Origin of the sequence: Xanthomonas nasturtii (assembly GCF_001660815.1) — a bacterium.
Lineage (GTDB): Bacteria > Pseudomonadota > Gammaproteobacteria > Xanthomonadales > Xanthomonadaceae > Xanthomonas > Xanthomonas nasturtii.
In genome coordinates this window covers 1-81,403 of record NZ_LYMI01000016.1, presented here as the reverse complement: position 1 = coordinate 81,403, position 81,403 = coordinate 1, and the positions used below count along the sequence as shown (strand labels likewise).

Below are 81,403 nucleotides of genomic sequence, written 5' to 3'. Positions count from 1 at the left end.
CTTCAACCCGGCCCTGCGCGAGTTTTACCAGCGGCTACGCACGCAGGGCAAAGCGGGCAAGGTCGCCCTCGTGGCGGCGATGCGCAAATTATTGGTCATCCTCAACGCCAAGATGCGAGATCAACTGGCGGCTAGCGCCGCCAGTTGATCAAGACAGTTGCTCTCCCGCAGGAGAGGGGCTTACTTCTGCAGGCCCAACGTTGGCTGCTGCCGAACGCGATCTTCCAGCCATGCGAGCCATCCGGAAGACCACAAACAGCAGCAAATAACGCTGCTTGTGCCTGCCATAGCTTCCGTGACAGCCTCAACCGTCCGCAGCCCCATTAAGGTGCAAATGCGCCAAACCCGGTATGCTGCGTGGCAGCAAAACCGCACGGATGGGTGGAATGCTTTATCAACTGCATGAGCTGACTCGCAATCTGCTGGCCCCATGGGTGCATCAGGCCCAGGCGAACGCCAAGATGTTCTCCGACCCCGACAGTTTGTGGGCTTCGCTTCCCGGCGCCGAGCGCATGGCCGCCAGCAACGAGCTATTCCATCGGCTGGGCAAGGAATACGAAAAGCCGGCCTGGGCGCTCGACGATGTCGAGGTCGATGGCCATTCGCTGCCGATCATCGAACGTGAAGTGCTGAGCAAGCCGTTCTGCCGGCTGCTGCGCTTCAAGCGTTTCAGCGACCACGTCGAGCTGATCGGCAAGATGAAGGAGCAGCCTGCCGTCCTGGTGGTTGCGCCGTTGTCCGGTCACCACGCCACGCTGCTGCGCGACACCGTGCGCACCCTGCTGCGCAACCACAAGGTCTATGTCACCGACTGGGTGGACGCGCGCATGGTGCCGCTGGAAGCCGGCGCGTTCCGGCTCGAGGACTACATCACCTATATCCAGGAGTTCATCCGCCATATCGGCGCCGAGCGCCTGCATGTGGTGAGCGTGTGTCAGCCCACCGTGCCGGTATTGGCGGCAGTGTCGCTAATGGCGAGCAACGACGAACCCACGCCGCGTTCGCTGGTGATGATGGGCGGGCCGATCGATGCGCGCCGCAGCCCGACCCAGGTCAACAACCTGGCCACCGAGAATGGCATCGAGTGGTTCCAGAACAACCTGATCCACACCGTGCCGTTCCCGTATCCGGGCCATGGCCGTCAGGTGTATCCGGGCTTCCTGCAGCACGCCGGTTTCCTGTCGATGAACCCCAACCGGCACGTGATGTCGCATTGGGATTTCTACACCGATCTGGTCAAGGGCGACCTGCAGGATGCGCAGGCGCACCGGCAGTTCTACGACGAATACAACGCTGTGCTCGACATGCCGGCGGAGTATTACCTGGACACGATCCGCGTGGTGTTTCAGGACTTCCTGCTGCCGCAGGGCAAGTGGAAAGTGGATGGCCAGTTGGTCAAGCCGTCGGCGATCCGCAACACCGCGCTGCTGAGTATCGAAGGCGAACTGGACGATATCGCCGGCCTCGGCCAGACCGAGGCGGTGCACGATCTCTGCACCGGCATCGATGCGGCGCATCGCCGTCATCTGGTGGTGGAAGGCGCCGGTCACTACGGCATCTTCAGTGGCCGCCGTTGGCGTGAAGTGGTGTACCCGCAGGTACGCGAATTCATCGCCCGCTACGATGCCGACCCGGTCGGCAGCCGCGACCCGGCCACCGTGACGCCGATCCGCAAGCGCGGCAAGCGCGCCTGATCCAAGAAATAAAATCCCCGGCACGGCCGGGGATTTTTTTGTATCGCGACTAAGATCGGCCAGCAAACCTGCTACGCAGCCGCCAGGCGTGCGCGGGCCGCGGCCACAATCGGCAGGTTTCGCTCGCACGCTCCGTTACATGGCCGCTGCCCACACCCGTCCGACAACTGCTCGCCACGTGTTGCTAGCTGCTCTCTACGTGCGACAGTCCAGGTGAAGCAATGCCAGCCAGCAACGCCATCATCGATGCTGTGCATGCCGATACATCGCGCGCGCGTCACGCAGCCGTTTCACCACCCTTCACCAACTGCTGCTTGGCGAACATGCCGTGCAGCTTGCCGAAGGCGCGCGCCAGATGCAGCGTGACGAACAACAACAGCACGCCCACCGCGAACAACGGCAACGTCAACCAGGAACCGGTGATGTCCACGCCATCCCAGGTCAGCACGGCAGTGTTGTCGAACAACACTACAAGCGGTGAAGCGGCCAGCCCCAGCGACAGCAGCGTGCAAGACACGGTGAAATAGAGAGTGCCCAGTGGCAGCATCAACACGAAGTACAGCATCGTGCTCCAGGTGCGCACGTCGGTGAACATCGCGCCGATGCGTTGCAGCCAACTGCCTTGCAGGCCCGGATGTTGCGGGCGACGCAGCATGCGCACGCCCAGCAGCGTTTCGACCACGCGGCCTTCCACCAGCGATAACACCCGTACCGAGTCGAAGAACAACACCAGCAGCGGCACGCCGATGATCAGGATCAGCAGCCCGATCGACAGACTCGCGCCAGTGACGACCCAGGTGAAATAGAACACGCCGGTGAGCAGCGACAGCAGCATGTAAAACAGTGCGCCGTAGGTACGCGGGTCGGCCGAAGTTGGCAATCCACGACGCGCGTTTGGGCGGCGCCGGTGGACGCAACGCGCGGGTCACGGTTATTTCGGTTTCGCGGTAGATCTCGGCCACTTCCTCCGGCGCGCCGTAGCTGGCAGCCACGCCTGCAATGACCTCCGCCTCGCTCTTGCCGTTGCTGTTCCGCAAGCTCGGCGCGCAGATATTCTTCTGCGTCGTAGAGCGCATCCTGGATCATCGCCGGTTCGGCGCCCGCCAGCGCCTACCGCAGCTGCGCCAAGTAATCGGAAATGGTGGTCGGCAACGGATGTGACTGCGCAATCGTGTTCATAAGTGGGTCCCCTGCAGGACTGAGTCAACGGAATCACGGGTGGCGCGCCAGGCGGCGGTCCATTCGCGCAGGCAGTCTCGCCCGCTGTCGGTAATGCGGTAATAACGGCGCGGCGGCCCGGATGCAGATGGCTCGATATGACTCTGCAACAGCCCTGCCCCTTCCAGATTGCGCAGTACCGGATACAAGGCGCTCTGCTTGCCGCTGAGCACGCCTTCCAGCCGCTCCAGCCGTTTGGCGATGAGATAGCCGTACAACGGCTCATCGGCCTGGGCCAGGACCGCCAGCAAGGCCAGCGATACCGTGCCGGCACTCAGCTCCTTCTGAAATTTGCGTAGGTAGACATCCGGCTCGCTCATCGGCCATCTCCACTAGGTCGAAGGTGATGCTATGTAAAATCTAGCTATAGCGAATGTGTCGGTAGTCATGGGCGGGGATCGGGGATCGGGATCGGGGATTCGGCATTGGGGATTCGCAACACAAAACAACGCCGTGGTCGCCAGCGTGTTTGAGCAATTGTCAGCATCACAGCGAGCTCCACCGCAGAACGCAGCGTCGCCGTTGCGAATCCCCAATGCCGAATCCCCTTTCTCCGCCCCAGTAGCGCCCGCCTGCGCAAACCCTAGTGCGTTCATGAGCTTAGAACCTTTGGGTTACTGCGTTTCCGGCGCGGCTTTACTACAGTCAATGCCCCTCGCGCCGATAAGTTTCGCTCAGGGGCTTTTCACTTTTCGATGGGGCAATACGATGCAATTGACGCGCTTGGCGCAGCCGACCATGGCTGACACTTCCTTTGGTGCCACGCGGCGCCTGTGCCTTGCGATTGGGTTGGCGTTGCCGGCACTCGGCGTTGCGCAGGTGCAACCTGCCCCGGTCAAAGCCGAGCAGGCCGTGGCCGAGCCGGCAAAGCCGGTCACCGCGGCGCCTGCCACCGCCAAGGGCTATCCGCTCGAAGCGCAGGGCTGGGGCGCCAAGCAGGGCGGCAACATGTGGCAGGTGCGCTGGGTCGAAGACTGGTCGTATCTGAAAGACCCGTCCAAGCGCAAAAGCCCGTTCGACCCGCTCAAGTACATCCCGCTCAATGACGCCGGCGATGTGTATGTGTCGCTCAGCAACGAGCTGCGCGTGCGCAGCAACACCATCACCAACCCGGGGCTGATTCCGGGCAGCCCTTCGCAGCAGCAGTATCTGCTGCGCGCCTTCTTCGGGGCGGACCTGCATGTGGGCGAGCATTTCCGTCTGTATACGGAGCTGGCGCACGGCAGCCTGGATGGGCGCAACGAAGGCGCCAAGACCGGTACGCAGGAGAACAACGCGATCCTGCAGCAGGTGTTTTTCGACGTGAAGGGGCGCGCCGCCGATACCGATCTGGGCCTGCGTGTGGGCCGGCAAGTGTTCGTCGATGGCCCGACCACGCTGATGGCGTTGCGCGACAACACCGACATCTTAGTGACCTTCAACGGCGTGCGCGCTTGGGCGATCGGCGACAAAACGCGTGTTGACGTGTTCGATTTCAACTTCAATCTGGATGGCACCGAAGGCCTGGGCGACGACCGCATCGACCGCTCGCGGCACTTCCGCGGCGTGGTCGGCGGCTACCGCTTGCCGACCGCCAAGCCGATGTATCTGGAGCCGTTCTTCTACCAGTTCCGCAACGACAACCAGCTCTGGGGCCGCCAGACTGCCGAAGAAAATCGCAATTACTACGGCCTGCGCCTGTGGGGCAACGTGGGCAAGCTGCGCACCGACTCGTTCGTGACCGTGCAGCGCGGCAGCTTCGGCGGACGCGACCTGCGCGCCTACATGGCCAGCACCTCCAACGCCTGGTCGTTGAGCGAAACCGGCTGGAAGCCGCGGCTGGGCTTCCATAGCGAAATCGCTTCCGGTGGCGGTGGTGCTTCCGGCACCGGCACGCTGCGCAACAACAACTTCCTCTACGGCAATACGATCTACTTCAGCTGGGCCACGTTCTTCGGCCCGGTGAACCTGGTCACTGCCGCGCCCACGTTCACCTTCTCGCCCACGTCCAAGATCACCGTGAATCTGGAATGGGAAACCCTGTGGCGCCAGACCACCAGCGATGCGATCTACAACAATCAGGCGCGCGCCTACGCACGCACCCAGAGCACCGGCGAGCGTCGCATCGGCACCATGCCGCGCATCAATGCCACATGGAACATCGACCCGAACTGGTCGGTGACCTTCCGCGCCGAACACCTGATGGCGGGTCCGGCGTTGGAGAAAGCCGGCTACGGCGATTCGACCTTTGTGATGGGCTGGTTGAATTTCCGGTTCTAAGCACGCCGTGTGGTCAGCGCGCTCGAGTGCGCTGAGTGGATGGGTACGTTCTGCATCCTCAGCATCTGCTGCCGTGATGACATGCCGCGTCCCGCAAGGACGCGGCATGGTGGTTTGAGCGTGGGCATGCGCGACAGCAGCGCAAACCGCTGCGTGCGCCATGCAACGGGCACAAGCAAACGCGCGCAATCAGCACTCACAGCAACGAGCAGCTCCTGGCGAACGACTACCCAGCAGCTTTAGAGCGGCTACAAACGACCGCGGAGCTGTAAAGCGGAAGCAGCCGGTGGTCGGGATCGGCATACCACTTCGCTGCGGGTCTTCCATGCGATCCAGGCCAACCTGACGACTGCTCGCTACGTTGTGCTTGCCGCACGTGAATGGTCGTCAAGCAGCTGCCGCAACTGCAGGCGTTGCGCGTGCACGCACAGAAGGCGTACGCAGGCAGCCGCCTGGCAGAGCAGAAATCCTCTTGCGTTACTGCAACGATGGGGCAGCGCGCTGGGCCGCAAGCGCGCTGCCTGCCAGCGGCCAACGCTCTTCGCCGGCGTTGCCTATCGGTTTTGCGTACTGACGCAGCATCAGGCTCTTGCCATCGTGACCGGGCTGCAGCGGGCGCGCCTGCCCGCGTAGCGCGGGTGGCAGGTCGGCCAGACGCTGCGCGAGCGGCGTTGCATCGGCAGGGCGATCACGCAGCCACTGCACCGCTGCCAGCGCGCGCACTGCAGCCGCGGTGTCCTGCAGCTTGTGCTGATAATTGGCATAGTCAGGACGCGACACGCTTGCCAGCAAACACCCCGTTGCATTGGCGATACAGGCCACCAACGTGGTCTGGGGCTCCGGAATCAGCGTGTGTGGAACCGGTTGATCCTGCGCCAGCAAGTTGCGCACCGGCGCGCCGCAGGCCCAGGTGTAGGTCGGTGCCAGCAAGGCCTGGGTGCGCTCAGGGTCCAGCAACCGCAATGGAAACCGATCCTGCCAGGATAGTTGGCGGTCTTGCCTCAAGGCATCCTCCTGCAGCATCGAAAATGCCAGACGCGATTCACCGTGCAATGCATTGCACAGTGCGATGTCGTCCACCGCCAGCGGCGCAAAGGCAGTAGTGCATTGCGCGGGCAACGGATGCTGCGTCGGCAATTCGGCCAGCATGTCGGCGAACAGGTGCGCGTTGCCGCGCAGCATCGCCGCGCCAATCATCGGCATCAGCAGGTTATCGCCGCTGCGCAGCAGCACACGTGCAACCTGCGCATCGGCGCAGACACCGGACAACGCCTGCGTGGTACGTCCCTGGACAAAATCCAGCGCATTGGCGGTCATCGACAGGGTTAACCGCGGCGACTCCGGTAGCAGTGCACTGATGTCGGGCCGGAACGGGCTGCGGTAATCACCGTAATCTGCCAGCGCGCGCAGCCTTGCCAACAGCGGCGCCTGGGCGGCGAGCGCATCGGCGTAGGCGAGCGGTTGTTGTCTGACCAGATCCAGGCAGCTCCCAGCGCTGGCACTGCACAATGCAGGCGCGGTCGACGGCCACTGCGGCTGGCGCGGATACCGCGCAGCGGCACTTTGGAACGCTGCACCTGCCGGCAATCGATTGAACCGTTCCAGATCCTGCGCCAGCACGTTCTCACGCTGCGCCTCCGGCATGGCGTACGACAGCGACCAGAGCGCGGCGAACATATTGGTCCCACGCAACGGCGGCTGCGGTTGGCGCAACTGCGCCAATGCCTGACGTTGCGCCTGGGGAATCGGCCAGCGCTTGGAGGTCGCGTACAGCGCCACCAGCACCGCCATCAGGATGCAAATGGCAAGCAACGCTGTCTTGAGGAATCTGGTAAGCATCCGATCAACCTTCCATGCGTAGTGGCGCATCTTAGGCCACTGGCGCGTGCATGCGATGGGCAAGCGAATGCGCGTCGTCGCGTGGGCACCGCGTTGTTTCAGGATGCAAATACATCGGCAGCTGATGCGTGAGAGCTGCGTACGGCTTGGACACAAGCCCCGCCAGGTAGATGACATGCTTGGAGTTCCGCTCTTGCGGTGGGACGAAGAGCGCCGAGGCTGCTCACTCAGGCAGCCGTGGCGGACGTACCCTCATCCGGCGCTGCGCGCCACCTTCTCCCGGTGGGAGAAGGGAGGTGTTCCGCAGCCTGTCTCGGTGCCTTTGTCGCTGCCTTTGTCGGTGCCTTTGGCCGCGCCTTTGCCTGTGCCTTTGCCTGTGTCGGTGCCCGGGCCTGTCTCGGTCTCGGTGCAGGTCTCGGTGCCTGTTGTCTGCGCGCCTGTGCCGCCGTCTGTGCCACTGCAGTTGCCGTTGCCATTGACGCACGATCGCCTGAGTTGCAGCAGCTCCACGCACAGCCAGCCGCTGTTACCAATCCCGAATGCGCAATCCCACATCCCCGCCCCACCTCCACCGGACGCGGCCGAGTGCCTACAATGCGCAGATGTCCGAATCCCCTACTCCGCACGCACGCCCCTCCCTGCAACGGGTCTTTTTGACCGGGTTGCTCACCCTGCTGCCGGTCTGGTTGACCTGGGTGGTGGTGAAGTTCGTTTTCTCGCTGCTTTCCGGGATCAGCAGCCCGTGGGTGGTGCCGCTGTCCGAGCGCATCGCGGCCTCGTTCCCCGATTATCTGGGCTGGATCAAGGCGCTGTGGGTGCAGAACACCATCGCATTGATCGCCACGGTGGCCGCCATCCTGTTTGTCGGCATCCTGAGCCGGCGCGTGATCGGCCAGCGCCTGTTGCGCTGGTTCGAGGCGATCATGCGGCGCATTCCGCTGGCCAGCGTGGTCTACGACAGCGCGCGCAAGCTGCTCGACATCCTGCAGACCCAGCCCGGCAGTACCCAACGCGTGGTGCTGATTGACTTCCCGCATCGCGACATGAAGTCAGTCGGTTTGGTCACCCGCGTGATCAAGGAACAGGGCACCGGACGCGAGCTGGCGGCAGTGTATGTGCCGACCACGCCGAACCCCACCTCCGGCTATCTGGAGATCGTGCCGGTGGAACTGCTCACGCCCACCGACTGGAGCGTGGATCAGGCAATGAGCTTCATCATCTCCGGCGGCGCCGTGGCGCCCGAATCGGTTCCCTTCACCCGGACTGCGGATCGCTGAGACCATGAAACAGGCGCGTACCCTCGACGATCGTGCGGTCCGCCTGTTCATTGCCTTGGCGGCGTTCTTTTGCGTCAACGCAGCGCTGGCCGAGTTCATCGGCGTCAAGATCTTCGCGCTGGAAGACACGCTCGGCATCGCGCCGTTGAACTGGAACCTGTTCGGCCAGAGCGGCTCGCTCAGCTTCACCGCCGGCACCTTGCTGTGGCCGGTGGTGTTCATCATGACCGACACCATCAACGAGTTCTTCGGCAGCCGCGGGGTGCGTTTCATCTCGTGGGTGGCGGTGGCGTTGATCGGCTATGGCTTCGCGTTCGCGTTCGCGGCCATCGCGCTGGCACCGGCCGGTTGGTGGGTGACTGCGGCGCAGAGCCAGGGTGTTCCCGATTACCAGGCTGCATTCGCGGCGGTATTCGGGCAAGGGCTGTGGACCATCGGCGGCTCGCTGGTGGCGTTCCTGTTCGGCCAGTTGATCGATGTCTCGGTGTTCCACCGGATCCGCCGCGTCACCGGCGAAAAACACGTGTGGCTGCGCGCCACCGGCTCCACTGCGGTGTCGCAGCTGGTGGACAGCTTCGTGGTGATCTATATCGCCTTCGTGCTCGGCCCGCAGCATTGGTCCATCGACCAGTTCCTGGCGGTGAGCACACTCAACTATGTCTACAAGATGGGCTTTGCCATTGCACTGATCCCGCTGCTGTATCTGGCGCGGCGCGGCATCAGCGCGTATCTGGGCGCCGAGCGTGCAGAGCAACTGCGCGAAGAAGCCGCCGCGGAGTGACCGGGCCGCGTCTAGCCGAGTCATCGCGCCGGTGCATCGCCGCAGCAACGCCTCACCATCAGTGGTACTTACCCTCGCATGACAGACATGCGCACCTTGCGCTGTGGTCGAATGCGACATTCCCTACCAATGCCGCAGCGCACCACGCCAGGGCAGCGCGGTCCGCGCCCATGCGCCGCATGAATTGCCGATAGGCGGTATGACCGCAGTGGGTGGCCGTAACCGTGCAGATCGGGCAAGCTCCCCGCTCGCTTGTTTCCGGAGCCGGTAATGCCCCTCAGCTTTTCCCGCCTGCTGTCGCTGGCCCTCGCCGCTGTGTTGAGCCTGTCAGTGGCAGCGCCCGCCGATGCGGCCAAGAAGAAGACCGCCAAGGCACAGACCACGCAAACGCGCGCGAAGGCGAGCAAAGCCAAGAAGACCACCAAGCCTGCGGCCAAGGCGTCCAGAACCGCCAAGGGCAGCAAGGCAGCCAAGGCGCGCCCACGCCCGGTCGTTGCCCCGGTGGTGCTGACCAAGGCGCAGCAGCTCAACCTGCTCTACGACCAGTACTGGGACGCCTCGCTCAAGCTCAATCCGCTGCAGGCCACCTTCCAGGGCGAGAGCCGCTACAACGACGAGTTGCCCAACTTCCTGTCGCCGGCGTTCCGCCAGCAGTCGCACGATTTCACCGTGCTGTGGCTGGGCAAGGCCGAGGCGCTGGGGCCGGACGGCCTGAGCGGGCAGGACCTGCTCAGCTACCAGATCTTCGTGCGCGATGCGCGCAGTGCGCTGGCCGCAGAGCAGTTCCCCAGCTGGATGCTGCCGATCAACCAGTTCTACAACATCGCCAGCATCGCGGTAGTGCTGGGCTCGGGCACCGGCGCGCAACCGTTCAAGACGGTCAAGGATTACGACAACTGGTCGCGGCGTGCGCTGGGCATTCCCGACCTGTTCGACCAGGCCATCGCCAACATGCGCGCCGGCATGCAGGCAGGCGTGGTGCAGCCCAAGGTCCTGATGCAGAAGGTGCTGCCGCAGCTGGACGCGATCATTGCGCGCAATGCCGAAGACAGCCTGTTCTGGGGCCCGGTGCGCAACCTGCCGGCCGACATGTCCGAGGCCGACAAGCAGCGCATCACCGCCGAGTACAAGCGGCTGATCGAGGTGCGCATCCTGCCGGCCTACCGGGCGCTGCGTGGCTTCATCGCCACCGAATACCTGCCCGCCTGCCGCGATGCCGACGGCCTGGCGGCGCTGCCCAATGGTGCGGCGTGGTATGCCTACGACGTGCGGCAGAGCACCACGTCCGATCTGAGCCCGGAGCAGATCCACCAGATCGGGCTGGACGAGGTCGCGCGGCTGCAGGGCGAGATCGCCGCGCTGGCCAAGCAGGTCAAGTTCCGCGGCAACCTGCCCAAGTTCTACAAGTTCATGCAGACCGACAAGCGCTTCAGCTTCCGCAGCGACACCGAGCTGGTGGGGTATTACCGCGGCCTGCAGGGCCGCGTGCAAGGCGCAGTGCCGCGGCTGTTCAACATCCAGGACATGCCGCCGCTGGAAGTGCGCGCGGTGGAACCGCAGCGGGCGCAAGCGGCTGCCAGCGGCTCGTACATGCGCCCCAGTGCGAATGGCAGCAATGGCGGCACGCCGGGCATCTTCTACGTCAACACCTCCGACCTGCCGTCGCGCAAGACCTGGGAAGCGGAGAGCCTGTACCTGCACGAAGCGATTCCCGGCCATCACTACCAGCTCGGGCTGCAGCAGCAACTGACCGACCTGCCCAAGTTCCGACGCCTCGGAGGCGAGACCGCCTACATCGAGGGCTGGGGGCTGTACGCCGAATCGCTGGGTCGCGAGCTGGGGCTGTATCAGGACCCGTACAACACCTACGGCTATCTGCAGAATGCGTTGTGGCGCTCGATTCGGCTGGTTACCGACACTGGCCTCCACAGCAAGGGCTGGACCCGCACCCAGGCCATCGACTACATCCTCGACAACTCGGCCATGACCCGCACCGACGCCGAGGCGGAGGTGGACCGCTACATGGCCATCCCCGGCCAGGCGCTGGCCTACAAGGTGGGCGAAATGAAGATCGCGCAGTTGCGCGAGCAGGCGCAGCGCGAGCTGGGGCCGCGCTTCGACGTGCGCGCCTTCCATACCGAAGTGCTCAAGGACGGCTCGGTGCCGCTGGATATCCTGCAGGACAAGATCCAGCGCTGGATCGCAACGCAGAAGGGGTAAGCCGAGCGCTCGCGCCCGGTAGAAGGCGCGAACGCGGTCAGGCGCCGGGCGGCGATGCGTTGAGGCGGGCGCAAGCCTTGCGAGGTTGCGCTAGCCCGCATCGCCTCACAGGCTGTCTTCGGCGGACATGGCCCCGGCCATGCAGGCTGGGTGTGGTAAGCGTCACGCGTACGCGTTGTTGGACACGTTCAGTCCACCGCACGCGCGGCCGCCAGTGCGGCGATATCGCGCGGCGTGGTGCGGCAGCAGCCACCGATCAGGCGCGCGCCGGCAGCCAGCCACTGCGCATGCTGGTCGGCCAACGTCAGCGCCGCCCCATGGCCGGCATGCCAGCGCTTGTCTGTGGCGTCGTAGTGCTCGCCGGAATTGGGGTACACCACCATTGGCAATGCGGTCAGCGCCGACAGGCTGTGCAATGCCGCCGTCACCTGGTCCAGCGCAATACAGTTGATGCCGACCGCGACTACCTGCGCGCAGGCATCCAGGGCGGGCACCACCTGCGCCAGCGGCGTGCCATCGCTCAGGTGCGCCGCATCGCGCAGGGTGAAGGAAAACCACGCGTGCAGCTGCGGAAATTCCTCTTCCAGCAATTGCCGCAATGCCACGATTTCGCTCGCCGACGGCAGCGTTTCGCAGGCCAGCAGATCCACCCCGGCCTCAGCCAAGGCAGCGATGCGCGGGCGATGGAAGTCCATCAGTTGCTCGACCGGCAGCACGTAGTCGCCGCGATATTCCGAGCCATCGGCCAGATACGCGCCATACGGCCCCACCGAGCCTGCCACCCACAACGGCCCGGCCTGCGGCTGCGCCTGCAGATGATCGGCACGCGCCTGCAGCGCCAGCGCCACACTGCGTGCGATCAACGCCTGCGCCTGCGCCAGATCCAGCCCGCGCGCTGCGAACCCCAACGGGGTGGCCTGATAACTGGCGGTGATCGCGCATTGCGCGCCGGCAGCGAAGTAATCGCGATGCACCTGATAGATCAACTCCGGCTGCTCCATCAGCACGCGCGCCGACCACAGCGCATCGTTGAGATCGCAGCCGCGCTGTTCCAGCTCGGTGGCCAGTGCGCCATCCAGCAGCACATAACCGTCGTGCTGCAACGCCTGGCTGAAAGGCGCATCGGCGCGCGGCCGACGTGGAAGAATCGTCATGCGTGCAGTCTCCGGGCCGCAAGCCATTGGGTGAATGCGTAAGCGCCGTAGCACAGCGCCACGAACGGAATGCCGCACCACAACGCGATGCGCTGCTGCGGATCGAATGCCAGGCCGGCACAGGCCAGCAGACACAGCGTAAACCCCAGGATCGGCGTCCACGGATACCACGGCGCGCGATACGCCAGCGTTTCCAGCGCACTGCCATCGCGCAACAGCTGGCGACGAAAGCGGTAGTGCGCAGCGCAGATGCTCAACCACACCACCACCACCGCAAACCCCGAGACTGCCGAGATCGCAACGAACACGGTGTCGGCCGCATACACGCCGGTCAACAGCGCCAGCAAGCCACCCAGCATGCTCAGCGAGACCGCGCGCAGCGGAATGCCGCGGCCTGTCAAACGCGCCAGGCCCGCCGGCAAGGTGCCTTCGTTGGCCAACGACCACAGCATGCGCGCGGCCGCGTACAGGCCGGAATTGGCCGCCGACAGGATTGCGGCAAGGATCACTGCGTTCAAGATATCCGCTGCGTAAGGGATGCCCAACAGTTCGAATGCGCGCACGAACGGGCTGGTCTCCACTGCCGCCTGTTCGGCGGGAAGCAGCGCCGCCAGCACCAGTACGGTGCCCACGAACAACACCACCAACCGCACCAGCGTAGTGCGGATCGCCAACGGAATCGCGCGCGCCGGCTGCGCGGTTTCGCCGGCGGCCACACCGATCAACTCGGTGCCGGAAAACGCGAAATTCACCGCCACCATCGTCATCAGGATCGGCAGCGTGCCGTGCGCAAACCAGCCCTCGGCACGCAGATGCCGTAGCCCGGGTGCGGACGAGCCATCGGCCAACGGCAGCACGCCGATCACCGCCGCACCACCCAGCACGATGAACACCAGGATGGTGATCACCTTGATCAACGAGAACCAGAACTCGCCTTCGGCAAACCAGCGCGCCGACACCGTGTTCAAGCCAAAGATCAGCGCGCAAAACAGCAGGCACCACGGCCACGCCGGGCTATGCGGAAACCAGTACTGCATGCAGAACGCCGCTGCGGTCAGGCTCGATCCCAGCGCCACCGTCCAGGTCAGCCAGTACAGCCATGCCACCACATAACCTGTCGCCGGCCCCAGGTAACGCGCGGCATACACATGGAAGGCGCCGGTCTGCGGCATCGCCACCGCCAACTCGCCCAGGCATTGCATCACCAGATACACCACCAGCGCACCGATCAGGTAGGCGATCACTGTGCCCAGCGCGCCGGTGCTGGCGATGATGTAGCCGGTGTTGAAGAACAAGCCGGTGCCGATCACGCCGCCCAGCGACAGCATCACCAGGTGGCGCACCTGCATGCTGCGCTGGAACTGCGGTGCGGTGGTGGACGCGGGCTCGGGCATGGGTATGTTTGATCGGAGGAACTCCATCCTGCCATGCGCGCACAGGCGAGCCCAGCCACAGGCAGGCGAGCTGTGACGCATGACCTGCCACGCACTGGCCTGCCGCTCACCAGCGGACCGTTATGCTGATGGGTGGTTCTTGCCGGCCATCCCCATGCCACACCATCGCCATCCAGCGTTGCAGACATCCACACGCAGCCTTGTTGCCGCGGGCTTGCCCGGGCACGTGCCAACTGCGCACAGCGCAACCTGCACGGACATCGCTGACCGCGCTGCGCTTTCAGTCGCGCACGCGCGCATGCGCTGCACGCGCGGCACGTGGCCGAACACGTCGGCATCGAGCCTGCCGACAGCGCTTCTTCGGAGCGCGGCATGATGCTTGCCGGCATCCACCACGTGGCGATCATCGCGGGCGACTACGCAGTGTCCAAGCAGTTCTATTGCGAGATTCTGGGCCTGCGCGTGATCGACGAGCATTACCGGCAGGCACGCGATTCGTGGAAGCTGGATCTGGCACTGCCCGATGGCGGGCAAATCGAGCTGTTCTCGTTCCCCAACGCGCCCTTGCGCCCCAGCCGCCCGGAAGCGCGCGGCCTGCGTCATCTCGCGTTTCGCGTCGAAGACCTGGATGCCGCCATCGCGCATCTCAACACACACGGCGTGGTGACCGAAGACATCCGTATCGACGAATACACCGGCCGCCGATTCACCTTCTTCGCCGACCCGGATGCGTTGCCGCTGGAATTGTACGAAGTCGGTTAGAACGTGCTGTAGCAGTCGCCGCCCGTGCAGGAAAGGAGCGCGTACGGTTAGAACAACCTAACCTCGACGCTTGCAATGTCGGCTGCGGGGCTTAAGCCAAGGAAGACGCGGCCGCTAGCGATCAAGTGGCGTCGCCTCGCCGCAGCGTCGTCGAAGCCTGACCACCAACAACTGCACCAACAGGGCGCGGGTATTGCACCAAGCTCACGGCCTCGTCCGTTCGGCACGGGTGCCGGGCAAGAGATCGGCATTCCCGCCGTCGCTGTCAGCGGAGGACGCTTTGTGACCGAAGCGCATCTTCGTGCGGGCGAGCCGATCACTCTGTTGCCATCGCTAGGTGGCTGTATGGATAACCGCTGCTCGGTGAACACACCGCTGTGTACCGCGAGTCGCAGCATCGTTCCGCAAGCAAGCCAGGACTATGTTGCGACAATCCTTTCACGTGGGCCCGAATGCGAAGTGGACGTCTCTCGCATCGTCATCCAGCAAGGAAGAACGCGCCTGACGGCGGAGCAAACGTCCCCGGCATCCCGCTGCGCTGCCTCAAACTGAACGTTGCGTCTTTCCCACACCATACTCCACGGTATACATTCGCGATCAGGCCGCCGACGGTGGCCCTAGCAATCCCTGGGAGGGGAACCATGCGCAAGACTTTCAAGACCCTGATGCTGGCATTGCCGCTGGCGGCTGCCTCGCTGATGGCGCAGGCCGCCGATTCGCCGGTGGGCCGCTGGACCACCATCGACGATGAAACCGGCAAGCCCAAGTCGGTGGTGCAGATCGAGCAGGCCGCCAATGGCACGCTGAGCGGCAAGGTGGTCGAGATTTTGCAGTCGGCCAAGGGGCCCAACCCGGTCTGCGACAAGTGCGATGGCGCGCTCAAGGGCAAGCCGATCAAGGGCATGACCATCCTGTGGGGCCTCAAGCCCGACGGCACCGCGGTGTGGAGCGGCGGCTCGGTGCTCGACCCGGCCAAGGGCAAGACCTACAAGTCCAAGATCACCCTCACCGACGGTGGCAAGAAGCTGCAGATGCGCGGCTACGTCGGCATCGAAGCGCTGGGCCGTACCCAGACCTGGGTGCGTGAGTAACCAGCACATGCGATGGCCAATGGTGGCGTGCAATGCGCCACCATCCCCGTTTGCGCCGCAGGCGAGCCGTAAGCGACGGCCTCCCATTATCGAAGGAGGTCACCGCGCGCTGCGTAATCGCCCCCCCCTTTCGTTATCTGTGCAGCACGCGAGACCTACCTGCTTGGTCTGCTGCGCGAACCCTCCTGCGGTCTACAACTCGCGAGAGCCCACGGCGGCGACTCTCGTCTTCGCCCGGAACTGCTGACTTCATCTTCAACTTGTGCCATCGACTGCGCCTGGCAGGCTAGGTGGCGATAAAACGAAGTCAGCGCGCCCAATACGTAGCAAATGCAGACGGAGGCGTTGCAAAAGCGATCACAACCGTGCATGAATTAACAAGGGGTAAACATATCCCAGGAATTCATCCGCTGATCATGCCTTTGCGACATGACCGCTGCCCGCTAGAGGAGAGAGCCATTCCATGAGTAATTGCACACGTTGGCCACGCGCCAGCTCGCTGAGTCTTGCCCTGATGTCTGCACTGGTGGCCGCCACCACTGCACAGGCGCAGACGGACGAGGCCCCTACGACGCCCGCATCCGACCAGGCCAGTGCCGGGGGAGAGGCAAAGCAGCTCGATAGCGTCATGGTGACCGGCTCACGCATTGCCCGTGTCGGGTTCGATTCGTTGGAGCCGGCCAACGTTGTTGGCCGCGAGTACATCCAGGGCTTCGGCTTTACGAATGTGGCCGATGCGATGTTCATCCAGCCCAGCTTCAGCGCGGGCGCGTCCTCGCAAGGCGACCAATCAGGCTATGGTGCGGGCGTCAACTTTCTGGGCCGCTTCGGTCTGGGCTCGAATCGCCAACTGACCCTGATCAACGGCCGTCGCTTCGTTTCCTCCAATCCTCCAACCGTCTTCGGTCCCGATGGCGGCGGCACCCAGGTCGATCTCAATGTTGTCCCGACGATCCTGATCGATCAGGTCGAGACCATCGGCGTGGGCGGCGCTCCGACCTACGGCTCGGATGCAATCTCCGGCGTCAGCAACATCCTCCTGAGGAAGAACTACCAGGGTGCCGAGGTGCGCATGGGGTATGGCCTCACCGACCGCGGCGACAACGAGCGTTTCAACTATTCAGCGCTGCTCGGCAGCAATTTTGCCGACGGCCGCGGTAACGTGACCATCGCATTGGATGCCGACAACAGCCAGGGCGTCCTCAATACCGCGCGCAGATTTTTTCGCCAAGGCTACTCATCCCGCCCCAACCCGTCGGCCAGCGCGATCGCGGCATTTCAGCCGGGCCGGACGCCTGGCAACGACGGCCGGGTAAACCCGCAAACCGGGTTCAATACCGGCGCAAACGACGGCATCCCCGGGCGCGTTCTGATCCGCAATCGTCGTATCAGCGACATGACCTGGGGGGGCCTGTTGTTTCCCGCCGACGGGGGCACAGTGCGCGATGCCAGCGGGCAGCTGCGCGGATTCGGCGGCAACGAAGATCAGTTCGTGCAATTCGATCGCAATGGCAACCTGGTGAGCTACAACCCCGGCACCAATTTCGGAGTCAGCGATGCCTCCGGCGGTGACGGCGTCGATCTGACCGAAACATCCCAGATCATTTCCGACCTGGATCGCAAGTCGGTGTTTGCCCTCGGCAATTACGACTTCAACGAGCACGTCTCCGGCTTTTTCGAAGCTTCGTTCTACTCTTCGACTGCACGCGAACTGATTGATCAGAACGTCTATAACGCCGCCGGCTTCGGCGTGGGAGCCGTCGACGGTAGCGGTGACCAGAGCGGCACCTTGAACTTCAACATCAACAACCCGTTCCTCACCGAACAAAACCGGCAGGTGCTGCGCAACCTGGGTGCAGAAGACTTTGTACTTTCACGCTCCTCACGCGATCTGGCCTTGAACAACTCGGGCACCGACACCAACCTGTGGCGCGCGGTCTTCGGCCTGCAAGGTGCGTTCGATGCGGCAGGTCGCAACTTCACCTGGGAGGCGAGCGTCAATCACGGCGAAGGCAACTTCGATTATTACGGCACCGGACTGATCCAGCAGAACTTCATCAATGCGCTCAACGTCACCCGTAACGGTGCAGGCCAGATCGTCTGCGACAGTACGGCTGCCGGGACCACCGCCGACCCGGCGTGCGTTCCATTGAACATCTTCGGCGAAGGTGTCGCCTCATCGGCCGCACGCGGTTACGTCACCACGCCGACGCATGCAGAAGCGCAAATGAAGCAGACCGTGTTCAACGCCAATATCACCGGCGCGCTGCTGGACCTGCCGGGCGGCGAACTGCGTTTCAATACCGGCTACGAGCGCCGCAAGGAACAGGGCAGCTTCACGCCCAGCGAGTTCGAACGCCTGGGTCAGGGGCGCTCGGTTCCGATCCAGCCGGCCTCCGGCGAGTACACCACCAACGAGTATTTCGGCGAGATTTTTGCGCCCTTGGTCAATCCGGATGCCAATATTCCTGGCCTGCACCGGCTGGATGTAACCGGCAAGATCCGTCGGGTTGAAAACACTGTCAACGGGTGGTTCAGTGCCTACACCTACGGGCTGCAATACGAGCCCGTTGCCGGCGTGCAGCTGCGCGGCAACAAGACCCGCTCGTTCCGCGCACCGTCCATCGCCGAGCTCTACACCAGCCAGCAACCGGCGTTCTACTTCATCCCCGAGCCGTGCAGCGCAGCACAGATCGGCAGCGGTCCCCGCCCGGACGTGCGGGCACGCAACTGCCAGGCCTTCTTCGACTATTACAGCAACGTCGACCCGGCATCGTTTGAAGAGGCACCCAGCAGCCAGCTTGGGTCGGTCAGTGGCAATACGCGCCTGCAGAACGAGCAGGCCGAATCGTGGACGGCCGGCATCGTGCTGCAGCCGGAATGGATCAAGGGCCTGCGTATCGCAGCGGACTGGTACGACATCCAGATCACCAACTCGATTACCACGCTGACCGAAGCGGACATCGCCTCAGGCTGCTTCGATAGCGATACCTTCAACGTCAACGATGTGCCCAATGCCAACAGCTTCTGCAGCCTGATCACGCGAAACCCGCAAACCGGTGTCGCCAACAGTATCCGCACCAGCTATACCAACGGCCCGTACACCAACTTCCGCGGTTGGACTGCCGAGGTGAACTATCGGTTTGATCTGGCCGACATGAACTGGGGCAGTGGTGTGGTGGATCTGGGTTTCTACGGCTACTTCCCCAAGACCCTGGAAAGCGCGCCGGCACAGGATGTTCCGCCCGACGAAGCGGTTGGCGAGATCAACACCTCGAAGCGGCAATTCCAGTGGAATGCGCGCTACATGAGTACGCACTGGAATCTCGGCCTGAGCGCCAACTACACCAGCGGCGCGGTGTATGACCTCAACAACACGGTCGAGACACGCGACTTTGCAGGCATCCCCAGCTTTACGTCCTACGACGCCAATGTGGGCTATGCGCTCGACAGCCACACCAGCCTCAACCTGGCGGCATTGAACGTGACCGACAAGCTGGCGGCGTTTCCTTTCGTGTATGACGGGCTGGGCCGTCGCTACATGCTGACCCTGAACCACCGGTTCTAAGGACTGCCGGCGACCGGGCCTGGTAAAGGGGTCCGGTCGCCGGCACTGCAGCCGTGCCCCGGGACGTTGGCGGGCAGCTGGCACAGCCGTGCGATAATCGCGTGTCCCCCGCATCACGCCTGCCATGACCCGCACCGCACTCGTCACCACTGCCCTGCCGTACGCCAACGGCCCGCTGCATCTTGGCCATCTGGTCGGCTATATCCAGGCCGATATCTGGGTGCGCGCGCGCCGGTTGCGCGGCGACAAGACCTGGTTCGTCTGCGCCGACGACACCCATGGCACACCGATCATGCTGGCCGCCGAAAAGGCCGGCGTGACCCCGGAAGCCTTCATCGCCAGCATCCAGGCCAGCCACGAGCGCGATTTCGCCGCGTTCGGGGTGACCTTCGACCATTACGACTCGACCAATTCGCCGGTCAACCGCGAGCTTACCGAAGCCTTTTACGCCAAGCTGGAAGCCGCCGGCCATATCAGCCGTCGCTCGGTGGCGCAGTTCTACGACCCGGCCAAGGGCATGTTCCTGCCGGACCGCTACATCAAGGGCATCTGCCCCAACTGCGGCAGCGCCGACCAGTACGGCGACAACTGCGAAGTGTGCGGTGCGACCTATGCGCCGACCGAGCTGAAAGAGCCCAAGTCGGTGATCTCCGGCGCCACCCCGGAGCTGCGCGATTCGGAGCATTTCTTTTTCGAAGTCGGTCATTTCGACGGCTTCCTGCGGCAGTGGCTCGCTGACGACGTGGCGCTGCCCGGTGTCAAGGCCAAGCTCAAGGAGTGGCTGGACACCGAAGGCGGCCTGCGCGCGTGGGACATCTCGCGCGATGCACCGTATTTCGGCTTCCAGATTCCCGGCCAGCCGGGCAAGTATTTCTACGTCTGGCTGGATGCGCCGATCGGCTATCTGTGCAGCTTCAAGACGCTGTGCGCGCAGATGGGCGAAGATTTTGAATCGCATCTGGTCGCCGGTACGCAAACCGAGCTGCATCACTTCATCGGCAAGGACATCGTCAATTTCCACGGCCTGTTCTGGCCAGCGGTGTTGCACGGCACCGGCCATCGCGCGCCGACGCGGCTGCACGTCAACGGCTATTTGATGGTCGATGGCGCCAAGATGTCCAAATCGCGCGGCACCTTCGTGATGGCGCGGACGTTCCTGGATGTCGGCCTGGAGCCGGAAGCGCTGCGTTATTACTTCGCGGCCAAATCCTCCGGCGGCGTGGACGACCTGGACCTCAACCTGGGCGACTTCGTAACGCGGGTGAACGCGGATCTGGTCGGCAAGTTCGTCAACCTGGCCAGCCGCTGCGCCGGCTTCATCGGCAAGCGCTTCGACGGCAAGCTGGCCGAGTCGTTACCCGATGCTGCGCAGTACGACCGCTTCGTCGCCGCACTGGCGCCGATCCGCGAGGCTTACGAACGTAACGATGCCGCCAGTGCGATCCGTCAGACCATGGCGCTGGCCGACGAGGCCAACAAGTACATCGACGACAGCAAGCCGTGGGTGATCGCCAAGCAGGACGGCGCCGATGCGCAGCTGCAATCGGTGTGCACGCAGGGGCTGAATCTGTTCCGCATCCTGGTGGCTGCGCTCAAGCCGATCCTGCCGCGCACCTGCGCCGAGGCCGAGGCGTTTTTGTCTGCGCCGATGACCAGTTGGGAAGATGTGACCCGCCCACTGACCTCGCACACGATCCAGCCCTACACCGCCCTGTTCACCCGTATCGACCCCAAACTGATCGACGCCATGACCGACGCTTCCAAAGACACCCTCGCCGCGCCTGCCGCACCGGCTGTAACCACTGCCAGCGCTGCAAAGGCGGCAAAAACCGATGCAAAAGCGGCTGCGCCGGCCAATCCCCCTACGTCCGTCTCGAGTGCAGGTCTTATTGGCATCGACGATTTCGCCAAGCTCGACCTGCGCATCGGCAAGGTGCTGGTCTGCGAGTTCGTGGAAGGCTCGGACAAGCTGCTGCGCTTCGAACTGGACGCTGGCGAGCTGGGCAAGCGCCAGATCTTCTCGGGCATCCGCGCCAGCTACGGCGAACCGGAAACGCTGGTCGGCCGCAGCGTGGTGTTCATCGCCAACCTGGCCCCGCGCAAGATGCGCTTCGGCATCAGCGAAGGCATGATCCTGTCGGCCGGCTTCGACGGTGGCGCACTGGCGCTGCTGGATGCCGATAGCGGCGCGCAGCCGGGAATGCCGGTGCGGTGAGGCAGGATTGGGGATTCGTAAAAGCAAGACCTGATTGTTGAGGGAGACCTGACACGAGTGCTTCGCCCGTACCCTCATCCGCCCCTGCGGGGCACCTTCTCCCGGTGGGAGAAGCAAGAGGCTAGGCCCCTCTCCTGCGGGAGAGGGGTTGGGGTGAGGGTACGGGGCGAAGCCACGCGTGGACGTGCAACTGCACGTGGCTTCGCCCGTACCCTCATCCGCCCCCGCGGGGCACCTTCTCCCACAGGGAGAAGGGAAAAAACGGATTGGCCCGAGAAATACAGCGCCCTCCCCGACTCTCGCTACCGAACCGACTCCCGCCCCGACTCCCACGAATCCCCAATCCCCAATCCCCAATCCCCAATCCCAGCCCCCATGCACCTGGCCCTGTTCGATTTCGACCACACCATCACCACCTGCGACACCTACGCGCGCTTTCTGCGCAAGGTGGCGACTCCGACGCAGGTGGCAACGGCAAAGTGGCAGGTCGGTCCCTGGGTGCTTGGCTATCGCATGGGCATTGTGTCTGCAGCGGCCTTGCGCGCCCGCGTGACGCGCCTGGTCTTCGGTGGCCGCGCGCTGGACGAGATGGTCGCGCATGGCGCCGATTACGCGCGCACCGTACTCCCGGGCGTGTTGCGTGCCGAGATGATGCAGCGCATCGACTGGCATCAGGCGCAGGGACATGAGGTGGTGCTGGTGTCGGCCTCGCTGGATCTGTATCTGCAACCGTGGTGTACGCAGCACGGGGTGTCGCTGATCTGCAATCGGCTGGAACACGCTGCAGGCGTGTTGACCGGGCGCTATGCCGATGGCGATTGCGGTCCACACAAGGCGGCGCAGATCACGGCACGTTACGACCTGCCTGCATACGCCTGCGTGCACGCCTACGGCGACAGCCGTGAAGACAGACCGATGCTCGCGCTAGCGCAGCAGCGCTGGTATCGCGGCAATCCGCTGCACTGATGACCACGCCTGCCCGGGATCTGGTCGAACGCCTGGACCGCCTGCTGCCGCAAACCCAATGCGGGCAATGCGGGTATGACGGCTGCCGCCCGTATGCGCAGGCGATGGCAGATGGGCTTGCAGACGTAGACCACTGCCCGCCCGGCGGCGATGCCGGTGCACGTGCATTGGCGCAGGTACTGCAGGTGCCGGCGCGCCCGTACGACCGCACGCGCGGCACCCACACCTTGCCGCAGGTGGCCTGGATCGTGGAAGCCGATTGCATCGGCTGCACCAAGTGCATCCAGGCCTGCCCGGTGGATGCGATCGTCGGCGGCGCCAAGCATATGCACACGGTGATCGCGCCGCTGTGCACCGGTTGCGAACTGTGTCTGCCGGCCTGCCCGGTCGATTGCATCGAGCTGCACGCAGTCGGTTAAGCGCGGCATTCAAAAGCGATAGCGCAATCCGTGGACGCCTGCGCGGCCACTACCGTGGCGCAGCGCAGCAAGATCACCCGAGCCGGCGCACCCAACGCTGCCGCCGGCCCCATCGGTGCCATCACCGCCTGCCGCCAGCGCCTTCCTGGCCATCTACGTTAGCCACCCAGCGCACCTCGACGTCAGGAACGTCCTGACGCATCCCGCGCATCCATGCTGCGGTCGTGCCCGTATTGGTATGCACTTCCATCGAGGATCTGCCGATGCGCCCACTAGCCGCTGCCCTCACCGCGCTCGCCGTCCGTTGCCGGCCGACCCCGCCGTTGCTGCTGCTGGTGCTGGGTAGCCTGCCGCTCGGTGCCGCGGCAGTGACGCGGGTGGATGGCGATGCCTTCGATGGCGACAGTGGCGCATTGCGGTATCGCGAATCGCATTGGCTGCTCGACGACGGCGGGCGGCTGGTGCTGTACCGCTGCGTGGACGGGCGGCCGTTCGCGCGCAAGCAGGTCGACGGCGGTGGCGCCTCGCCCGACTTCAGCCTGATCGATGGACGCGATGGCTACCGCGAAGGGGTGCGCCAGCGCGATGGCGTGCGCGAAATGTTCCAGCTCGCGCCGGGCAAACCCGAACGCCGCACCACGCTGCCGCCCAGCGCCGGCGCGCGCGTGATCGATGCCGGGTTCGACGCCTATCTGCGCAAGCAGTGGGATGCCGTGGCCAGCGCACCGCAAAAGGTGGATTTCGTGTTGCCAAGTCTGCAGAAGCAACTGGCGTTCCGTGTCGAACGCGTGGATGACACGGCCGGGCAGCGGCGTTTCCGCATTGGTCTGGATGCCTGGTATGGGGCGGCGGTGCCATCGCTGGAGGTGCGTTATTCGATTGCCGACAAGCGTCTGCTGGAATTCCGCGGGGTCGGCAATCTTCGCGACGAACGTGGCCGCTACCCGCACGTGCGCATCGTCTTTCCGGACACCGCTGCGCGCGCCGCCAGCGCCGACGAGTTGCGCCAGGCGCGCGAGCAGCCGCTGACCAAGTCGTGCAGCGCCCCGTGAGCCGCGCGCGCGTCATCTTCACGTTCGACCACGCGCCGTTGCGTACAACGGCCCGGGCACCCATTCCCCGCACAGGAGCACCGTCGTGGCAAAAGCCTATCTCTGGATCAATGCAGTGCTTTACTTCGCCCTGGCGGTGTGGTGCACGCTCTCGCCGGCCAAGACCGCAACGGCAGTGGGCTATACCCAGCTCTCGCCGGCCGGGCAATCCGAATATCTGGTCATCTACGGCGGCCTGCAGTTGGGCATGGCGTTCCTGTTCGGCTATTTCGCATGGATCGATCAAGCCCGCACCGGCCTGGTGGTCGCATTGGCGTTCTACGTGCCGATCGTGCTGTTCCGCAGCGTCTCGCTGTCGCGCTTGTGGCCGGTTTCGGCGCCAACTGTCGCACTTGCCGGTGTCGAGATCCTGTTGTTGCTCGCCGCGGTGCTGTTGTGGCTGCGCAAGTGACAGACAGCGCCTGCGCACTCCGGTAGCATCGCCCCCACCTTACCCAACGCCCGACCGCATGAGTGCCATTCCTGGCCACGACGACGATGAGACCGGACGCCTGCTGACCGCAACCGCGGGCGGCGACCGGCATGCCTTCGAAGCGCTGTACCGGCAGACCTCGCCCAAGCTGTTCGGCGTGTGCCTGCGCATGATCCCGCAACGCGCTGAAGCCGAAGAGGTGCTGCAGGACGTGTTCACGCTGATCTGGCACAAGGCCGGGCAGTTCGACCCGAGCCGCGCACGCGGGCTCACCTGGCTGGCGATGATCGCGCGCAACAAGGCGATCGACCATCTGCGCGCCAACGCGCCGCAGCGTCGCAATGTTGCGCTGGAAGATGCCGGCGAACTGCGCGCCAGCGACGCCTCACCGCTGGAGCGCACAGAGCGCGCCAGCACGCGCCGGCGCATCGACCATTGCCTGGCCGAGCTGGAACCGCCGCGTAGCGAGTTGATCCGCACTGCGTTTTTCGAAGGCATCACCTACGAAGAACTCGCCGCGCGCACCGACACGCCGATCGGCACGGTCAAAAGCTGGATCCGCCGTGGTCTGGCCAAACTCAAGGCCTGTCTGGAACGATGAGTACGCCCTTCCCCATCGACCAGGAACCGCCGCGCGACGTGCTTGCCGGCGAATACGTGCTTGGCCTGCTGAGCGCAGACGAGCGCCTGGCGGCCGAACAACGCATTGCCACCGACGGCCAGTTTGCCCAGGCAGTGCTGCAGTGGCAGGAATTGCTGGCGCCGTTGCTGGAAGAGATCGCAGCAGTGACGCCGCCGGATCAGGTGTGGGCACGCGTGCGCCAGACGCTGGGCTTCGATGCGCCCTTGCGCGCGGTGTCGTCTGCAGCGCCTTCTACCGCCACCGCACCCACCGCGCCGTTGTGGAACAGCGTGCGGTTCTGGCGCTGGGCCAGCGCCGGTGGCCTGGCCACTGCGGCGGTATGCGTGCTCGCCTTGCTCAACCTGCGCACGCCGCAGGCAGCGGTGCAGCCACCGGCAACCGGCCCGATGGTGCAGACCCCGGTCACCCCGCCGCCTGCCACCAACCCGCCGGCCGCGACCGGGATCGCCATGACCTCGACGCTGGCGACCGAAGACGGTCGCCCCGGTTACGTGGCCCTGATGGATGCCGACGAGCACACCATCACGGTGACGCCACTGGACCGCACCGCCACCGCCGACAAGGTGCCGGAGCTGTGGCTGATCACGCCCGATGGCAAGGCGCATTCGATGGGCACGTTCGACGATCAACGCGCACGCCGCGCGCAGATTCCCGATCAGCTGATGCCCATGCTCAGCAACGAGGCGATCCTGGCCGTCACGCTGGAACCGCCGGGCGGCGCACCGGGTGGCGTTGCCACCGGCACCGTGGTGGCCAAGGGCGGCATCAGCACGCTGGCGATGGCGCCCTGACCCAGCACTCCTGACCGTGCTTGCGAGCGCTTGGCAAGCGCGGCGTTCCTGCTATCAGCCTCATCCGCGTCAGCGTCAGCTGGCGCAGGCAATGTGTGCGCAACTGCGCGATTCATTCGCCACGACAAGCGAACCCCGCCCATGCATGCGACGATCAAGCGGCCTGGTGCATCTGTTTGCCGGCAGCGTCCGTAAAAGGCCACGACTACACACGGAGAATCACGCGTGCCGAGCACTGGACTCGACCCTCACGCCGCAACGCCTCAGCCCGCCACCGCGCCACCGCGTGGCGGTGTGGCAGCCCGTATCGGCAGCCTGCGTCGCTGGGTGGATTCGCAAACCGACGAGCCCCTGGACGAAGCGCGCGCCGACCGCATCGACTGGCTGCGTGCGTTTCCCTTCATTGCCTTGCACCTGGCCTGCCTGGCGGTGTTCTGGGTGGGTGCGTCGTGGTTTGCGGTGGGCATGGCGGTGGCGCTGTACGCGCTGCGCATGTTCGCGCTCACCGGGTTTTACCACCGCTACTTCTCGCACCGCGCGTTCAAGACCTCGCGGGTGCTGCAGTTCGTGTTCGCTGCAATCGGAGCCACCTGCGTGCAGCGTGGGCCGTTGTGGTGGGCGGCGCATCACCGCAACCATCATCGGCATACCGACACCGGCCGCGACCCGCATTCGCCGGCGCAGCACGGCTTCTGGTGGAGCCACACAGGCTGGTTCCTGACACCGCGTAATTTCCGCACCGATTGGGAGGTGATTCCCGACCTGCGCCGCTTTGCCGAACTGCGCTTTCTGGACCGCTTCGACATCGTGATGCCGGTGCTGTTGGCGCTGGGCCTGTACCTGCTCGGCGACTGGCTGGCCGATGCGGCACCGGCCTTGAAGACCAATGGCGCGCAGTTGCTGGTGTGGGGCTTTGTGATTTCCACCGTGGCGTTATTCCATGCCACCTTCACCATCAACTCGCTCGCCCATCGCTTCGGCAGCCGGCGTTTCGACACGCGCGACGATAGCCGCAACAACTGGCTGCTGGCGCTGCTCACCTTCGGCGAAGGCTGGCACAACAATCACCATTTCTTCCCCGGCTCCGCGCGCCAGGGCCTGCGCTGGTGGGAATACGACATGACCTGGTACGGGCTCACCGTAATGTCGTGGGTGGGGCTGGTGTGGGATCTCAAGCCGATGCCGAAGATGCTCACCCAGCGTGCCGAGCGGGTGAGGCAATGAGCGAAGGCAGGATTGCCGTGGTCGGCAGCGGAATCGCCGGCCTCGGCGCGGCGTGGCTGTTGTCGCGGCGCTATGAAGTGACCTTGTTCGAAGCGTCGGATTACCTTGGCGGGCACACGCATACCCACGACATCCAGCTGGAGGGCCAGCGTTACGCGGTGGACAGCGGCTTCATCGTGTTCAACCCGCAGCACTATCCGCTGCTCACGCGCATGTTTGCCGAGCTGGACGTGTGTGCGCAGCCAACCACGATGAGCTTTTCGGTGCACGATGCGCGCAGCGGGCTGGAATACAACGCCGGCAGCCTGAGCGGCTTGTTCTGCCAGCCGCGCAATCTGCTCAGCCCGCGCTTCTGGGGCATGCTGGCCGACCTGCGCCGCTTCTATCGCCAGGCACCGGCGGTGCTGCACAGCGATGAGCGCTTCAGCACGCTGGGCGCCTACCTGCAGCGGCACGGCTATTCGGAGGCGTTTCGCGACCAGCATCTGGTACCGATGGCCTCGGCGCTGTGGTCGTCGCCCTCGCAGATCATTCTCGAATTCCCGATGGGCCAGCTGATCGGCTTCATGGCCAATCACCACATGCTGCAACTCAGCGGTCGCCCGCAGTGGCAGGTGGTGCGTGGCGGATCCAACAGCTATGTGCGTGCGCTGCGGCGGCGTTGGCAGGTGATCGAACGCCTGTCCACGCCGGTGCACTCGATCCGCCGCGCGCCCAACGGCGTGACCTTGAGTTCGTTGCGTGGCGAAGAACATTTCGACCATGTGGTGCTGGCCTGCCATGCCGACGATGCGCTGGCTTTGCTCAGCGATGCCACGCCTGCCGAACAGCAGATCCTTGGCGGCATCACCTACCAGGACAACGACACCGTGCTGCATACCGACGCCAGCGTGCTGCCGCGCGACAAGCGCGCCTGGGCCGCATGGAACGCGCACGTGCCGGTAGACCCGAACGCGGCGTGCACGGTGAGTTACTGGATGAACGCATTGCAGTCGATCGCTTCGCCGCAGCCGTTCATCGTCAGCCTCAACCGCGACCACGATATCGACCCCGGTAAAGTGCTGCGGCGCATGCGCTATCGCCACCCGGTACAGAACGCGGCCGCACTGGCTGCGCAGACGCGCAAGGCCGAAATCCAGGGCGTGCAGCACACCTGGTTTGCCGGCGCGGCGTGGGGCTTCGGCTTTCACGAAGACGGCCTGCGCAGCGGCGTGGACGTTGCGCATGGCCTGGGGGTGCACTGGTAATGCAGCTGCTGCGCGAAGCCCACACCGACGCAGTGCCGTTGCCTCCCACCGAGGGCAGCGGTGCCGGCCGCGTGGCGGCTCCGTTGCGCAGCGCGATCTACACCGGCTGGGTGCGGCATCGCCGATTCCTGCCCAAGGCGCTGCATTTCCGCTATCGCCTGTTCCTGATGTACCTGGACCTGTCCGAGCTGGATCAGGTATTCGCACAGCGTTGGTTATGGTCGGTGGGGCGCGCCAACCTGGCGCAGTTCCGGCGTAGCGATTACCTGGGCGATGCGCAGGTTCCGTTGGATCAGGCGGTACGCGATTGCGTGCAGGCGCACACCGGCGAGCGCCCGGAGGGTGCGATTCGGCTATTGACCCATCTGCGCTACTTCGGCCACGTGTTCAACCCGGTCAGCTTCTACTACTGCTTCGATCGCCACGACGGCCTGCGCTGGATCGTGGCGGAAATCACCAACACGCCCTGGCAGCAGCGCCATACCTATGTGCTGCCGGTGGCGCAGGCGCGCACGCACCGCGATGTGCACGCATGGCGCTTCGACAAGCGCTTCCACGTCTCGCCGTTCATGGGCATGCAGCACCGCTACGACTGGCGCTTCAGCGTGCCGGATGCGCAGTTGCGCGTACACATGGATGTGCTGGACGCAAGTGGCGACGACGCCGGCGGGGCAATCGACAACAGCGGCACGCGCCGCTTCGACGCCACCCTGGTGCTGCAACGCCAACCGCTCACCGGGCGCAACCTGGCGCGCACCTTGCTGGCCTATCCGTTGATGACGGTCTGGGTGGTGATCGCCATTCACTGGCAGGCCTTGCGCCTGTGGTTACGCGGCAACCCGGTCCACGACCACCCTCACCCGCCTGTGCGAGAACCCCGATGAGCGCTACGTCCCTGCCCGATCACGCTACGCCGCGCGCGGCCTCCTGGACGGACCGCCTGCTGCGCAAGCGCCTGCTGGCCACGCTCGGCGAGCTGCGCGACGGGCAGCTGCGCCTGCATGAAGCCGGCGCAGTCACCACGCTGGGTACGGCCACCGGCGCCGATGCCCTGCACATGCAACTGCGCGTGATCGACCCCGGTTTCTATCGCCAGGCTGCGCTCAACGGCAGCGTCGGTGCGGGCGAGTCGTACATGGATGGGCAGTGGCAGTGCGACGACCTGGTGGCCTTGATGCGGCTGCTGCTGCGCAACCGCGAGCGGCTGGATGCGATGGAGACCGGCACCGCGCGTGTGGGCGGCTGGGCCATGCGCAGCCTGCATACGTTCGCGCGCAATACCCGCAGCGGCAGCCGGCGCAACATCGCCGCGCACTACGATCTGGGCAACCCGCTGTTCAAGCTGTTTCTCGATGAAAACCTGATGTATTCGTCGGCCATCTTCGTCGATGGCGAAGAAGCGCAGTGCGAAGCGGCGCTGGAGCGAGCGGCCACGCGCAAGCTCGAACGCATCTGCCAGAAACTGCGCCTGGGCCCGCACCACCATGTGGTGGAGATCGGCACCGGCTGGGGTGGTTTCGCGCTGCATGCCGCGCGCGCCCACGGCTGCCGCGTCACCACCACCACCATCTCGCGCGAGCAGTTCGAACTGGCCACGCAACGTATCGCCGCAGCCGGTCTGAGCGACCGGGTGACGGTGTTGTTGCGCGACTACCGCGATCTGGAAGGCCGCTTCGACCGCGTGGTGTCGATCGAGATGATCGAAGCGATCGGCCACCAGTATCTGAACACGTACTTCGCCAAGGTCGGCAGCCTGCTGGCCGACGATGGCGAGGCGCTGATCCAGGCCATCACCATCGAAGACCATCGCTATAAACAGGCCCTGCACTCGGTAGACTTCATCAAACGGCATATCTTCCCGGGCAGCTTCATTCCTTCGGTGGCGGCGATGACCGGCGCGGTTGCGCGCGCCAGCGATCTGCGCCTGTTCAATCTGGAAGATATCGGCCCCAGCTATGCGCTGACCTTGCGCGCATGGCGGCAACGCTTCATGGCGCAGTTGCCGCAGGTGCGTGCGCTGGGCTACGACGAACGCTTCATCCGCATGTGGGAGTTCTATCTGGCCTATTGCGAAGCCGGTTTTCTGGAACGCTCGATCGGCGATGTGCATTTGTGGCTGAGCAAGCCCGGCGCACGCCCGCCGCAGTTCGTGCCAGGCCTTGCCACCGACGCATGAAACAGCTCGGCAACTACCTTGGCCTGCAGGTGCTGTGGCTGGTGGCGGTCAGTGCCGCTGCACATGCGCGCACTTGGCCGGCGCTGCTGGCACTGGCCGTATTCGCGCTGTATCAGCTGTGGCCGTCGCGCCGCGCGCCGGGCGATGTGCAGTTGATGACCGCGGCGTTATCGCTGGGATTGTTGCTGGACACCACGCTCGCCGCAGGCAATTGGGTGCGCTACGCCGCGCCATGGCCGGGCAGCCTGCTGGCACCGCCGTGGATCCTGGCGTTGTGGCTGGGCTTTGCGCTCACCCTCAATCATTCGCTGGCCGCGGTGATGCAGCGGCCGTGGCTGGCGGTAGTGCTCGGCGCCATCTTCGGGCCGTTCTCGTATTGGCTGGCGCAACGCAGCTGGCACGCGGTGGAATTTCAGGCGCCCTACCTGCACGCCGTGCTTGCCGTAGGCATCGGCTGGGGCGTGGCCTGCGGCGTGTTGTCGCTGTATGCACGCCGGCTGGCGCGACCATTGCCGGAGCACATCACCGGAGAATTGCAATGAATGCCTGGCCGCTGCTGCATGTGGGCGTGTTCGCAAGTGGGGTGATGCTGATCGGCTGGCTGTGGCAACGCCGCAGCGGTAACGCCGGCCTGGTCGATGTGTTGTGGGCGAGCTGTCTGGCGGTGGCTGCGTCGTATTGCGCGTGGATGTCCGACGGTGCGCTGCTGCCGCGCGTGCTGGTGGCAGTGCTTGGCGGTGTGTGGGGTGCGCGCCTGGCGCTGCATCTGGGCGTACGCGTGTTCGGGGACCCGCACGAAGATGGCCGCTACCGCGCGTTGCGCGAGCACTGGAATGGCAGCCAGAGCAAATTCCTCGGTTTCTTCCTGGCCCAGGCGGTGGTGGTGGTGCTGTTTGCGGTGCCATTTCTGGCCGCGGCAAGCAACCCGAATCCCGACTGGAGCGTGTGGAGCGCCATCGCGATTGTGGTGTGGTTGATCGCGGTCGGTGGCGAGGCGCTGGCCGACCGGCAGCTGTCGGCGCACAAGGCCAACCCGGCCAATCGCGGCAAGACCTGCCGCAGCGGGCTGTGGCGCTATTCGCGCCACCCCAATTACTTCTTCGAGTTCGTGCACTGGTTCGCCTACCTGGCGCTGGCCGTCGGTGCCGGCCCGTGGCCGCTGGCGCTATGCGCGCTCGGGCCGGTGGTGATGTTCGTGTTTCTGTATCGCTTCACCGGCATTCCTTACACCGAGCAGCAGGCGCTGCGCTCGCGTGGCGAGGATTACGCCCAGTATCAGCGCAGCACCAGCGCGTTCTTTCCGCTTCCCCCTTCGTCCTGAGTTGCCTGGAGAGTTGCATGTCTACCGTCACCGTCCCGCCCTCCACGCAGCCCGAAGAATCCTTCGCCACCCGGCTTGCCGAATCCGGCGTGTTGCCCGACGCCGCGTTGCGCTACGGCATCCGTCGCCTGTGCGCACAACGCCTGCGCGATGAGCGCGGCAACGATGCCGATGCCAACGGCGAACGCCAGCGCGCCTTCATCGACAGCCTGCGTGCCAGCGCCATCGCGATCGAAACCGACGCGGCCAATCGCCAGCATTACGAATTGCCGCCGCAGTTCTTCACCCTGTGCCTGGGCAAGCGGCTGAAGTACAGCAGCTGCTATTGGGACGCGAGCACACCGGATCTGGATGCGGCCGAAGAGCGCATGCTGGCGCTGTATGGCGAACGCGCCGAACTGGCCGATGGCCAGCGCATTCTGGAGCTGGGTTGCGGCTGGGGCTCGTTGACCCTGTGGATGGCCGAGCGCTATCCGGGTGCCAGCATCACTGCGGTTTCCAACTCACGGCCGCAGCGCGCACATATTCTGGAGCAGTGCCGCGTGCGCGGGCTGGGCAACGTGCAGGTGATCACCGCCGACGTCAACGCGCTGGCGCTGCCGCCGGGCAACTTCGATCGCGTGGTGTCGGTGGAGATGTTCGAGCACATGCGTAACTACCGCGAGCTGCTCGCGCGCGTCGGCAGCTGGCTGGCACCGGGCGGCAAGTTGTTCGTGCATATCTTCTGCCACCGCGATCTGGCCTACCCGTTCGAAGTGGCCGGCGAAGACAACTGGATGGGCCGGCATTTCTTCACCGGCGGGCTGATGCCGGCGGCCGATACCTTGCTGCATTTCCAGCAGGACGTGGTGATCGAACAACGCTGGGTGCTGTCGGGCGAGCATTACGAAAAGACCGCCAATGCCTGGCTGGAAAATCAGGACCGCCATCGCGACCAGATCATGCCGCTGCTGAAGCAGACCTACGGCGATGACGCACAGCGCTGGTGGCAGCGCTGGCGCATGTTCTGGCTGGCCTGCGCGGAGCTGTTCGGCTACAACCAGGGCCGCGAATGGGGCGTGGCGCATTACCGCTTCGTCAAGCGCTGATCGCGCAGCGCGCGCCGTGACGAGGTTGCCGCCTGCAAACATGGCAGCCGTCATCTCGGCGCTTCACTCAGGCTGGCGCTTCAGCAAGCGCGGTGGCGATGTGACCAAGCCGGCGCGCAAACCGGGTATTGCACCTGTGTGCGGACAACGCTGCAATACGATGCCGATTGCAGGTGCGCAGATGACACGACGTCGGCGCGCGCGATCGCCTCGCGATCGGCGCGCCGCCCGGCGATCAGCCCGCCGCAGCGGTGATCACGATTTCCACCTTCCACTCCGGCCGCGCCAACTTCGCTTCGACGGTGGCACGGGCAGGCGTGAAGCCGTGCGGTACCCACTCGTCCCAGGCGGCGTTCATGCCGTCGAAATCGGCGATGTCGGCGAGGAAGATTTCCGCACGCAGGATCTTGGTCTTGTCGCTGGCCGCCAGCGCCAGCAGCTTGTCGATCTCGCCCAGCACCTGGCGGGTCTGCCCGGTGATGTCTTCGCTGGTGTCATCGGCAATCTGGCCCGCCAGGTAACACACACCGGCATGGACGGTCATTTCGGACATACGCGGACCCGCATCGAATCGCTGCAGCATTTCAGACTTCCTACGGTTGATTGACGCGCGCATTGTCCCGCGAATGCGGCAACCGTGCAGCCCCGTCGCGCACGCAGTGCGCCAGCCACGAGCCCGCGCGCACCATCCAGACCACGATCAGCACGATGGCGATCTTCTGGCTGATGCCCAGCGGCGCGCTGGTCACGGTGACGTGGAACAGCAACACCGCAAACGCCGCGCAGCCGAGTACGAAGGCCGCAGGAAACTGCGCGCGCCACAGCGGATCGCGGCGCAGATACCACGATTGCAGCAACACCGCGGCAATCACGCACAGGAACGTCATGTCCGCCGACAGCACATGCACCATCTTGGCCGCCTCCGGCGCCAGCTCGGGCATCCAGCTGTCGCCGATCGACACCAGGCACAAGCCCACCGCCGCCATCCAGAACAGACCCAGCACCGTGCGGCTGCGCGCGGCCGGCACCAGCGCCGCGTACAGGCCAAGCGCCAGCCACGCCATGCTGGCGGCCAGCAGGCAATAAGCGGTGCGCAGCAGCAAACCGTGAGGACCGTGCAGATAGGCGCTCAGTTGCGCCTCCACCCACCACAGATCGCGACGCAGCCATTGCAGCACCAGCACCAGCCCGATGAAGGCCACGCCGGAAACGGCGGCAATGCTGCCGGCGTAGCCGCTCCAACGCGGCGGCCGGGTCCGCGCAGTGTGCGCGAACGTTGGGAAATCCTGTTGATGGAGCATCAGCAGCCTGTCTGCCTTCCAACTGTCATGGCGGTCCTGTGTTGTTCGCGCGGCACGTGTGTGCGGCTTTGCCCTATGATGCGCGCGGCCGGCCTGCACCGACACTGTGTCGGCACGATCGAACCACGCGTTCACTTGATGTCGGCACCGTCGCGATCACGCTGCATGCACCTTCAACCCCACCGGCCCATGCACTGCAGACGCGCGCGCGGCACACCTCGTGCATGCGCCCTCCTTCCCTTTCAGCAGAACCCGTTGCCCTCATGACGGATACCCCCGTGTCTTCCGAAACGCCCGCCAGCGGTTGGCGTCGCGCCCTGCCGGTGATCATCAGCCTGGCGATCCTGGCGATGGCCCTGCATGCGCTGTCTTCGCAGTTCACCGACCACGGCTATCGCCAGATCCGGCAGGCGTTCCGTGCGCTGGGCGCGGGGCAGATCGCGCTGACGCTGCTGCTCGGCTTGAGCAGCTATGCGTGCCTGGTGGGCTTCGACTGGGTGGGACTCAAGCGCACCGGCAAGCGGCTGCATCCGGCGCGGGTGGGCATCACCGCCTTCATGGCGCATGCGGTCGGGCAGACCCTGGGCTTTGCCGCACTCACCGGCGGCGCAGTGCGGCTGCGCGGCTACGGCAGCGTGGGGTTGACCCTGGCCGAGATCGGCCAGGTGGTGCTGATGAGTACGCTGGGTTTCATCTTCGGCGCATGGGTGTTGCTTGGCCTGGCCTTGATGCTGGAACCGGAAGCGGCCGCACGCGCGTTGCCGATCACCGCCCAGGCCATCCGCATCGCCGGCATCGGCCTGATGGTCGGCTATGTCGCCATGCTGGTGCTGGTCGGCCGCCAGGGCCGCGAGTTCGGCATCCGCAGCCACCGGTTCTGGCTACCCGACCGCACCACCGTGCTGGGCGTCACCGCGCTCAGCGTGGTCGAACTGGGCCTGGCTGCGGCGGCGTTCTACGTATTGCTGCCGCCGGACCCGGGCACCGGCTACTTCGGCTTTATCGGCATCTGGCTGGTGGCGGTGGTGGCCGGCCTGATCTCCACCGTGCCGGCCGGTCTGGGTGTGTTCGAGTGGAGCCTGCTCAAGCTGCTGCCGCATGTCACGCCCGCCGCAGTCCTGGCGGCGGCGCTGGCCTACCGGGTGACCTATTACATCGTGCCGTTGCTGATCTCGGTGGCGATGGCAGCCGCCTCCGGGCTGGGCGCGCCGGTGCGCGCCAGCGCCAGCACGGCGCGCACGGTGTGGAAGGCGCTGCGCCCGTGGCTGCCGCAGATTCTGGCGCTGGCAGTGTTTGCAGTGGGTGCGGCGCTGGTGATCGACGGCACCCTGCCAACGCCCCGCGCGCGCCAGGAAGTGGCGCCGTTGCCGCTGATCGAAACATCGCATCTGCTGGTCAGCCTGGGCGGCATGCTGCTGCTGCTGATCGGCCAGGGCCTGCAGCGCCGCAGCCATGCGGCCTGGATGCTGGCCCTGGGCGTGTGCGTGCTGCTGCCGCCGCTGTCGCTGCTGCGCGGCAGCCATATCTCGGTGTCGCTGTCGGCGGCGCTGGCAGCGGTTGCGCTGTGGGCCGCACGCCGCGAGTTTTACCGCCAGGGCGCGCTGCTGGACGAAGCCTGGTCGTGGCGCTGGCTGAGCAACCTGGGCCTGGTGCTGGTGGCCACCTTCTGGCTGTTGTTCTTCGTCTACAGCCATGTCGAATACAGCAACGACCTGTGGTGGCAGTTCGCCACTTCGGCCAATGCGCCGCGTGCGCTGCGCGCTGCGCTGATCCTGTGCGTGGGCGTGATCGTGTTCGGCATGGCGCGCCTGCTACGTGGCGGGCGCCGCCCGATGCCGGCCGCCGATGCAAAGACGCTGCAGACGCTGGCACCGATCCTGGAGATCAGCACCGACACCCAGGCCTGCCTGGCGTTGACCGGCGACAAGGCCTTCCTGCTTGATGAGCAGGGCCGTGGCTTTGTGATGATGCAGCGCTACGGCGGCTCGCTGATCTCGATGGGCGACCCGGTGGGGCCGCCGGAGGTGGCACGCGCGTTGATCTGGCGCTTCCGCGAAGAAGCCGACCACATGGGCCTGCGCCCGGTCTTCTACCAGGTCGGCGAAAAGTACTGGCAGACCTATCTCGACATGGGGCTGACCCTGGTCAAGCTGGGCGAAGAAGCGATCGTGCCGCTGGAAGGTTTCACCCTGGAGGGTCGCGACCGCGCCGATCTGCGCCAGGCCTGGAACCGCGGCAAGCGCGGCGGCCTGAGCTTCCGCATGCTGCAACCCGAACAGGTGGACGCGGTGTTGCCGCGTCTGGCCGAGGTGTCGGAGCAGTGGCTGGAAGAAAAAGCCGGCGAAGAGAAAGGCTTTTCGCTAGGCAGCTTCGATGCGGACTACCTGCGGCGCTTCCCGGTGGCAGTGGCCGAGGCCGAAGGCCAGATCGTGGCATTCGCCAACGTGTGGTGGGCGCCGGCCGGCGGCGAACTATCGGTGGATCTGATGCGACATAGCGCACAGGCGCCGAAGGGCACGATGGATTTCCTGTTCATCGAGTTGTTCCTGTGGGGCCAGGCCAATGGCTACACGCGGTTCTCGCTGGGCATGGCGCCGTTGTCGGGGCTGGCAGAGCACCGCCTGGCCGGACGCTGGAACCGCTTCGCCAGCCTGGTGGCACGTCACGGCGAGCGCTTCTACGGCTTCAGCGGCTTGCGTCGCTTCAAGTCGAAGTTCGCCCCGACCTGGCGCCCGCGCTACCTGGTCGCACCCGGCGGCATGCATCTGCCGGCCGCATTGCTGGATGCCACCCGCTTGATCTCGGTGGATCCTGGGCGGCAGGAGTAAGGTAGCGCGAGACGCCGGCGCCAGACATGCCGGTCTGGCCGGCGCGCATTAGTGCCCGCCCGAGCCGATGAGGAAATCGCAGGCGCATTTCAGCGCCTGAGATTGGCTTGTCGAACAGCGAGCGCAAATCGTGAGAGCGGGGTGTCGCATCCGGGGGCGGGACCGTGTGGCGGCATGGATGCCGCCACCAAGCTTCCAGGGATGGATTCACAGCGTGTCCCGACACCGGATGCGGCGCCGCGCTGCCGACGAACTCCTCGCACTGACCCACCCCACGCATGAGATCTTCCGGTCCTTCGTAAGACGTCGGTCTGCTGCGAGCGCTTGCACACGTACCGGCGTGCAAGCACTTCCTGCCATGTCGACGACTGAAGGAAGGGCGGCCTGCTGAATATCGATGCTGGAACCGTCGAAGGAATGTGCGTCGCCCTCGACAGCGACGCACAGAATCAACAGGCCGCCCTTGTCAGGTCAGCGGACCGATCAAATGGTGGCGCGCCTTATGGCTTCGACAGCGCGTGCAACTGCTCCATGATCGTCTTGGCCAGGGTCGCGTAATCGCCCTTGAAGTGATGATCGCCCGGCAGTGCGACCCGCTTGGCTGCATCGGCTGGCAGGCTCGGGCACAGCGCGTCGTCGTCGTCCTGGCCGTAGATGCACACGGTGGTACCGGCTGGCAGGCGCTGCACTTCGGGCGCGATCGGCAGGCCTTCGTCGTCCGAGCCCAGCCAGTTGCTGACGTGGAATTCGTAGTCGGCCAGCTTGCCTACCGACAGCAGCGCCGTCATGCGGATGTTCTGCCTGGTCGCTGCCGGCAGTTTGTTGATGGCCGCAGGCAACACATCCGCACCTTGCGAGAACCCGATCAACACCACCCGCTGGCGCTGCCAACGCTGCGCATAAATGCGTGCGATGCGATCCAGGTCGGTGGCGAAGCCTTGCGGCGTGCGCTCGGTCCAGAAGTACCGCAGCGAATCCAGGCCGACCACCGGAATGCCCTGCGCTGCGAGTGCGTCGGCCACTTCTTCGTCCAGGCCGGCCCAGCCGCCATCGCCGGAGACGAAGATCACGAAGGTGTCGTCGTCACCGTCGCCATCGGGCTTGGCCGGCAACTCCACCACCGGCAAATCGGCCAGACCGCCTGGCGGGGGTGGCAACGCCACGCCCTTCTGCTCGCCCAACGAGCGGGCCGCGGCACGCAGGCCGGGCAGGATGTCGCCCAGCGCAGACCGCTTGAAGGTGCGCGCCTGCGGCACCTGCTTGAGAAAGCCCTGTTCGGCAGCTGCCGGGCAGCGCTTGTCCTGGCTGGCGGCAAGCACCCAGGGAATCTGCAGCGGCACCGGCACCAGCGTGTTGCTGCCCGGGCGCACCCCCGGCTGGCAGATCGCCTGGTCGGACACCGCAGCCGGGCACAACCCATCGGTGAGCACACCGGCCAGCACATGCGGCTTGGCTTGCGCGGCGATCGCGTAGGCCAGTGCCGCGCCTTCGCCATCGCCTACCAGCAACGGCAGGCGGTAGGTGGAGATGCGATAGAAGGCCTGCACGTAGCGCGAGAAATTTTCCACATCGCCGACCGAGAACGCGCAGGTACCGCCGGCCTTGCGCAGCACCGCGTACAGGTGCGCGGTGTCCACCACCGCCACCATCGCACCGTCGGCACGCAGGCTTTCGGCCTGGGCCTGGCGCTTGGCGGCATTACCGGCACCGGCCAGCCAGATCACCACCCGCTGCGGCTCGTCCTTGGGCATCAGTACCGGCACCTGCTCGAAACGGCCATGGCTGACCGGTTCCGGCGCCTGCGCGGCGGCCATGCCCGATAGCGTCAACACTGCCGCGCCGCAGAGCGCGCTCCACATCTCAAGTCGTCGCATGTCGCACCATCGGGAAAAGTAGTTCAAAGATAATCGTTCCAGGCTGAAGCGCGAAGTGCAGCACTGCGCTCACTGCGCCGTTGGAGTGGCTAGCAAACCGTTGCGCGCCGTGATCAAACGGGTGTGGACGGCGCGCTCGGAACCGCAGTGTACGAGTGGCACATGCTGCACCGAGCAACAGCCGCGCCCACCTGGCAGTGAGCACAGTCGTTTTTGTCAGCCGCTCTTCGCCGGCTGGCGCGCTTCCCATGCCGCCAGGGTCTGGCGGTAGCGGGTCAGCTCTTCGGCATACAGATCGTGCACGCACAGCGGGCAGCCGCTCTGGCAGCATTCGTTCGGCGCAGGCGGCTGCGGGGCGATCGGGCGTGGGTCGGGGCTGGAAGCAGCGCTGTCGTGCATGCGCCATTGTAGCGTGCGCCTCGGCCACATCCGGGCGCACCGCCCGGATGTGGCCGAGGCGCTCAGCGCCCCAGCCGGCGGCGCAGGTTGGCGCGCGCCGCAGCGTCGTGATGGGTGTGGAAGTAGTCGCTCAGGAAGATGCGGGGTTGCTTGAGCACGCCGGCCAGGAAGCGGTGGCGATTGAGCCGGAACAGCACACCCGGCACATGCCCGCGATATTCCTCGGCAATGGCCTGATCGTAGGCATCGAACACCGCTGCGGGCGCGGCCAGAATCGCCATGTCGCAGTCCAGGAACAGCGCAGCGTCTTGGTCCACCTCCTGCAGCTGCAGCTGCCCATGCCGCGCGGTGAGCAGGATCAGCGCCTGCACGCGTTCGACATCCACCTGCGCCTGTGGCCACCAGCGCGGGATGCACTCCGCCGCCCACAGCGCAGATTGCGCCTCGTTGTCGCTGCGTCCGGGTCGATACACCGCATCGTGGAACAATACCGCCAGCCACACCTCTGCCGGCTGCCGCCAGCCGGGCCCGGCGGCGACCTGCGCATAGTGCTGCAGCACTGCGCGCACATGGCCGAAGTGGTGGTAGGCGCGCGGCGGCGTGGCGTAGGCCTGTTCGAGTGCGGCCAGCTGGTCGGCGTACAACGGCAATGGCGTGGGGATGTCCATCCGCGCAGGCTACCGCGTGCGCGCAGCGGTGCCCATCAGCGCAGCGACCAGCGGCCTTCGATCTGATATCGCGACTGGCCCAGAAAGCTGCGCACCAGCGCGAAGTCGCGCACTGTCCAGGCTAGCGCATCGCAGCGCCGTTGCGGCACCGCCTGATTGCAGTACAGCAGCGTCATGTGCGGTGTGTATTGCGCATCGCCGGCAATGCCGACATGCGCAAGTTGCCGCCCCAACGCGCCCTGCAACTCATACAGCCCGCGCACCTGTTCTTCGCCCCGCAGCACGCAGGGAAGTTGCGAGCGCCTGCCACCGAAGGTGCCCACCCGGTCGAATTCCACTGCGAACGCATCCATCGCCACGCGCGCCGCGGCCTGACTGGCACGGCTGACCAACGATGGCGGCAAACCGCCGGCGTAATCGCCCAGATGATGCAGGGTCACATGCAACCGTTCGCGCGCAAGCGGCTTGCCTTCGGCATGCCCGCCTTGCAGCAGGCTGTCGGCGACCCGCGCCGCACGTTCGGCGGTGGGCGCGTCGGCCATCACCGCAAAGAACAGCCGTTCGGTGGGTTTCTCTTCCCCAAGCCCCAGCGACAACTGCGCCTCGGCCGATGACAGGTAAAGAAACTGCTGTTTCATGGCTGAATTCCACGACCGCGCAACGCGGACCTGCCTGGACAAGGGCGGCGGATACTAGCAGACCCGCAGCGTGCCGAATATGCCGACGTGCATGATGCCGATGTGGAACATGTTGCGCTGCGTGGAACTGCAATTGCAGCGTTGGATCAGCTCCTGGGGCTGTGCTGCGCCACAAAAAGAAACGGGCAGCGTGCGCTGCCCGTTCCCGCCTTTATCGTTTTACTCCGGAGCTGCATCGGATCGGTGACGATGCACTTCGGTCAAGCGCGCAGGTTATGCGGCACTCTTCATCGCATGCTTGCGGTGACGCATGACGTCGTGGCAAGCACGCACTTCCGGCAGCAGGCGCAGTGCAGCGTCGCGTGCAGCGGCCGGGGTGTCCTGGTCGGCGATGGTTTCATCGAAGGCCTTCAGCAGACGGTCTTCCGACTCTTCCAGCTCGGCCACGTAGCCGTACTTGGTGTCGCCCAGGGTTGCGCGGACCTTGCCGTAGAACTGCTGCATGCTGCCCACCATGGTGCCGTGCTGCTCCGGCGTGCCGCCAACTGCGGTGACCACACTGCTCAGGCTGCTGACGATGTCGGTCTTGACGCCGGCAATGCGACGGAACAGCGTCGCAAGCTCGGCATCGCCCACCTTGGCTGCGGCTTCGTCATAGAAGTCCTTGCCGTCGCGCGAGATGGCGATAAGGTCGTTGAGGCTATGCTCGGTGTTGCTCTGAATGCTCATGTGTGGCTCCTTGTTGTGATGGACCGACGCTGCGCTGTGCGATGACTGCGCGTGCGGCGGGAGGTTGAGTCAATCGATGGGTTGATTGCGTTGCCGTCGCGTTGTGTACGGCCTCATCCTGGCGCCGCCTGCATAATCGATATGTGAGCGATGCGGGCATTGTCATCACACCATCGTGCAGGCGATGAATTGCAATTCATCGATGCCAACAGCGGGTCAAGATCACTTCGGTTGACGACTGGCCCACATGTTGTCGACCAGATTTGGATAGGGCCGCCCGGCCTCTTCGGCACGCTGCTTGGCCGCGGCCTTCTGCGCATCGGTCAACGGTGTCGACTTCGCCTTGCCCTTTGGGTTCGGGCGCTTCCACGGCGGCGGTGTGAAGTCGTCGGTCATGGCACTGTCCTGTCCGCTTGGGGGAAAGCACGAAGTCTCGCTGGCAGGCCGTGAGATGACCGTGGTCGTGGTCGTGGTCGTGGTCGTGGTCGTGGTCGTGCAATGCGGCCATCTTGCACAGCTGCATGGCAAGGCCAGAGCGCTTGCGTTCGACGAATCCGTGCCAGGCAAATCCGCGTTGCCGTGCAACGTCTCAGCAGTTCGCCAACACCGCACGTTGCTGCCGACGCTCTTGCCGCACCGCCAATGCATACACCAGCAAACCGCCGAGCGCGGTGGCCGCGCCAACGTAGCCGGTGGAGGTCCAGCCCCAGCCTGCAGTAATCGCCATGCCACCCAGCCATGGGCCCAATGCGTTGGCCGTGTTGAACGCCGCATGGTTGGAGGCCGCGGCCAGGGTCTGCGCTTGGGCTGCCACATCCATCAAGCGCGTCTGCAGGGCTGGCGCCAATGCGCCCATGGTGCCCACCGCCACGATGGACACGAACACCCACAGGCCCGACTGCGCCGCCAGCGGAAAGGTCAGCATCACCACCACCGACCACAGCAGCAGCACCGGCACCGCGCGGAACTGCATGCGGTCGAACAGCCAACCGCCCAGGATGCTGCCAAGCACACCGCCCACACCGAACGCCACCATGGCCAAGGGAATGCGCGCTGGCGTAACGCCGGTCACTGCAGTCAATGTCGGCGCGAGGTAGCTGAAGACGCAGAACATGCCGGAAAAGCCCACCGCACCGATCGCCAATGCCAGCCAGACCTGCGGCTGATTGAACGCACGCAACTCGCGCAACGGCTGCTGCCGCGGCTCGTCCGGCTGCGGCGGCAGCAAGAGCGCCACCGCGGCCACCGTGCCCAGCGCAATCACCGACACCGAGGCATACGCCCAGCGCCAACTCACCATCTGGCCCAGCCAGGTCGCCAACGGGTTGCCCACCAGCAGCGCGACGCTCAAGCCCAGCAACACGCGCCCCACTGCGGTGGCACGTTGATTGGGCGGGCTGATCGATGCGGCCACCAGCGACGCAACACCGAAGTACGCGCCATGCGGCAAGCCGGCGATGAAGCGGCACAGCAGCATCGTGTGGTAACTCGGCGCCAGTGCGCTGGCCACGTTGCCCAGCGCATAAAACACCATCAACAGCAGCAGCAAGGTGCGCCGCGGCCAGCGTGCACCCAGGATCGCCAACAACGGCGCGCCGACCACCACGCCCAAGGCATAGGCGCTGATGACGTGGCCGACCTGCGGCTCGCTGATCTGCAAGCCCTGCGCAATCTGCGTCATCAGGCCCATGGTGGAAAATTCGCTGATGCCGATCGCAAAGCCGCCCATCGCCAGCGCAAGCAGAATCAGCACGTAATCGCGCCGGGACACGCGGGGCGTGGAAAGATCGGTATCGGTCATGCCCGACTCCAGAGACGGCGGGGCGGCCTAGTATTGTGCAATGCAGCAAATCAGAAAAGGCCGGCGCCCGCTGCGATTCAGCGCCGAAGCCCAGCGCGTCACAGTTCCAGTCGTTTCAACACCATGGAAGACGCTGTGTCCTATCTGCATCGCTCGAATCTGCTTGGCTGCGCCTCCATCGATAGTGTGCACCGCGATCGGCGCGGCGTCGCGCCTGGCGCGTGATCAACTTTGACTGGTTGCTGATGTCCACATCCACTGAATCCCCCTTGTTCTCTCCGGTGCGCCTGGGCGCGCTGGATCTTGCCAACCGCGTGATCATGGCTCCGTTGACACGTAATCGCGCCGGCGACGGCCAGGTGCCCTCGCCGCTCGCGGCCGAGTATTACGGCCAGCGCGCCACTGCCGGGCTGATCGTGGCCGAAGGCACGCAGATCAGTCCGCTCGGCCAGGGCTATCTCGACACCCCCGGCATCTACAGCAAGGAGCAGGTCGCCGGTTGGCGCGCAGTCACCGACGAAGTGCATCGCCGCGGCAGCAAGATCGTGCTGCAGCTTTGGCACGTGGGCCGTGTCTCGCACACCAGCGTGCTGCCGCCGGGCGAAGTGCCGGTGGCGCCCAGCGCGATCCGCGCAGAAGGCAAGACCTTCACCAAGAACGGTTTCGAGGACGTGTCAGAGCCGCGCGCACTGGCACTGGAGGAAATCCCCGGCTTGATCGAGGAGTACCGCATCGCTGCACGTAACGCCATCGATGCCGGCTTCGACGGCGTGGAAGTCCATGCGGCCAATGGCTACCTGCTCGACCAGTTCCTGCGCGACAGCTCCAATCAGCGCACCGACGCCTACGGCGGCGATATCGAAAACCGCACCCGCCTGCTTGCCGAAGTGGTGCAGGCGATTGCCGACGAAATTGGTGCCGAGCGCACCGGCGTGCGCTTGTCGCCGGTGACCCCGGTGTATGGCGCGCACGACTCCAACCCGCAGCCGCTGTTCGAGCGTGCGGTGGAGAGGCTGAACCTGATCGGCGGGCTGGCCTTCGTGCACGTGATCGAGGGCGCCACCGGCGGCCCGCGCGACAACATCGCCTTCGACTACGCCGCGCTGCGCGCCAAGTTCGAGGGCGCCTGGATCGCCAACAACGGCTACGACCGCAGCATGTCCGAACACGCCATCAGCAGCGGCTATGCCGATGCGATCGCCTACGGCCGCCCGTTCATCGCCAACCCGGATCTGGTGCGCCGCCTGCGCGAGAGTGCGCCGCTGGCCGAACTCGACCAGGCCACCATGTATGGTGGCGGCGCCAAGGGCTATACCGACTACCCCGCACTGCCGGAGTAATCGCCTGATAGCGGCTGATATCGCGACCGCAGCTGCCATGGTGGCATGCGGTCGCTGCGCCGCAAACAGGTGCAAGCTATGTTCGCTGTTGGCGGCCGTGCGGTACTTGGCTTGCGTGCCGGCCGTTCGCAGCACCCTGCAAATGAGGCTATGCAATGCCCACAGCCATCGCCCTGCGGTGGTTGCGGGGCAGCGGCAACGCGCACCGACGCACTACACGCAATCGGTCCGCACCACCGGTGGCGTGCTGGCGCAGCCCCTCTCCTGCGGAAGATGGTTGGGGTGAGGGTACGGGGGCGAAGCCACAGACGTGTGGAAGCTTCCACACACCTGCACAGCCAGCTGCAACACGCACCCACCAGTGCCGGGCGCTGTTTCGCATGACATGCCATGACCGCCGGCCAGTACATGACGCGCACGCCCTGCCCCGCTAGGATCGTGCCATTCCTGTTGCTGGATGCACCGATGCGGCCTCTGCTCACCTTCGCCTTGTTTTGCACGCTGCTGATCTGTGGCCAGGCCGTTGCCGTGCCGTTCTGGGGCGCGCGGCAATCCAGTGCCGCAGACACGCTGCCCGCGCAACTCAAACCGGGCGAATGGATCTGGGGCGGCGTCAGTAGAGGATGGGGGCCGATGGCCGTGATCGTCAGCCTCACCGAGCAACGCGCCTACGCCTATCGCAACGGCATTCTGATCGGCGTCTCCACGATCAGCTCCGGCAAGCCCGGACACGAGACGCCCACCGGTGTGTTCACCATCCTGCAGAAGGACAAGGACCATCGCTCCAGCATCTATAACGCCGCGCCGATGCCATACCAGCAGCGGCTGACCTGGGACGGTGTGGCGCTGCATGCCGGTGGCTTGCCCGGGTATCCGGAATCGCATGGCTGCGTGCATCTGCCATCGGAATTCGCACGCCTGCTGTTCGACAATTCCAATATGGGCATGGTGGTGGTGGTCGCGCAGGCCGGCATCGATGCAGACGACGTGGTGCACCCGCGCGCGCTCAGCCCGATCGACCCGACCACCGGCGCCGAGCGCGCACTGCTGCCGTTGCCCAACGGCCAGGTCTTTGCGTGGCAACCGGAGCTGGCGCCGACCGGCCCGATCTCGATGCTGGTCAGCAGCAGCGACCAGCAACTGATGGTGTATCGCAACGGCGTGGAAATCGGACGTGCGCAAGTCGCATTGCGCGCACAACCCGGCGCCGCGCCACTGGGCACGCAGGCCTTTATCGTCGGCCAGGGCTATCTGCCCGGCAAGGTGGCCGGACTTCCCGGGCAGCGCATGCCCAACTGGATGCGCATCGGCATTCCCGGCAGCAATGCTGCGGCAGGCCAGGCACTGGATGCAGACACCGTCGCGCCGCTGCAGGTGCCGCCGGCCTTTCTGGCCGGCCTGCTGCCGTTGCTCACGCCGGGCGTGGTGCTGGTCGCGACCGACCAGCGCATCCTTCCGGAAACCACTGGCGGCAAGCTGCAGGTACTGGATTCGGATCCGCCTGAAGCGCCGTAAGTGCATTGTTGGAGCGGCGTAGTCATTGGCGGCGTGGATGTGGAGCCGCTGCTGCCTGCTTCGCTGCGACTGGCGGTGTGAACCGCATTTTGCAATCCGCTTTTTTCGCGTTTGTCGCAAGACTGCCCGCAACTGGCCGCACAGCCGGATGCCAGCCTGCTGGCTGCGCACGGCTGGGTCTGCAACGGCGCACCTGCATATGTGAGCGCCGGCCAGCAGCGCTGCGCAATCGCTCAGGTCGCCCCACTCAGCGCACGCGACTACGCCGGCCTTGCACGTCGACGCGATCCCGATGGCATGCCGATCCTGGAGGGCGTCAGCGTGCGCAAGGCGCGCCGCCGCAACTTCGCCGGCTCCTCCAGCTATTGCTTCAATCCCAGCATGCTGCGCTCATGGTCGGAAGACGGCCAGGGCCTGGTGGTGGAAGTGTCGCCACGTCATCCCGGCACGCACCGTCATTACCGCGTCGAACTGATGGACAGCTGCCGCGAACTCAGCGGCGCACCGCCCATCCGCTTCGTCTCCGGCATGGGCTTGAACGCGATCTGCGGCAACCCGGGCGACAAGGTCGACGTGCTCGACGAAATCGGCATTGCCGGTGCACGCACCTTGGCTGGCGCCGAAGGTGATCTCAGCAGCACGCGCGGCGGCATGTTGTCGCGCATGCGGCACAGCTGCGTGGTTGCAGCGGTGTATCGGCGCGATTGATCGTGTCGCAGCGAGGAGCACGCTTGCGCGCGATAGGCGTTATCGAGAATGCTTCATCGCGCGCAAGCGCGCTCCTACACACGCGGCATGCGGCATGCGGCATTTCCATCGCCGCAGCTGTCTTACGCCTTGCGCAGGAAACAGGTCTTCAACACCAGGCCCTTGATCTTTTCCGAGTTGCCTTCGATGTGCTCGGCATCGTCTTCGACCAGGCGGATATTGCGGATCACCGTGCCCTGCTTGAGCGGGATCGAGGAGCCCTTGACCTTCAGGTCCTTGATCACGGTCACCGTATCGCCGGCCTGCAACACATTGCCGTTGCTGTCGCGCACCACCGTCGTGTTCGCGGCGGCCTCGCCTGCGCTCCATTCGAAGCCGCAGTCTGCGCAGATCGACAGCGCGCCATCGGCATAGGTGTTGTCCAGTCCGCAGTGCGGACAGGCAGGGACGGTGGACATGCAATTCCTTGATCGAAGCGGGTGTGGATTGTAGCCGCCCGGCCGCGCGATCACGCACCCGGCACGGCCACGGCGCGATAGTGCGGCGCTTGTCGAATGCCCCGCAGATCGCGCATGTCCAATCAGCCAGTGCCCACTTCCCCGCCCGCCACGTCAGGCGCCGCCAACGCCGAAGCTGCCGGCCCCGCCGCTCCCGGCAATGGCCCAGGCAAGCCCAAAGGCTCGCATCTGGTGGTGTATGTGGCGCTGGCCGGCAATCTGGCCATTGCCGTGGCCAAGTTCATTGCCGCCGGCATTTCCGGCAGCTCGGCCATGCTCAGCGAAGGCGTGCATTCGCTGGTGGACACCGTCAACGAAGTGCTGTTGTTGTACGGCTTGCGCCGCGCCGCGCAGCCGCCCACGCCCACCCATCCGTTCGGCTACGGGCGCGAGTTGTATTTCTGGAGTTTCATCGTCGCGCTCCTGGTGTTTGCGATGGGCGCCGGCGTGTCGCTATACGAAGGGATCGTGCATCTGCGCAACCCGGAGCCGGCCAAGAGCCATCTGATCGCCTACATCGTGCTTGGCGTGTCGATCGTGTTCGAAGGCATTTCGTGGGTAGTGGCGCTGCGCGAATTTCGCGCCAAGAAAGGCCGCATGGGCTATCTCCAGGCGTTTCGCCAAAGCAAGGACCCCAGCACCTTCACCGTGTTGCTGGAAGACAGTGCCGCCTTGATCGGCCTGTTCATGGCGCTGCTCGGCCTGGCCGGTGCGCAACTGTTGGACATGCCCGAACTCGATGGCATCGCCTCGATCGGCATTGCCGGCGTGCTGGCGTTTACCGCCTTCCTGCTGGCGCGCGAAACCAAGGGCCTGCTGATCGGCGAACCGGCGCATGCGCATGTCACCGACTCGTTACTGCGCATCGCCGCCGGCGACCCGGACGTGCGTGCGGCCAATGGCGTGCTCACCATGCAGCTGGGCCCCAGCCAGGTCGTTGCCGCATTGAGCGCCGAGTTCGAAGACAGCCGCACCACGCCGCAGATCGAGGCCTGTGTCGGGCGGATCGAAGCTGCTGCCAAACAGCAGCATCCCGAACTCACTGCCCTGTTCATCAAGCCGCAAACCCCGGAAACCTGGCGTGCGCGGCGCGCGCAGATCGAGCGTGGCGCACAAACGGACTGAGCAACGCGACAGCGTGTGCGTGCATGTAGGTGCGGTATGCACACGCGTTGGTCTGGGCAAGTTCGGCCTCGCATGGTCAGGCAGCAAATACGCTAGCGCTTGAGAATACGAGCGTAGCCGCAGCGCATTCGAACCCTTCACTGTGCTGACGCGTCCATCCACTGCGCGCGTTCGTGACACGCATTCCACCAAGCTGATCCTCGCTTCAACCGCAATCCCTGCTGCGGTTGCATGATCCAGTGCGATTGCCTACGGTGTGCGTGCAGCATCTCTTCGCATCGTGAAGTAGCCGATGCATTCCCCTAGATCACCCGTCATGGAGGTTTCCAATGGAAATCAGCCAGGGTCGCGTTGCGACCATTCACTACACCCTTTCCGACGACAGCGGCCAGGTGCTCGACCGCTCCGCGCCCGACGCGCCGCTGAGCTATCTGCATGGCGCCGGCAACATCGTGCCGGGCCTGGAGAAAGCACTGGAAGGCAAGCACCTGGGCGAAACACTCACCGCCGACGTGGCACCCGAACAGGGCTATGGGCCGCGCCATGAGCAGTTGATCCAGCACGTACCGCGCGACGCGTTCCCGACCGATGTCGAGGTAGTGCCCGGCGTGCAGTTCGAAGCGCGCACCCAGCAGGGTCCCGTGCTGGTCACCGTGACCGAGGTCGGCCCCGAGCAGGTCACCGTGGACGGCAATCACCCGCTGGCCGGGCAGACCCTGCACTTCGCGGTGGAAGTGGTGGCAGTGCGCGAAGCCACCAGCGAAGAACTCGACGACGGTCACGTAGCCGACATCGCCGCCTGACCCGGCGCGCGCCGCACGCTTTGCTAGCTGCGGCGCAGGCACGCCGCGCTTCGGTAAAAGCGCAAGCGGCGTAGCCGGTCTCGACGACGGATGCGGCAGCCGTAGTAAAGTGCGCGGCCCGCTCTCCAGGCCCGTCCGCATGAAACTCGGCATCGACTTCGGTACCAGCAATTCCGCCGCCGCGGCGATCGTTGATGGGCAAGTGGTGCCGGTGCGCTTCGGCGAGGCCTTGCAGTTCCGCACCACGGTGTATTTCCCCGACACCATGCGCGACCCGGACGATTTCAGCCTCACACCGGCGCTGGAATACGAGGTGGAGCGGCTGGTCGACTCCGGCCGCCGCGACGCAGTGGCCGCCGGCCGCACGCCCAACAACGACAGCCTGCGCCGCGACGCGATTCGCATCGTGCGGCGGCAATGGATGGAAGAACAGGTGCGCGAGCCGCGCAGCTCGGCCGCCTTGCTGCAGAACGCGGTTTACGGCGACGAGGCGCTGGATGCGTATTTTCTCGAAGGCGAAGGCAGCCTGGTGCAAAGCCCCAAATCGATGCTGGGCTACAACCTGCATCCGCGCGCGCGCCAGACCATCACCGGCATCGCCACGCACGTGCTGGAGCATATTCGGCTGACGGCTTCGCGCCAGTTCGACATCAACATCCGCAGCGCCACCCTGGGCCGCCCGGTGCAGTTCCGCAGCTCGATTGGCGAAGCCGGCAACGCGCAGGCGCTGGAGATCCTGCAAACCGCCGCAATCGCCGCCGGCTTCGACAGCGTGGATTTTCTCGAAGAACCCGCAGCGGCCGCGATGCATTACCACGTCAGCCACGACAGCCGCCACGACACCGTGGTGGTGGATATCGGCGGCGGTACCACCGATGTTGCGCATGCCAGCGTCGGCGGCAGCGCTGCGCCGCAGGTGCACCGTGCCTGGGGCATCGCGCGCGGCGGTACCGATATCGATCTGGCGCTGAGCCTGGCCGCCTACATGCCGCTGTTCGGCCGCGGCATCACCCGCGTGCCGACCCACCATTACGTGGAGGCGGCGATGGTGCAGGACATGACCCGCCAGCGCGAATTCCGTCTGCACAAATATCAGGACGTCCCAGCCCCCTTCGACAAGCGCCTGCAGGCCTTGCAGGACACTGGCAACACCGCGCGCCTGTACCGCGGCGTGGAGGCCTGCAAGATCGCACTCAGCGAGCTCGACCAGCATCAGGCCGCCCTGGACTTCATCGAGCGCGGCTTGCGCGTGGACGTGCAGGCCGACGCGCTGGTTGCGTCTGCTTCCAACTATCTTGGGGAACTGGAAGCACTGCTGGCGCAGGTGCGTGCCGACATGGCTGCCGCACCGGCCACGGTGTTCCTGACCGGTGGCATGTCGCGCGCCGGCTATATCCGCGACACCGTGGCTGCGGCGTTCCCGGAATCGCGGCTGGTGCATGGCGACCCCTCCTTCGGCGTGGTCCAGGGCCTGGCGTGGGCGGCCGCGCAGGGCCCCCGTCCGTCGGACGGTTAACACACCGGGCGGCTCACCCTCTATAATGCGCGGTTGCTGCTCGACGCCCCGCCGTCTTGTCTGCATGGCACGCCCGCCGTGTCACCGCGATTGCGCACCGAACGCCATCGCACTCTCGACACCGCTTCTGCGCGCGCCACCCTAGCCGCACGCGGTGTCACCGCACTTCCCCGCTACAGGAGGCCACATGGCACGTCCCGCGACCAAGCAGAAATCCCAGCCCAGCATCGCTCGCAGCGAAGGCAAGTCGCAGCCGCTCAGTCGTGAGCGCATCGCTGCCGACATTGCCGCGTTCCGCAAGACCGGCGGCCGGATCGAAGTGCTCACCACCAACTTCGGCCCCGCGCGCAACGACGGCGACAAGATCGCTTGAGCCAGCTAGCAGCACTGCGCATGGCCGCCAGGCGGGTGTGAAGTCGAAATACCCGCCGATTGCACTGGCCACCGCATCACAAATGTCGTTCGTCACTGTTGCGTATTGCCGCTAGGTTGTACCGACGTGCCACCGCAAGGTGGCACGTCTGTTTTAGGCGTTGGAACGATGGCTCACACGGAGTGAGCAGCCAGTTGCGCGGCGCGGACGTCACGCAGCACGCGTGATCGATGCCGATTCCAAGCACCGCCGGCCTGGCGGCTGCGCACTCGCCGTGTCAGCTGCGCCTCCTTGGCTCGCCCGGCAGCGACCACGTCGCCGCTGACCGATTTGAGTTGCAGGCGCGCCAGATCGACCTGGCCCACATCCACCGATGCGCTCACCGCATCCACCTGCAGCAATGCACCGCGCGGCACCCGCAACTCCAGTTTGGCACCCTTGCTGTTGCGGCTGTTGCGCGGGTAGATCACCTCGAATTGCAGCCGGTTGGCGCTTTCGTCCACCTGCAGGCGCTGGCCGTCGCCCAGGCTGCCGGTCAATTCGCGATCCCAGCCGCGCACGCGGATGCTGCCGGCGATGTTCTCCAACTCCACGCGTGCGCCGCGCGCCAACGGATGACTCTGCTTGACCGCGCTTTGCGCCGCTGCGGGTGCAGCGCAGAACGCGGCCCGCAGCAACACGGAAAGATGGGCATGGCGCATGGAATGGCTCCTCAGATTGGAAAGGACGCCTCGCCTTCTCATGCAAGGCGGGTCAATTGCGGCCGCTTGGCGTAGGTGCGTTGCAGCTGCGACAACGGAAATGCCGAGCGCGGGGTCTGTGCGATGGCGGTGTGGATGGCCTGCGCGCTGCGATCCAGCTCATCGAGTGCCGGCAGCAGATCGGCGGGCACCTGCTTTACCGGCACCTCGGCCATGGCCTGCTGGTAATGCCCAGACATGACTGGCGCCTGCGCCACCAGTGCCGACTGCGTTGCGAGCGGCTGCGCCTGCCGATCGATCCCGGGTGCGATGGCAACCACTGCCGCTGCAGCAGCCAGCGCCAGCCCCGCTGCCGGCAGCAACCAGGCGCGCCGGTGGGTTGGCGTCAACGCCACCACGCTGGAGCGCGCCGTCAATGCCGGCGCAATGCGCTCCCACACTTGCGCCGGTGGCTGGCGTTGCGGCGACAGTGCCTGCACCTGCGCGAGCAGAGCGCTGTCGTCTTCCTGCTCGCGATCGTGCCGTGTGTGATTCATGCGGTTTCTCCAAGCCGCGCGCGCAGCAACCGCGTGCGCGATGCAGGGGTGCCTTGGAAGCGCCGACCGCCATCTGCAATTGCTCGGCAATTTCATGATGTTTCCAGCCTTCGATGTCGTGCAGCACCAGCACGGCGCGCGCACGCGGCGGCAGCATTTCCAGTGCGCGCTCCAGATCCATGTGGATCGACTGGCAGCCACTGGCGCCGGCAATTGCCGCGGGCATGTCGCCATCGGCAGCGTCGACGACGTGCTCGCTGGATGCAGAGCACGCACGGAAGTCCATCAGTGAGGGTTGACGGCCAGACGGTGCAGCCAGGTGCCCAGCATGCTTTGAAAAACCGAACTGCGGCAATGCCTTCCACGCCGCAACGCCTGAGGTCTGCGCTGCAGGCACATTGCACCGATTTGCGGCACTCCGTCACGCGGCGTCCAGGGCGATGTGTTGCTGACGACGTCGCGCCGGTTCCTGACGCGCGGCGACCGTGCGGCCCAGCGCATCGCGCACTGCCACGGCGTACCGTGCGCACGGAAGACCACGCCAACCTGATCCACCACCACGCGCCCGCACACTTGCGCGCTCTGATCGCAGGCAAAACACCGCATTGCCTGCCTTCGCAGATGAGCGCGCATTCACCCTGCGCACCTACAGCGCAGCGGCCGCCCCGTTACAATGAATGTCCCCTTCGACTCTGCATGATGTGATGTCCGCGTCCGATGCGTTGCCCGCCATGATCCGCAGCCTGCTGCCCCATTGGAACCCGGAATGGCTGGCCGTTGCGGTGCCGACGGTCAAGATCGTGTTGATCCTGGCCATTGCCGCGTTGGCACGACTGCTGCTCCGGCAACTGCTGCGGCGCTTGTGTACGCGTTACAGCGTGCCCGCCGAAATGACGATCGGCATTCGCCGCGTCGGCAGCTTCATCATTTCGGTCAGCGCCTTGTTGATGGCGCTCCGGGTCATCGGCGTCAGAGCAGACACCTTGTGGACCGCATTCACGGGGTTTGCAGCCGTCGGCGCCGTCGCGTTCTTCGCTGCATGGAGTGTGCTATCCAATATCTTCTGCACGTTCCTGATCATCACCACGCGCCCGTTTCGGCTGCACGATCACATCGAGTTGCTCGAAGGTGGCGACAAGCCGGGCCTGAAAGGCCGCGTGATCGATATCAATGTGATCTACACCACGCTGGAAGAAACCGGCGACCACGCTGGCAGCGTCTTACAGGTCCCTAATAGTCTGTTTTTCCAGCGCACGACGCGTCGCTGGCGCGAGACCAGCAGCTTCAACGCCAATTAGGCGCAGCCGACAAGGCGCTGGCGACACTTGTGGGTTCACCGCTGGCGAAGCGTAATGATGGTGACGCAGGCACGCTGTGATGCATGTGCACACCGCAGACACCGCTGCGACGCCGGCTGGGATGGCGATGCCGCTTTCGTTCAGACGCGCAGCACTGCGCAACGCGCCTTGGCACCCGCGCAGACACCTGACCGCTCAACGCAGCTGACTGTCCTTGCTGCCGCGCCGGTTGTACCCACCTTGCGCCGCCTGTTCCAGGTCGTGCGCTTCCTGGCAGTTCACGCACAGATGCACGCCGGGCACGGCCTTGCGGCGCGCCTCGGGAATCGGTGCCTCGCAGTCCTCGCAGTGCGTCAGGCTCGGGCCTTGGTGCAGCTGGCTACGCGCACGCTTGATCGCATCGTCGACGGTGGCGTCGATCTGGTCCTGCACCGCCCCATCACCCGCCCATCCGGTCGCCATGATTGCCACACCTCACTGGTCAGGGAATGGATATGGTCATTGGCGCAGGCAAATCCAAGCCGCACGTGCACAGTACGCTCAAACCGGGTGCTCTAGCATTCAAGCCACTGTCAGCTGCCGGTACTTACGGCAGCTGACCAGGCTCTCAGTCATCCGCACTCTCGAGGATTCTGCAATGGAACAACCCGTCCACCCGTTCTCAGAACTGTTCGCCCAGTTGGGCTTGCCCTCCGACGAAGCCAGCATCCGCGACTTCATCGCCGAGCACTCGCCGCTGCCGGGCGAGATGCGCCTGGAAGAGGCGCCTTTCTGGACGCCTGCGCAGTCCCAGCTATTGCGTGAAGAACGCCTCGACGATGCCGACTGGATCGTGACCATCGATCAGCTCAACATCGCCCTGCATACCACTGCCGACACTACCGGCGTCTGAGTGCAACGTCTGGATTGCGCGCGGCTCACGCTTGAGATCGTCTGCAGCTGACGTGCTTGTCGTGCTGATTTACGCAACAAAAAAGAGCGGCCACTGGCCGCTCTTTCCATGACGGGTGATGCAGGCCGGCAACGCTGCGCCTGCCTGCACGCTGCGCGTCAGGTGACTTTCTTGGCAATCGTCATGCCCAGCACGAACAGGACGATGGCAATGATGATGCCGGCCCAGAACAGGAACTTGGCAATCCCCATCGCTGCGCCTGCCATGCCGCCAAAGCCCAGCGCACCGGCAATCAACCCGATGATGGCAAAAATAATCGCCCACTTGATCATGATGTTGTCTCCTAATCGGCACCGTGCCGTTGTTCGATCGTGTGCTTGCGACGCAACGCCGCAAAACATGCGCTGCACGCTACCCATCCGGATGTGCCGCATTCGTGAATACGCCTGACACACGCTGCAACACGTGCGTTGCGTTCAGCAGGCCAGGGCCGCGGCAACATGCAGACATACGCTGTGTGGAGAAGTCATCAACGATCGACACCGCGCTGTCCATCACCTACCGAAAACTGGAACTCCCTGCTCGCGTAGCGTCGGGCAATACCTTATCCATCGAAACGCCACTGCAGAAGATCTCGCGTTTGCGATGCATCGACGCGCAGCACCCAGGCGCGATCGGCCACATATTCGCGGCCTTGCGCCCACCGATTCGCCAGCAGGTGGTGCATCGGCGATCATGCATGCTTCGCCGCGACCGATCGCCATGGACACTCTTCGTTACCTCACCGGCTATCCGCCTGCCGTTCTGGATCAGGTGCGCGAACTGATCGCACAGGACAAACTTGCCAGCGTGCTGGCACGGCGTTATCCGGACCGGCACGCCATCCGCACCGACCGCCATCTCTACGAGTACGTCAAGGCAACGAAGGAGCGCTACATGCGCTCATCGCCCACCTTGCACAAGGCGATGTACGACAACCATCTGCAGGTGGTGAAGCATGCGCTGGGCACGCATACGGCGATTTCGCGCGTGCACGGCGGCCGCTTGAAGGCCAGCCGCGAGATCCGCATCGCATCGGTGTTTCGCGACGCGCCGGAACCATTCCTGCAGATGATCGTGGCGCACGAACTGGCGCATCTGAAAGAAGCCGATCACAACAAGGCCTTCTACCAGCTCTGCAACCACATGACCCCGGACTACCACCAGCTGGAGTTCGACCTGCGCCTGTATCTGACCCAGCTGGCCCTGTCCGCCGACAGCTGATCGCGCAGCGCCCGGTCGAGGCCAAGCGGCAAAAAAAGACGACCGCGCTCACCGCCATGCGGGGCGCCGCCGGCGCTTGGTGCGGCACGTATCACTCGTACACTGCGGTTCCTCAGCGCCGTCTGCACCCTGCTGACCGCCGCTCGCCACGTACGTCAGCCGCGCTTAGGATGCGTGCATGCAGCCATCCTCTCTTGCCGACCTCACCCGCGCCGCCCAAGGCGGGCACCCCGCCGCGATCAACGCGCTGGCCCAGGCGCTGGTGCGTGCCGGCCAGCCCGAAGAAGCAGTGGCCTGGTATTCGCGCAGCGCGGCTGCAGGCGATGCGCTGGCGCAGGTCGAAATGGGCCGCATGCGCGCCTATGGGGTCGGCTGCGAGGTGGACGTCGGCCAGGCGCGTGTGCAGTGGGAGCAGGCCGAGCGGCAGGGCGCAGTGGCTGCGCAGTACCTGCTGGCAACCCTGGCGGTTGGAGAGCAACCGCCGACGCTGGACGCTGTGGCGTTCAATCGGCTGCAGGCGGCAGCAGTTGCCGACTACCCGCCTGCGCTGCGCGCCATCGCGATCCAGCATGGGCGGGTGGCGCATCCGGATCGGCAACGGCAGTGCGTCGCCCTGCTCGAACGCGCTGCGGCAGCCGGTGATGCCATGTCTGCCGCACTATTGGCCGAGCGCCTGCTGCGCGGCGAAGGCGTGCCGGCCCAACCCGAGGCCGCCGCGCAGTTGTTTCGGCAGCTGCAGACAGTGGGCCTGACCGCGCCGCCCGAGGTGCGCATTGCACCGCCAGACCCGCCAGGCGACCCTGCCGATCACCGCATCGATTTCGCGCCTCGCAACGCCCCGGTTCGGCGCCACGCCACACCGCACATCGAAGAACGCACGGGCGTGCTGTCGGCAGACGAATGCCGCCTGTTGATGCTGGTGGCGCGGCCGCATCTGCGTGCCTCCCAGGTGATTGACCCCAACGATGCCAGCACGCAGCGCGCGCCGGTCCGCACCAGCCGTGGCGCGACGCTTGATCCGATCATCGAAGACTTCGCCGCACGTGCAGCGCAGGCGCGGCTGGCCGCCTGTGCGCAGCTGCCGTTGGCCCACGCAGAGCCGCTTTCGGTGCTGTGCTATGCGCCCGGCGAGCAGTACCGCGCACACCGCGACTATCTGCCGCCCGGCACGATCGCCGCCGACCGCCCCGCTGCCGGCAACCGCCAACGCACCGTCTGCGTCTATCTAAACGACGTCGTTACCGGCGGCGCAACCGACTTTCCGCTGGCCGGTGTTCGCGTGCAGCCGCGCGCCGGCGCGCTGGTGTGCTTCGACAACCTGCATGCCGATGGCCGCCCCGATGCCGCTTCGCTGCACGCGGGCCTGCCGGTGACGGACGGCAGTAAATGGTTGGGAACGCTGTGGTTTCGGCAGCAGCGCTATCGGGATTGGTGAACAGATTCATGCACAACCCCCTGCCGGCGTGGTTTAAAATGTTGCAGCGCGACGTGATCGGACAGGGTCTGCAAACGGCGCGTTTTTTGTTTCCCACTGCACGGGTCCAGACCCGGCCTCAGGGAAGGCACATCACGCAGCCCAGCGGAGCCTTCGATGCTTTTCGAAACCCTCGATACCACCGGCCACGAGCAGGTGATTTTCTGTCACAACCGCGACGCCGGGCTCAAGGCCATCATCGCCTTGCACAGCACGCGTCTTGGGCCAGCGTTGGGCGGCGTGCGCATGCGCCCCTACCCCAACAGCGAGGCGGCGCTCAACGACGCGCTGCGCTTGAGCCGCACCATGACCTACAAGAACGCCCTGGCCGGCCTGAATGTCGGCGGCGGCAAGGCGGTGATCATCGGCGACCCCAAGACCGACAAGAGCGAGGCGCTGTTCCGCGCCTTCGGGCGGTTTGTCGACACCCTGGGCGGGCGCTACATCACCTCCGAGGATGTGGGCACCGACGTCAACGACATGGAACAGATCTACCTGGAGAGCGAGTACGTCACCGGCGTGCACCAGGTGCATCGCGGCTCCGGCGACCCGGCACCGTTCACCGCCTATGGCGCGTTGCAGGCCTTGATGGCCGCGCTCAATCGCAAGCTCGGGCACGAAGAAGTCGGCAAGGCCAGCATCGCGATCCAGGGCCTGGGCCACATCGGCATGGAGCTGGTGAAGCTGCTCAAGGAACGCGGCGCGAAACTCTACGTGGCCGATCTGAACCAGGCACTGGTGGACCGCGCGGTGGCCGAATACGGCGCAGAAGCGGTGCGCCCGGATGATATCCATCAGGTGGCGGCCGACGTGTTCGCCCCCTGCGCGCTGGAAGGCGCCATCAATGAAAACACCCTGCCGCAGCTCAAGGCCAAGATCATCTGCGGCACGGCCAACAACCAGCTCGCCAGCGCCGCCATCGGCGAAGAGCTGCATCGGCGCGGCATCCTGTATGCGCCCGATTACGTGGTCAATGCCGGCGGGGTGATGAATGTGTCGCTGGAGATCGATGGCTACAACCGCGAACGCGCAATGCGGCTGATCCGCAGCATCTATCACAACCTGGAAAAGGTGTTCGACCTGTCCACCCAGCTGGGCGTCTCGCCGCAGCAGGCGGCCGATCAGATTGCCGAAGCGCGCATCGAAGCCATCAGCAAGCTCAAACTGCCGCTGGGCCGCACTGCACCGCGCTTTCTGCACAAGCTGCGCGGCGAGTGAAGCCGCTGTCCAGGCGCGTTGCCTGGACAGGGAAAACCTGCATCAAACAGGCAAGGCGCCGATCAGAAATCGGCGCTGTAACGCAGGCTCAGCGCGCGCTCGTCGCCGCGCTCGCCCACCCGCTGGTCGTAGCCGAAACGCAGCTGGCCCTGCTGGCCCAACGGTGCCGCGGCAGTGAACCCGAACAGCCCCCCCGACCGTGCCGGCTGCATGCCACGCAGCGGCGCCCAAGCATCCACGCCGGTGAAGCTGGCGTCCAGCATCAAACCTTCGCTGCTCAGCGCCTGCTGCCACTCGGCATAACTGCCCAACTGGATGCCGCGCCAGCGATACGCCGAACGCACACCGGCCAGCGCCTGCGTGCGCGACGACGTGCTTGCATTGGCACGCAAGCCGAAGCCATCGCCACCGCTTTCGCGGAAAACATCGCTGCGCAAGCGCACGTAATCCAGGCCCATATATGGCGTCAGGCTTGCGTGCGCACCGCCCCAGCGATAGCCGGTTTCCAGATTGCCGCTGAGGTAACTGCCGCTGTAGTCGCTGAAGGGCGCTGCTGCGGTCTTCGCCCAGTTGCAGGGTGCGCTCGATCTGCCGGTTGACGGTGCCCAAGCCCACCTGGCCCAGCGTGTATGCGGCACCCAACCTCGTGCCCCAGTACAGCTGCGCCTGCACCTGACAATCGCGCCCGCGCGCACCGTCCAGCTCGCACAGGCTGCTGGAGCGCGTTTCGCCGAATGCAAACCCGGTAACTGCACCGGAGGCCAGGCGCAGATCGTTGCCCATCATCCAGCCGGAAGTGGCAAAGCCCGACGTGGTCGCACCGCCCTCGCCCGGCCCGCCAAGCGCGCGCTGCCAGTTGCCCAGCAGCCGCGGTTGCTGCGACACGCCATCGAAATGCGACGCCAGCGCGCGGCGGCCCAGATCGATGGTGTCGAAGGTCATCGCGGCAGATTCGGCATGCGCACGACCGGACAGGCTGCGCAGCGAATCGGCTGCCGCCTTTGCGGTCGGCGATTGCTGCAAGGCCGCCGCCGCGCGAATGAAGCCGCCGCTGATCGCGCCATTACCCTGGAACTGTTGCGCATCCACCTGCTGGAACGCCTGCTCGACCCGGATTGCCGATTCCATCGATACGGTGCCGATCGCGCCCAACGAGGCGGCGACCGCGGTGACATCCATGCGTTGCAGCGAGACATACGCAGTGTTGGCGTCGTAGCTGCGCGTGGCGGTCAGAAAGGTCACTGCCGGCCCGCTGCTCAGCGTATCGAACGTCCCTTGCAGGCCGTTGGTCGCTTGCAGGACTGCGTAGGCGGTGGTGTTGACGACGTAATCGCGCCGCCCAAGCAATTGCAGGTCGCCTGCAATGGTCGCGGTGCCCGCAACGTTCAAACGGTCGCCAACGTTCACTGCCAGGCGTCCGTTGCTGGCTTGGGTGTAATTGCCGGTAATGGACGCCGTTGCGCCATTGACCTGCAGCGTGCCGGCGTTATCGACCTGCCTGCCGAGGGTGCCAGCACCGACCAGACTCGCCCCATTGGCGATGCTCACACGCGCACTCTGCAGGCTGGCGGTCTGCAAGGTGCCGCCGAGCACCTGGGTCTCGCCGGTAAAGCTATTGGCGTTACTGCTCAGGAGCAGCGTGCCGGTACCACGCTTGGTCAGGCCGCCAGTGCCACTGATGTCGTTGGCCCAGGTCGAACGCAAGGTCGTGACGTCGACATCCACTGTGCCCCAATCGAAACGCGCCGGCCCCAGCACCGCCTTGCCCACATTGAGCAAGCCATAGCCGAATGTCGCATCGACCCCCGCAGCCCCCAGATCGGTGGCGGTGCCCAGCAAGGTCTGGCGCACCAGATCATTGTTGAAATAGGGAAATGCCTGCCACACCAACGCCGCAGCGCCGGACACCAGCGGCGCCGCGAATGAGGTGCCGCTGTCATAGAAGTAACCGATGTTGCTGGCCGTGGCATCGGGGTCGATGAACAGCGAGGTGCCCGGCGCAACCAGGCAATAGCGCATCGCCACGCCGCAGGCATTGGAAACCGCCGCAGGCGGTCAACGCAACGGCCAGCGCCGAGGCCAGGACGGTCCTGGCGACGTCTTTCCTCTTCATCCGTGTGGTCCCCGAACCCATTCCATGGATAGGGCCCGATCGGGCCCGAATAACGCTTTGCTTACTTTAAGCGCAAAGCGCGCGCAGGGACGCCATGCGCTGGCGCAGGGCAGCCATCAGGCAGATAATCGTTTCACTTTAAACGGTATCTGCTCATGTCCGACATCGTCATCGTTGCTGCAAAACGTACTGCCATCGGCTCGTTCCTCGGCCAATTCAACGGAGTGCCGGCGCCGACACTCGCTGCCGCCGCGATCGAAGGCGCGCTCGCGCAATCGGGCATCGCGCCGGCCGATGTGTCCGAAGTCATCGTCGGCTGCGTGCTGCCGGCCAATCTCGGCCAGGCGCCGGCGCGTCAGGCCGCGATCGCCGCAGGCATTCCCAACTCGACCGGCGCCACCACCATCAACAAGGTGTGCGGCTCGGGCATGAAGGCGATCATGTTCGGCCACGACCTGATCAAGGCCGGCTCGGCCAGCATCGTGGTGGCCGGCGGCATGGAGTCGATGAGCAATGCGCCGCATCTGTTGCCCAACTCGCGCACCGGCAACCGCTACGGCAACTTCCAGGCGGTCGATCACATGGCCTGGGATGGCCTGACCAACCCGTACGACGGCCAGGCCATGGGCGTGTTCGGCGAGGCCACGGCGGAAAAGTTCGGCTTCAGCCGCGCCGATCAGGACGCCTTCGCCATCGCCTCGGTGGAACGCGCGCAGGCCGCGCAGCGCAGTGGCGCATTCGCCGATGAAATCGTCCCGTTCACGGTGACCACGCGCAAGGGCGCGGTCGTCGTCGACAGCGACGAGCAGCCGGGCAAATCCGATGTGGCCAAGATCCCGACGCTGAAGCCGGCCTTCAAGAAGGACGGCACCGTCACTGCCGCCAGTTCGTCGAGCATTTCCGACGGCGCGGCGATCACCGTGCTGATGCGCGCAGACGATGCCCAACGCCGCGGCGTGACGCCGTTGGCACGCATCGTCGGCCACGTCACTCACTCTCAGGAGCCCGAATGGTTCACCACCGCACCGGTATCGGCGATCCAGTCGCTGGTCGGCAAGATCGGCTGGCAGTTGGACGAGGTGGACCTGTTTGAAATCAATGAAGCCTTCGCCGTGGTGCCGATGGTGCCGATCAAGGAACTGGGCATCGCGCACGACAAGGTCAACGTGCACGGTGGCGCCTGCGCCTTGGGTCATCCCCTCGGCGCTTCCGGTGCGCGGCTGGTAGTGACATTGGTGAACGCGTTGCGCAGCCGCGGAGGCAAGCGCGGGGTCGCGACGCTGTGCATCGGTGGCGGCGAGGCGACCGCTATCGCTATCGAATTGATTTAATTGTTTTTAACGTCGATTTTGCAAAGCTGAATGCGCGTACGCTTGACACTAGTCTTGTGGCCGTCATCATGTCGGGGGCGCGCAATAGCGCGTTGCCTAATCTAACGACGAGGATTGAAACAATGACCATCAACAAGCTGCTGATCGCAATGGCGCTGGGCCTGGCCCTGACCGCTTGCTCGAAGCCGGAACAGGCTCAGGACGCTGCTGCTTCGGCTAACGAAGCTGCTGCCGACGCTCAGACCGCTGCCGACCAGGCTGCTGCCTCGGGCTCGCAGTCGGCTGACGCCGCTCAGGCTGCTGCCAACACCGCTGCTGCTTCGGCTGACACCGCTGCTGACGCTGCCCAGGCTGCTTCCGGCGCCGCGACCGACGCTGCTGCTGAGCAGGCTGCCGACGCTGCCAAGACGGCTGAAAACACCGCCGAAGCTGCTAAGGACACCGCCGAAGAAGCCAAGAAGTAATTACTTCTTGACTCCAAGCGAGTTCGGAAAAAGCCGCTGGTCTCCAGCGGCTTTTTCTTTGCCTTCGATTCGGGCGCTGCCCCTCGCAGCTGCCGACAACACCCTTGGCAAGACCAAAGACGGCGCCTGTCCACCCGGCGGCTGAATGGCCGGCCGCGCATTGACGCAGGCTGCATCGGCCCATGCATAAGCTCCGCCTTCCAACACCGGAACAGGAACAGGACCACCCATGAAGACGATCCGCATGCTGGCATTGAGCGCCATCGCCGCACTTTCCCTTGCCGCCTGTCAGGGCCCGGATGCCGAGCAGGCACGCCGCGATGCCGCTTCCGCCGCCAGGCACGCCGCCGCCGCAACCGAACAAGCCGCCGACCGCGCCGCCGTGCAGGCCAAGGCCGCAACCGCCGATGCCCGCGTTGCCGCACGCGAACTGGCCGCAGACGCCAGCCGCGCGACTGCCAACGCCGCCGATGCCACCGCCGACAAGACCCGCGAAATGGCCAACAAGGCCGAACAGAACGCCGACAAGCACGACGCCGAGCACCCGCAGCACTGAGTCGACACACCTGCTAAAGCATCCCGCAACGCGCCGGCCACACGCCGGCGCGTTCGCATCTGCCGGCCGCCGGCTCGTGTTGTCGAGCCCGGCAGGCTAGCATTCGCACATGCCCTCTTCCTTTACCGCGCGCCGCCGCAACCAGCTGGCGCTGGTTTTCTCTGCCCTGATCTTTGTCGCCATCGGGATCGGCATCTTCGTCGGCGCCCGGCGCTCGCTTGCCGATGCCGCACTGGTCTCGCACACGCATGAGGTGATCGGCCGGGTCGACGAAATCCAGGCGCGCGTGCTGGACGCCGAGTCGGCGCAGCGCGGCTTCCTGCTCACCGGTAACGACGCTTACCTGCTGGACTACCAGACCAGTGTCGAACGTCTGCCGATCCTGCTCGACAACCTGCGCCGCCTGATCGTCGACAACCCCGCGCAGGAGCAGCGTCTTGCGCAGCTGCAACGGCTGGTGGAAACGCGCCTGCAGCAGATTCAGCAGGTGCTCGACATCTATGCCCAACGTGGGCTGGAGCCGGCCCGCGCCACCATCCGGCAGAGCGCCCTCCGCACCACCAGCGCGATCCGCGAACAGGCGTTGAGCATGGTGCAGCGCGAACAGGAGCTGCTGGCGCAACGCGCTGAAAGCAGCCGCCACAGCGCCAACCTGTTGCTTGCGCTCGCACTGGCCGGCATTCCGTTCGGGCTGGTGGTGGTGGGCATGGTCTATGCGCTGTTGATGCGCGAACTGCGCCACCGCGGGCAAGCCGAACGGCTGGCCGCGCAGGCCAACCGCGAGTTGGGCGACAGCATCGGCGCGCTGCAACGCAGTACCGCCGATCTCAATCTGCTCAGCCGCTACACCGGCCTGCTGCAGAGCTGCATCAGCGCCGAAGAAGCATTGCTGGTGAGCAGCCGCACCCTGGCCAGCTTGCTGCCGGGCGTGGCCGGCAGCGTGTACCTGCTGCGTGCCTCGCAGGACCGTGCCGAGGCCATCAGCCACTGGGGCGAGCCGCTGGTGCAAAGCGCACCGCACCTGCTGCCGGAACACTGCTGGGCGCTGCGCCGCGGCCAGCCGCACATCATCGAAGACCTGGGCCGGGATGCGCTGTGCGCGCATATCGAAGAACCCGCGCCCGGTACGTACGTCACCACGGCATGCCTGCCGATGTCGGCGCAAGGCACCCAGCTTGGTTTTCTGTTTCTGTCCTGCCCCGGCACTGGGCCGATGCCGCGATTGGAGATTGCCGAGGCAGCGGCCGAGCAGTTGTCGCTGGCGCTGAGCAACCTGCGCCTGCGCGAATCGCTGCGCCGGCAATCGATCCGCGATGCGTTGACCGGTCTGTATAACCGCCGCTATCTGGAAGAATCGCTCAGCCACGAGCTGGCGCGTTGCGCGCGGCGCGGCCTGCCGTTGTCGGTCTTGATGCTGGACGTGGACCATTTCAAACAGTTCAACGACAGCCAGGGCCATGCCGGCGGCGACCTGTTGCTGGCGGCGGTGGGCGAATTGCTGCTGACCCGTCTGCGTGCCGAAGACGTGGCCTGCCGCTATGGCGGCGAAGAATTCACCGTGATCCTGCCCGAGGCCGACGGCGAAGAAGCGCTGCGGGTCGCCGAGCAGATCCGCGGCCATATCGCCGCGCTGGCGGTCAGCGACGGTGCGCGCTCGCTGCCGAAGGTGACTGCTTCGATCGGCGTGGCCAGCTTCCCGGCCGATGGCGAACAGGGCGCCAGCCTGATCCAGAAAGCCGATGCAGCGCTGTATCGCGCCAAGCACGCCGGGCGTAATCGGATCGAGCGACATGGGGCTGGCGCGGGCGCAGTGGACTGAGCACGCATACCGTCCATCGCGGATTGCGGAGTTCGTCACACAAAAGATCCAGTCGCGCGGCGATAGTCGGCCTCGACCCCTAAAGCGAGGCAGTCCGATGTCGATGTGGCGCGATCAAGGTCCCAACAAGAAAGACGGCGTTCCGGCAGCACCCGAGGTCCCCGCTGCCGATGGCCGGTTGTTCACTGCCGAGGCCAGCCCGGCGCCGCCGGTGCCCGCCCCTGCCCCGTCCAGCACCACGCCGGCCGCAGCGGCCCCGCAGCGCAGCAGCGAGGCGAAAGAGTCGCTGATCGCCGCCGACATCAGCATCGAAGGCAAGATTGAAGGCGCCGGCCATGTGCGTCTGGCCGGCCGCTTCAAGGGCGATGTCAACGTCAAGGGCGACCTGACCATCGAACGCGGCGCCAAGCTCAATGGCGGCGTGCGCGCCAACAAGGTGATCATCGCCGGCGAGCTGGAAGGCAATATCGAATCGGCCGCGCAAGTCGAACTGCAGACCTCCGGCGTGCTGGTGGGCGACGTCAAGGCCGGCAGTCTCACGGTGGCATCGGGTGCGCGCATGCGCGGCCAGGCCGATTTCGGCTGGGGCGATGAGGGCGGCAAGCCGGCCACTGCCAGCAAGCCGGTGATCAGCGGAGACAGCGACGCCACATGAGTGCGCCCCGCCCGGGCACGCCCGGCGCCACGCGCAGCTGCCCGCATTGCAAGGCAACGATCCTGGAAAGCGCCAGCGTTTGCCCTGCCTGCAAGCACCACCTGCGCTTCGATTCGGCAGCGGTGCAACACGCGCAGCCGGCGCCGATCGTGCCGCTCAAGGTCGACGGCACCATCCGCCACCCGGCCGATGGCGATCCATGGGAATACACCGTGGTGGTGGTGGTGCGTAACGGCAAAGGCGAAGAGATCCGCCGCCACGTGGTCGATGTCGGCGCGATGCAGGGCGGCGAAGAACGCGGCTTCACCCTGGCAGTGGAAGCCACTGCGGTGCGCTCGCCTGGGCGGCGTACGCGGCATTAGGTGGTGGTGGGTTGGACGGGATTCGGGATTCGGGATTGGGGATTCGCGCGGATTAGTTGGTCTGCAGCTTGCCCAGATATCTGCTTGCCGGGTGTTACCGGCTGTTTCCGATGGGAAGCAAGTCTCCCGCTGGCTTGAAGGCGCTGCGCGTGGCAGGTGCAGCGCTCCGTCAATCCGCGTGTAGCGCGCGCGCACGATCTGCAACGGCAGCCGATTAGCACGTGCCGCACGCACGCGCCGATGCACGCCATTCCCATTCTCAGGATCTGCACACCGGCTTGCTCAGAGTTGCCACATGCGCAACGGCAACGACGACACCTCTCACACACGCGGCGACCTGGTGGTGCTTGGGCCTGAGGGCCTGTACTGCCCGCAGGGCGACTTCCATATCGACCCGTGGCGGCCGGTGCCGCGTGCGGTGATCACCCATGGGCACGGCGACCACGCCCGCGGCGGTATGGGCGAATACCACTGCACGCACGAAAGCCTGTCGATCCTGCAATGGCGCCTGGGCGAGCAGGTCTATCACACGCACGCCGACGGCGAAGCGTTCCAGCTTGGGCGTGCGCGCGTGTCGCTGCATCCGGCCGGCCACGTGCTGGGGTCGGCGCAGGTGCGCATCGAAGTGGATGGCGAAGTCTGGGTGGCCTCCGGCGATTACAAGCGCCAGCCCGACCCCACCTGCAAGCCATTCGAAGTGGTGCCGTGCGACACCTTCATCACCGAGGCGACCTTCGGCCTGCCGGTCTATCGCTGGCCGGACACCGCAGACGTCGCTGCTGATATTTCCGCCTGGCGCCGCGAATGCGCCGAGCGCGGCGAAGCGGCCATTCTGTACTGCTATGCCCTGGGCAAGGCGCAACGCGTGCTGGCCGAATTGCGCGCCTGGGAAACGCAGCCGGCACTGCTGCACGGGGCAGTCGCGGTGGGCGTGGAGGTCTATCGGCAGGCCGGCATCCCGATGCTGGAAACGCAACCGGTCAGCGAGCATGCGCGCGGCGCCGACTATGCCGGGCAGTTGGTCATCGCACCGCCATCGGCGGCCGGTAGCGCCTGGATCCGCCGGTTCCGCAGCGCGCAACAGGGCTTCGCGTCCGGTTGGATGCGCATCCGCGGCAATCGCCGGCGGCGCAATTACGACCGTGGCTTCGTCGTCTCCGACCACGCCGACTGGCCGGACCTGCTGCGCACCATCGAAGACACCGGCGCGCAACGCGTGATCGCCACCCATGGCAATACCGATGCGTTGATCCAGCATCTGCGGGAACGCGGCGTCGCAGCGGAAGCCTTCCGCACCGACTTCGGAGCCGAGGAATGAACCCGTTGCCCGCACGCCGTTATGTCCGCGCGCGCCCGCGCAGTCGCTTGAGCGGTGCGCTCGTTTTCCGCCGCCATGCACTGGCGTTTTGCGTGCATCGCAACGCACCGGCAGCCACCATCGGCCCGCCGCGGCTGCAGCGGCGCCCACGCGTGCTCGCTGCATTTACCCGCCGCGCACTGCAGCTGCGTGCAGCCGGCAAGTGCACAACGCCGCAGGCGCTGCAGTGAAGCGCTTCGCCGCGTTGTACCGCACCCTGGACCGCAGCACCGGCACGCTCGACAAGCGCGCCGCGCTGGTGGCGTATTTCCGCGATGCGCCGGCGCTGGATGCGGCCTGGGCGCTGTATCTGCTCGCCGGTGGCAAGGTGGCCAGCGCGCGCATGCGTATCGCCAGCAGCGGCGAACTGCGTGAGTGGATTACCGCCGCCGGCATTGCCGATTGGCTGGTGGCCGACAGCTACGACCATGTCGGCGATCTGGCCGAAACCTTGGCCTTGCTGCTGGACGACCCGCTCACCGAAGCGGCCGATCTGCCATTGGCCGAGTGGATCGAACAGCGCCTGTTACCGATCGCAAATCAAGATGTCGCTGTGCGCCAGGCCTGCATCGTGCAGGCCTGGCGCAGCCTGGCCTTCGACCAGCGCCTGGTGTTCAACAAGCTGCTCACCGGCGCGTTGCGGGTCGGCGTGTCGCAGCGGCTCGTGCAGCAGGCGCTGGCCGAGTTGTCGGGCGTGGATATCGCGCGCATCGCGCAGCGCATGCTCGGCAGTTGGCGGCCGCATCCGACCTATCTGGCGCAGTTGTTGACCCACGAAGAACTGCCCGGCGATCGCCAGCAGCCCTACCCGTTCTTCCTCGCCTCGCCGCTGGAAGCCGAGGTGCAGACGCTGGGCGCCCTCGGCGACTGGCTGCTGGAATGGAAATGGGACGGCATTCGCCTGCAGCTGATTCGCCGCGCGGGCGAGGCGGCGCTGTGGTCGCGCGGCGAAGAACGCCTGGATGGCCGCTTTCCCGAGATCGAACACGCCGCGCTGCAGTTGCCGGACGGCACCGTCATCGATGGCGAGCTGCTGGCCTGGCAACCGGAGCAGTCCTTGCCGATGCCATTCACCGCCTTGCAGACGCGCATCCAGCGGCTCAAGCCCGGGCCCAAGACACTGGCCGCCGCACCGGCGCGCGTGGTGGCCTACGACCTGCTGGAACTGGGTGGCGAGGACCTGCGCGAGCGCCCGCTGCAGGAGCGACGCGCATTGCTGGAAGGCGTGTTGACCACGCTTGCCGACCCGCGCATTGTCGCCTCGCCGCTGGTGCAGGTGAGCGATTGGCAGGCCGCAGCGCAGGTGCGCGTGGAAGCGCGCGAACGCGGCGTGGAAGGGCTGATGCTCAAGCGCGCCAACTCGGTGTATCAGGCCGGCCGCCGTCGCGGCGATTGGTGGAAGTGGAAGATCGACCCGCTCACCATCGATGCGGTGTTGCTGTACGCGCAAGCCGGCCACGGCCGGCGCAGCACGCTCTACACCGACTACACCTTCGGGCTGTGGCATGAAGGACAGCTGGTGCCCATCGCCAAGGCGTATTCGGGCCTGGACGACAGGGAAATTCTGCAGCTGGATCGCTGGATTCGTGCCAACACCACCGAGCGGTTCGGCCCGGTGCGCGCGGTCACCGCGCATCATGTCTTCGAGCTGGGGTTTGAAGCGGTGAACCGTAGCGCACGGCACAAATCCGGTATTGCGGTGCGCTTCCCACGCATCCTGCGCTGGCGTCAGGACAAGCCGATGGCCGAAGCCGATCACCTGAGCAGCCTGCAGGCACTGGCGCGGTGACGGCGGCGCAGCACGCACGCGGCACGCCATTGCAGCAGTGGCGCGACTGGTTCGCGCAGCGCGACTGGGCGCCGTTGCCGTTTCAACGCGATGTGTGGAAGCGCTATCTCGCTGGCGAATCCGGCTTGCTGCACACGCCCACCGGCAGCGGCAAGACGCTCGCAGCGTTCGGCGGGCCGCTGCTGGAAGCATTGGCCGCACGCGGGCGCAGCTCTGCGGTAAAACAGGGCAAACCTGCTTCACCTGCGCGGCGCCAGCAGCAACGCAATCTACAGGTGTTGTGGATCACGCCGTTGCGCGCACTGGCCGCCGACACCGCACGCGCGCTGCGCGAGCCGGTGGAGGGGTTGGGGCTGGATTGGCAGGTAGGCCTGCGCACCGGCGATGCCAGCGCGCGTGACAAGCGCCTGGCACGCAGCGGCAAGCTCGATGTGCTGGTCACCACGCCCGAATCGCTGGCCTTGCTGCTGTCGTATCCGGACACCGCGCCACAGCTGTCGGCGCTGCGCTGCGTGATCGTCGACGAATGGCATGAGCTGCTCGGCAACAAACGCGGTGTGCTGCTGCAACTGTGCCTTGCGCGCCTGCGTGGTTGGGCGCCGCAACTGCGCATCTGGGGGCTGTCGGCAACGCTGGGTAATTTGTCGCAGGCCCGCGATGTACTGCTGCCGCATCGCCCCGACGCGGCGCTGGTGTCCGGCGTCAAACCGCGCACGATGACCTTGGAAACGCTGCTACCGGAAAGTGGCGAGCGGTTCCCGTGGGCGGGCCATCTTGGTCTGGCACAACTGGCGCGCGTGCTGCAAAAGATCATGCAGCAGCGCACCAGCCTGGTGTTTACCAATACCCGCGCGCAGGCGGAGTTGTGGCATCAGGCCTTGAGTGCGGTATGGCCCGAAGACCTGGCCACGCTTGCACTGCATCACGGCTCGCTGGATCCATCGCTGCGCGCAGCCGCCGAGCGTGGGCTGGCCGACGGCAGCCTGCGTTGCGTGGTGGCCACCTCCAGCCTGGATCTGGGCGTGGATTTTCCGGCGGTGGATCAGGTGTTGCAGGTCGGCAGCCCCAAAGGCATTGCCCGGCTGCTGCAACGCGCCGGGCGCGCACGTCACCGCCCCGGCGAATCCGGCCACGTGGTGTGCGTGCCCTCGCATGCGCTGGAACTGGTGGAATACGCCGCAGCACGCCGCGCGCTGGTGCACGGCCATATCGAAGCGCGGCCGCCGCCGCGGTTATCGCTGGACGTGCTGGCGCAGCACTGCGTCACCCTCGCCCTCGGCGGCGGCTTTCAGGCCGACGCCTTATTCGACGAAGTACGCGGCACCGATGCATTCGCTGCGCTGGAAAAAACCACCTGGAACGCAGTGCTGGATTTCATCGTGCAAGGCGGCAGCGCCCTGGCGCATTACCCGGATTTCCACAAGGTGGTGCGCGACGACGACGGCGTGTACCGGGTGATCGACCGGCGCGTCGCGCTGCGGCACCGGCTGTCCATCGGCACCATCACCAGCGATGGCAGCGTGCGCGTGCAGTTCCTGCGCGGCGGGCGGCTGGGCGCGGTGGAAGAACAATTCATCGGCCGCCTGCGCCGCGGCGACCGCTTCCAGTTTGCCGGCCGCCTGCTGGAGCTGGTGCGGCTGGAAGACATGACCGCCTACGTGCGCGTGGCCAAGGGCGGCAGCGGCGTGGTGCCCAAATGGATGGGAGGGCGCATGCCGCTGTCGTCGGCCTTGGGGCGCGAGGTGGAAGCGGTCTTCGCCGACCCCGGCGATGCGCCGGAGATGCAGGCCTTGGCGCCGTTATTGCAGTTGCAGGCCTCGCTCTCTTCGTTGCCGGGGCCGGACCATCTGCTGGTGGAAAGCATCAAGGCGCGCGATGGCCGGCATGTGTTCGTGTACCCGTTCGCCGGCCGGCAGGTCAACGAAGGCCTGGCCGCGTTGCTTGCCGCACGTTGGGGCCGACGCCAGCGCAATACCTTCAGCTTCGCTGCCAACGACTATGGCTTTGTGCTGTCGCCGGCGCAGGACGTCGAGATCGATGCCGATGTGCTGCAGAGCTTGTTGTCGCCAGTGGCCCTGTTCGACGATCTGCGCGACAGCCTCAATCTGGGCGAGCTGGCGCGCCGGCAGTTCCGCGAGATCGCGCGCGTGGCCGGGTTGTTGTCGCCCTCGTTGCCTGGGCGTACGCCGCGCAGCCTGCGTCAGCTGCAGGCCTCCAGCGGCTTGCTGTACGACGTGTTGCAGCGCTTCGACCCCGACCATCTGCTGCTCGCCCAGGCCGAGCGCGAAGTGTTCGAAGGCCAACTCGAACTGGCACGGCTTGCGCATGCCCTGGAAGACTGCGCCCGCCGCGAATTGCGCCTGTGCAAGCCGCGCAGCCTCACCCCGTTGTCGTTTCCGCTATGGGCCGAACGCGTGCGTGGGCAACTGAGTACCGAAGACTGGAAGGCGCGCGTGTTGCGCGCTGCCGAACAACTGGAGCGCAAGCATGGGCGATAGCGTGCAGCTGCAGCTGGCCGGCGAAACCGTGGAATTGCTCGGCGAACGTGCCTTGTATCGCCCGGCACAGCGCGCGTTGTTGATCGCCGACCTGCACCTGGGCAAGGCCGATGTCTTCCGGCGCGCCGGCATCGGCTTGCCGGCCGGCGGCACCGCGCACGATCTGGAGCGGCTGGATGGGTTGCTCGCCCAACGCAAGGTCGACGCGCTGTGGATCCTGGGCGACCTGCTGCATGGCCCGGCACCGCGCGCCGCCTGGCATCGGCGCTGGAGCGCATGGCGCGAGCAACACTGCGCGTTGCGCGTGATCGCCATCCGCGGCAATCACGACCGCGCACTGGCAGGTGCGCAGTTGCAGATCGAAGCGGCCGGCGAACAGGTCGAAGATGGCCCGTTCGTGCTACGCCACGACCCAGTGCCACACCGCACCGGCCATGTGCTGTGCGGGCACCTGCATCCACTGGCCAAGCTGCCGGGGCTGGCACGGCGCTGGCCTGCGTTCTGGTTACGCGAGCGCGTGACCATCCTGCCGGCGTTCTCGCAGTTCACCGCAGGCATCGTGCCGACACTCACCGAAGGCGAGCGCCTGGTGGCATGCGTGGAAGGCGATGCGATGGCATTGCCGGTGCGTTAGCCAGCGCCGCGCATACGCCGGCCGACGCTACGACGCTGCGGCCGCTTCTGCTTTAGCGTCGGCGGCATGCGCCACTGGTTGCGATAACGCCTCCACGAAGTCCGGCGCCAACGCCAACTTGCCAAACCAGCCATGCTGGGTGCCGCTGAGCACGCGCAGCATGTGCCCGCGCCCGCCCGGCACACGTCCCATCGGGCGCAGCAGCAGGTCGCGGCCTTGTGCCCAGAGATCGCGTTCGGACTGAAACAACGGCGTCAGCCAGCGGCTCCAGCGGTGATAGATCGCCACGTGCGCCTGGCGTTCGCGTTGGTAGCGCTGCAGCGCCTCGTCCAGATCGCTGCCCGCACGCAATGCATCGCGCATGGCCAGTGCATCCAGCAGCGCCATATTCACGCCCTGCCCGAGCTGCGGACTCATCGCGTGCGCGGCATCGCCGGCAAGCACGAAGCGGCCGCGATGCCAGCGCGACACCACCGCATCGCGATAGCTTGCCCGCGCCAGTGCGCCATGCACCTGCACCGTGGCAAGCCGCGCGTGCGCTTGCGGCCACATCTGCGCCACTTCATCGCGCCAGGCTGCAATGCCGCGCTGTTCCCAGGCCACGAAATCGCTGCACGGCAGGCTCCAGAAAAAACTCAGCCGCGGGGTGTCGTCGCCCGGACGCGTGCCCACCGGCAGCAGGCCGATCATCTTGCGCGCGCCGATATAGCGCTGGCGCAATTCGTCCACGAACGGCCAGTCCTCGCGCGGCAACAGACACCACAGCGCGCCCCATGGATACACCCGATCCAGCCGGGTTCCCTGCGCCTGCGCGCGCAAGGTGGAGGCCGAGCCATCGGCGGCGATGATCAGATCGTAAGGGCCGTGCCACTGCCCGCGTTGGTCCTGCACGCGCACGCCGTCGTGGTCGATGGCGGTGATCTGCGTATCCACATGCAGTTGCGCGTGCTGCGGCCAGGCCTCGCGCAGCAGCGTGAACAAGGCGCCGCGCTGCATGCCCACACCCATCAGGCGCGCATCCAGATCGCGGTACTGCATGTCCATCACTGCGCGCCCGCAGGGCGTGTCGCCGTACAAGCGGCGCACCGGTGCGCCATGCGCAAGCGCCTGCGGCAGCAAGCCCATGTTCCAGAGCACCTGTAGGCCGCTGGGCTGCAGCAAGAAGCCTGCGCCCACCGGCCCGGGCGCGGCGGCGCGCTCGAACACCTCCAGGTGATGCCCATCGGCCCCCAGCAACACGGCCAGTGCCTGCCCCGCCGTTCCGTAGCCAACCACCGCAATCCGTAATGTTCGTTGCATCGTCCCTGCTCTGTTTCGCTAGCACCGATCCCGCATGGAACGGTGCAAAAAAAACCCCGCCGTGGCGGGGTTCTTCAACCGCACAATCGAGTCACATCACTCGACCGGCGTGATGTTCGAAGCCTGGGCACCCTTGGGGCCCTGGGTCACGTCATAACTGACGCGCTGGCCTTCCTGCAGGCTGCGGAAGCCCTTGGAATTGATCGCGGAGAAGTGCGCGAAGACATCGGCGCTGCCGTCCTCCGGTGAGATGAAGCCAAATCCCTTGGCGTCGTTGAACCACTTGACGGTACCGTTCGGCATGGTGATGCGAGACCTTTGCAATAATTAATGGGTGGTGTACGGCGGTGCGTACGCGCCGAGTATGCAAAGCTTATTCCCCAATGACAATCACCCGCGTGCAAGTTCGCCAATCAGCTCCGGCAAGCCGGACGATGCGGCATCCACATTGGCCAACACCTCGGACATGGTGATTTCCTGCGCGTCGCCGCAACCGGCCGCCCAGTTCGCCACGATCGCCAAACACGCATATTCCAGGCCTTTTTCGCGTGCCAGCCCGGCCTCGGGCATGCCGGTCATGCCGACCAGATCGCAGCCGTCGCGACGCATGCGTGCGATCTCTGCAATCGTTTCCAGTCGGGGTCCTTGCGTCGCACCGTAGCAACCGCCGGCCACCATCGTGACGCCGGTCACCTTGGCTGCCGCAATCACCTTGCTGCGAAACATCGGCGAATACGGATGGCCGAAATCCACGTGCTGCACCTCGCTGCCCGGCTCTTCGCAGAAGGTGGACACGCGCGCCCAGGTGTAATCGATCAGCTGATCCGGGCAGGCCAACACGCGCGGACCGAACTGCTCGGTGATGCCGCCCACGGTGTTGAGCGCCAGCACGCGCGTCACGCCGATTTGCTGCAACGCAGCGATGTTTGCGCGGTAATTGACCTTGTGCGGCGGCAGCGAATGGCCTTCGCCATGACGCGCCAGGAAGGCGACGCGATGACCGAGCAGCATGCCCACGCGAATCGGCCCCGAGGGTGCGCCATACGGCGTTTCGAGTTCGTGCGACTGCACATCGTCCAGCTGCGCGAGCTTGTAGACACCAGTGCCGCCGATAACGGCCAATGCGATGGAATTTGCGGACACAACCGACCTCTGCAACAAAATCAACGATGGTGCGCGCAGCACGGCGCGCTCGGCAGCCCGCATTGCTGCGGGGCAAGAACGGGTTACTGCTTCATGGCGTAGATGGCAGGAATCCCGCGCAGTTGCTCGTTGACGTCCATGCCGAAGCCGAACACGTAGCGATCGGCCACTTCCACGCCCACATAATCGGCAGCCACACCGGGCACGCAACGGTCGTGGCGCTTGACGGTCAGCACCGCCACGCGCACGTCGGTGGCGCCCTGCTCCAGGCACCACTGGCGCACGCCCTGCAAGGTGTAGCCCTCGTCGAGAATGTCGTCGACCAGGATCACCCGGCGGCCGAACAGTGCGGTGGCCGGGCGGTGCTTCCACACCAGCTCGCCGCCGGTGGTTTCGCCGCGGTAGCGGGTGGCATGCAGATAATCGAACTGCAGGTCCTGGCCGCGTGCGCCCAGTTCCAGCGCCAGTTGGCCGGAGAACGGCAGCGCGCCGTGCATGATGGTGAGATACACCGGCACTTCGCCGGCATAGTCACGTGCAATCGCACCGGCGATGGTGGCAACGGCGGCATCGATGGCCGGACGGTCGACCAGCAGATCGGCTTGGGCCAGGGCCTGGGAAATGGTGAGCGTGGACATCAGGCAGTTGTTCCGAAATGGGCAGAAAGAGGAGTGGTGAATGAGGCGTCGGTACCGGCGAGCAGGCCATCCCAGCCCAGTGCGCCGCGGCCGATCAGGCCGATCAATGCTGCGGTATTGAGGCTGCGGCCCTGCACGGCCTGCAGCGATTCGTCGACCAGTTCCGGGTGGCAGACCAGCACCACGTCGCAGCCGGCATCCAGATGCGCATGCACCCGGCCTGCCACGCCGCCGGCGCTGAACGAGGCGGCCATGCCGATGTCGTCGGAAAACACCACGCCGCGGAAGCCCATCTGGCCGCGCAGAATCTGTTCGATCCAGCGCTGCGAATAACCGGCCGGCTCCGGGGCGACCTGCGGGTAGACCACATGCGCCATCATCACAGCATCGGCGCCGGCCTCGATGCCGGCCACGAACGGCAGCAGATCTTCGGCCTGCAACACCTCAAGCGAGCGCGGGTCGCTGGCGTGATCCACATGGGTGTCTTCCAGCACCGTGCCGTGGCCGGGGAAATGCTTGAGCGTGGCGGCCATGCCGGCGCCGTGCAGCGCCTGCACATAGGCACGGGTAAAGGTCGCCACGATCTGCGGGTCGTCGCTGAAGGCGCGGTCGCCGATGGCACGGTTGCCACGGCCCAGATCCACCACCGGCGCAAAGCTCAGGTCCACGCCGCTGGCGCGCACTTCCGTGGCCATCAGCTGCGCGTGCGCGCGGGCCGCGGCGAGTGCGCCTTCCGGATCCTGCTGGTACCGGGTGCCGAAGCTCTGCAGCGGCGCCAGGGCGCTGAAGCCTTCGCGAAACCGCTGCACGCGGCCGCCTTCCTGGTCCACGCAGATCAGCACCGGGCGCGGCGCCGCGGCGCGGATGGCCGCCGACAGCTCGGCCACCTGGGTGCGCGAGGCGAAGTTGCGCTTGAACAGCACCACGCCGGCAACCGCATCGTGCTGCAGCCAGTCGCATTCCTGTGCGCTGAGTTCGGTACCGGCAACGCCGATCAGAAGCATGTTGGGGGACTCCCGGGCCAGGCGCCGTGGCGGCGCAGCGCGGCATTGTCGCAGATGCGCGTGGCAGCGTCAGATCGCGCATTCAGGCAGGCGCCTGATCAGGGTATCGACGCGCTTTGTTTAGTTCCGCGACGTTGTGCGCGCACTGCCGGTGGCTTGCCGGTGTCGTACAAGCTCGCAGCCACTGTGCCCTTGCGGACTAAGCAGTATCCGGGCCGCCGGGCACGACGTTCTGCGGGTTGGATCCCGCGCACCTCAGAGCGTTTCCAGATGGGCCCGCCACTGCGCGGCCTGGGCCTGCACCTGCGCCAGCACCTCGGGGGCCATGCCGTCGAGCTGGCGGTACGGCATCGCCAAGCGTTCGTTGGCGCCCAGCAGCGCGCGCTGGCGCTGCAGGAAATCCCAGTACAGCGCGTTGTACGGGCAGGCGTTGGCGCCAACCCGCAACTTGCGCTGGTAGCGGCAGCCACCGCAGTAGTCGCTCATGCGGTCGATATAGGCCGCGCCGCTGATATACGGCTTGCTGCCAAGCAGGCCGCCGTCGGCGAACTGGCTCATGCCCACCGTATTGGGCAACTCCACCCACTCGAACGCATCGATATACACACCCAGGTACCAGCGATGCAGCGCCTGTGGGTCCAGCCCCGCCAGCAGCGCGAAATTGCCGATCACCATCAGCCGCTGGATGTGATGCGCATGCGCGTTGGCCAGCGAGTTGCCGACCGCATCGGCCAGGCAGCGCATGCCGATCTGCCCATCCCAAAACCAGTGCGGCAGCGGTGCATGCTGATCCAGGTGATTCAGTTGCGCATAGCCAGGCATCTGCGACCAATACACACCGCGCACGTACTCGCGCCAGCCCAGAATCTGGCGGATGAAGCCTTCCACCGCTGCCAACGGCGCATGCCCGTGCCGCCACGCGGCTTCGGCGCGGGCGATCACCTCGCGCGGGTGCAGCATCTTGACGTTGAGCGCGAACGACAGCAGCGAATGAAACAGGCGCGGGCTGCGCGTGCTCATCGCATCTTCGTAGCGGCCGAAGTCCGGTAGTGCCTGCGCGATGAAGGCATCCAGGTGCTGCAAGGCTTCAGCGCGATCCAGCGGCCACGGCAGGGCGTGCGCGTTCGGCGCACCGAAGCTGCGCACGCCGGCGGCCTCGATCGTGCGCCACAGTGCACCGTGATCGTGCGTTGCGCGCCAATCCTGCGGCGCAGGCGGATCGCCCGGCCACGGCGCACGATTGTCGTGGTCGAAATTCCAGCGCCCGCCTTCCGGTTCGCCGGCGGCATCGAGCAGGATGCGATGCTGGCGCCGCATGCGCCGATAAAACACTTCCATACGCCACGCGCTACCGGCACGGAAGCACCCGGCGACCTCGTTGCGCGCGGTCAAGAAATGTTCGCTGTCGACCGTGTGCGCAGCGAAGGGCTGCGCAGCACTCCAGTGCTGCAGCGCTTCGTCCAGCCGCCATTCGTCCGGCGCCTGGTACTCCAGACGGTCGGCGCGGTAATGCGCCATCAGCGCATCGAGATTGGCGGGAATCGAGTGCCGGTTGCTGGGGTTGTCGATGGTGACGTAACGCACGCGATGCCCGGCGTGTCGCAAGTGCGCCGCAAACGCACGCATTGCCGCGAAGATCGCCAGGATCTTCTGTGCGTGATGCAGCACATAATCGGTTTCGGCGCGCACTTCCATCAACACATAGACCACGCCCGCAGCACGCGTTGCGAACCAGCTGTGCTGCGGATTGAGCTGGTCGCCCAGGATCAGGCGCAGCGTGTGGGCGGGCGCCTGCAAGCTCGTCTGCGCCGTGGGTGCAGTGGGTGCAGTGGCATCATGCATCAGCGCGGCGCTCGATCCTGCTGATGCACAGGTGCGCGCGTGCTGACCTCAGCGCGTAGAGAAGCACTCCACGCCAGTGGTTTGCCAGAGCTTTCAAGGCAGTCCGCATGGGACCAACGCCATGACATCACGCATTGCCTCGCACCGGGCCTTGACCTGCGCTGCGCCGCCTGCCATGACGTCAGCCGCAACCACTGTGCGTTACATCGCCGGCAGCCACGCGCTGCGCCAACGCCACCCCGCTCTGCCAAGCGCCCTCCACCTTGCCGGCTGCCAGCCACTCCCCGCACATGCCAAGGCCGAGCTGTGCATCCCAGACGCAGCCGATCTGCGATGCCGGTTCGCTGCTGGCAACCGTCCACCGATAGGCATCGCACGACTGCGGCATCGGTAAACCAAGCGCTGCAAGCTCCGGCATGATGCTGGCGATCACCTGCGCAGGCGTCGCATCGTAATGCGCCTGGCTCCACGCGGCAGTGGCATGCAGCAGCCAGGTCTCGGCACCTGTGCGCGCAGGCTTGCTGGAATTGCGCGCCACCCAGCGTAACGGGCCGGTGTTGACGAACACTGCGTCGTAGCCCGGATCGACTGGCGCATCGAAACGCAGCATCAGTGCCCAGGCCGGCTGCATGTGCGCGTCCTGGGCAACCGACGAAAGTGCAGGCGCGGCCCGTTCCAACAACCGGGCCGCATCCGGTGCCGGGACGGCCAGCAATACTGCATCGACCATCTGCGCCGCCGCGTCTTGCCCGACCAACACACTCCATCGCCGCCCGCTGCGCTGTAGCGCGCGTACCTCGGTCGACAGGCGAACATCCAGATGCGCTGCAAGCGTCCGTGCCGGTGCGGCCATATCGGGAACACCCACATAACGCGTCAGCGCGCTGTGCGAGCGACGTAACTGTGTGCCGTCCCAGCTGGCGATGCGCGCCAGCCAGGGCGCGGCACTACCCGCGTCGATCCAGCCATTCACAACCGCTACAAATGCAGGATCGCGCGCGGTGAAATATTGCGCTCCGTGATCACATTGCCAATGCTCGCCTGCGCAGTGACGCATGCGGCCGCCCGGCGTATCGGACTGCTCGAACAGCGTCACTGCGTGGCCTGCCACCTGCAGCTGCTGCGCGCAGGCCAGCCCGGCCAGCCCGGCACCGATCACCGCCACCGTCTGCGCACGGGCGGGCGACATCACACCGGCGCGCACTTGCCGGCACATGCGGTTGGCATGCGGGTCACACCGCGCAGCCGTCCGGCCCGCAGGCATCCGGCCCGCCGACCGGGGTCGATTCGGCTGCCAATTGCAGCAGCGCCTGCGCAAAACTTTCCGGCGGCTGCGCGCCCTGGATCAGGGCGCGGCCGTCGATCACGAAGCTGGGCACCGCGCGGATGCCCAACGCAGCAGCCTGCGCCAGTTGTGCCTGCACCTCGACGACGCCTTCTTCGGACGCCAGTATCGCCTGCACGCGCGCCGCGGCAAGGCCACCGGCTTCGCCGGCACGCACCAGCGTTGCGGTCGCGCCGACATTGAGGCCCTCGGCAAAATGCGCATGGAACAATGCTTCCATCACCGCATCCACATCGCCCTCGTGACTGGCCAGCCAGATCAGCCGATGTGCGCGCAACGTGCTGACCTGCACCTGCCCACGGCCGAAATCCAGCGGCAATCCTTCCGCCTGCGCGGTGGCCTGGGTCTGCGCCAACATCTGCTCGACCCGCGCAGCGCCGCCGAACTTCAACGCCAGCGCGTCGCGCAACGGCGTCGGCTCCGGGCCGGCATCGGGGTCAAGTTCGAACGCGTGGTAGTGAATGTCCAAAGCCGGCGCCTGCGCGCCAAGCGCAGCGATGGCGGCCTGGAAACGGTGCTTGCCGATCCAGCACCAGGGGCACACTACGTCGGACCAGATGTCGATGCGCATGAGCGGGGATTCGTTGGTGGGGATTGAGGATTTGTGGAGCATAGACGGGTTTGGGCGACGGGATTGGTGATTCGCAAGCCGGTAGACAATGCCGGGAGTGGGGATGAGGGCTTGCAAAGCACAGGCCTGGCACCGAGCGTCATCTGCTCTTACGCATCTCTGCCACAACCCCTCAACCCGCTCACCAAGGCGCCGAGCACCATCTACGCCGTGACCAATCCCAAATCCCGAATCACAACTCCCCGCTCCAACGCTTGAACGGATGCGAGGCCAGCGCCAGGTTGTAATAGCGCACGTCGTCGGTGACCTCGGCCCCGATCCACTCGGGCATGGCGAACGCTTCGTCGGCGCGATCGAGCTCGATCTCTGCAACCACCAGGCCGGCGTTATCGCCCAGAAATTCGTCCACTTCCCATACATGGCCCTGGCAGGCGACCAGATGCCGGCGCTTGTCGATCAGACCGCCCACACACAGCGCCAACAACGCGCGTGCGTCGGCAAGTGGAATCGGGTATTCGAACTCCTGCCGCGTATGCCCCACCTCGCGCGATTTCAGATTGAGAAACGCGCTTTCGCCCTGAATCCGCACCCGCACCGATGCATTCTGCGCACCGCTGCGCAGCGCCGCCTGATCGTTGATGTAGCCCTGCGCCATCGGGATCACCGCATGCGCGGCGCTACGCCACCCGTCGCCGGTCACGAGAAACTTGCGTTCGACTTCAATGCCCATGACGACAAGTATGGCGGGACCTGCGGAAAAATGCCTGACCGATGCGGCCTTGCCACCTCTACACTGCGCGCCCACTCATTCAAGGACAGAACGTAAAGAGTCGCCCCTGAAAAACCCCCTTCAAGCACCAAAGGTCAGCGGCGACCGGTGCACCAGGCTCAAGGATGCCCCTGCCATCGCCTGCAACCAGGCACGCAAAAAGGCGATCCAGCGCAGCAGCCAGCGCAGGTTGTAGCCGGCGGCGCAGCCGAGCACGTGCAGTGCATCGCCTTGGGCACCCTTTAGATAGCAGCGATTCAAGCGGCAGTCCTGTTTCAGATGTCCAATCACCGGCTCCACCGCTTGCCGGCGTTTGATCCAGCTCCATTGCCGTCGTGTCAGCGTCTTGGCCTTGCCGCGATGCAGGATCTGCACGCCATCTACCTCACGTCCGCGATACCCCAGGTCCACGATCGCTACCTGCGGGGTCACATTCACATCCTGCAGCAACCCACGCGTCTGCTCCAGCTGCTCGGCCAACGTATCGCCGTCGTAGGGATTGCCGGGAAAACTGCGCGCGCCCACGATCAAGCCTTTGCGCGCACTCACCGCAATGCCGACCTTGACGCCAAATTCGTAAGGTGTCCGTGCCTTGCCCTTGCTCATGCATTCCACTTCCGGCGCATGCAGGGCGTAGAGCTTTTGCTTGTCCTTGGGGCGTTGTGTCAACACCCGTTGTGCGCGTTCCAGCCAGACACTGATGCGCTCACGCATCAAGGGGTCCAGCTTGCGTTGCAGATCGCGTAATACGCGTCCCAGGAGCGTGCGTTGGCGTCGCAGCACCTTGTGCATGCGCTTGAACTGGCGCGCATGCGCATAGCGCCCGGCCTTGCGGCTCAAGACCGG

75 protein-coding genes, 2 other RNA genes and 5 pseudogenes are annotated in these 81,403 nt (G+C 65.6%); 49 read left to right on the top strand and 33 right to left on the bottom strand.

The window, feature by feature from the left end:
• Positions 1 to 148: pseudogene (locus tag A7D16_RS22420) on the top strand (IS110 family transposase); the annotation flags it as partial.
• 202 nt (positions 149 to 350) lie between these two features.
• The gene (locus A7D16_RS07895; protein WP_082925755.1) at positions 351 to 1,694 is read left to right on the top strand and encodes a polyhydroxyalkanoate depolymerase; all 1,344 of its coding nucleotides are present in this window, start codon (positions 351 to 353) and stop codon (positions 1,692 to 1,694) included.
• A 277-nt stretch (positions 1,695 to 1,971) separates the two neighbouring features.
• Here the strand turns inward: A7D16_RS07895 and A7D16_RS07890 are convergent.
• Positions 1,972 to 2,873, bottom strand: a pseudogene (locus tag A7D16_RS07890) (sensor domain-containing protein).
• Positions 2,870 to 3,232 carry a PadR family transcriptional regulator gene (locus tag A7D16_RS07885; protein ID WP_064631455.1) on the bottom strand — a complete coding sequence of 121 codons (363 nt, stop codon included), beginning with the start codon at positions 3,230 to 3,232 and terminating at the stop codon, positions 2,870 to 2,872. The pseudogene A7D16_RS07890 and the gene A7D16_RS07885 overlap by 4 nt, the downstream one beginning before the upstream one ends.
• Before the next feature lie 388 nt (positions 3,233 to 3,620).
• Here A7D16_RS07885 and A7D16_RS07880 point away from each other — a divergent pair, with 388 nt between their 5' ends.
• Entirely contained in the window at positions 3,621 to 5,171 is a 1,551-nt protein-coding gene (locus tag A7D16_RS07880) for an alginate export family protein (protein WP_064631453.1), read from the top strand.
• Between the two features lie 477 nt (positions 5,172 to 5,648).
• On the opposite strand, the gene A7D16_RS07875 is transcribed toward A7D16_RS07880, so the two are convergent.
• Together A7D16_RS07875 and A7D16_RS22995 are read right to left on the bottom strand one after the other, a co-directional pair.
• Entirely contained in the window at positions 5,649 to 7,010 is a 1,362-nt protein-coding gene (locus A7D16_RS07875) for a hypothetical protein (protein ID WP_064631451.1), read from the bottom strand.
• A 252-nt stretch (positions 7,011 to 7,262) separates the two neighbouring features.
• Complete coding sequence (locus tag A7D16_RS22995) at positions 7,263 to 7,565, bottom strand: hypothetical protein (protein WP_153043144.1); 303 nt, start codon at positions 7,563 to 7,565, stop codon at positions 7,263 to 7,265.
• Between the two features lie 47 nt (positions 7,566 to 7,612).
• Between A7D16_RS22995 and A7D16_RS07870 the strand changes: the two genes are divergently transcribed.
• The 3 genes from A7D16_RS07870 to A7D16_RS07860 all read left to right on the top strand — a co-directional run bounded on the left by A7D16_RS07870 (position 7,613) and on the right by A7D16_RS07860 (position 11,288).
• A complete protein-coding gene (locus A7D16_RS07870) occupies positions 7,613 to 8,287 on the top strand; it encodes a DUF502 domain-containing protein (protein ID WP_064631449.1) in 675 nt (224 codons plus the stop codon).
• 4 nt (positions 8,288 to 8,291) lie between these two features.
• Complete coding sequence (locus A7D16_RS07865; RefSeq protein ID WP_064631447.1) at positions 8,292 to 9,068, top strand: queuosine precursor transporter; 777 nt, start codon at positions 8,292 to 8,294, stop codon at positions 9,066 to 9,068.
• Positions 9,069 to 9,338: 270 nt separating this feature from the next.
• The gene (locus tag A7D16_RS07860; RefSeq protein ID WP_064631445.1) at positions 9,339 to 11,288 is read left to right on the top strand and encodes a DUF885 domain-containing protein; all 1,950 of its coding nucleotides are present in this window, start codon (positions 9,339 to 9,341) and stop codon (positions 11,286 to 11,288) included.
• A 188-nt stretch (positions 11,289 to 11,476) separates the two neighbouring features.
• On the opposite strand, the gene mmuM is transcribed toward A7D16_RS07860, so the two are convergent.
• Both mmuM and mmuP read right to left on the bottom strand, forming a co-directional pair.
• Positions 11,477 to 12,442: a homocysteine S-methyltransferase gene (mmuM, locus tag A7D16_RS07855; protein ID WP_064631443.1), complete on the bottom strand. Its 966-nt coding sequence runs from the start codon at positions 12,440 to 12,442 to the stop codon at positions 11,477 to 11,479.
• Positions 12,439 to 13,836, bottom strand: a complete 1,398-nt coding sequence (mmuP, locus tag A7D16_RS07850; protein ID WP_064631441.1) for an S-methylmethionine permease — start codon at positions 13,834 to 13,836, stop codon at positions 12,439 to 12,441. Before mmuP ends, mmuM begins: the two co-directional genes overlap by 4 nt.
• A 372-nt stretch (positions 13,837 to 14,208) precedes the next feature.
• Between mmuP and gloA2 the strand changes: the two genes are divergently transcribed.
• The 18 genes and pseudogenes from gloA2 (at position 14,209) to A7D16_RS07760 (ending at position 32,871) form a co-directional block, all read left to right on the top strand.
• Positions 14,209 to 14,598 (top strand): SMU1112c/YaeR family gloxylase I-like metalloprotein, encoded by a 390-nt coding sequence (gloA2, locus tag A7D16_RS07845; RefSeq protein ID WP_064631465.1) that lies wholly within the window; start codon positions 14,209 to 14,211, stop codon positions 14,596 to 14,598.
• Between the two features lie 180 nt (positions 14,599 to 14,778).
• Positions 14,779 to 15,150: pseudogene (locus tag A7D16_RS23720) on the top strand (hypothetical protein); the annotation flags it as partial.
• Between the two features lie 89 nt (positions 15,151 to 15,239).
• Positions 15,240 to 15,689 (top strand): DUF2147 domain-containing protein, encoded by a 450-nt coding sequence (locus A7D16_RS07835; protein ID WP_064631439.1) that lies wholly within the window; start codon positions 15,240 to 15,242, stop codon positions 15,687 to 15,689.
• A 463-nt stretch (positions 15,690 to 16,152) separates the two neighbouring features.
• On the top strand, positions 16,153 to 19,257 hold the full coding sequence (locus A7D16_RS07830; RefSeq protein WP_064631437.1) for a TonB-dependent receptor domain-containing protein: 3,105 nt from the start codon (positions 16,153 to 16,155) through the stop codon (positions 19,255 to 19,257).
• Positions 19,258 to 19,381: 124 nt separating this feature from the next.
• Positions 19,382 to 21,472 (top strand): methionine--tRNA ligase, encoded by a 2,091-nt coding sequence (gene metG / locus A7D16_RS07825; RefSeq protein WP_064631434.1) that lies wholly within the window; start codon positions 19,382 to 19,384, stop codon positions 21,470 to 21,472.
• A 375-nt stretch (positions 21,473 to 21,847) separates the two neighbouring features.
• Entirely contained in the window at positions 21,848 to 22,438 is a 591-nt protein-coding gene (locus A7D16_RS07820) for an HAD family hydrolase (protein WP_064631432.1), read from the top strand.
• On the top strand, positions 22,438 to 22,857 hold the full coding sequence (gene rnfB / locus A7D16_RS07815) for an Rnf electron transport complex subunit RnfB (RefSeq protein WP_064631430.1): 420 nt from the start codon (positions 22,438 to 22,440) through the stop codon (positions 22,855 to 22,857). Before A7D16_RS07820 ends, rnfB begins: the two co-directional genes overlap by 1 nt.
• Before the next feature lie 263 nt (positions 22,858 to 23,120).
• A complete protein-coding gene (locus A7D16_RS07810) occupies positions 23,121 to 23,909 on the top strand; it encodes a hypothetical protein (protein ID WP_064631428.1) in 789 nt (262 codons plus the stop codon).
• An 85-nt stretch (positions 23,910 to 23,994) separates the two neighbouring features.
• Positions 23,995 to 24,360 carry a hypothetical protein gene (locus A7D16_RS07805; RefSeq protein ID WP_064631427.1) on the top strand — a complete coding sequence of 122 codons (366 nt, stop codon included), beginning with the start codon at positions 23,995 to 23,997 and terminating at the stop codon, positions 24,358 to 24,360.
• Positions 24,361 to 24,418: 58 nt separating this feature from the next.
• Positions 24,419 to 24,982, top strand: a complete 564-nt coding sequence (locus A7D16_RS07800) for a sigma-70 family RNA polymerase sigma factor (protein WP_064631426.1) — start codon at positions 24,419 to 24,421, stop codon at positions 24,980 to 24,982.
• On the top strand, positions 24,979 to 25,815 hold the full coding sequence (locus tag A7D16_RS07795; protein WP_064631424.1) for an anti-sigma factor: 837 nt from the start codon (positions 24,979 to 24,981) through the stop codon (positions 25,813 to 25,815). The genes A7D16_RS07800 and A7D16_RS07795 overlap by 4 nt, the downstream gene beginning before the upstream one ends.
• Positions 25,816 to 26,040: 225 nt before the next feature.
• A complete protein-coding gene (locus A7D16_RS07790; RefSeq protein ID WP_064631422.1) occupies positions 26,041 to 27,039 on the top strand; it encodes an acyl-CoA desaturase in 999 nt (332 codons plus the stop codon).
• The gene (locus A7D16_RS07785) at positions 27,036 to 28,286 is read left to right on the top strand and encodes an NAD(P)/FAD-dependent oxidoreductase (RefSeq protein ID WP_064631420.1); all 1,251 of its coding nucleotides are present in this window, start codon (positions 27,036 to 27,038) and stop codon (positions 28,284 to 28,286) included. The genes A7D16_RS07790 and A7D16_RS07785 overlap by 4 nt, the downstream gene beginning before the upstream one ends.
• Positions 28,286 to 29,170, top strand: a complete 885-nt coding sequence (locus A7D16_RS07780) for a DUF1365 domain-containing protein (RefSeq protein WP_064631419.1) — start codon at positions 28,286 to 28,288, stop codon at positions 29,168 to 29,170. The genes A7D16_RS07785 and A7D16_RS07780 overlap by 1 nt, the downstream gene beginning before the upstream one ends.
• Positions 29,167 to 30,462, top strand: a complete 1,296-nt coding sequence (locus tag A7D16_RS07775) for an SAM-dependent methyltransferase (RefSeq protein WP_064631417.1) — start codon at positions 29,167 to 29,169, stop codon at positions 30,460 to 30,462. Before A7D16_RS07780 ends, A7D16_RS07775 begins: the two co-directional genes overlap by 4 nt.
• Complete coding sequence (locus A7D16_RS07770) at positions 30,459 to 31,004, top strand: DUF2878 domain-containing protein (protein WP_064631415.1); 546 nt, start codon at positions 30,459 to 30,461, stop codon at positions 31,002 to 31,004. The genes A7D16_RS07775 and A7D16_RS07770 overlap by 4 nt, the downstream gene beginning before the upstream one ends.
• A complete protein-coding gene (locus A7D16_RS07765) occupies positions 31,001 to 31,783 on the top strand; it encodes a DUF1295 domain-containing protein (RefSeq protein WP_064631413.1) in 783 nt (260 codons plus the stop codon). The genes A7D16_RS07770 and A7D16_RS07765 overlap by 4 nt, the downstream gene beginning before the upstream one ends.
• Before the next feature lie 17 nt (positions 31,784 to 31,800).
• Complete coding sequence (locus A7D16_RS07760) at positions 31,801 to 32,871, top strand: SAM-dependent methyltransferase (protein WP_064631411.1); 1,071 nt, start codon at positions 31,801 to 31,803, stop codon at positions 32,869 to 32,871.
• 235 nt (positions 32,872 to 33,106) lie between these two features.
• Here A7D16_RS07760 and A7D16_RS07755 read toward each other — a convergent pair whose 3' ends face one another.
• Together A7D16_RS07755 and A7D16_RS07750 are read right to left on the bottom strand one after the other, a co-directional pair.
• Positions 33,107 to 33,454, bottom strand: a complete 348-nt coding sequence (locus A7D16_RS07755) for a RidA family protein (RefSeq protein WP_064631409.1) — start codon at positions 33,452 to 33,454, stop codon at positions 33,107 to 33,109.
• A 10-nt stretch (positions 33,455 to 33,464) separates the two neighbouring features.
• Positions 33,465 to 34,172: a DUF998 domain-containing protein gene (locus A7D16_RS07750; RefSeq protein WP_064631463.1), complete on the bottom strand. Its 708-nt coding sequence runs from the start codon at positions 34,170 to 34,172 to the stop codon at positions 33,465 to 33,467.
• A gap of 263 nt (positions 34,173 to 34,435) precedes the next feature.
• On the opposite strand from A7D16_RS07750, the gene mprF reads away from it, so the two are divergent.
• Positions 34,436 to 37,000, top strand: coding sequence for a bifunctional lysylphosphatidylglycerol flippase/synthetase MprF (mprF, locus tag A7D16_RS07745; protein WP_064631407.1), 2,565 nt, complete (start codon positions 34,436 to 34,438; stop codon positions 36,998 to 37,000).
• 500 nt (positions 37,001 to 37,500) lie between these two features.
• Here the strand turns inward: mprF and A7D16_RS07740 are convergent, their stop codons facing one another.
• From A7D16_RS07740 to A7D16_RS07705, 8 genes are all read right to left on the bottom strand, one after another.
• Positions 37,501 to 38,874, bottom strand: a complete 1,374-nt coding sequence (locus A7D16_RS07740; protein WP_064631405.1) for a virulence factor — start codon at positions 38,872 to 38,874, stop codon at positions 37,501 to 37,503.
• An 87-nt stretch (positions 38,875 to 38,961) separates the two neighbouring features.
• Positions 38,962 to 39,038: non-coding RNA, sX9 sRNA (locus A7D16_RS07735), on the bottom strand.
• 52 nt (positions 39,039 to 39,090) lie between these two features.
• The gene (locus A7D16_RS07730; RefSeq protein ID WP_064631403.1) at positions 39,091 to 39,273 is read right to left on the bottom strand and encodes an oxidoreductase-like domain-containing protein; all 183 of its coding nucleotides are present in this window, start codon (positions 39,271 to 39,273) and stop codon (positions 39,091 to 39,093) included.
• Positions 39,274 to 39,335: 62 nt separating this feature from the next.
• Positions 39,336 to 39,941 carry an HD domain-containing protein gene (locus A7D16_RS07725; protein WP_064631401.1) on the bottom strand — a complete coding sequence of 202 codons (606 nt, stop codon included), beginning with the start codon at positions 39,939 to 39,941 and terminating at the stop codon, positions 39,336 to 39,338.
• A gap of 35 nt (positions 39,942 to 39,976) precedes the next feature.
• Positions 39,977 to 40,579, bottom strand: coding sequence for an RNA 2',3'-cyclic phosphodiesterase (thpR, locus tag A7D16_RS07720; protein WP_064631398.1), 603 nt, complete (start codon positions 40,577 to 40,579; stop codon positions 39,977 to 39,979).
• 273 nt (positions 40,580 to 40,852) lie between these two features.
• Positions 40,853 to 41,308: a PA2169 family four-helix-bundle protein gene (locus A7D16_RS07715; protein WP_064631396.1), complete on the bottom strand. Its 456-nt coding sequence runs from the start codon at positions 41,306 to 41,308 to the stop codon at positions 40,853 to 40,855.
• 222 nt (positions 41,309 to 41,530) lie between these two features.
• Positions 41,531 to 41,704: a hypothetical protein gene (locus A7D16_RS23715; protein ID WP_064631394.1), complete on the bottom strand. Its 174-nt coding sequence runs from the start codon at positions 41,702 to 41,704 to the stop codon at positions 41,531 to 41,533.
• Positions 41,705 to 41,897: 193 nt separating this feature from the next.
• Entirely contained in the window at positions 41,898 to 43,109 is a 1,212-nt protein-coding gene (locus A7D16_RS07705) for an MFS transporter (protein ID WP_064631392.1), read from the bottom strand.
• Between the two features lie 221 nt (positions 43,110 to 43,330).
• Here A7D16_RS07705 and A7D16_RS07700 point away from each other — a divergent pair, with 221 nt between their 5' ends.
• From A7D16_RS07700 to A7D16_RS07690, 3 genes are all read left to right on the top strand, one after another.
• Complete coding sequence (locus tag A7D16_RS07700; RefSeq protein ID WP_064631389.1) at positions 43,331 to 44,449, top strand: alkene reductase; 1,119 nt, start codon at positions 43,331 to 43,333, stop codon at positions 44,447 to 44,449.
• A 465-nt stretch (positions 44,450 to 44,914) separates the two neighbouring features.
• Positions 44,915 to 45,964 carry a L,D-transpeptidase gene (locus A7D16_RS07695; RefSeq protein WP_064631461.1) on the top strand — a complete coding sequence of 350 codons (1,050 nt, stop codon included), beginning with the start codon at positions 44,915 to 44,917 and terminating at the stop codon, positions 45,962 to 45,964.
• A 471-nt stretch (positions 45,965 to 46,435) separates the two neighbouring features.
• The gene (locus A7D16_RS07690) at positions 46,436 to 46,672 is read left to right on the top strand and encodes a hypothetical protein (RefSeq protein WP_064631459.1); all 237 of its coding nucleotides are present in this window, start codon (positions 46,436 to 46,438) and stop codon (positions 46,670 to 46,672) included.
• Between the two features lie 122 nt (positions 46,673 to 46,794).
• Here A7D16_RS07690 and A7D16_RS07685 read toward each other — a convergent pair whose 3' ends face one another.
• A complete protein-coding gene (locus A7D16_RS07685; protein ID WP_064631387.1) occupies positions 46,795 to 47,130 on the bottom strand; it encodes a zinc ribbon domain-containing protein YjdM in 336 nt (111 codons plus the stop codon).
• 114 nt (positions 47,131 to 47,244) lie between these two features.
• Here A7D16_RS07685 and A7D16_RS07680 point away from each other — a divergent pair, with 114 nt between their 5' ends.
• From A7D16_RS07680 to A7D16_RS07665, 4 genes are all read left to right on the top strand, one after another.
• Positions 47,245 to 48,294, top strand: coding sequence for a cation diffusion facilitator family transporter (locus A7D16_RS07680; protein WP_064631385.1), 1,050 nt, complete (start codon positions 47,245 to 47,247; stop codon positions 48,292 to 48,294).
• A 329-nt stretch (positions 48,295 to 48,623) separates the two neighbouring features.
• A complete protein-coding gene (locus A7D16_RS07675; RefSeq protein ID WP_064631383.1) occupies positions 48,624 to 49,097 on the top strand; it encodes an FKBP-type peptidyl-prolyl cis-trans isomerase in 474 nt (157 codons plus the stop codon).
• Between the two features lie 139 nt (positions 49,098 to 49,236).
• The gene (locus A7D16_RS07670; RefSeq protein WP_064631381.1) at positions 49,237 to 50,613 is read left to right on the top strand and encodes an Hsp70 family protein; all 1,377 of its coding nucleotides are present in this window, start codon (positions 49,237 to 49,239) and stop codon (positions 50,611 to 50,613) included.
• Positions 50,614 to 50,800: 187 nt separating this feature from the next.
• Positions 50,801 to 50,986 (top strand): hypothetical protein, encoded by a 186-nt coding sequence (locus A7D16_RS07665; RefSeq protein ID WP_010366034.1) that lies wholly within the window; start codon positions 50,801 to 50,803, stop codon positions 50,984 to 50,986.
• A gap of 173 nt (positions 50,987 to 51,159) precedes the next feature.
• Here the strand turns inward: A7D16_RS07665 and A7D16_RS22410 are convergent, their stop codons facing one another.
• From A7D16_RS22410 to A7D16_RS21405, 3 genes and pseudogenes are all read right to left on the bottom strand, one after another.
• Positions 51,160 to 51,687, bottom strand: a complete 528-nt coding sequence (locus A7D16_RS22410) for a hypothetical protein (RefSeq protein ID WP_161945026.1) — start codon at positions 51,685 to 51,687, stop codon at positions 51,160 to 51,162.
• A gap of 38 nt (positions 51,688 to 51,725) precedes the next feature.
• Positions 51,726 to 52,223, bottom strand: a complete 498-nt coding sequence (locus tag A7D16_RS07655; protein ID WP_064631379.1) for a hypothetical protein — start codon at positions 52,221 to 52,223, stop codon at positions 51,726 to 51,728.
• Positions 52,220 to 52,590: pseudogene (locus A7D16_RS21405) on the bottom strand (RNA polymerase sigma factor); the annotation flags it as partial. The pseudogene A7D16_RS21405 and the gene A7D16_RS07655, both read right to left, overlap by 4 nt.
• A 337-nt stretch (positions 52,591 to 52,927) precedes the next feature.
• Between A7D16_RS21405 and A7D16_RS07645 the strand changes: the two are divergent.
• Positions 52,928 to 53,521, top strand: a complete 594-nt coding sequence (locus tag A7D16_RS07645) for a mechanosensitive ion channel family protein (protein WP_064631375.1) — start codon at positions 52,928 to 52,930, stop codon at positions 53,519 to 53,521.
• Positions 53,522 to 53,716: 195 nt separating this feature from the next.
• Here the strand turns inward: A7D16_RS07645 and A7D16_RS07640 are convergent, their stop codons facing one another.
• Positions 53,717 to 53,983, bottom strand: a complete 267-nt coding sequence (locus A7D16_RS07640) for a DksA/TraR family C4-type zinc finger protein (RefSeq protein ID WP_064631373.1) — start codon at positions 53,981 to 53,983, stop codon at positions 53,717 to 53,719.
• Positions 53,984 to 54,158: 175 nt separating this feature from the next.
• Between A7D16_RS07640 and A7D16_RS07635 the strand changes: the two genes are divergently transcribed.
• Positions 54,159 to 54,413 carry a DUF2789 domain-containing protein gene (locus tag A7D16_RS07635; RefSeq protein WP_064631371.1) on the top strand — a complete coding sequence of 85 codons (255 nt, stop codon included), beginning with the start codon at positions 54,159 to 54,161 and terminating at the stop codon, positions 54,411 to 54,413.
• Positions 54,414 to 54,571: 158 nt separating this feature from the next.
• On the opposite strand, the gene A7D16_RS07630 is transcribed toward A7D16_RS07635, so the two are convergent.
• A complete protein-coding gene (locus A7D16_RS07630) occupies positions 54,572 to 54,745 on the bottom strand; it encodes a DUF1328 domain-containing protein (protein WP_003489471.1) in 174 nt (57 codons plus the stop codon).
• A gap of 403 nt (positions 54,746 to 55,148) precedes the next feature.
• On the opposite strand from A7D16_RS07630, the gene A7D16_RS07625 reads away from it, so the two are divergent.
• From A7D16_RS07625 to A7D16_RS07610, 4 genes are all read left to right on the top strand, one after another.
• Positions 55,149 to 55,676, top strand: a complete 528-nt coding sequence (locus A7D16_RS07625) for a M48 family metallopeptidase (protein WP_064631369.1) — start codon at positions 55,149 to 55,151, stop codon at positions 55,674 to 55,676.
• An 86-nt stretch (positions 55,677 to 55,762) separates the two neighbouring features.
• Positions 55,763 to 55,837: non-coding RNA, sX9 sRNA (locus A7D16_RS07620), on the top strand.
• 17 nt (positions 55,838 to 55,854) lie between these two features.
• Positions 55,855 to 57,111: a 2OG-Fe(II) oxygenase gene (locus tag A7D16_RS07615; protein WP_064631367.1), complete on the top strand. Its 1,257-nt coding sequence runs from the start codon at positions 55,855 to 55,857 to the stop codon at positions 57,109 to 57,111.
• Positions 57,112 to 57,267: 156 nt separating this feature from the next.
• A complete protein-coding gene (locus tag A7D16_RS07610) occupies positions 57,268 to 58,368 on the top strand; it encodes a Glu/Leu/Phe/Val dehydrogenase dimerization domain-containing protein (RefSeq protein ID WP_064631365.1) in 1,101 nt (366 codons plus the stop codon).
• A 62-nt stretch (positions 58,369 to 58,430) separates the two neighbouring features.
• On the opposite strand, the pseudogene A7D16_RS07605 reads toward A7D16_RS07610, so the two are convergent.
• Positions 58,431 to 60,417 (bottom strand): annotated as a pseudogene (locus A7D16_RS07605) (autotransporter domain-containing protein); the annotation flags it as partial.
• 219 nt (positions 60,418 to 60,636) lie between these two features.
• Here A7D16_RS07605 and A7D16_RS07600 point away from each other — a divergent pair.
• The 11 genes from A7D16_RS07600 to pdeM all read left to right on the top strand — a co-directional run bounded on the left by A7D16_RS07600 (position 60,637) and on the right by pdeM (position 71,946).
• Positions 60,637 to 61,812 carry a thiolase family protein gene (locus A7D16_RS07600; RefSeq protein ID WP_064631363.1) on the top strand — a complete coding sequence of 392 codons (1,176 nt, stop codon included), beginning with the start codon at positions 60,637 to 60,639 and terminating at the stop codon, positions 61,810 to 61,812.
• A gap of 122 nt (positions 61,813 to 61,934) precedes the next feature.
• On the top strand, positions 61,935 to 62,276 hold the full coding sequence (locus A7D16_RS07595; RefSeq protein ID WP_016904096.1) for a hypothetical protein: 342 nt from the start codon (positions 61,935 to 61,937) through the stop codon (positions 62,274 to 62,276).
• A 229-nt stretch (positions 62,277 to 62,505) separates the two neighbouring features.
• Positions 62,506 to 62,832, top strand: a complete 327-nt coding sequence (locus A7D16_RS07590) for a hypothetical protein (protein ID WP_064631361.1) — start codon at positions 62,506 to 62,508, stop codon at positions 62,830 to 62,832.
• A gap of 109 nt (positions 62,833 to 62,941) precedes the next feature.
• On the top strand, positions 62,942 to 64,651 hold the full coding sequence (locus tag A7D16_RS07585; RefSeq protein ID WP_064631359.1) for a diguanylate cyclase: 1,710 nt from the start codon (positions 62,942 to 62,944) through the stop codon (positions 64,649 to 64,651).
• Between the two features lie 97 nt (positions 64,652 to 64,748).
• Positions 64,749 to 65,306, top strand: a complete 558-nt coding sequence (locus A7D16_RS07580; RefSeq protein ID WP_064631357.1) for a bactofilin family protein — start codon at positions 64,749 to 64,751, stop codon at positions 65,304 to 65,306.
• Positions 65,303 to 65,668 carry a hypothetical protein gene (locus A7D16_RS07575; protein WP_064631355.1) on the top strand — a complete coding sequence of 122 codons (366 nt, stop codon included), beginning with the start codon at positions 65,303 to 65,305 and terminating at the stop codon, positions 65,666 to 65,668. The genes A7D16_RS07580 and A7D16_RS07575 overlap by 4 nt, the downstream gene beginning before the upstream one ends.
• Positions 65,669 to 65,963: 295 nt before the next feature.
• Entirely contained in the window at positions 65,964 to 66,986 is a 1,023-nt protein-coding gene (locus A7D16_RS07570) for a ligase-associated DNA damage response exonuclease (RefSeq protein WP_064631353.1), read from the top strand.
• On the top strand, positions 66,983 to 67,216 hold the full coding sequence (locus A7D16_RS07565) for a hypothetical protein (protein WP_064631351.1): 234 nt from the start codon (positions 66,983 to 66,985) through the stop codon (positions 67,214 to 67,216). The genes A7D16_RS07570 and A7D16_RS07565 overlap by 4 nt, the downstream gene beginning before the upstream one ends.
• Positions 67,213 to 68,814, top strand: a complete 1,602-nt coding sequence (locus tag A7D16_RS07560; protein ID WP_064631349.1) for an ATP-dependent DNA ligase — start codon at positions 67,213 to 67,215, stop codon at positions 68,812 to 68,814. The genes A7D16_RS07565 and A7D16_RS07560 overlap by 4 nt, the downstream gene beginning before the upstream one ends.
• Positions 68,811 to 71,312 (top strand): ligase-associated DNA damage response DEXH box helicase, encoded by a 2,502-nt coding sequence (locus A7D16_RS07555; RefSeq protein ID WP_064631347.1) that lies wholly within the window; start codon positions 68,811 to 68,813, stop codon positions 71,310 to 71,312. Before A7D16_RS07560 ends, A7D16_RS07555 begins: the two co-directional genes overlap by 4 nt.
• Positions 71,302 to 71,946, top strand: coding sequence for a ligase-associated DNA damage response endonuclease PdeM (gene pdeM, locus A7D16_RS07550; protein ID WP_064631345.1), 645 nt, complete (start codon positions 71,302 to 71,304; stop codon positions 71,944 to 71,946). The genes A7D16_RS07555 and pdeM overlap by 11 nt, the downstream gene beginning before the upstream one ends.
• A 27-nt stretch (positions 71,947 to 71,973) precedes the next feature.
• On the opposite strand, the gene A7D16_RS07545 is transcribed toward pdeM, so the two are convergent.
• The 10 genes from A7D16_RS07545 to A7D16_RS07500 all read right to left on the bottom strand — a co-directional run.
• On the bottom strand, positions 71,974 to 73,245 hold the full coding sequence (locus A7D16_RS07545; RefSeq protein ID WP_064631343.1) for an FAD-dependent oxidoreductase: 1,272 nt from the start codon (positions 73,243 to 73,245) through the stop codon (positions 71,974 to 71,976).
• A 96-nt stretch (positions 73,246 to 73,341) separates the two neighbouring features.
• A complete protein-coding gene (gene cspE / locus A7D16_RS07540; RefSeq protein ID WP_003488188.1) occupies positions 73,342 to 73,548 on the bottom strand; it encodes a transcription antiterminator/RNA stability regulator CspE in 207 nt (68 codons plus the stop codon).
• A gap of 87 nt (positions 73,549 to 73,635) precedes the next feature.
• Complete coding sequence (locus A7D16_RS07535) at positions 73,636 to 74,388, bottom strand: S-methyl-5'-thioinosine phosphorylase (protein ID WP_064631457.1); 753 nt, start codon at positions 74,386 to 74,388, stop codon at positions 73,636 to 73,638.
• Positions 74,389 to 74,471: 83 nt separating this feature from the next.
• Complete coding sequence (locus tag A7D16_RS07530; RefSeq protein ID WP_064631341.1) at positions 74,472 to 75,026, bottom strand: hypoxanthine-guanine phosphoribosyltransferase; 555 nt, start codon at positions 75,024 to 75,026, stop codon at positions 74,472 to 74,474.
• The gene (nagZ, locus tag A7D16_RS07525; RefSeq protein ID WP_064631339.1) at positions 75,026 to 76,030 is read right to left on the bottom strand and encodes a beta-N-acetylhexosaminidase; all 1,005 of its coding nucleotides are present in this window, start codon (positions 76,028 to 76,030) and stop codon (positions 75,026 to 75,028) included. Before nagZ ends, A7D16_RS07530 begins: the two co-directional genes overlap by 1 nt.
• A gap of 255 nt (positions 76,031 to 76,285) precedes the next feature.
• Positions 76,286 to 77,872 (bottom strand): cryptochrome/photolyase family protein, encoded by a 1,587-nt coding sequence (locus A7D16_RS07520; protein WP_064631338.1) that lies wholly within the window; start codon positions 77,870 to 77,872, stop codon positions 76,286 to 76,288.
• 181 nt (positions 77,873 to 78,053) lie between these two features.
• Entirely contained in the window at positions 78,054 to 79,088 is a 1,035-nt protein-coding gene (locus A7D16_RS07515) for an NAD(P)/FAD-dependent oxidoreductase (protein WP_064631336.1), read from the bottom strand.
• A 16-nt stretch (positions 79,089 to 79,104) separates the two neighbouring features.
• Positions 79,105 to 79,788, bottom strand: coding sequence for a DsbA family oxidoreductase (locus A7D16_RS07510; RefSeq protein ID WP_064631334.1), 684 nt, complete (start codon positions 79,786 to 79,788; stop codon positions 79,105 to 79,107).
• 232 nt (positions 79,789 to 80,020) lie between these two features.
• Positions 80,021 to 80,518 (bottom strand): CYTH domain-containing protein, encoded by a 498-nt coding sequence (locus A7D16_RS07505; RefSeq protein ID WP_064631332.1) that lies wholly within the window; start codon positions 80,516 to 80,518, stop codon positions 80,021 to 80,023.
• 120 nt (positions 80,519 to 80,638) lie between these two features.
• The coding region (locus tag A7D16_RS07500) for a transposase (protein WP_153043143.1) at positions 80,639 to 81,403 on the bottom strand (765 nt) is incomplete at its 5' end.

Coding starts and splice junctions, on each gene's coding strand:
- A7D16_RS07685 (WP_064631387.1), bottom strand. CDS start 47,130: ATGTCCACCGTCCCTGCCTGTCCGCACTGCGGACTGGACAACACCTAT.
- A7D16_RS22410 (WP_161945026.1), bottom strand. CDS start 51,687: ATGCGCCATGCCCATCTTTCCGTGTTGCTGCGGGCCGCGTTCTGCGCT.
- A7D16_RS07670 (WP_064631381.1), top strand. CDS start 49,237: ATGAAACTCGGCATCGACTTCGGTACCAGCAATTCCGCCGCCGCGGCG.
- A7D16_RS07655 (WP_064631379.1), bottom strand. CDS start 52,223: ATGAATCACACACGGCACGATCGCGAGCAGGAAGACGACAGCGCTCTG.
- nagZ (WP_064631339.1), bottom strand. CDS start 76,030: ATGCTTCTGATCGGCGTTGCCGGTACCGAACTCAGCGCACAGGAATGC.
- A7D16_RS07595 (WP_016904096.1), top strand. CDS start 61,935: ATGACCATCAACAAGCTGCTGATCGCAATGGCGCTGGGCCTGGCCCTG.
- A7D16_RS07570 (WP_064631353.1), top strand. CDS start 65,964: ATGCGCAACGGCAACGACGACACCTCTCACACACGCGGCGACCTGGTG.
- A7D16_RS07760 (WP_064631411.1), top strand. CDS start 31,801: ATGTCTACCGTCACCGTCCCGCCCTCCACGCAGCCCGAAGAATCCTTC.
- A7D16_RS07590 (WP_064631361.1), top strand. CDS start 62,506: ATGAAGACGATCCGCATGCTGGCATTGAGCGCCATCGCCGCACTTTCC.
- A7D16_RS07545 (WP_064631343.1), bottom strand. CDS start 73,245: ATGCAACGAACATTACGGATTGCGGTGGTTGGCTACGGAACGGCGGGG.
- A7D16_RS07635 (WP_064631371.1), top strand. CDS start 54,159: ATGGAACAACCCGTCCACCCGTTCTCAGAACTGTTCGCCCAGTTGGGC.
- A7D16_RS07575 (WP_064631355.1), top strand. CDS start 65,303: ATGAGTGCGCCCCGCCCGGGCACGCCCGGCGCCACGCGCAGCTGCCCG.
- A7D16_RS07795 (WP_064631424.1), top strand. CDS start 24,979: ATGAGTACGCCCTTCCCCATCGACCAGGAACCGCCGCGCGACGTGCTT.
- A7D16_RS07830 (WP_064631437.1), top strand. CDS start 16,153: ATGAGTAATTGCACACGTTGGCCACGCGCCAGCTCGCTGAGTCTTGCC.
- A7D16_RS23715 (WP_064631394.1), bottom strand. CDS start 41,704: ATGACCGACGACTTCACACCGCCGCCGTGGAAGCGCCCGAACCCAAAG.
- A7D16_RS07705 (WP_064631392.1), bottom strand. CDS start 43,109: ATGACCGATACCGATCTTTCCACGCCCCGCGTGTCCCGGCGCGATTAC.
- A7D16_RS07640 (WP_064631373.1), bottom strand. CDS start 53,983: ATGGCGACCGGATGGGCGGGTGATGGGGCGGTGCAGGACCAGATCGAC.
- A7D16_RS07865 (WP_064631447.1), top strand. CDS start 8,292: ATGAAACAGGCGCGTACCCTCGACGATCGTGCGGTCCGCCTGTTCATT.
- A7D16_RS07565 (WP_064631351.1), top strand. CDS start 66,983: ATGAACCCGTTGCCCGCACGCCGTTATGTCCGCGCGCGCCCGCGCAGT.
- A7D16_RS07740 (WP_064631405.1), bottom strand. CDS start 38,874: ATGCGACGACTTGAGATGTGGAGCGCGCTCTGCGGCGCGGCAGTGTTG.
- A7D16_RS07810 (WP_064631428.1), top strand. CDS start 23,121: ATGCGCCCACTAGCCGCTGCCCTCACCGCGCTCGCCGTCCGTTGCCGG.
- mmuP (WP_064631441.1), bottom strand. CDS start 13,836: ATGCCCGAGCCCGCGTCCACCACCGCACCGCAGTTCCAGCGCAGCATG.
- A7D16_RS07875 (WP_064631451.1), bottom strand. CDS start 7,010: ATGCTTACCAGATTCCTCAAGACAGCGTTGCTTGCCATTTGCATCCTG.
- A7D16_RS07885 (WP_064631455.1), bottom strand. CDS start 3,232: ATGAGCGAGCCGGATGTCTACCTACGCAAATTTCAGAAGGAGCTGAGT.
- A7D16_RS07725 (WP_064631401.1), bottom strand. CDS start 39,941: ATGGACATCCCCACGCCATTGCCGTTGTACGCCGACCAGCTGGCCGCA.
- A7D16_RS07645 (WP_064631375.1), top strand. CDS start 52,928: ATGTCCGCGTCCGATGCGTTGCCCGCCATGATCCGCAGCCTGCTGCCC.
- A7D16_RS07835 (WP_064631439.1), top strand. CDS start 15,240: ATGCGCAAGACTTTCAAGACCCTGATGCTGGCATTGCCGCTGGCGGCT.
- metG (WP_064631434.1), top strand. CDS start 19,382: ATGACCCGCACCGCACTCGTCACCACTGCCCTGCCGTACGCCAACGGC.
- A7D16_RS07880 (WP_064631453.1), top strand. CDS start 3,621: ATGCAATTGACGCGCTTGGCGCAGCCGACCATGGCTGACACTTCCTTT.
- A7D16_RS07695 (WP_064631461.1), top strand. CDS start 44,915: ATGCGGCCTCTGCTCACCTTCGCCTTGTTTTGCACGCTGCTGATCTGT.
- A7D16_RS07615 (WP_064631367.1), top strand. CDS start 55,855: ATGCAGCCATCCTCTCTTGCCGACCTCACCCGCGCCGCCCAAGGCGGG.
- A7D16_RS07610 (WP_064631365.1), top strand. CDS start 57,268: ATGCTTTTCGAAACCCTCGATACCACCGGCCACGAGCAGGTGATTTTC.
- A7D16_RS07780 (WP_064631419.1), top strand. CDS start 28,286: ATGCAGCTGCTGCGCGAAGCCCACACCGACGCAGTGCCGTTGCCTCCC.
- A7D16_RS07515 (WP_064631336.1), bottom strand. CDS start 79,088: ATGTGCCGGCAAGTGCGCGCCGGTGTGATGTCGCCCGCCCGTGCGCAG.
- A7D16_RS07600 (WP_064631363.1), top strand. CDS start 60,637: ATGTCCGACATCGTCATCGTTGCTGCAAAACGTACTGCCATCGGCTCG.
- A7D16_RS07785 (WP_064631420.1), top strand. CDS start 27,036: ATGAGCGAAGGCAGGATTGCCGTGGTCGGCAGCGGAATCGCCGGCCTC.
- A7D16_RS07775 (WP_064631417.1), top strand. CDS start 29,167: ATGAGCGCTACGTCCCTGCCCGATCACGCTACGCCGCGCGCGGCCTCC.
- A7D16_RS07750 (WP_064631463.1), bottom strand. CDS start 34,172: ATGCTCCATCAACAGGATTTCCCAACGTTCGCGCACACTGCGCGGACC.
- A7D16_RS07675 (WP_064631383.1), top strand. CDS start 48,624: ATGGAAATCAGCCAGGGTCGCGTTGCGACCATTCACTACACCCTTTCC.
- A7D16_RS07860 (WP_064631445.1), top strand. CDS start 9,339: ATGCCCCTCAGCTTTTCCCGCCTGCTGTCGCTGGCCCTCGCCGCTGTG.
- A7D16_RS07530 (WP_064631341.1), bottom strand. CDS start 75,026: ATGTCCACGCTCACCATTTCCCAGGCCCTGGCCCAAGCCGATCTGCTG.
- A7D16_RS07625 (WP_064631369.1), top strand. CDS start 55,149: ATGCATGCTTCGCCGCGACCGATCGCCATGGACACTCTTCGTTACCTC.
- A7D16_RS07630 (WP_003489471.1), bottom strand. CDS start 54,745: ATGATCAAGTGGGCGATTATTTTTGCCATCATCGGGTTGATTGCCGGT.
- A7D16_RS22995 (WP_153043144.1), bottom strand. CDS start 7,565: ATGTGGGATTGCGCATTCGGGATTGGTAACAGCGGCTGGCTGTGCGTG.
- A7D16_RS07800 (WP_064631426.1), top strand. CDS start 24,419: ATGAGTGCCATTCCTGGCCACGACGACGATGAGACCGGACGCCTGCTG.
- A7D16_RS07770 (WP_064631415.1), top strand. CDS start 30,459: ATGAAACAGCTCGGCAACTACCTTGGCCTGCAGGTGCTGTGGCTGGTG.
- A7D16_RS07870 (WP_064631449.1), top strand. CDS start 7,613: ATGTCCGAATCCCCTACTCCGCACGCACGCCCCTCCCTGCAACGGGTC.
- A7D16_RS07765 (WP_064631413.1), top strand. CDS start 31,001: ATGAATGCCTGGCCGCTGCTGCATGTGGGCGTGTTCGCAAGTGGGGTG.
- A7D16_RS07680 (WP_064631385.1), top strand. CDS start 47,245: ATGTCCAATCAGCCAGTGCCCACTTCCCCGCCCGCCACGTCAGGCGCC.
- A7D16_RS07585 (WP_064631359.1), top strand. CDS start 62,942: ATGCCCTCTTCCTTTACCGCGCGCCGCCGCAACCAGCTGGCGCTGGTT.
- rnfB (WP_064631430.1), top strand. CDS start 22,438: ATGACCACGCCTGCCCGGGATCTGGTCGAACGCCTGGACCGCCTGCTG.
- gloA2 (WP_064631465.1), top strand. CDS start 14,209: ATGATGCTTGCCGGCATCCACCACGTGGCGATCATCGCGGGCGACTAC.
- pdeM (WP_064631345.1), top strand. CDS start 71,302: ATGGGCGATAGCGTGCAGCTGCAGCTGGCCGGCGAAACCGTGGAATTG.
- A7D16_RS07505 (WP_064631332.1), bottom strand. CDS start 80,518: ATGGGCATTGAAGTCGAACGCAAGTTTCTCGTGACCGGCGACGGGTGG.
- cspE (WP_003488188.1), bottom strand. CDS start 73,548: ATGCCGAACGGTACCGTCAAGTGGTTCAACGACGCCAAGGGATTTGGC.
- A7D16_RS07730 (WP_064631403.1), bottom strand. CDS start 39,273: ATGCACGACAGCGCTGCTTCCAGCCCCGACCCACGCCCGATCGCCCCG.
- A7D16_RS07895 (WP_082925755.1), top strand. CDS start 351: ATGCTGCGTGGCAGCAAAACCGCACGGATGGGTGGAATGCTTTATCAA.
- A7D16_RS07820 (WP_064631432.1), top strand. CDS start 21,848: ATGCACCTGGCCCTGTTCGATTTCGACCACACCATCACCACCTGCGAC.
- A7D16_RS07510 (WP_064631334.1), bottom strand. CDS start 79,788: ATGCGCATCGACATCTGGTCCGACGTAGTGTGCCCCTGGTGCTGGATC.
- mmuM (WP_064631443.1), bottom strand. CDS start 12,442: ATGACGATTCTTCCACGTCGGCCGCGCGCCGATGCGCCTTTCAGCCAG.
- mprF (WP_064631407.1), top strand. CDS start 34,436: ATGACGGATACCCCCGTGTCTTCCGAAACGCCCGCCAGCGGTTGGCGT.
- A7D16_RS07580 (WP_064631357.1), top strand. CDS start 64,749: ATGTCGATGTGGCGCGATCAAGGTCCCAACAAGAAAGACGGCGTTCCG.
- A7D16_RS07665 (WP_010366034.1), top strand. CDS start 50,801: ATGGCACGTCCCGCGACCAAGCAGAAATCCCAGCCCAGCATCGCTCGC.
- thpR (WP_064631398.1), bottom strand. CDS start 40,579: ATGAAACAGCAGTTTCTTTACCTGTCATCGGCCGAGGCGCAGTTGTCG.
- A7D16_RS07520 (WP_064631338.1), bottom strand. CDS start 77,872: ATGCATGATGCCACTGCACCCACTGCACCCACGGCGCAGACGAGCTTG.
- A7D16_RS07755 (WP_064631409.1), bottom strand. CDS start 33,454: ATGCTGCAGCGATTCGATGCGGGTCCGCGTATGTCCGAAATGACCGTC.
- A7D16_RS07715 (WP_064631396.1), bottom strand. CDS start 41,308: ATGAGCATTCAGAGCAACACCGAGCATAGCCTCAACGACCTTATCGCC.